This is a genomic window from Streptomyces sp. NBC_01775 (assembly GCF_035917675.1).
GTDB lineage: Bacteria > Actinomycetota > Actinomycetes > Streptomycetales > Streptomycetaceae > Streptomyces.
Map to the genome: position 1 here is coordinate 8,941,233 of NZ_CP109104.1, position 114,050 is coordinate 9,055,282.

At 70.1% G+C, this 114,050-nt stretch carries 102 protein-coding genes and 8 pseudogenes (1 of these 110 only partly in view); 56 read left to right on the top strand and 54 right to left on the bottom strand.

What is annotated here, in order from left to right; genetic code table 11:
- On the bottom strand, positions 1–278 hold the 5' portion of the coding sequence (locus tag OHB04_RS39685) for a TetR family transcriptional regulator (protein ID WP_326692462.1). The gene continues 367 nt to the left of window position 1, outside the view; only the first 278 of its 645 coding nucleotides appear in the window; the start codon lies at positions 276–278; its stop codon lies off the left edge, out of view.
- Between the two features lie 174 nt (positions 279–452).
- On the opposite strand from OHB04_RS39685, the gene OHB04_RS39690 reads away from it, so the two are divergent.
- On the top strand, positions 453–1,715 hold the full coding sequence (locus OHB04_RS39690; protein ID WP_326692463.1) for an acyl-CoA dehydrogenase family protein: 1,263 nt from the start codon (positions 453–455) through the stop codon (positions 1,713–1,715).
- 83 nt (positions 1,716–1,798) lie between these two features.
- Here the strand turns inward: OHB04_RS39690 and OHB04_RS39695 are convergent, their stop codons facing one another.
- Complete coding sequence (locus OHB04_RS39695; RefSeq protein WP_326692464.1) at positions 1,799–2,503, bottom strand: B3/B4 domain-containing protein; 705 nt, start codon at positions 2,501–2,503, stop codon at positions 1,799–1,801.
- A gap of 11 nt (positions 2,504–2,514) precedes the next feature.
- Positions 2,515–3,150, bottom strand: a complete 636-nt coding sequence (locus tag OHB04_RS39700; protein ID WP_326692465.1) for a LysE family translocator — start codon at positions 3,148–3,150, stop codon at positions 2,515–2,517.
- A 28-nt stretch (positions 3,151–3,178) separates the two neighbouring features.
- On the opposite strand from OHB04_RS39700, the gene pdxR reads away from it, so the two are divergent.
- Positions 3,179–4,762 carry a MocR-like pyridoxine biosynthesis transcription factor PdxR gene (gene pdxR / locus OHB04_RS39705; RefSeq protein ID WP_326809335.1) on the top strand — a complete coding sequence of 528 codons (1,584 nt, stop codon included), beginning with the start codon at positions 3,179–3,181 and terminating at the stop codon, positions 4,760–4,762.
- Between the two features lie 73 nt (positions 4,763–4,835).
- Here pdxR and OHB04_RS39710 read toward each other — a convergent pair whose 3' ends face one another.
- A complete protein-coding gene (locus OHB04_RS39710) occupies positions 4,836–5,381 on the bottom strand; it encodes a hypothetical protein (RefSeq protein ID WP_326692467.1) in 546 nt (181 codons plus the stop codon).
- A 392-nt stretch (positions 5,382–5,773) separates the two neighbouring features.
- Here OHB04_RS39710 and OHB04_RS39715 point away from each other — a divergent pair, with 392 nt between their 5' ends.
- Positions 5,774–6,301: a toxin-antitoxin system HicB family antitoxin gene (locus OHB04_RS39715; RefSeq protein WP_326809336.1), complete on the top strand. Its 528-nt coding sequence runs from the start codon at positions 5,774–5,776 to the stop codon at positions 6,299–6,301.
- A 292-nt stretch (positions 6,302–6,593) separates the two neighbouring features.
- On the opposite strand, the gene OHB04_RS39720 is transcribed toward OHB04_RS39715, so the two are convergent.
- The 9 genes from OHB04_RS39720 to OHB04_RS39760 all read right to left on the bottom strand — a co-directional run bounded on the left by OHB04_RS39720 (position 6,594) and on the right by OHB04_RS39760 (position 17,520).
- Positions 6,594–7,631, bottom strand: coding sequence for a sulfotransferase family protein (locus OHB04_RS39720; protein WP_326809337.1), 1,038 nt, complete (start codon positions 7,629–7,631; stop codon positions 6,594–6,596).
- A 9-nt stretch (positions 7,632–7,640) separates the two neighbouring features.
- Entirely contained in the window at positions 7,641–8,561 is a 921-nt protein-coding gene (locus tag OHB04_RS39725; protein WP_326692470.1) for a TauD/TfdA dioxygenase family protein, read from the bottom strand.
- A gap of 107 nt (positions 8,562–8,668) precedes the next feature.
- Positions 8,669–9,988, bottom strand: coding sequence for an FAD-dependent oxidoreductase (locus OHB04_RS39730; RefSeq protein ID WP_326692471.1), 1,320 nt, complete (start codon positions 9,986–9,988; stop codon positions 8,669–8,671).
- Complete coding sequence (locus tag OHB04_RS39735; protein ID WP_326809338.1) at positions 9,985–11,736, bottom strand: prenyltransferase/squalene oxidase repeat-containing protein; 1,752 nt, start codon at positions 11,734–11,736, stop codon at positions 9,985–9,987. Before OHB04_RS39735 ends, OHB04_RS39730 begins: the two co-directional genes overlap by 4 nt.
- A gap of 8 nt (positions 11,737–11,744) precedes the next feature.
- The gene (locus tag OHB04_RS39740) at positions 11,745–12,788 is read right to left on the bottom strand and encodes a UbiA family prenyltransferase (RefSeq protein ID WP_326692473.1); all 1,044 of its coding nucleotides are present in this window, start codon (positions 12,786–12,788) and stop codon (positions 11,745–11,747) included.
- Positions 12,785–13,816 (bottom strand): polyprenyl synthetase family protein, encoded by a 1,032-nt coding sequence (locus tag OHB04_RS39745; RefSeq protein ID WP_326809339.1) that lies wholly within the window; start codon positions 13,814–13,816, stop codon positions 12,785–12,787. Before OHB04_RS39745 ends, OHB04_RS39740 begins: the two co-directional genes overlap by 4 nt.
- Positions 13,813–14,868, bottom strand: coding sequence for an aminotransferase class I/II-fold pyridoxal phosphate-dependent enzyme (locus OHB04_RS39750; RefSeq protein ID WP_326809340.1), 1,056 nt, complete (start codon positions 14,866–14,868; stop codon positions 13,813–13,815). Before OHB04_RS39750 ends, OHB04_RS39745 begins: the two co-directional genes overlap by 4 nt.
- 765 nt (positions 14,869–15,633) lie before the next feature.
- Positions 15,634–15,990, bottom strand: a complete 357-nt coding sequence (locus OHB04_RS39755) for a hypothetical protein (RefSeq protein WP_326692476.1) — start codon at positions 15,988–15,990, stop codon at positions 15,634–15,636.
- Between the two features lie 183 nt (positions 15,991–16,173).
- A complete protein-coding gene (locus tag OHB04_RS39760) occupies positions 16,174–17,520 on the bottom strand; it encodes a family 43 glycosylhydrolase (RefSeq protein WP_326809341.1) in 1,347 nt (448 codons plus the stop codon).
- A gap of 434 nt (positions 17,521–17,954) precedes the next feature.
- On the opposite strand from OHB04_RS39760, the pseudogene OHB04_RS39765 reads away from it, so the two are divergent.
- The 3 genes and pseudogenes from OHB04_RS39765 to OHB04_RS39775 form a co-directional block, all read left to right on the top strand.
- A pseudogene (locus OHB04_RS39765) lies at positions 17,955–18,401 on the top strand (ATP-binding cassette domain-containing protein); the annotation flags it as partial.
- Between the two features lie 142 nt (positions 18,402–18,543).
- A pseudogene (locus tag OHB04_RS39770) lies at positions 18,544–20,665 on the top strand (iron ABC transporter permease).
- 171 nt (positions 20,666–20,836) lie between these two features.
- Positions 20,837–21,361 (top strand): MSMEG_1061 family FMN-dependent PPOX-type flavoprotein, encoded by a 525-nt coding sequence (locus OHB04_RS39775; RefSeq protein WP_326809605.1) that lies wholly within the window; start codon positions 20,837–20,839, stop codon positions 21,359–21,361.
- On the opposite strand, the gene OHB04_RS39780 is transcribed toward OHB04_RS39775, so the two are convergent.
- Together OHB04_RS39780 and OHB04_RS39785 are read right to left on the bottom strand one after the other, a co-directional pair.
- Complete coding sequence (locus OHB04_RS39780; protein WP_326809342.1) at positions 21,358–23,484, bottom strand: MMPL family transporter; 2,127 nt, start codon at positions 23,482–23,484, stop codon at positions 21,358–21,360. The two genes, OHB04_RS39775 and OHB04_RS39780, sit on opposite strands and share 4 nt — an antisense overlap.
- 16 nt (positions 23,485–23,500) lie before the next feature.
- Entirely contained in the window at positions 23,501–24,385 is an 885-nt protein-coding gene (locus OHB04_RS39785; RefSeq protein WP_326809343.1) for a sigma-70 family RNA polymerase sigma factor, read from the bottom strand.
- Between the two features lie 794 nt (positions 24,386–25,179).
- Between OHB04_RS39785 and OHB04_RS39790 the strand changes: the two genes are divergently transcribed.
- From OHB04_RS39790 to OHB04_RS39805, 4 genes are all read left to right on the top strand, one after another.
- Entirely contained in the window at positions 25,180–26,340 is a 1,161-nt protein-coding gene (locus OHB04_RS39790; RefSeq protein WP_326809344.1) for an ATP-grasp domain-containing protein, read from the top strand.
- 518 nt (positions 26,341–26,858) lie between these two features.
- Positions 26,859–29,597 carry a non-ribosomal peptide synthetase gene (locus OHB04_RS39795; protein WP_326692482.1) on the top strand — a complete coding sequence of 913 codons (2,739 nt, stop codon included), beginning with the start codon at positions 26,859–26,861 and terminating at the stop codon, positions 29,595–29,597.
- A 14-nt stretch (positions 29,598–29,611) separates the two neighbouring features.
- Positions 29,612–30,568 carry an NAD-dependent epimerase/dehydratase family protein gene (locus tag OHB04_RS39800; RefSeq protein WP_326692483.1) on the top strand — a complete coding sequence of 319 codons (957 nt, stop codon included), beginning with the start codon at positions 29,612–29,614 and terminating at the stop codon, positions 30,566–30,568.
- Positions 30,569–30,607: 39 nt separating this feature from the next.
- Positions 30,608–32,572 (top strand): histidinol-phosphate aminotransferase family protein, encoded by a 1,965-nt coding sequence (locus tag OHB04_RS39805; protein WP_326692484.1) that lies wholly within the window; start codon positions 30,608–30,610, stop codon positions 32,570–32,572.
- 190 nt (positions 32,573–32,762) lie between these two features.
- Here the strand turns inward: OHB04_RS39805 and OHB04_RS39810 are convergent, their stop codons facing one another.
- The 5 genes from OHB04_RS39810 to OHB04_RS39830 form a co-directional block, all read right to left on the bottom strand.
- Positions 32,763–33,203, bottom strand: coding sequence for a hypothetical protein (locus OHB04_RS39810; protein ID WP_326692485.1), 441 nt, complete (start codon positions 33,201–33,203; stop codon positions 32,763–32,765).
- A gap of 822 nt (positions 33,204–34,025) precedes the next feature.
- Positions 34,026–35,687, bottom strand: a complete 1,662-nt coding sequence (locus OHB04_RS39815; protein WP_326692487.1) for a PucR family transcriptional regulator — start codon at positions 35,685–35,687, stop codon at positions 34,026–34,028.
- Positions 35,688–35,806: 119 nt separating this feature from the next.
- Positions 35,807–37,198 carry an NAD(P)/FAD-dependent oxidoreductase gene (locus OHB04_RS39820; RefSeq protein WP_326692488.1) on the bottom strand — a complete coding sequence of 464 codons (1,392 nt, stop codon included), beginning with the start codon at positions 37,196–37,198 and terminating at the stop codon, positions 35,807–35,809.
- Positions 37,199–37,234: 36 nt separating this feature from the next.
- The gene (locus OHB04_RS39825; RefSeq protein ID WP_326692489.1) at positions 37,235–37,900 is read right to left on the bottom strand and encodes an HAD-IA family hydrolase; all 666 of its coding nucleotides are present in this window, start codon (positions 37,898–37,900) and stop codon (positions 37,235–37,237) included.
- Between the two features lie 38 nt (positions 37,901–37,938).
- A complete protein-coding gene (locus OHB04_RS39830; protein ID WP_326692490.1) occupies positions 37,939–39,303 on the bottom strand; it encodes an MFS transporter in 1,365 nt (454 codons plus the stop codon).
- A gap of 404 nt (positions 39,304–39,707) precedes the next feature.
- Between OHB04_RS39830 and OHB04_RS39835 the strand changes: the two genes are divergently transcribed.
- From OHB04_RS39835 to OHB04_RS39845, 3 genes are all read left to right on the top strand, one after another.
- Positions 39,708–40,700 (top strand): D-2-hydroxyacid dehydrogenase, encoded by a 993-nt coding sequence (locus OHB04_RS39835; protein WP_326692491.1) that lies wholly within the window; start codon positions 39,708–39,710, stop codon positions 40,698–40,700.
- A 154-nt stretch (positions 40,701–40,854) separates the two neighbouring features.
- A complete protein-coding gene (locus OHB04_RS39840; RefSeq protein WP_326692493.1) occupies positions 40,855–43,305 on the top strand; it encodes a SpoIIE family protein phosphatase in 2,451 nt (816 codons plus the stop codon).
- Between the two features lie 346 nt (positions 43,306–43,651).
- Entirely contained in the window at positions 43,652–44,284 is a 633-nt protein-coding gene (locus tag OHB04_RS39845) for an ATP-binding protein (RefSeq protein WP_442815064.1), read from the top strand.
- A gap of 26 nt (positions 44,285–44,310) precedes the next feature.
- Here the strand turns inward: OHB04_RS39845 and OHB04_RS39850 are convergent, their stop codons facing one another.
- Positions 44,311–45,108 (bottom strand): SDR family NAD(P)-dependent oxidoreductase, encoded by a 798-nt coding sequence (locus OHB04_RS39850; protein WP_326692494.1) that lies wholly within the window; start codon positions 45,106–45,108, stop codon positions 44,311–44,313.
- A 125-nt stretch (positions 45,109–45,233) separates the two neighbouring features.
- On the opposite strand from OHB04_RS39850, the gene OHB04_RS39855 reads away from it, so the two are divergent.
- The gene (locus tag OHB04_RS39855; RefSeq protein WP_326809345.1) at positions 45,234–46,520 is read left to right on the top strand and encodes a PucR family transcriptional regulator; all 1,287 of its coding nucleotides are present in this window, start codon (positions 45,234–45,236) and stop codon (positions 46,518–46,520) included.
- Between the two features lie 155 nt (positions 46,521–46,675).
- Positions 46,676–48,001, top strand: a complete 1,326-nt coding sequence (locus OHB04_RS39860; protein ID WP_326692496.1) for an MFS transporter — start codon at positions 46,676–46,678, stop codon at positions 47,999–48,001.
- Between the two features lie 104 nt (positions 48,002–48,105).
- Here OHB04_RS39860 and OHB04_RS42075 read toward each other — a convergent pair.
- Positions 48,106–48,246, bottom strand: a pseudogene (locus OHB04_RS42075) (helix-turn-helix domain-containing protein); the annotation flags it as partial.
- A gap of 9 nt (positions 48,247–48,255) precedes the next feature.
- Here OHB04_RS42075 and OHB04_RS39870 point away from each other — a divergent pair.
- On the top strand, positions 48,256–48,528 hold the full coding sequence (locus tag OHB04_RS39870) for a hypothetical protein (protein WP_326809620.1): 273 nt from the start codon (positions 48,256–48,258) through the stop codon (positions 48,526–48,528).
- 199 nt (positions 48,529–48,727) lie between these two features.
- Here the strand turns inward: OHB04_RS39870 and OHB04_RS39875 are convergent, their stop codons facing one another.
- Positions 48,728–49,621 carry a MurR/RpiR family transcriptional regulator gene (locus tag OHB04_RS39875; RefSeq protein ID WP_326692497.1) on the bottom strand — a complete coding sequence of 298 codons (894 nt, stop codon included), beginning with the start codon at positions 49,619–49,621 and terminating at the stop codon, positions 48,728–48,730.
- Between the two features lie 107 nt (positions 49,622–49,728).
- On the opposite strand from OHB04_RS39875, the gene solA reads away from it, so the two are divergent.
- The 4 genes from solA to OHB04_RS39895 are packed head-to-tail and all read left to right on the top strand — an operon-like array spanning position 49,729 to position 55,914.
- The gene (gene solA / locus OHB04_RS39880; RefSeq protein WP_326692498.1) at positions 49,729–50,871 is read left to right on the top strand and encodes an N-methyl-L-tryptophan oxidase; all 1,143 of its coding nucleotides are present in this window, start codon (positions 49,729–49,731) and stop codon (positions 50,869–50,871) included.
- Positions 50,872–50,893: 22 nt separating this feature from the next.
- On the top strand, positions 50,894–52,957 hold the full coding sequence (locus tag OHB04_RS39885; protein ID WP_326809346.1) for a hydantoinase/oxoprolinase family protein: 2,064 nt from the start codon (positions 50,894–50,896) through the stop codon (positions 52,955–52,957).
- Complete coding sequence (locus tag OHB04_RS39890) at positions 52,954–54,618, top strand: hydantoinase B/oxoprolinase family protein (protein ID WP_326809347.1); 1,665 nt, start codon at positions 52,954–52,956, stop codon at positions 54,616–54,618. The genes OHB04_RS39885 and OHB04_RS39890 overlap by 4 nt, the downstream gene beginning before the upstream one ends.
- A gap of 54 nt (positions 54,619–54,672) precedes the next feature.
- A complete protein-coding gene (locus OHB04_RS39895; protein WP_326692501.1) occupies positions 54,673–55,914 on the top strand; it encodes an MFS transporter in 1,242 nt (413 codons plus the stop codon).
- A gap of 112 nt (positions 55,915–56,026) precedes the next feature.
- On the opposite strand, the gene OHB04_RS39900 is transcribed toward OHB04_RS39895, so the two are convergent.
- The 6 genes from OHB04_RS39900 to OHB04_RS39925 form a co-directional block, all read right to left on the bottom strand.
- Positions 56,027–56,713, bottom strand: coding sequence for a hypothetical protein (locus tag OHB04_RS39900; RefSeq protein ID WP_326692502.1), 687 nt, complete (start codon positions 56,711–56,713; stop codon positions 56,027–56,029).
- Between the two features lie 287 nt (positions 56,714–57,000).
- Positions 57,001–58,398: an MFS transporter gene (locus tag OHB04_RS39905; RefSeq protein ID WP_326809348.1), complete on the bottom strand. Its 1,398-nt coding sequence runs from the start codon at positions 58,396–58,398 to the stop codon at positions 57,001–57,003.
- A 129-nt stretch (positions 58,399–58,527) separates the two neighbouring features.
- Positions 58,528–59,982: an FAD-binding oxidoreductase gene (locus OHB04_RS39910; RefSeq protein ID WP_326809349.1), complete on the bottom strand. Its 1,455-nt coding sequence runs from the start codon at positions 59,980–59,982 to the stop codon at positions 58,528–58,530.
- Positions 59,983–60,212: 230 nt separating this feature from the next.
- Entirely contained in the window at positions 60,213–61,637 is a 1,425-nt protein-coding gene (locus OHB04_RS39915; protein ID WP_326809350.1) for an aldehyde dehydrogenase (NADP(+)), read from the bottom strand.
- A 17-nt stretch (positions 61,638–61,654) separates the two neighbouring features.
- Positions 61,655–62,353, bottom strand: a complete 699-nt coding sequence (locus OHB04_RS39920) for a GntR family transcriptional regulator (RefSeq protein WP_326692506.1) — start codon at positions 62,351–62,353, stop codon at positions 61,655–61,657.
- A gap of 82 nt (positions 62,354–62,435) precedes the next feature.
- The gene (locus OHB04_RS39925; RefSeq protein ID WP_326692507.1) at positions 62,436–63,323 is read right to left on the bottom strand and encodes a dihydrodipicolinate synthase family protein; all 888 of its coding nucleotides are present in this window, start codon (positions 63,321–63,323) and stop codon (positions 62,436–62,438) included.
- 176 nt (positions 63,324–63,499) lie between these two features.
- Here OHB04_RS39925 and OHB04_RS39930 point away from each other — a divergent pair, with 176 nt between their 5' ends.
- The 5 genes from OHB04_RS39930 to OHB04_RS39950 all read left to right on the top strand — a co-directional run bounded on the left by OHB04_RS39930 (position 63,500) and on the right by OHB04_RS39950 (position 68,551).
- The gene (locus OHB04_RS39930) at positions 63,500–64,918 is read left to right on the top strand and encodes an MFS transporter (RefSeq protein WP_326809351.1); all 1,419 of its coding nucleotides are present in this window, start codon (positions 63,500–63,502) and stop codon (positions 64,916–64,918) included.
- Complete coding sequence (locus OHB04_RS39935; protein ID WP_326809352.1) at positions 64,915–65,940, top strand: dihydroxyacetone kinase subunit DhaK; 1,026 nt, start codon at positions 64,915–64,917, stop codon at positions 65,938–65,940. The genes OHB04_RS39930 and OHB04_RS39935 overlap by 4 nt, the downstream gene beginning before the upstream one ends.
- A complete protein-coding gene (locus tag OHB04_RS39940) occupies positions 65,937–66,626 on the top strand; it encodes a DAK2 domain-containing protein (protein WP_326809353.1) in 690 nt (229 codons plus the stop codon). Before OHB04_RS39935 ends, OHB04_RS39940 begins: the two co-directional genes overlap by 4 nt.
- Before the next feature lie 118 nt (positions 66,627–66,744).
- Positions 66,745–67,317, top strand: coding sequence for a hypothetical protein (locus OHB04_RS39945; protein ID WP_326809354.1), 573 nt, complete (start codon positions 66,745–66,747; stop codon positions 67,315–67,317).
- Between the two features lie 493 nt (positions 67,318–67,810).
- Positions 67,811–68,551 carry a VOC family protein gene (locus OHB04_RS39950; protein WP_326692512.1) on the top strand — a complete coding sequence of 247 codons (741 nt, stop codon included), beginning with the start codon at positions 67,811–67,813 and terminating at the stop codon, positions 68,549–68,551.
- A 457-nt stretch (positions 68,552–69,008) separates the two neighbouring features.
- Here the strand turns inward: OHB04_RS39950 and OHB04_RS39955 are convergent, their stop codons facing one another.
- From OHB04_RS39955 to OHB04_RS39965, 3 genes are all read right to left on the bottom strand, one after another.
- Entirely contained in the window at positions 69,009–69,209 is a 201-nt protein-coding gene (locus OHB04_RS39955; RefSeq protein ID WP_326692513.1) for an SCO3870 family protein, read from the bottom strand.
- Between the two features lie 221 nt (positions 69,210–69,430).
- Positions 69,431–70,162, bottom strand: coding sequence for a class I SAM-dependent DNA methyltransferase (locus OHB04_RS39960; protein WP_326809355.1), 732 nt, complete (start codon positions 70,160–70,162; stop codon positions 69,431–69,433).
- Between the two features lie 326 nt (positions 70,163–70,488).
- Positions 70,489–72,009, bottom strand: a complete 1,521-nt coding sequence (locus OHB04_RS39965) for an MFS transporter (protein WP_326809356.1) — start codon at positions 72,007–72,009, stop codon at positions 70,489–70,491.
- 214 nt (positions 72,010–72,223) lie between these two features.
- Here OHB04_RS39965 and OHB04_RS39970 point away from each other — a divergent pair, with 214 nt between their 5' ends.
- The 3 genes from OHB04_RS39970 (at position 72,224) to OHB04_RS39980 (ending at position 73,683) form a co-directional block, all read left to right on the top strand.
- Positions 72,224–72,493, top strand: coding sequence for a hypothetical protein (locus OHB04_RS39970; protein WP_326692516.1), 270 nt, complete (start codon positions 72,224–72,226; stop codon positions 72,491–72,493).
- Positions 72,490–72,783 (top strand): hypothetical protein, encoded by a 294-nt coding sequence (locus OHB04_RS39975; RefSeq protein ID WP_326692517.1) that lies wholly within the window; start codon positions 72,490–72,492, stop codon positions 72,781–72,783. The genes OHB04_RS39970 and OHB04_RS39975 overlap by 4 nt, the downstream gene beginning before the upstream one ends.
- A gap of 282 nt (positions 72,784–73,065) precedes the next feature.
- Positions 73,066–73,683 carry a TOPRIM nucleotidyl transferase/hydrolase domain-containing protein gene (locus tag OHB04_RS39980; protein WP_326809357.1) on the top strand — a complete coding sequence of 206 codons (618 nt, stop codon included), beginning with the start codon at positions 73,066–73,068 and terminating at the stop codon, positions 73,681–73,683.
- 165 nt (positions 73,684–73,848) lie between these two features.
- Here the strand turns inward: OHB04_RS39980 and OHB04_RS39985 are convergent, their stop codons facing one another.
- On the bottom strand, positions 73,849–74,532 hold the full coding sequence (locus OHB04_RS39985; RefSeq protein WP_326809358.1) for a PepSY domain-containing protein: 684 nt from the start codon (positions 74,530–74,532) through the stop codon (positions 73,849–73,851).
- Between the two features lie 274 nt (positions 74,533–74,806).
- A complete protein-coding gene (locus tag OHB04_RS39990) occupies positions 74,807–75,457 on the bottom strand; it encodes a LysR family transcriptional regulator substrate-binding protein (RefSeq protein ID WP_326692520.1) in 651 nt (216 codons plus the stop codon).
- Between the two features lie 389 nt (positions 75,458–75,846).
- Between OHB04_RS39990 and OHB04_RS39995 the strand changes: the two genes are divergently transcribed.
- From OHB04_RS39995 to OHB04_RS40030, 8 genes and pseudogenes are all read left to right on the top strand, one after another.
- Entirely contained in the window at positions 75,847–76,431 is a 585-nt protein-coding gene (locus OHB04_RS39995) for an amidase family protein (protein WP_326692521.1), read from the top strand.
- Complete coding sequence (locus OHB04_RS40000) at positions 76,379–76,783, top strand: amidase family protein (RefSeq protein WP_326692522.1); 405 nt, start codon at positions 76,379–76,381, stop codon at positions 76,781–76,783. Before OHB04_RS39995 ends, OHB04_RS40000 begins: the two co-directional genes overlap by 53 nt.
- A 635-nt stretch (positions 76,784–77,418) precedes the next feature.
- Positions 77,419–77,619, top strand: a complete 201-nt coding sequence (locus OHB04_RS40005) for a hypothetical protein (protein WP_326809359.1) — start codon at positions 77,419–77,421, stop codon at positions 77,617–77,619.
- 39 nt (positions 77,620–77,658) lie between these two features.
- Complete coding sequence (locus tag OHB04_RS40010) at positions 77,659–77,850, top strand: hypothetical protein (RefSeq protein ID WP_326809360.1); 192 nt, start codon at positions 77,659–77,661, stop codon at positions 77,848–77,850.
- A gap of 1,288 nt (positions 77,851–79,138) precedes the next feature.
- Complete coding sequence (locus OHB04_RS40015) at positions 79,139–79,663, top strand: hypothetical protein (RefSeq protein ID WP_326692525.1); 525 nt, start codon at positions 79,139–79,141, stop codon at positions 79,661–79,663.
- 34 nt (positions 79,664–79,697) lie between these two features.
- The gene (locus OHB04_RS40020; protein ID WP_326692526.1) at positions 79,698–80,219 is read left to right on the top strand and encodes a hypothetical protein; all 522 of its coding nucleotides are present in this window, start codon (positions 79,698–79,700) and stop codon (positions 80,217–80,219) included.
- Positions 80,220–80,235: 16 nt separating this feature from the next.
- Positions 80,236–80,418, top strand: a pseudogene (locus OHB04_RS40025) (peptidase inhibitor family I36 protein); the annotation flags it as partial.
- 370 nt (positions 80,419–80,788) lie between these two features.
- Positions 80,789–80,956, top strand: a complete 168-nt coding sequence (locus OHB04_RS40030; RefSeq protein WP_326692527.1) for a hypothetical protein — start codon at positions 80,789–80,791, stop codon at positions 80,954–80,956.
- A gap of 81 nt (positions 80,957–81,037) precedes the next feature.
- On the opposite strand, the gene OHB04_RS40035 is transcribed toward OHB04_RS40030, so the two are convergent.
- Both OHB04_RS40035 and OHB04_RS40040 read right to left on the bottom strand, forming a co-directional pair.
- Complete coding sequence (locus OHB04_RS40035; RefSeq protein WP_326692528.1) at positions 81,038–81,778, bottom strand: SDR family oxidoreductase; 741 nt, start codon at positions 81,776–81,778, stop codon at positions 81,038–81,040.
- A gap of 172 nt (positions 81,779–81,950) precedes the next feature.
- Positions 81,951–82,895: an NADP-dependent oxidoreductase gene (locus OHB04_RS40040; RefSeq protein ID WP_326809361.1), complete on the bottom strand. Its 945-nt coding sequence runs from the start codon at positions 82,893–82,895 to the stop codon at positions 81,951–81,953.
- A gap of 84 nt (positions 82,896–82,979) precedes the next feature.
- Here OHB04_RS40040 and OHB04_RS40045 point away from each other — a divergent pair, with 84 nt between their 5' ends.
- From OHB04_RS40045 to tpg, 3 genes are all read left to right on the top strand, one after another.
- Positions 82,980–83,549: a TetR/AcrR family transcriptional regulator gene (locus OHB04_RS40045; RefSeq protein ID WP_326692529.1), complete on the top strand. Its 570-nt coding sequence runs from the start codon at positions 82,980–82,982 to the stop codon at positions 83,547–83,549.
- Positions 83,550–83,647: 98 nt separating this feature from the next.
- A complete protein-coding gene (locus tag OHB04_RS40050) occupies positions 83,648–83,938 on the top strand; it encodes a hypothetical protein (protein WP_326692530.1) in 291 nt (96 codons plus the stop codon).
- Positions 83,935–84,504, top strand: coding sequence for a telomere-protecting terminal protein Tpg (tpg, locus tag OHB04_RS40055; protein ID WP_326809362.1), 570 nt, complete (start codon positions 83,935–83,937; stop codon positions 84,502–84,504). The genes OHB04_RS40050 and tpg overlap by 4 nt, the downstream gene beginning before the upstream one ends.
- A 259-nt stretch (positions 84,505–84,763) precedes the next feature.
- Here the strand turns inward: tpg and OHB04_RS40060 are convergent, their stop codons facing one another.
- Positions 84,764–85,606: a LysR family transcriptional regulator gene (locus tag OHB04_RS40060; RefSeq protein ID WP_326692532.1), complete on the bottom strand. Its 843-nt coding sequence runs from the start codon at positions 85,604–85,606 to the stop codon at positions 84,764–84,766.
- 72 nt (positions 85,607–85,678) lie between these two features.
- Between OHB04_RS40060 and OHB04_RS40065 the strand changes: the two genes are divergently transcribed.
- A complete protein-coding gene (locus OHB04_RS40065; protein ID WP_326809363.1) occupies positions 85,679–86,902 on the top strand; it encodes an MFS transporter in 1,224 nt (407 codons plus the stop codon).
- Between the two features lie 695 nt (positions 86,903–87,597).
- Here OHB04_RS40065 and OHB04_RS40070 read toward each other — a convergent pair.
- The 3 genes from OHB04_RS40070 to OHB04_RS40080 all read right to left on the bottom strand — a co-directional run bounded on the left by OHB04_RS40070 (position 87,598) and on the right by OHB04_RS40080 (position 91,877).
- Positions 87,598–88,293, bottom strand: coding sequence for a hypothetical protein (locus OHB04_RS40070; protein ID WP_326692534.1), 696 nt, complete (start codon positions 88,291–88,293; stop codon positions 87,598–87,600).
- Positions 88,294–89,245: 952 nt separating this feature from the next.
- Positions 89,246–90,367: an epoxide hydrolase family protein gene (locus tag OHB04_RS40075; RefSeq protein ID WP_326809364.1), complete on the bottom strand. Its 1,122-nt coding sequence runs from the start codon at positions 90,365–90,367 to the stop codon at positions 89,246–89,248.
- A 64-nt stretch (positions 90,368–90,431) separates the two neighbouring features.
- Positions 90,432–91,877, bottom strand: coding sequence for an MFS transporter (locus tag OHB04_RS40080; RefSeq protein ID WP_326809365.1), 1,446 nt, complete (start codon positions 91,875–91,877; stop codon positions 90,432–90,434).
- A gap of 78 nt (positions 91,878–91,955) precedes the next feature.
- On the opposite strand from OHB04_RS40080, the gene OHB04_RS40085 reads away from it, so the two are divergent.
- The 4 genes from OHB04_RS40085 (at position 91,956) to OHB04_RS40100 (ending at position 95,578) form a co-directional block, all read left to right on the top strand.
- A complete protein-coding gene (locus tag OHB04_RS40085) occupies positions 91,956–92,513 on the top strand; it encodes a CGNR zinc finger domain-containing protein (protein WP_326809366.1) in 558 nt (185 codons plus the stop codon).
- A 169-nt stretch (positions 92,514–92,682) separates the two neighbouring features.
- Complete coding sequence (locus tag OHB04_RS40090; RefSeq protein ID WP_326809367.1) at positions 92,683–93,924, top strand: helicase associated domain-containing protein; 1,242 nt, start codon at positions 92,683–92,685, stop codon at positions 93,922–93,924.
- A gap of 648 nt (positions 93,925–94,572) precedes the next feature.
- Positions 94,573–94,998 (top strand): hypothetical protein, encoded by a 426-nt coding sequence (locus tag OHB04_RS40095; protein ID WP_326692539.1) that lies wholly within the window; start codon positions 94,573–94,575, stop codon positions 94,996–94,998.
- 52 nt (positions 94,999–95,050) lie between these two features.
- Positions 95,051–95,578 carry a hypothetical protein gene (locus OHB04_RS40100; RefSeq protein WP_326692540.1) on the top strand — a complete coding sequence of 176 codons (528 nt, stop codon included), beginning with the start codon at positions 95,051–95,053 and terminating at the stop codon, positions 95,576–95,578.
- 21 nt (positions 95,579–95,599) lie between these two features.
- On the opposite strand, the gene OHB04_RS40105 is transcribed toward OHB04_RS40100, so the two are convergent.
- Complete coding sequence (locus OHB04_RS40105) at positions 95,600–96,001, bottom strand: winged helix-turn-helix transcriptional regulator (protein ID WP_326692541.1); 402 nt, start codon at positions 95,999–96,001, stop codon at positions 95,600–95,602.
- Between the two features lie 77 nt (positions 96,002–96,078).
- Between OHB04_RS40105 and OHB04_RS40110 the strand changes: the two genes are divergently transcribed.
- On the top strand, positions 96,079–96,603 hold the full coding sequence (locus tag OHB04_RS40110; RefSeq protein ID WP_326809368.1) for a VOC family protein: 525 nt from the start codon (positions 96,079–96,081) through the stop codon (positions 96,601–96,603).
- A 198-nt stretch (positions 96,604–96,801) separates the two neighbouring features.
- Here the strand turns inward: OHB04_RS40110 and OHB04_RS40115 are convergent, their stop codons facing one another.
- From OHB04_RS40115 to OHB04_RS40125, 3 genes are all read right to left on the bottom strand, one after another.
- Entirely contained in the window at positions 96,802–97,044 is a 243-nt protein-coding gene (locus tag OHB04_RS40115) for an ATP-dependent DNA ligase (protein ID WP_326809369.1), read from the bottom strand.
- Complete coding sequence (locus OHB04_RS40120; protein ID WP_326809370.1) at positions 97,023–97,262, bottom strand: hypothetical protein; 240 nt, start codon at positions 97,260–97,262, stop codon at positions 97,023–97,025. Before OHB04_RS40120 ends, OHB04_RS40115 begins: the two co-directional genes overlap by 22 nt.
- Before the next feature lie 912 nt (positions 97,263–98,174).
- Positions 98,175–98,387, bottom strand: coding sequence for a hypothetical protein (locus tag OHB04_RS40125; RefSeq protein ID WP_326806463.1), 213 nt, complete (start codon positions 98,385–98,387; stop codon positions 98,175–98,177).
- A 4-nt stretch (positions 98,388–98,391) separates the two neighbouring features.
- On the opposite strand from OHB04_RS40125, the pseudogene OHB04_RS42080 reads away from it, so the two are divergent.
- Together OHB04_RS42080 and OHB04_RS40130 are read left to right on the top strand one after the other, a co-directional pair.
- Positions 98,392–98,511 (top strand): annotated as a pseudogene (locus OHB04_RS42080) (hypothetical protein); the annotation flags it as partial.
- Positions 98,512–98,673: 162 nt separating this feature from the next.
- Positions 98,674–99,066 (top strand): hypothetical protein, encoded by a 393-nt coding sequence (locus tag OHB04_RS40130; RefSeq protein WP_326806462.1) that lies wholly within the window; start codon positions 98,674–98,676, stop codon positions 99,064–99,066.
- Positions 99,067–99,748: 682 nt separating this feature from the next.
- Here the strand turns inward: OHB04_RS40130 and OHB04_RS42085 are convergent.
- Positions 99,749–100,063 carry a pentapeptide repeat-containing protein gene (locus OHB04_RS42085; protein ID WP_442815128.1) on the bottom strand — a complete coding sequence of 105 codons (315 nt, stop codon included), beginning with the start codon at positions 100,061–100,063 and terminating at the stop codon, positions 99,749–99,751.
- Between the two features lie 55 nt (positions 100,064–100,118).
- Between OHB04_RS42085 and OHB04_RS40135 the strand changes: the two genes are divergently transcribed.
- Positions 100,119–100,295: a hypothetical protein gene (locus OHB04_RS40135; RefSeq protein WP_326806461.1), complete on the top strand. Its 177-nt coding sequence runs from the start codon at positions 100,119–100,121 to the stop codon at positions 100,293–100,295.
- Positions 100,296–100,404: 109 nt separating this feature from the next.
- On the opposite strand, the gene OHB04_RS40140 is transcribed toward OHB04_RS40135, so the two are convergent.
- The 4 genes from OHB04_RS40140 to OHB04_RS40155 form a co-directional block, all read right to left on the bottom strand.
- Entirely contained in the window at positions 100,405–100,584 is a 180-nt protein-coding gene (locus OHB04_RS40140; protein ID WP_326685688.1) for a hypothetical protein, read from the bottom strand.
- Positions 100,585–100,668: 84 nt separating this feature from the next.
- Positions 100,669–101,037, bottom strand: a complete 369-nt coding sequence (locus tag OHB04_RS40145) for a hypothetical protein (RefSeq protein WP_326806460.1) — start codon at positions 101,035–101,037, stop codon at positions 100,669–100,671.
- A 22-nt stretch (positions 101,038–101,059) separates the two neighbouring features.
- On the bottom strand, positions 101,060–101,359 hold the full coding sequence (locus tag OHB04_RS40150; protein ID WP_326806459.1) for a hypothetical protein: 300 nt from the start codon (positions 101,357–101,359) through the stop codon (positions 101,060–101,062).
- Between the two features lie 13 nt (positions 101,360–101,372).
- Positions 101,373–102,263: a TnsA-like heteromeric transposase endonuclease subunit gene (locus tag OHB04_RS40155; RefSeq protein WP_326806458.1), complete on the bottom strand. Its 891-nt coding sequence runs from the start codon at positions 102,261–102,263 to the stop codon at positions 101,373–101,375.
- A gap of 326 nt (positions 102,264–102,589) precedes the next feature.
- Here OHB04_RS40155 and OHB04_RS40160 point away from each other — a divergent pair, with 326 nt between their 5' ends.
- Together OHB04_RS40160 and OHB04_RS40165 are read left to right on the top strand one after the other, a co-directional pair.
- The gene (locus tag OHB04_RS40160) at positions 102,590–104,302 is read left to right on the top strand and encodes an acyltransferase (RefSeq protein WP_326806457.1); all 1,713 of its coding nucleotides are present in this window, start codon (positions 102,590–102,592) and stop codon (positions 104,300–104,302) included.
- Positions 104,303–104,352: 50 nt separating this feature from the next.
- Positions 104,353–104,889: a hypothetical protein gene (locus OHB04_RS40165; protein ID WP_326809371.1), complete on the top strand. Its 537-nt coding sequence runs from the start codon at positions 104,353–104,355 to the stop codon at positions 104,887–104,889.
- A gap of 218 nt (positions 104,890–105,107) precedes the next feature.
- On the opposite strand, the gene OHB04_RS40170 is transcribed toward OHB04_RS40165, so the two are convergent.
- A complete protein-coding gene (locus OHB04_RS40170; protein WP_326806456.1) occupies positions 105,108–105,986 on the bottom strand; it encodes an NAD-dependent epimerase/dehydratase family protein in 879 nt (292 codons plus the stop codon).
- A 68-nt stretch (positions 105,987–106,054) separates the two neighbouring features.
- Positions 106,055–106,633 carry a TetR/AcrR family transcriptional regulator gene (locus OHB04_RS40175; RefSeq protein ID WP_326806455.1) on the bottom strand — a complete coding sequence of 193 codons (579 nt, stop codon included), beginning with the start codon at positions 106,631–106,633 and terminating at the stop codon, positions 106,055–106,057.
- A gap of 68 nt (positions 106,634–106,701) precedes the next feature.
- On the opposite strand from OHB04_RS40175, the gene OHB04_RS40180 reads away from it, so the two are divergent.
- Together OHB04_RS40180 and OHB04_RS42090 are read left to right on the top strand one after the other, a co-directional pair.
- Entirely contained in the window at positions 106,702–107,304 is a 603-nt protein-coding gene (locus OHB04_RS40180) for an NAD(P)H-dependent oxidoreductase (RefSeq protein ID WP_326685682.1), read from the top strand.
- Positions 107,301–108,084, top strand: a pseudogene (locus tag OHB04_RS42090) (transposase). Before OHB04_RS40180 ends, OHB04_RS42090 begins: the two are co-directional and overlap by 4 nt.
- Here the strand turns inward: OHB04_RS42090 and OHB04_RS40195 are convergent.
- Complete coding sequence (locus OHB04_RS40195) at positions 108,049–108,444, bottom strand: hypothetical protein (RefSeq protein WP_326685681.1); 396 nt, start codon at positions 108,442–108,444, stop codon at positions 108,049–108,051. The pseudogene OHB04_RS42090 and the gene OHB04_RS40195 sit on opposite strands and share 36 nt — an antisense overlap.
- A 1,723-nt stretch (positions 108,445–110,167) precedes the next feature.
- Between OHB04_RS40195 and OHB04_RS40200 the strand changes: the two genes are divergently transcribed.
- Together OHB04_RS40200 and OHB04_RS40205 are read left to right on the top strand one after the other, a co-directional pair.
- Positions 110,168–110,674 carry a hypothetical protein gene (locus OHB04_RS40200; RefSeq protein WP_326685680.1) on the top strand — a complete coding sequence of 169 codons (507 nt, stop codon included), beginning with the start codon at positions 110,168–110,170 and terminating at the stop codon, positions 110,672–110,674.
- A 255-nt stretch (positions 110,675–110,929) separates the two neighbouring features.
- A pseudogene (locus tag OHB04_RS40205) lies at positions 110,930–111,025 on the top strand (ASCH domain-containing protein); the annotation flags it as partial.
- A gap of 21 nt (positions 111,026–111,046) precedes the next feature.
- Here the strand turns inward: OHB04_RS40205 and OHB04_RS40210 are convergent.
- Together OHB04_RS40210 and OHB04_RS42095 are read right to left on the bottom strand one after the other, a co-directional pair.
- The gene (locus tag OHB04_RS40210; RefSeq protein WP_326685679.1) at positions 111,047–111,475 is read right to left on the bottom strand and encodes an ATP-binding protein; all 429 of its coding nucleotides are present in this window, start codon (positions 111,473–111,475) and stop codon (positions 111,047–111,049) included.
- Positions 111,476–112,184: 709 nt separating this feature from the next.
- Positions 112,185–112,478: pseudogene (locus OHB04_RS42095) on the bottom strand (DUF6349 family protein); the annotation flags it as partial.
- Between the two features lie 14 nt (positions 112,479–112,492).
- Between OHB04_RS42095 and OHB04_RS40215 the strand changes: the two are divergent.
- Both OHB04_RS40215 and OHB04_RS40220 read left to right on the top strand, forming a co-directional pair.
- A protein-coding gene (locus OHB04_RS40215; protein ID WP_326685678.1) for an IS5 family transposase occupies positions 112,493–113,309 on the top strand; the annotation gives its coding sequence in 2 pieces (ribosomal slippage) (positions 112,493–112,842 and positions 112,841–113,309; 819 coding nt in all).
- A 68-nt stretch (positions 113,310–113,377) separates the two neighbouring features.
- Positions 113,378–113,809 (top strand): hypothetical protein, encoded by a 432-nt coding sequence (locus tag OHB04_RS40220; RefSeq protein ID WP_326685677.1) that lies wholly within the window; start codon positions 113,378–113,380, stop codon positions 113,807–113,809.
- The last annotated feature ends 241 nt before the right edge of the window (positions 113,810–114,050 follow it).

A 114,050-nucleotide genomic window follows, 5' to 3' on the forward strand; every position in this document is an offset into this window, starting at 1 on the left:
GCCTCGACCCGCTCGCGCCGGTCCCTGGGCGCGTCCAGCGCGGCGCGCAGCGCGTCCAGGAGCCCGTCGGTGTGCCGTACGGCGAGCGCGCGGTAGAGCCCGCCCTTGTCGCCGAAGTGCCGGTAGAGGATGGGCTTGGTGATGCCCGCCTCGGCGGCGATCGCGTTCATCGAGGCGCCGGGCCCCTCCCGCAGGACGACCCTGTCCGCGGCCTCCAGCAGCTCCCCGCGCCGTCGTTCGGCGGCGTGCTGCCGCTCGTCCTCCCGCGTGTTCTCCATCGTGCGTCTCTCCCCGCCCTGAACGTGCCAGCTCCCCCCGAGCAACGTAACAACGTAACACTGCCACGTGCGCAGACGCGGCGGCGAAGGGGAGTTGACAGCCGCTACTCACGGGTAACAGACTGAGGATTACCGATGGTAACGAGTTACTCAGACTGGCGGAGGACCCCGACGATGGCCGACACCGAGTTCGCGCTGGACCTGAACGACGACCAGAAGGAAGTCCGGGACTGGGTACATGGATTCGCCGCCGACGTGATCCGCCCCGCCGCCGCCGAATGGGACGAGCGCGAGGAAACCCCCTGGCCGATCATCCAGGAGGCCGCCAAGATCGGCCTGTACTCCCTCGACTTCTACGCCCAGCAGTACTTCGACCCCACCGGCCTCGGCATTCCCATGACCATGGAAGAGCTGTTCTGGGGAGACGCGGGCATCGCCTTGTCCATCGTCGGCACCGGACTGGCCGCTGTGGGGGTCCTCGCCAACGGCACCGAGGAACAGATCGGCACCTGGGTCCCGCAGATGTACGGCGACGCCGCCGACGTGAAGCTCGCCGCCTTCTGCAGTTCCGAACCGGACGCCGGCTCGGACGTGTCCTCCATGCGCACCCGCGCCGTCTACGACGAGGCCAAGGACGAGTGGGTCCTCAACGGCACCAAGACCTGGGCCACCAACGGGGGCATCGCGAACGTCCATGTCGTCGTCGCCAGCGTGGACCCCGAACTGGGCTCCAAGGGCCACGCCTCCTTCATCGTCCCTCCGGGCACCCCGGGCCTCTCGCAGGGCCAGAAGTTCAAGAAGCACGGCATCCGCGCCTCCCACACCGCCGAGGTCGTCCTCGAAGACGTCCGTGTCCCCGGATCCTGCCTGCTCGGCGGAAAGGACAAGCTCGATGAGCGCCTCGCCCGCGCCAGGGAGCGCGCGAAGAAGGGCGCGGAGGTGGGGGTTCCCCCGGCCGGAGGCTGGGGGAGGGTGAAGAACGCCGCCATGGCCACCTTCGAAGCCTCCCGCCCCGCCGTCGGCGCCATGGCCGTCGGCACCGCGCGCGCCGCCTACGAGGTAGCCCTCGACTACGCCAAGACCCGCACCCAGTTCGGCCGCCCCATCATCGACAACCAGGGCATCGCCTTCCAACTGGCCGACATGCGCACCCAGATCGACGCCGCCCGCCTTCTGGTGTGGCGCGCCTCCTGGATGGGCGTCACCGGCAAGCCCTTCGAGTCGGCCGAGGGCTCCATGTCCAAGCTCTTCGCCAGCGAGACCGCCAAGACGGTCACGGCCCAGGCCATCCAGATCCTCGGCGGCAACGGTTACACCCGCGAATACCCCGTCGAGCGCATGCACCGCGACGCCGCGATTTATTCGATCTTCGAAGGGACCAGCGAGATCCAGCGCCTGGTCATCTCCCGCACCATCTCGGGCATGCCTGTCCGGTGACCCCGCGTGGGGGCCTCGGCCCAGGGCCCCACGCGCATGTGCCCAGAGCCCCACGCGCATGTGGGGCCCCGTCGGGCCGGGGCTCACCCGCCGAAGCGGGGCTCCGCCTCGCTCAGCACCGTCGACGCCGAGAGTGTGCCGGCGCCCCAGTGGGCCTCCAGCGCCCCGCCGAGTTCGGCCACCAGCCGCGCCACGTCGTCGTGCGCGGACTCGTGCAGCGCCTCCGCGACGATCAGCACCTCCGCCGTGGAGTCCCGTACGGCCGAATACCCGCTCTGCCGGTTCGTCCAGCGCCGCGCGTGTGCCCGTTGCGCGGTGTCCGAGAAGATCACCTCCCCGGGCTCGGGTGACTCCTCCGCGCCGGAGAACGTCTCGTACACCTCCTCGCCCCTCGCGTACCCCACCCGGAGGTCCCCGGTGATCCGCGACAGGTCGAACACGCCCACCGGGACGGCGAACGCCAGCGACGCCGCGTTGCACAGGTCGATCAGCGGGTGGATCCGCGGCAGCGCCCCCTCCTTGCGGAAGCGGCGCAGCAGCGACTCGGCGGCGCACCGGTACTGCGTCGGCTTGAGCCCCATCGATGTGAACGCCCGCCGCCACGCCTGGATCTGCGGCAGCCCGCTCTCCTGCCCGCCGGCCCCGGCCAGCCGCTCGTGCGCCTGCTCGCTCAGCTCGGCGACGGCACCGTCGACAGACGCCTGGGGTGTGATGCCCCGGGCGAAGAGGACTCCGGGAACCAGCCCGGGAAAGTCCTGCCACAACTGCTTGGAATGCTGAAAGTACACGGTGATTCCGATCAGAAGAACGCGAGTCGGGCGCCGAGCGCGACGAACGCGCCGGCGAAGAGGCGGCGCATCCACGTCAGCACCCGGGGGCGGGAGACGACATGGGTGCGCACGGCGGCGGCCGACGTCCCGTAGCCGACGAAGACCACGAACGTCACGAGCATGAACACGCCGCTCAACTCCGCCATCCGCCACATCGGGTGGGGATCGTCGTCCCGCACGAACTGCGGCAAGAAGGCGAGGAAGAAGAGAGTCACCTTCGGATTGAGCACGTTGACCAGCACAGCGGATACGACGACCCGCAGCGCGGTACGAGGAGCCGCCGCAGGCTGAGTACCCGTGGCGCCCGCGCCGTCGTCCTGGTCCGGCACTGTCAGCGCGCCCTTGTCCCGCAGCGTGCTGAGGGCCATCCACAGCAGATACACCACCCCCAGACACTTGAGCACCTCGAATGCCAGTGCGCTGGTGTGCAGCAGCGCGGCCAGCCCCGTGAACGCCGCCAGCGTGTGCGGAAGGATGGCCAGCGTGCAGCCCGCAGCCGCGACCACACCCGCCCGCGCGCCGCGCGAGAGTCCGGTGGCAACGGTGAAGAGCACCCCGCTGCCCGGCATCAGCGTGACGACGAGCGAGGTCAGCAGAAACTCCATGCCTTGACCCTCCCGCCACAATGGGCCCATGAACAGGTCCAATGGATCTTCTGTCGACTGGTCCATAACGCACGGCTCCACCCCGCCGCCCTCCACCCCGTCGTCGCCCGCCGCGTCCGACTTCCTCCAGCTCAACGCCGGCGAGGCCCCCAAAGGCGGCCTGTCCGACTGGCTCGTCCGCGAGATCCGCCGCGCCATCGCCGACGGCCGCCTGCCCACCGGCAGCCGGCTGCCCGCCACCCGCGTCCTCGCCGCGGACCTGCGCGTCTCGCGCGGGGTGGTCACCGAGTCCTACCGCCGGCTCGTGGAGGACGGTCACGTCATCGGCCGCGGACGCGCCGGGACCGTCGTGGCCGCCACCCCCCTCTCCGCTCCGTCCGAGCGGCGAAAGGCCGTAGGACGAAAGGAAGCTGACGAGCCGTCACACCGTGAGGCGAGCGGTGTCTTCGACAGCCCCCACCGGCTTGACACCTTCGACACCTACCGGGCCGCGCCCGCCCGCATCGACCTGTCGCCGGGCCTGCCCGACCTCGCCGCCTTCCCCCGCACCGCCTGGCTGCGCGCCGAACGCGCCGTTCTGGCCGAACTCACCCCCGGCGACTTCGGATACGGCGACCCCCGCGGCACCCCCGCACTGCGCCGCGCCGTAGCCGGCTGGCTCCGCCTCAACCGCGGCATCACCGCCGACCCCGACGACATCCTGATCGTCTCCGGCACCACCCAGGCCCTCGGCCTCCTCGCCGAAGTGCTCCACACCCACGGCATCCACCAGCTCGCCGTCGAGGACCCCTGCTCCCTCGGCGCCCGCCAGCACCTGCGCAACCGGCACCTGGAAACCCCGCCCGTGCCCGTCGACGCCGACGGCATCAGCGTCGAGGCGCTCCGCGCCTCCGGCGTCCCCGCCGTACTGCTCACCCCCGCCCACCAGTTCCCCACCGGAGTGGTCCTCGGCGGGGAGCGGCGCCGCGCCCTGATGGACTGGGCCCGCGAAGGCGGACTCATCGTCGAGGACGACTACGACGCCGAACACCGCTATGACCACACCCCCGTACCCGCCCTGCGCGCCATGGCCGCCGAGCACGTCTGCTACGTCGGCAGTATTTCCAAACTCCTCGCACCCGCCCTGCGCATCGGCTGGCTCCTCGCCCCCGCCGCCCACCGCCAGGACCTCATCGACGCCAAACGCTTCGCCGACCTCGGTAACGCCGCCCTCCCGCAGCTCGTACTGGCCCGCCTGATGGAAAGCGGCGCCCTCGAACGCCACCTGCGCTTCATCCGCAGACGCCACCGTGCCCGGCGCGACGCGATGATCGCCGCCATGCGCACCCACCTGCCGGACGCCGTCGTCCACGGCGCAGCCGCGGGCCTCCACCTCATGGTCACCTTCCCGCCCGGCACCTCCCGCCGGCTCCCGGTCGAGAGCGACACCGAACTGGCCGCCAGCGCCCTCGAACACGGCGTCAAGACCCAGCCGCTGTCGTGGCACACCCAACACCCCGGACACCCCGGCCTCGTCCTCGGCTACGCCGCGGCCCAGCCCACCGCCATCAGCCAAGGCATCGAAACCCTCGCGCGCCTCCTGCCCACCACCTCACCCCGGGCCCGCACCTGAGCATCCCGCCCACGGTGGCCACCGTGGGCACCCCTCCCCGGGTCCGCGACGGCCGGCGCGGCGACCCCGCCGCTCAGCGGTGCCGCGGAGCGGCGTGCCCCATCATCTCCGTGGCCTCGGTGAACGAAAATCCCAGGTCCTCATGGAGGATCCGCGTGTCATCCGCGTGCCCGGCCAGTGAATGCCCCGCCGCCCCCGCCTCTTCCGGTGCCTGCGCGCTGGTGCGGACATGACGGGTCAGCAGCCTCCAGGCATAGGCGTTGGTGTGCGGGCTGCGCAGCGCCTGCTCCCACTTCTGTGCCAGCTCCTCGAACGCCATCCGCACCACGACGTCCGCGGTCTCCGCGTCGGCCAGACGGCTGCGCGCGTACTGCTGGTAGCGGCTTTGGTAGAGCGCGCAGAAAGCGGCGAATTCCACGGACACGTCACCGTGCGGAGGTGCGGCGGAGGCATCCGGTTCGCCGCGCGATTCCCGGTCGTCCCGGTCGCGGGGTTCCTGGGGGTGTCCGTACGGGCGCTCGTCGTCGGGGCACTCCCGCGCCTCTTCCGGACCGCTCTCCTCGCCCTCGGGGCACTGCTGTGCCGGCTGTTCGCGCGACGAGAGCGAATGAACGTTCACCGTTCCCTTCCCCCTCCCATCCCTCCGTCACGGTCCGCTTTCGCCGGAAGCTACATGCCGTGCCGCCGCCACGCTACGGCTGCCCGCCGCATGCAAATTCATCGTCAATTGCACGAACAGCCACCGGAGTTGCGCAACTCCATCATTTCGAACTGACTGTCGACGCAGAGCCTATTTCCGTATCCTGTGTGAACGCAGAGGGCCACTCTTTGATCGAATCTGAACGAATACCTTCGTCAACTGCCCACCCATCATCTCGGCTCGAAATAGCGCACGCCCGCCCGGCGGGCGGCCTCCGCGAGGAATTTCACCGCGCCGGGGGATGCGGCGCCCGTGTGTTCGCTTCCTTCGGAGGTTTGCGATTGGCATCATAGTGATGCCATAGTGGCACCATGGATATCACGCCGTACGTCGACACCCTCCGCCGCGAACTGGCACTGGCCGCGGAGGCCGGAGGCGAGGAAACCCGAGAGGCGGGCGAACGCCTGGTCGCCTCCCTGGAGTCCGGAGTACGGCTGATGCTGCTGGAGGCCCTGTCCGCCGCGGCCGGCGAGATCACCGGCGAACTGGCCCCGGGCTCCGTGGATGTCCGTCTGCGTGGCCGGGACCCCGAGTTCGTCGTCACCCCCGCCCCCCACGACGACTGGCCGACCGGTCCCTCTTCCCCGCCCCCCGCCCCGGCCTCTCTTGCGGACCCCGCCCCGGGGGCCGAGGAAATCTCCCGGATCAACCTGCGCCTCCCCGCCCACCTGAAGGCCAGGGCAGAGGAATCAGCCGCCCGTGAGGGCCTCTCCCTGAACGCCTGGCTGGTGCGGGTCGTCGGACGAGGGGTGGAGGGAACCGGCGGCCCCGGGTCTGGGGCAGCGGGGGGAACGGGGGGTGCTGTGCGCGGCCAGGGCTATACGGGGTGGGTGCGCTAGTGCCGTGACCGGCAATGTTTGCCCGACAAGGAGCGTCGTCGTGGGGGCACCGCCCGCGCGAGCGGGGCCGAGCGTGGGGGTGCGTGCGATCGCAAGGCGGCCGGAAGTCCTTGATCGGGGTCTCCCCTGCTCTGGGGGCACCTCCCGGCCGAAGGCCGGGGGAGGAGCTGAGAGCTTGGGGAAGGAGCTACCAGGGCTTTTGGCCAACGCGGCTGGGGGCACCCCCTGCTCGGAGAGCTTGGGGGAGTGCGTGCCGGGCGGCGTGACGGGGCAAAGCTTGCCGGGAGGGGCACTAGGACCGGCCGCCCCGGCCGGGGCCGGCCTGCGTCCGCCTGGCCCTGGCCGCGAGCGCGCGGGTGCCCGGGGTGCAGGCGGTGAGCAGTGCCTCGCGCTGGCTTGGCGGGAGGACGTCGCTGGTGCCGCGCCGTCCACCGTCCAGGATGCCGCCCGCCGCGTCGAGCCACTCCGGGTCCGGCTCGACGCCGATGTGTCCGGCCAGGCGGGTCAGTTGGTGTTCCGGGGCTTCGAGCAGGTCCTCGAAGGCGAGCGGCATCACGGTGCCCGGCGGAAGGGCGTCCAGGTGGGACAGCCCCTCGGTGATCATGCGGGACCACAGGGCCCCGTACCGCGCGACCGGGACCGGGCGCTTCAGCGCGCCCGTCAGGTCGAAGCTGTCGTCGGCCAGCATCCGCTCCAGCTTCGCCGGTGCCTCCGGGCCGCTCCCGTGCGTGGCGTCGGCCAGGAACTCGATGAGCTGGAAGCCGGGGTGGCGGCTCATCGACAGCGCGCAGTCCGGCCCGGCCCGGTACAGGTGCACGAACCGTGCCTCGGGGAAGTGCTGCCGCAGCCGGGGCGCCAAGGAGAGCGAGAATCCTGAGCGCTCCACGACCGCGTGGCCGCCGCAGCGGGCGGACAGCTCGGCGAACAGGGCGCGGTAGTGCCCGGCCGCGGGTCCGGCGGGCCGGGCGGTGAGCACCGGCCGCAGGGCGTCGAACAGGACGTCCGGGTCGGACGTGAGATGCGGCAGTGTCGTCAGGCACAGCGCCGGGACGCCTCCGGCGCCGGTGAACCGGCCGGGGGAGCGCGGGTAGAGGTGTTCGGGCACGGGGGTGCCGTCGCGGATCATACGGTCGGCGAACGGCCGGGAGGAGGCGAGGATTTCCCAGAACTCCTCGCCGTCGAGGTCCTGTTCGGGCAGTGCGCCCGGCTCCAGCGTGGTGAACAGCTCACTCAGGCTCAGGACCGACGGGTGCAGCCGCAGCACCCGGGACACGGCGGTGGAGCCGCAGCGGCCGGTGCCGACGACGAAGGTCAGCGGGGGGCGGGACACGGCGCGCTCTCAGTAGCCGAAGCGGGCGTTGACCCGGCGCGGGTAGTACCGCTCGTCGCCGTCCCGCTCGTAGTCGGGCCGCCGCGGGGTGTCGGCTGCGGGCCGGTCGCCGACGACGGTGACGCGCCGGCCCAGCCGGTAGTCCTGGTAGTCGTTGACGGCGACGTGCTGGGTGGCCCGGTTGTCCCACAGCGCGACGGTGTAGGGGTCCCAGCGGTGGCGGCAGGTGAAACGCGGCTGCTCGGAGTGCTCGAACAGGTGCTGGAGGACGGCGTCGCTCTCGTGCCGGCTCAGCTGCGGGATGTGTGAGGTCCACATCCGGGTGACGTACAGCGAGCGGCGCCCGGTGACCGGGTGGACCCGCACCACGGGGTGCTCGGCGGACAGTTCACCGACCTGCGGGGCCTTGAGCACGTGCACGGCGGTGAGGCCGTCGAGCATCTCCCGGAAGGGTGCGGACAGCGTCTCGTGGGCGAGGTACTGGTTGCTCCACATCGTGTCGCCGCCCGCGGGCGGACAGGTGACCAGGTGCAGTATCGAGGCGATGGGCGGATTGGGGCTGAAGGTGACGTCGATGTGCCACTCATCGGCCTTGCCTCCCTTGTCGGACTCGATCAGCGTCACCTCGGGGTGTTCCTCCAGCTTGGGCAGGAACGGGTGGACCTCGACATCGCCGAAGCGGCGGCCGAACGCCACGTGCGCCTTCGGGGTCAGGCTCTCCTGGCCGGGAAAGAACAGCACGAGGTGCTCCAGCATCAGCGCGTGGATCCGTTCGAACTGCGCGTCCGTGATCTCGTTCAGGTCGACTCCCCGCACCTCGGCGCCCAGGGCACCGGACACGGGCCGGATGTCGAACTCCTCCTCGGGAGCGGGGGACTGCGACACGGGGGAGTGGGACATGGCGGACTGTGACACGGCGGACTGTGACACGGCGGTATCTCCTTCGTGGGGGTACGGCGTTCGGGGTTCGACGTTCAGGGGGCTGGCCGGGGCCCGGTGGCCGGCGCGGTCGGCCCGGGTGGCTGCGGACCGGTGCCTCAGCTGTTCACCGGCACCCGGTGGGCGCGGGGATCGGGCAGCAATCCGATCTGCTGGAGCCGGTCCAGGGGGGTCAGCGGCAGAGGCCCGAGTCCGGCCATGTTGTGGGTGACGGTGTGCAGCAGGCGCGGGTTGGCGCCGGTACAGCGCACCGCACGGCGCCCGATCACGCGCCCGGGCCAGGCCAGATCGGTGACCATCCGGGCCGCGTTGGCGCTCGTCCTGGCCGCCGAGGCGAGGAACGGGCGGCGCTCGGCCTGGTAGGCGGCCAAGGCGGCGTCGACGGTGGCCGCCTCCAGCCGGGGCCGGGCGGCGGCGTCCACGGTGGCCGTCGCCGGAAGCAGCCGGGCCAGCTGCTCCGCCAGCGCGGCGGCGCTGGTGATGGCGGTGTTCATGCCCTGCGCGGCCATCGGGTGCACGGCGTAGCCCGCTTCCCCGACGAGCGCCAGACCGGGCACGGTGAAGCGGCCGGCGAGGTAGCGGCTGACGGAGAAGAGCTGCCGGGTGGCCGCCGCGTCCGCCAGGCACGGGGCGAGCCCGGCGAGCCCCGGCACCTGGCCGACGGCCCGGGCGAGCCACTCGGTGAACGCGTCGCCGCCGAGCCCGCGCAGCTCGTCCGGCTCGGTCTGGAGATAGAGGCGGATCCTTCCGCCCGGCAGCGGGTAGACCAGGCGCAGCCCCCGGCCGGTGAGGTAGGCGGAGAAGTCGGCGGGAGCCGGGCCGGCCGCCGTCAGCTCGACGGAGACCAGCCGGTGCGGGTAGTCGGTCCGGCGGCCCTCGATCCCGGCGGCGCGGCGCAGCCGCGAGGAGATGCCGTCGGCGGCCACGACCAGCGGCGCGCGCACCACACGGTCGTCTCCGCCTTCACCGCCGGCCAGAACGAGCCCGCTCACCCGCCCGTCCGCCGCGCGCAGCGCCTCGCGGACGAGCGTGCCGCGGCGGATCTCCACGCAGGGCCCCAGCCCTTCGGTGAGGGCGGTGAGGATCTCCCGGTGGTCGTGGGCCAGCAGCCCGCGGTCGCCTTCGGGAAGCCGTCCGTAGTCCAGCGCCATGAGGGCCTCGCCCTCGCGGCTGCGGACGACGAGCCGGTCCAGGCCGACACCTCCGCGCTGCCGCAGCAGCTGCTCGGTGCCCCAGCGTCGCAGCACACGAAGGGCGCCTGGCTGGAGCACCTCGCCCTTGGCGACCGCGCGGGGCGCGCGCTGTTTGTCCAGGAGCAGGACGCGCAGCCCGAGATCGCCGAGCCCGCGCGCCGCGGCCAGCCCCGCGACCCCCGCCCCGCAGACCAGGACGTCGTAGTCGGCGGAAGCTTCCGTCATGCCGCCCCCGCTTCCTGGCGCGTCTGCCGGCCGTCCGCCGTACGCAGCCGGGCCAGCGCCTTGACCGCCAGCGCGGTGGCCAGGACACGGTCGGTGTAGCGGTAGCAGTGGCGCACGTACTCGTTGACGGCCGCTCCGGGCCAGGTGCCGTCGCGCTCCTGCCGGTCCAGCAGCCACCCGGCGGCCGAGGTGACGGACGCGGAGTCCGGTGCCTCGCCCGCGACGAGCAGGGCGTGCAGCGCCCAGGCGGTCTCCTCGACCGTGCCGCAGGACCCGGCCTCATCCCCGTCCGCCGCCGCGCCGGGGTCGTGCCCGCCGGTGCCCCAGGAGCCGTCCGGCAGCAGGCTGCGCAGCAGGAAGGCGCGGGCGCGCAGGGCGGGTTCGCTGCCGCCCTGCCCGGCCCGGGTGAACGCGACCAGCGCGGCCGAGGTCCCCGGCGTGAGTCCCCTGTACCACATCGCCTCCAGCGCCCCGTCCGGCCGCTGCTCCTCCGCGAGGCTGCGCAGCCCCTTCAGCACCCGGGCGTCGGAACGCTCCGCGCCGCAGTCCAGCAGGGCGACGACGGCCTTGGCCGTCATCTGCGGGCAGGGTCCGAACCCGCCGGGGCGGCTGTCGCGCACGGCCAGACTCCAAGAGCCGGAACGGTCCTGCATGGCCGTCAGCCAGCCGATGCCACGCCGCACATGGGGGTCGTCGGTGCCACCGGGCAACCTGTGCAGCAGCGAGCTGATCTCGGCGGTCTCCAGCGCCATCGGCCAACTGCGGTCGGTGGAGAAGCCCCAGTGACCCTCCGGGCAGGCCAGCGCGGTGAACGGAACGCTCTGCTGGCGGCGCCGGAACATCTCCCGCACCGGAACCAGCCTGGGGTCCTCGGCGTACCCGGCCTCCAGCAGGGCGGCGCCGGCGAAGCTGGACCAGGTGATGTCGAGCGGCATCAGGTCCCAGCCGCCGTCCGGCAGCGCGGTGCGGGACAGCCAGCCGGTCGCGGCCCGGACGATGTCGGGCGCCAGCCCGGAGCGGCCGACACCGAGGGTGATGAGGCTGGTGAGCCAGGGGTCACCGCTGAACGACCCGGCGTGGCGCTCGCGTTCGAAGGCCTGCCGGACGATCCCCGTGGCGCGCGGACGGAGGGCGGCGTCGAGCCGGCCGCCCAGTCCGGATCGCCCGCGCTGGACGGACTGGCCCAGCGCGAGTGCCGAGAAGATCGGCAGCCGCAGGCTCAGCGTCCGGCGGGCCAGGCCGGGCAACAGCAGCAGCTCCAGCGGCAACCGGGGCAGCGTCGCGGGGTCGCGCTCCCCGGCCAGGCTGTCGAACTGCCGCACCAGGCCTGCCATGGCGGGTTCCGGCAGGCCCTCCTCCCCGCCGCGGCTGCGGACCAGGGCCCGCGCCGCGGCGACCTCCTGCCGCGTGGTCTCCGGCGCCGTCAAGGTGAGCGCGGCAGCGGTGACGGCGGTGGTGAGTGTCTCGGTCGGGACACCGTCCATCGCCCAGCCGCCGTCCGGCCGCTGGGCGGAACACAGCCGCTCGACGGCCTGTTGGCACAAGGCCGCCTCCTCACCGGCGGGTCCGGCCCCCACGCCGTGCGCGCGGGCCGTGCGGAGAGCGACGAGCACGGCGGCCGTGTTGGCGGGCGAGAACCGGTCACCTCCGGGATCGACCACCCCATCCGCGCGGCGCACCGCGAACAGCGCCTCGGCGCCGTCGCGGACAGCACGCTCCAGCCGGGTGGCCACTGGCGAATCGGACATCGCTGACGTCAGCCCTTCGGTTGGGGGAAGCGGGACACGGACGGCGGGCCGGAGCGGCCGGGTCGCGGGGGAGGCCCGGGGGCGTACGTGCCGGACGGGAATTCATGGCGGGCCCGCATACGCCGCTGCGACAGCAGGCTCACGGCCAGCACGGGCAGCAGCACCACCAGCGCGGGGAGCGCCCCCCAGCCACCGGCGATCACAGCGGCGGCCAGCACCAGCCGCTCGCCCACCAGCACCTCGTGGGACCGCAGCGCCAGCCGCGCCCCCGGAGAGGCGGTACGCAGCAGCGGAAGGAACGCCCACGCTCCGGCCACCGCCGCCACCGCCACCAAGGCTCCGCAGGCGGCGGCCTCACCGGCCCCGGACACGTGGACGACGGCGGCTGCGAGCGCGGCGGCGTACAGCAGCGCGGAGATGCGGACGGCGGCGTCGAGACCCCGGACCACGGGCACGGTCCGGTAGCCGCCCGCACGGTCGCCCTCCACGTCGCGCAGTGTGCCGACCAGGTTGGAGGCGGTGTCGTGCGGGAGGAAGACCAGGGCCACGGGCAGCACCTGCCACGACGGGGTCTGGCCGGGCGGCGCCGCCACCCAGGCGCCGAACAGGACGGCCAGCGCGGTCAGCAGACCGCGCACCCCGTTGCCGAGGATGCCTCGCCCCTTCAGCAGCCGGCTGTAGGCCACCACCCCGGCCAGCGCGAGGGCGACACCCACCACGACCGGCCAGTTGACGGCGAGCGTGACCAACGCGGCGGCCAGCACCGCGCCCAGTCCGCAGGCCCGCGCCGTGCCCGCGCCCAGCCGCCCGGAGGGGATGGGGCGCTGCGGCTTGCCGATGGCGTCCAGGTCCCGGTCGAAGTAGTCCCCGAGGTAGTGGCCGCCCAGCCAGCCCAGAGTGGGGCACAGCCACGCGGCGACAACACCCTCCCGGGTGGGGCCGCTCGCCCCGGCCGCCGCCCCGGCCAGGCCCACGAGACCGGGGTAGGCCAGGGTGTAGGGGCGCCAGGTCTCCAGATGGGCGCGGAGCGCGGCGCTCGCCGGTGCGCTCATCGGTCTCGGTTGACGGACAGGTCGGCCACGGTGGACAGCGCGTCCCGGGCCGCCGTGCCGGGCAGGTCCAGCAGGGCCGCCTTGGCGCACGACGCCTCCGCGAGGGCCTCGGCGCGGGCCGCTTCCAGAGCGCCGGTGCTCGCCAGCAGTCCGCGTACGGTCTCCAGCGCCGCCTCGGCGGGGAGGCTGCCCCCGAGCGCGGCGGACAGCTGTCCGCGTTCGTGCTCGTCGGCCTCCCGCCAGCACAGCAGCACCGGGAACGTCGGACGGCGGTTGGCGATGTCGCTGAGCACCGACTTGCCGCTGGTCTCGGCGTCGCTGATGTGCGGAAGCAGATCGTCCGTCATCTGGAAGGCACGGCCGAGGTGTTCGGCGAACCGCGTGAACGCCTCCTGCGCGGCCGGCGGGGCACCCGCCAACTGAGCGCCGCCCAGGCAGGCCGCGCGGAACAGCGCCCCGGTCTTCAACGAGACCATCGTCAAGTAGCGCTCCAGGCCGGAGCCCGGCTCGCCCCGCAGCTCGTCCTCCATGACCTGACCTCGGCACAGGTCCACCCCGGCGTCCGCGAGGGTGCGCACCACGGCCAGGTGCCGCTCGCCGGCCGGCATCCCGTCCGCGCACTCGGCCACCGCCCGGAACGCCCCGATGATCAGGGCGTCGCCGGTGACGATCGCGTTCGGCGTGCCGTGCCGGGCCACCACCGTGGGCCGCCCCCGCCGCAGGGTGTCACCGTCGATGACGTCGTCGTGAACGAGGGAGCCCACGTGCAGGCTTTCGATGCCGAGCGCGGCGGTCAGCGTGTCCTCGCGCCGCATCCCGGCAGCGGCGGCGGACTCGGTGAACAGCAGCGGGCGCAGCAGCTTGCCCGGCGGCAGCATGGCCGAGCGTTCCAAGGCGTCCAGCCCGACGGCGTCCTCGGGACATCGGCGCTCCAACTCCGCGCGCAGCAGCCGAAGCGTCGGCTCCAGCGGGCTCACCTCGACACGGGGCGGCAACATGGCGGGGGCGGCCCCGCGGCCGGCGCTCACGCCCAGCCCTCCGCACCGGTGCGGAACTCGGCGGCCAGGGCCGCGAACGCGTCGTTGGCCTCCCGTTCGGCGATCGTGACGCGGATGCCCTCGCCGGGTTTGCCGCAGATCATGACGCCGTGGTCCGCGCAGTGCTGCGTCAGCTCCTCCACGCCCTTCTCCAGCGGCAGCCAGACGAAGTTGGCCTGGCTCTCGGCGGACGCCCAGCCCTGTGCGGTCAAGGCGCGGTGCAGCCGGTCCCGCTCCCGGGCGGTCTCCCGGCACCGCTCGCGGATCTCCCCGGCCTGGCCGAGCGCGGCGACGGCAGCCGCCTGCGCGACGGCGCTGACGCGCAGGAAGAGCTGGTGCCCGCGCAGCGGACCGAGCATCGGGGGGTGTCCGACGAGGTAGCCCACGCGCAGGCTCAGCAGGCCGTAGGACTTGGAGAAGGTGCGGACGACACAGACCCGTTCGTCGGAGCGGTACAGCTCGATGCCGTCGTCGGTACGGTCCGGATCGGCGAAGTCCAGATATGCCTCGTCGATGACGACCGTCACGTGGGCGGGCAGCCGCTCCAGGAAGGAGCCGAGCGCGCCCGGCCCGACGACCGTGCCGGTGGGGTTGTTGGGGTTGCAGACCACGACCATGCGGGTCCGGTCGGTGACGGCGGCGGCCATGGCGTCCAGATCGTGCCGCTCACCGGTCAGCGGGACGCGCACCACCGAGGAACCGGCGTTCTCCGCCATCATCGGGTACGCCTCCCACGAGGGCCAGGCGTGCACGGTGTGCGTGCCGGGGCCGGTGAAGGAGCTGAAGAGCAGTTGGAGCAGCGCCCCGGAACCCGGCCCGACCAGCACGTCCCCGGGAGGCACGCCCAGATGTTCACCGATCGCCGCGGACAGCCCGAAGCCCAGGGCGTCCAGCGTCCGGTGGGCCTGCGCGGCGGTCTCCTGGACGGCGTCCACAACGGCGGGGAGGGGCGGGTGGCAGGTCTCGTTGAGCGCCATCTGGTGGACGATCGAGCCCGGTTCGGTGACCGGCTGTATTCGATTCCATCCGCTCTTTTCTGACATCGAGCCTCCAGGACGGAGAGGTGCGGGCCGGCCGGCAGCCGGTTCGAAGCATTACGGAAACCCAGCAGGCCGTCTGGATGCGCAGCCCGAACGCGCATTCAGCAACGCCTTTCAGCGCCAGACCCTAACCTCTCCGTCTTCGGGAAAACCAGGCCTCGTCCGCGAATCCATAAAACCAGGAGTAACGCGAAGAGTTCCCGAGCGGAACAAAAAGATATGGCTTCCCACTGATCTGCGGAATATTCCTGAATCTTCCCCAGGAATCCAGCGGGAGGAATGCGGCATCCTCCGGCGGAGGTCCGCGGAGAACGGCGTGCGGGGGACCGCCATGCGGTCGTACCAGCTCAGATGCCCGGAACCTGGCCCCCGGCGCTACCCAGGACGAGCCGGCCGCAGGCCGTATTTCCCGGCGTGCCCGGCCCCCGCCCCGAACCGTGCGCGGTCTGACGGTGCCCGCAAATGCCCGTTCCGGCGGGCGTCGTCCGGCTGGAAATCCCACGACATGGGGGATGGCGGAAACAAACGGCATCTTTCAGTCGCCCGCTCTGCGCGGTGGATGCCCGGACGGATTGGCACCGATATTTCTTGCACGGAAATGCGCATTAAGCGCTCGGTGTACGTCACGGGGAATTGCCGCCGCCCGGACGGTATCCGGGGTCCGCCGCCGTGGTGGCGCGGATGTCCTTTTCCACGCCGCTGGTGACATATCCCCCGCTACGCGCGGCCCGCCGCTTTCGAGGCGGGCCGCGCGTGCCTGAGAGGGAGTCAGCAGGTGACGACCTTGCCGTAGGAGCCCATGCCCCAGTGCCACGTCCAGGCCTGGCCGTGCTGGTAGGTCAGGCACTTCGAGTCGGGGCCGTGGTCGATGACCACCTTCAAGTGCATGGCCTTGCCGCAGTCGTTGCCGACGGTCACCGTCTTCTTGTGCTTGATGACGTCCCGGCGGACACAGGACGGCGCCGTTCCCTGGATGGCCGCCTTGTCCACCGCGGCATCAACGGGAGCCGACGGGGCCGTGGCGGCGGGCGCGGCCATGGCGGGGGCCGTTGACAGGGCGGGCGCGCCGCCGAGGGCCACCACGGCGGCGGCAAGGGCGAAACTCTTGCGGATGGGATTGAGCATGGGCCGGAGTCCTCTCCGAGTGCGGTACAGGTGAGTGGGAAACCGCCCGGCGCGCGGGATCAGGAGTGCACGCCGGGCGCCACGGCCATACCCTCGGCCCGATTGCCGTATTCCGGGGATCACCCACCGCTGACCAGTGCGAATACACCGGTCCATGACGGGCTCAGGACCTCCCGCGGGTGGTCAGTCGCTGCTCGCGCGGCCCCGGTCCCGGCGCTCGACGTACAGACGGTTGCCCCTGGGGCCGGTCCATTCCAGCCGCACCACACCGGCCACGGCGGCGTCGGCGAGGCGCGAGGGGTCGGACCAGTGGCCGAAGTTCGGATTGCGGAAGAACGTCGCCCACAGGTGGCCGTCGTGGTCCACGAAGAAGTTGTTGTGGCCGGCGCCGACCCCCGCGGTCCACCGCTTGGAGTACGGGCCCTCGAAGCGGTCCGAAACGGCGACGACCGCGTCGTACTGGTACTGCACGCGGCCGGAGCCGGGCGGGTCGTAGGCATGCCGTGTGCTGCCGTCGGGATTGATGGACGCACGGTTCCACGCGGCGTGGAGGAGGTAGTACTTGCCCCCGTGCTTGAACACGTACGCGCCTTCGAGATACGGCTCGGGGGAGTAGGGCTGCTGCTGGAACTTCGGGAGGTTCGTCGTCGGGACGATGTCTTCCATGTCGTCCCGGAACTTCGCGTACAGGTCGTTGTGCAGCACGAGCCACGCGTCGTCACCCTCGCTGTAGAGGCTGCCGTCGATGTGGTGGTAGGCGCCGGGCTCGATGAAGTCCGGCCCCCCGCTGACCGGGTCACCGAAGGGCTTTTCGCGATTGCCCTCGGCGAGCCGGTACGGGCCCTCGACCCCGCCCTCGCTCACCAGGAGGAACGAGCCGACCTTCCGGGAGTGGTCGCCCATGCACGCGACGATGTACCAGGTGCCGCGGAAATGGTGCAGCTCCGGAGCCCAGGCCTGGCCGCGCTTGCCGAACCTGTCGTCGTGCCAGTACTTCTGCCAGGGCGCGACGACCGTGCGTCCGGGCCGGTTCTCGCCGGCGAACTCGGGCGACCACACCTTGCCCTTCTCGGCGCCGGGCCGGATACCGGTCGTGTCGGCCAGCTTCCACGGCCCCCGCAGGGACCGGGACACCCACACGAAGATGCCGTCGTTCCACGGGGCGGCGGCTTCGAGTCCGGGCACCCGGGTGGTGCCGGTGGCGACGTAGAGGGGACGGCCGTCGACGACGAAGCAGTTGACGTAGGTGTCCCGCATCCAGACCTGGCCGCGCTCCTTGTCACGGGGGCGCAGCTCCAGCGGGAGGACGAAGGAGTTGTCCTTGCGCGGCCACAGGTCCAGCCGGGTGTCCGCGAGGCCGTAGGGCGTGAGGCCGGGCCGGTTCGACGGGTAACGCCCCCGCGACGGCACGGCCTTCGACGGCGCCGCCTGCGCGGCGGGAGCGGGGAGCGCCGCGGCCACTCCCAAGGAACCGGCACCGGCCAACAAGGACCGTCGGGCGAGGTGTGACCCGTTCTCGGAGCTGGTCATCAGTCACGTCCTTCTTCGTCGTCCAGGGCGCCGGTGCCCTGTCTGGGAGGACCGGCGGGGGAAGTTGGTGCCCAGGGGGTGTCGTCCGGATACCCCTGGTGCTGCTCGCGCGCCGTGCGGACGGGAGGCGACGACGGCACGACGACGCCGCTGGTGAGGAGCTTCGTGGGGATGTCGTACAGGGCCGCCCAGGGTTGGCATGCCGCACAGCATGCGAACGCCCGCTGATTTTCGTCAACACTACGGAAAAATAATCCGGAGCTTCCGGCGCTCCGAAGGATCTGCGTATCGCGGCAACTCCGCAGGTCGCAGCGGGTGTTGAGGGGGAGGGTCAGGAATCACGATTGCGTAACGGGCCTTCCGTGCCGGAGTGCCGACCGGCCCGGACGCAGTTCCAGTTGGGCGGAAAATTAGGTGAGGCTAAGCTAACTTTCGTGAAGGTTGGTGATCAGACAGCCGCTGCCGCACGTCCGTTGCGTGGACGCGCGCTCGCAGCCGAAGGTGTGACCGTGGCGTACGACGACGTCGACGTCGTGCACGATGCCGCCCTCGCGCTCAGGCCGGGGGAGATCACCGCGCTGGTGGGCCCGAACGGCAGCGGAAAGTCGACACTCCTGCGCACCCTGGCACGTCTCCAGCGCGCCCGGAGAGGCACACTCACGATCGACGCCGCGACCGACGGTCTCGCCCTCACCTCCCGTGAGTTCGCCCGTCACGTCGCGCTGCTCACCCAGGGGCGACCCACCCGGAGCGGCCTCACCGTCCGCGACCTCGTCGACTTCGGCCGCTACCCCTACCGGGGCCGCTGGGGCAGGCAGGATCCCGACGGCAGCGCCGCGGTGGGCCGGGCCCTGGGCATGACCGGCGCCAAGGACCTGGCCAAGAACGCGACCTGGAAGTCCCTGCCGTTCGTGAAGGCCGGCGACGTGCACCGACTGTCCGAGGGCATCTGGATGTTCGGCGGACCCGGGTCGATGGGGGCCTACGCCGACGCCCTCGTCGACTCCCTGAAGAAGTAGCGCCGTGACCGTCACCGCGACGACCTCAGCCTCCCGCCCCGCGACGGCCAGGTCCACGACGGGCGCCGTCGCGGTGACGTCCGCGCTCGTGCTCCTGGTCGCGGTCCTCGCCGTCGTCGACCTCACACAGGGCACGGCCGCCGTCGGCACGGCCGAGGTGTGGAAGGCGCTCACCGGCCACGCCGGCCCGGGTGACGCGTCCGTCGTCCTCGCCTCGTGCCTGCCGAGGGCGGGCGCGGGAATCCTGGTCGGCGTCTGTCTCGGCACGGCGGGCGCGGCCTTGCAGGCCGTCAGCCGCAATGTGCTCGCCGCGCCGGACACCCTCGCGGTGAACGCCGGCTCCTACCTGGCCCTCGGACTGCTCGCCGCCACCGGAGCGTCGGTCCCCTTCTTCGCCTCCTCCGGTATCGCGTTCACCGGAGGGCTCCTGGCGGCAGCCGTCGTGCTCGGGCTGTCCGGTCCCGGTGCGGGGAGTGTCCGGCTCGTCCTCGCCGGAAGCGCCCTCGCGCTGGGCATCGGCTCCGTCACCGATGCACTGCTCCTGCTCTTCCCCGAGCGCACAGAGGGCCTCTACCAGTGGAACCACGGCAGCATCGGCCAGAACGGGCCCGACGGAGTCGCGCAGCTGGCGCCCCTCGCCCTGCTCGGCCTCATCGGGCTCCTGCTCCTGGCCCGCCGTCTCGATGCCCTCGCGCTGGGGGACGACGCCGCGCGCGGGCTCGGTGTCCCGGTCAGGGGAACCCGCGTCACCGTCGTCGTGCTCGCCGCGCTGCTCTCCGCTGCGGCGGTGTCGCTCGCCGGGCCGATCGGGTTCGTCGGGCTGTGCGCGCCCGCCCTCGTGCGTCCGCTCGCGCGCCGGCACCGGGCGTTCGTCCGGTCGCGGACGAACATACCCCTCGCCGGCCTGGTCGGCGCCGCGCTGGTGCTCGGGTCGGACGTGCTCCTGCGGGGCGGCCGTCATCGCCGAGTCCGCGGTCGCGGTGCCCACCGGGGCCGTCACCAGCGTGGTCGGCGCCGGGTTCCTCGTCGTGATGGCCCTGCGCGTCCGGGACGCCGGCGGCGCGGTCGCGCCGGACCGGCTTCGGATCCCGAGCAGGGCCGCGTTCCTGGCCACCCTTGTCGTCCTCGTGACCGCGCTCGTCGGTGTGACGATCGCCGCCGTGCTTCTGGGCGATGCCAAGCTCCTGCTCGGCGACGTCGTGAACCGGGCACAGGGACGGGCAGGCCAGACCGTCACCTTCGTCCTCGACACCCGGGTGCCGAGGGTCCTCGCCGCCCTCTTCGCGGGCGCGGCGCTCGCCCTGGCCGGCACGCTGGTGCAGGCCGTGACGCGCAACCCCCTCGCGGAACCCGGCGTCCTCGGTGTCTCCGGCGGGGCGGCCCTCGGCGCCGTCCTGGTCGTCACCACGGTGCCGGCCGCCGGCTCGTGGGGTGTCGCCGGTGCGGCGTTCGCCGGCGCCTCGGCCACCGCGCTCCTCGTCTTCGGGCTCGCCGCCCGGGGCGGGTTCCAGCACACCCGCCTCGTCCTCGTCGGCGTCGGGGTGTCGGCCGGAACGAGCGCGTTCACCAGCTTGTTCATCGTCCTCACCGACCCGTTCAACGCCACGAAGGCGCTCACCTGGCTGTCGGGATCGACGTACGGGCGGACCCTGCCCGACGTGCTGCCCCTCGCGGTCGTCCTCGTCGCCGGCACCGCCGTGGCGACCGCACGCCGGAAAGAGCTCGACCTCGTGTCGCTCGACGAGGACACCCCCAGGCTCCTGGGCCTGCGGCTGGCACGCGGACGCCTGGGGTTCCTCGTGGTGAGCGTGCTCCTCAGCGCCACCGCCGTCGCGGCGGCGGGCGCGATCGGCTTCGTGGGACTCGTGGCACCGCACGCGGCACGCGCCCTCGTGGGGCGGCGGCACGTGCGGGTCCTGCCGGTGGCGATGCTCCTCGGAGCGGCCCTCGTCGGCGTCGCCGACCTGCTCGGCCGCGCGGTCATCGCCCCGGCCCAGCTCGGCGCGGGCCTTATGACTGCTGTCGTCGGAACGCCCTACTTCCTCCATCTCCTCATCCGGAGCCGACGGCAGGGCCCGGAACCGGACGGCAGTGGCCCCGGAGCCGGCTCAAGACGTGAACGGTAAAGCAAGGTCAACCCGACAAAGAACCACAGCCTGCCTGGCCGGTGCCGGGATGCCCGCAGCGCAGGTGCGAACCAGGAGCCACACGTGCCCAACTCCATAACGGACACCGCCGATTCCGTCGATTCCGCTGCGGCGGTCGCGACCGCCCACGCCGTTGTCACCGCCGAGGGCCTGCCGGAGGCCGCCGACCGTACCGGCTTCGTCGAGCTGGGTTCCTCGGAGGACCTCCGCGAACTGCTCGGCCCGCCGCACCCCGTGGTGGTGGACAAGGTGCACCAGCGGCTGGTCGACGCCGATCTGGACATGCTGGCGCGCTCACCGTTCTGTCTGCTCGCCACCTCCGACGCGGACGGCAACTGCGACGCGTCCCCGCGTGGCGGCGAACCCGGGTTCGCCCGCGTCCTCGACCCGGGCACGCTGGTGTTGCCGGACCTCCCCGGCAACCGCCGGGGCGACAGCTTCCACAACGTCCTGGAGAACCCGCACGTCGGCCTCGTCTTCCTCATCCCCAACTCCACCGACGTGCTGCGGATCAACGGTCGCGCGCGCCTCCTCCGGGACGCGTCGTTCTTCGACGCGATGGCGCGCAAGGGCCGCCGTCCGCGGCTGGCCCTCGTGGTCGAGACCGACGAGATCTACCGGCACTGCCCGCAGTCGCTGAACCGCGCCCGGCTGTGGGACGAGGACGACCGTTAGCCGGTGACCACCTCGTGCCGTGCCCCGGTGCGCACCTGCTGGTGCTCGTGACGCCTGAACAGTTTGCCGGGCCACCACATCCATCGACCCACGTCCAGGGTCAGCGCGGTGACCAGCACCGAGCGGACGATCATGGTGTCCAGCAGCACGCCGAACGCCACCGCGAACCCCAGCTCGGCCGCGAACACCAGCGGCAGCGAGGCCATCGCCGCGAAGGTGCCGGCCAGCACCAGACCCGCTGAGGTGATCACACCCCCGGTGGCGGACAGCCCCATCAGCGCGCCGTGCCGGGTGCCGTGCAGCAGCGTCACTTCACGCACCCGGGTGACCAGGAAGATGTTGTAGTCGATACCCAGGGCGACCAGGAACACGAACGTCAGGAGCGGGAAGGAGGCTTCCGCTCCGGCGAAGTGGAACACGTGGTTGAACACCAGACTGCTCACGCCGAGGGCCGCTCCGAACGACAGCACCACCGTCGCTATGAGCAGCAGTGGTGCGACGATCGCCCGCAGCAGCAGCGCGAGGATGAGGAACACCACGATCAGCACGATGGGGATGATCACCTTGGAGTCGCGGGCGGCGGCTTCCTGTGTGTCGAGAACGACCGCCGCGTTGCCGCCGACCCGGGCATCCGCACCCTCGATCCTGTGGACCGCGGTTCTGGACTGCTCGACGGTGCGCATCGCGGCCGTACTGCTGGGATCGTCCTTGAGCTCCCCGAGCATGACGGCCTCACCGTCCTCGACCATCGGCGCCGACACAGCGGCGACTCCGGTGACGCCGGACAGCGCGGTCCTCACCTGCTCCGCCGAGGCGGCCTTGGCCACGACGTAGATGGGGTCGCCCGACCCCACCGGGAAGTGCTTCGCCTGGATCTCCTCACCGACAGCCATCTGTGGCTCGTTGGTGAACTGGTCCTTGTTGGAGAGCCCGTCGGCCTTGAGCCCGAGCGCCCCGAGCGCCATGACGCCGAGGACGAGGGAGGTGCCGATCCACACGATCCGCGGCCGGCCCGAGACGGCGGTGCCGACCCGGGTCCAGACGCTCTCCTCGGCCGCTCCGGCTGCTCCGGCCGCTCCGTGAGGCGACTTCGAATACAGCGGCTTCACCGGCCAGAAGATCCAGCGGCCACAGATGACCAGCAGGGCCGGCATCAGGGTGACCATGGCGAGCAGCCCGACGAGGACGCCGACGGCGCAGGCAGGTCCGAGCCCCTTGGTGGAGTTGAGGGTGGCCAGCATCAGCAGCATCAGGCTGACCGCGACGGTCGCGGCGCTGGCGATGATCGCGGGACTGGAGCGGCGCAGGGCCTCCGCCATCGCCTCGTGGCGGTCCTCGTGCCGCCGCAACTCCTCTCGGTACCGCGAGATGAGCAGTAGTGCGTAGTCGGTGGCGGCGCCGAACACGAGCACGGTCAGGATGAAGCTGGTCTGCTTGTTGACGGTGAGGCCGGCGTTCTTCGCCAGCAGGTAGATCACCGCTTCCGACGTGACCAGGGCGACGCCGACGGTCAGCAGTGGCAACAGTGGCAGCACCGGGCTGCGGTAGGTGAGCAGCAGGATCACGACCACCACCAACGCGGTGATCGTTGTCAGGCCGCCTCCTCCGCTGAAGGCCTTGATCGAGTCGGATGCGTAACCGCCTGGGCCGGTGACGTGGAATCCGGGACCGCCCGCGCTCTTCTCCCCGACCGCGTTCATCGCGTCGACGACCTCGCCGATCCCTTCCCAGCCCGTCTTGTCCTTGTGGACCTGGACCACGGTCTGGATGGCCTTGCCGTCCTTGGCCTTCAACGGGCCCTGTGGCTGGCCGACGACGTTTTTGATGGCCTTGAAGTCTTCGGCGTCGGCTCGTGCCTCGGCCATGTCGGCAGAGGTGACGCCCTCGGGCCGGTCGTAGATCACAATCGCGGGCACGGTGTCGCCAAGCTGGAACTTCTCGGTCCGCTCGACGACCTTGGTCGACTCCGCGTTACCGGGCAGCCAGGCGGAATTGTCGTTCTCCTCAACGTCGCCGAGCTTGCCGGCCAGCATGAGCGCCGGGACGAGCAAGGCCACCCAGAGGGCGAGGATCACCCATTTCGCCACCCTGCCACCGGGCAAGGACGCCATTCTTCGCAGCATGTGGATTCCTCAGCGTTCAGTGGACGTGGGAGAGCTTGTCGGGATTGGTGACGGCGTAGATCCCGCACACCTGATCGTCGTCCGGAGTGAGGTCGAGGACGAGGACGGCGTAGGGGGTGTCACCGGCGAACAGCACCGCCGACGGGTCGCCGTTGACGCTGCGGTAGGCGATGTCGAGGCCTTTGCCGGAGCCGGGGGCGATAGCGGCGAGCAGGCGGGCGACCTTGTCCCGGCCGTGGAGCGGCCGGGGGCCCTTCGCTGCGTGACCCTTGCCTCCGCGGTCACCCCACAAGGTCACCTCCGGCGCCAGGATCTCCAGGAGGGCGTCCAGGTCACTGCCGAGCGCGGCGGCCAGGAACCGCTCGGTCACCTGCTGCCGGACGTGCGGGGCGGGCTCGTAGCGGGGGCGCCGGGCATGGACGTGCTCGCGGGCGCGATGGGCGAGCTGACGAATCGCCGAGGGGCTGCGGCCGAGGATTTCCGCGGTCTCGGTGTGGGCGTAGCCGAACACCTCGTGCAGGACGAACACCCCGCGTTCCAGCGGCGTGAGGGTCTCCAGGATCACCAGCAGCGCCATCGACACCGACTCGGCGCGCACTGCCGCGTCAGCGGCATCGTCGGGTACGGAAGTGCCGGTGAGGGGGCTGACGAGCGGTTCAGGCAGCCATGGCCCGATGTAGGTTTCCCGGCGGCGGCTGATGGCGGCCTGGTGGGCGAGGGCCCGGTTCACCGCGATCCGCACCAGGTAGGCGCGCGGGTTGTCGATCGGCTCCGCGCTCGGTGTCTGGTTTCTGGCCGTCCACGCCAGCCATGTCTCCTGCAACACGTCCTCGGTGTCGGCGACGTCGGCAAGCATGTTGTAGACGATGGAGAACAGCAGCTCCCGGTGGTCGCTGAACACTTGTGTCGCGGCGTTCGTCGCCGGAGCTGACGCCGCCTCCCGCGGCCTGCCCCCGGATGAGGCTGTCGGTGAGTCTGGCGGGGTGTCGGACATCGGAGGGCCTCCCATCGCGGATGCGTTCGGGGCTTAGAGCGATCGAGGCACCTGGAGTGTGACATCCTCCTGCGAAATGTGATCCGGGTCTCACGGTGAGGTCAGCGCCTTGGGGCCGGCGTCGTGGCGATCCCGAAGCCCTCCCTCGGGATCTCGGCACCCGCCGCCGCTGCGGTCATGTCACTCCCTGGCTCCTGGGCTCCAACTGCCGTTCCCTGGCCGCTCGTTGGCGTAGACACCCTCTGAGCTGCCAGGGGGCCCTGCTCCGGTGCCCGGCGTCTGCCGCGATCGCCCGGCCGGGGCTCCCGTTCGGCGGACGCAGGAGTCCTGTTTTCCTTCATCAGCTGAATTCGTAATGCCGCGCAGGCCGGGACTCGCGTGCAGGCCGTGACTATTCGTGCTGTCGACCGTACGAGGAGTTATGGGGCGGGACCGATCTATGACCTATATCACATCCCAGCTGCAAAGGATCATGCTCGTGCATATGCACAGCCAGGTATCTCGTGTGCCACGATGCCTCGGTGTTGGTCTCGACCTGAGTAGCTGAGGCGAGAGATTCGGCATGGGGATCCGGCATGCCGGGGCTTGACTTCTGAGGGAACCATTTATCCGACCCATCGATCACCCGGATCCCATTCGGGTGGCAGTGCAGCGCATGGCTTCTTGTAAAGTTTCGGCTAGCTGTAATTCGGGGGACGAGAGTGCCGACAATGATCGTTATCGGATACAGGCCGGATCTCGATCGTGCGCTGCGGCGCCGGGGCTTGGATCCTTACTATCTCGTGCAGGCACAGGTGAGCCCGTTAAAGGGTCGGAATTTCAAGTTCGTAACCGATATCGAGAACGTGCAGGAAGTATTGCGCGCAGTGCTGTCCGCACGCATTGAAGATGCGGCAGGAGTGCTTAGCGTCCATGAAATGGGCGTCTTTGGCGCAGCCTACTTGCGGCAGGCGCTCAACCTTCCCGGAAATACGGATTCAAAGACGGCTCTTTATTTCCGGGACAAGTATCTTCAGAAGAGCAGCTTGCCGCCTCAGATAAAGCGAGCACGCTGCCGGTATGTTTCGAAAGATACTTCGTTCGCAGAGCTTGTCGGCGACCTGGGCGATACCTTCGTCATCAAGCCCGCGACCGGAGCCGGCTCTCTCCGTACGCATATCGTTCGGACTCCCGAAGAGTATTCACAGGCGGTGAAGCCGCTTCCGAGCCGGTCGGATGTCGAGATCGTCGCCGAATCTTTCATAGATGCCCCGGAAGTCTACATTGACGGCATCTGGAACAATGGTGATCTTCAATGGTCGTCCATGAGCAACTATCACATCTCGCCGCTCAGTGCTGCACAAGGCGGCGTATTGGCTGCATACGTGCTGGACAAAAGGCGGAATCCAACGCTGTTCGCCGAGGCGGAGAAACTCACAGGACAGGTGCTCACAAGCCTGGGTGCACCTGACTGTGTATTCCATCTGGAGATGTTCAGGGAAGAATCGGGTCTGACCTTTGGCGAGTGCGCCATTCGCCTCCCGGGAGCACTGTCCCCGCAGGTGAACGAATTGACGTTCGGCGTCGATCTCTTTGACGTCGAAATCAGTCTCGCGCTTGGCGAAGAGCCGGTCAAAGCCTCGGGCAAAGATGCGCCGGACCGCTTCCACGGGTACATACTTCTGCGCCGCTCCAGCAGAGGAAATTTGACCCGAGAAGATTTCGAGCGCAACTTCGCTTTCGACGAGATCGAGTATTCTTCGTCGCTCGACACACCGATCGGCCCGTATGGTCGGGTGGGGCAGGCAATCGTATCCGACGAGGATGAACTGAAACTGCAAAAAACGATCGAAGAGATCGTGCGATTCAACGAGGTAGGCTGAAGCAGGCGGTGTCATAAGGCGTACGTCTGCTCCCGCTCACCGAAATACACGGGGAAGTACAGCGGTATGTGGCTTTCACAGGATTGGCCCATGGGTTGCGCCCGCAACCCCAACCGAATAGCTGGGCACCTGCTCGCGGCAGGTCACGACCTGATCTACGGCGCTCGTCACGACGCCATGCCCATACCGCCTCCGGCCTCAATGCCCTGCCGGACAGTCTGAACCAGGTTTTCGCCGGGGAGGCACCCCGGTCACCCCCGCGTTCACGGGATCGCGTCGCCTCGGTCGAACGCGCTCCGGGCGCCACGCGGCGCCCGGCCTGAGCCTCAGCCGACCGTGACCTGCCCAGGCAGCGCCCGCACCGCCGTCGAAACGGCCCTTGAGCACGCCTCCAGGTCCCTGCAACCGTCCACTTGCAACGGAACGCAGGGCCGTACATGGCGCTTTCTCCGACACCCCCGGCCAAAGCGTCTGCTCGCCACTGTTTTGCGTTCCTTCCGATCGGAGGTCTTCGCCCTATGCAGGAACAAAGTCCCGCTTCGACGCTCCCGCAGCTGCTTGAGAGCGCGGCTCGCGACACATCTCGTGGCATCACATTCATCGGCGGCTCCTTCCTGTCATACGCGGAGCTGCGGGAATGTGCCTACCGGATTTCGAAAGGACTGCGAAACCACGGCACCGCGCCGGGCGAACGGGTGCTGATCGCGGCCAATGACCCCGAGGATTTCTTCCGTGCCTTCTGGGGGTGTGTGCTGGGCGGCCTCGTGCCCTGCCCGATCGCCCTGCCAGCCGACCCTTCCCGCTTGCAGACGCAACTGGAATATCTGCGCGTGCTCCTGGGCGACCCGTTGGTGGTCATTTCCAAGACGGCCCACGGAGACCTGCCCGACGTCGGGTTGTGCACCGTCACGGTGGAGGAATTGGGCCACGCCTCGGCTGAAGACGCTCAGCACCATGCGTCCGCTCCCGAAGACCTCGCCTTACTGATGCTCACCTCCGGGTCCACCGGATCGAGCAAAGCGGTCAGCCTCACCCACGCCAACCTGCTGGCGGCCCAGGCCGGCAAGGCAGGGGCGCTGGAACTGGGGCCCGACGACACCACGATGAACTGGATCTCGACCGATCACATAGCCGCGATCGAGGCACACCTGCTGCCGATGCTCAATGGCGCCGACCAGGTCATGGCAACTCCGGCGACGGTGCTGGCGGACCCCGCGGAATTCCTCGGACTGCTCGCGGCCCATCGCGTGAGAGTGACCTTCACTCCCAACTTCTTGTTCGGACAGATCAATCAAGCACTCGCCCAGCGGCCTGTCCCGCCGCAGGAGCTGGACCTGTCGCAGGTGCGCTACATCATCTCGGGCGGTGAGGCCACCGTGACCGCCACCGTACGGGCGTTCCTGGACACCCTTTCCCGCTACGGGCTTCGCAAGGACGTGATCGTGCCCGCCTTCGGGATGACCGAGACGTGCGCGGGCAGCGTCTTCAACCGCGATTTCGCCACCCGTGACCTGGACGTGGAATTCCCTCCGCTGGGCCGCCCGGTGCGAGGCTTGCGCATTCGCATCACCGACGGCGCCGGCGAGGTGCTGTGCTCCACCGACCGGCCGGGGGGCGCCGAGCCGGGCGAGGTGCAACTGCGTGGCCCGATGGTGACCCGCGGGTACTTCAACAACGACCAGGCCACCGCACAGGCTTTCACTCCCGACGGCTGGTTCCGCACCGGTGACCTGGGCCACCTCGACTCCGAAGGCCGGCTCACGCTGGTCGGCCGGACCAAGGACTCCATCATCGTCAACGGAGTCAATTACTACAGCCACGACCTGGAAGCAGTCCTGGACGGGCTGGACGAGGTGCAGCGCGGACAGGTCGCGGCTTTCCCGATCCGGCCCGGCGGAGCCGATTCCGAACAGCTCGCCGTCGCGTTCGTCCCCGCGGACGATCCCGCCGACGACACAGCCGTGTACCGGGCGCTCGTAGCGATCCGCAGCTCTACGGTGATGCATTGGGGATTCCGCCCCCAGCTGATTCTCCCCGTCGCCGGGACCGACATTCCCCGTGGCAATCTCGGCAAGATCCAGCGGTCCCGGCTGCGCACAGCGGTCGAGGACGGGAGCCTGGACGAGGCGGCCCGCCGGGCGGGTGAGGTGAGCGTCGGATTCCTCGGCGCCTACGTGGCACCCGAAGGGGACGCCGAGACCGCATTGGCCGGCATCTACGCCCGCGTACTGAACACCAGCAGGGTGCCGGCGACCACCAGCTTCTTCGACCTGGGCGGGACCTCGCTGGACGTGCTGCGGCTCAAGCTGGAAATTCAGGCCGAATTCGGCATCGAAGAGGTGCCGATGTCCACGCTCCTCCAGGCCCCGACCGTGCGAGCACTGGCCGGCCGCCTGGCCGCCGGGCAGGGCACCGACGGGGATTCCGCCTACGATCCGCTGGTGCCACTGCAAATCACCGGGGACGGGACGCCGTTGTTCTGCGTACATCCCGGCCTGGGAGAGGTGCTGGTGTTCATCAATCTCGCCAAGTACTTCACCGGAGAGCGGCCGTTCTACGCGTTGCGGGCACGTGGTTTCGGACAGGGCGAGACCAACTTCGGATCGTTCGGCGAAATGGTCTCCACCTATGTGGCGGCGATCCGGCGGGCACAGCCCGAAGGCCCTTATGCCGTCGCCGGATACTCCTACGGCGGGGCGGTCGCCTTCGAGATCGCCAAACGGCTGGAGGCCGAGGGCGACGAGGTCAGGTTCGTGGGTGTCTTCAACCTGCCGCCGCGCATAGCCGACCGCATGAATGAGATCACCTTCACCGACGGTGCCATCAACCTGGCGCTGTTCCTCGAACTGATCGACGCCGCCGACATCGAAGGGCTGACCACCACCCTCCGCCACCTGTCCGAAGACGACCAGCTGGCCTTTCTGATCGACCATGCGCCGAAGCGGCGCCTGACCGAACTGGACCTCACCGTCGAACGGTTCACCGCCTGGGTGCACCTGGCTCAGAGCATGGTGCACGTGGGCCGCACCTACGAACCGTCGGGGTCGGTCAGCGACGTGCGGGTGTTCTACTGCACTCCGCTGAAAGGCACCAAACAGGAGTGGCTGGATGACCAGCTGCGTCACTGGGACGACTTCACCCGTACCCCCAACACGTACATCGAAGTGGACGGGGAGCACTACACCCTGATGAGCCCGCAACACGTACAGACCTTCCAGGCAACCCTGCGGCATGAACTTGCCCGCGCGCTCGGCTGAGGACGGACACAGGCATGCAAGGCAAGAAGATTCTCGTCACCGGCGGGACCGGACAGGTCGCGAGGCCCGTCGCTGAAGCGCTCGCTGCGGACAACGAGGTGTGGTGTCTGGGCCGGTTCGGTGACCTGGCCGCCCGCAAGGCTCTCGAAGAGCAGGGCGCCCGCACCCTCACCTGGGACATGGCCACCGACGATCTGGAGGACCTGCCCCGCGACTTCACCCACGTGCTGCACTCTGCCGTACACCGGGGGGACGGCCAGGACTTCGGGGAAACCGCACGTGTCAACGCCGTCGGCACCGCGCGCCTGATGACACACTGCGCCGCCGCCGAGGCGTTCTTGTACGTCTCCTCCGGGGTGGTCTACAACCGGGCCGATCGCACCCACCGGTACCGGGAGGACGACCCCCTCGGCGCAACAGCGCCCTGGCTGCCGACGTACCCCATCGCCAAGCTCTCCGCCGAAGGGGTGGTGCAGGGCCTGGCCGAAGCACTGTCGTTGCCGGCCGTGATAGCCCGGCTCAACATCGCCTACGGTCCGTACGGCCACGGCGGGGTCCCCATGATCTTGTTCAACGAGATGCGCGCGGGACAGCCGTGCGCGGTGCCCCGCGAAGGGCAGAACTACTGCAATCTGCTGCACACCGATGACGTCGTCCGCCAGGTGCCGCTGCTGTGGGAAGCGGCGCGGGCGCCCGCGCGGGTGGTGAACTGGGGCGGTGACGAAGAGGTCGGCATCACCGACCTGCTGGAACACATGTCCGCGCTCACCGGAGTGCCGGTCCGGCTGGAGCGCAACGACTACAGCCGGGAGACCGCGATCTTCGACCACGACGTCCGCCGCGGCCTCATCGGCGACTGCTCCGTCGGCTGGCGGACCGGTATCGCCCGCACGCTGGCCGAACTGTTCGAGGAGTACCGGGACCGCGTCGACGCGTACGTCGATGAACACGCAGCCGGGATGTCCCGGTGACGACCCGGGATGTCCGAGTGACGAAGAGGAGTGCCCAGCATGCGCAGACCCGCAGACATCGACGCGCTTCAGCACGTGCTGTGCGCTGCCCTCGGATCCCGCGAGCCCGTGTGCTCCTTGGCCCAACTGGGCCAGGACGCCGACGCGTTCAACACGCTGGATCCCGCGATGCTCAAGCGCCCCACCCTGGTCGGCGGCGGGACCCCGTACAGCCCGACCACCCCCGCCCCCGCCTCCCACACCCTCGATGAGCTGATCCGCCGCGCGCAGTCGCTGGACGTGCCGCAGATCCTCGTACCCAACGTGCGCCGCAGCGACGACACCAGCGCGCTGCGGGCAGCGGGGCTCGTGCCCGTCCCCGCCGGCTCCGAGTGCGTTTCGAGGCTGACCGGAGATGTGGACGATCTCCTGCGCGGCCGTGTCGGCGCCGGCCGACTCCGCGATCTGCGTCGCCGCCACCACGCGGCATCCCGTGACGTCACATGGGAGCGGATCCGCCTGAGCGAGCTCGACAGGAAGCCCTGGGCGCGAGATGCCTTCGCACAACTCCACCAGCGCCACATGGAGCGCTACGGCGGCAGCCACAACCCCTACAACCCCGATGCCCTCGACGCACTGGCACACGGCGCGCTGGCGGACCGCACCGAGATGTTCGTGCGCCGCAGAGAGAACACCGTCGTCCAGGTGGGACTGCTGTCGGAGTCCCACAACGGCCGGGGGCTCTACTACCTCACGCAGGCCATTGATCACGAGGACCCCGCCGCACGGCACAACCTCTACGTGGCGTCCTTGTACAGGCTCTACCTCCACGCCCGGCGCTCCGGCCTGGACTGGGTCCACCTCGGCCGAGGGGATGCCGAGGGCAAGCGCGGTCTGGGAGCCGACCTGTTCGTCCCCCTCGACCACTGGCTGCGCGCCCCCGACCTCGCGCCACCGGAGGAAGAGGAGGAGCCGGCGCTTTCACGGTTCGCGGCTCCCCCCGTCACGACGGTGCCGGTCCCGGGCCCGGCCCGCTTCCGCCACCGGCCACGGTTCGACCTGCTTGACCTGTCGGGCAATACCAACCCGTTTCTGGGCGCCGAAAGCCGTTATCCCGAACTCGACACCGTGGAACTTGCCAGAACGTACCTGACCACGGTCTCGAAGCTGCCCGGCCACGAGGGCGTCGGCGCGCTGAGCACGGATCACCTGCTGTTCACCAGTGGGGCGGTCGACGGGGTCATGCTGCTCCTCGCGGCGCTGGCCTCGCCCGGCGAGCGCGTCTGCGTCACGCCTCCCACCTTCGAGCTCTACGCCCACTTCGCCAGCGTCCTGCGGCTGCCTGTCGTCGAGGTGCCGCTGCGCGGTGAGGACCTGTCCGAACTCGACACCGAGCGGATCCTCGCGGCCGATCCGCGGGTGACCATCCTGTGTGACCCGAACAACCCCGTCGGGACCAGGCTCGGCCGGGCCCAGGTGCACGCCCTGGTCACGGGCACGCGTGGGCTGGTGGTGATCGACGAAGCGTATGTCGAGTTCAGCGAGAACCCCTCGTACGCCGAGTTGGTCGAGGAGTACGACAACCTCATCGTGCTCAGGACGCTCTCGAAGGCGTGGGGGCTCGCCGGCGCGCGCTGCGGGATCGCCCTGGCACATCCGGGCGTTGTCGACGCACTGCGGCGGGTACAGGTGCCCTTCGGGTTCACCAACGCATCGCAGCGCGCCGTACGGGATCGGCTGACCAACTCTCAACGGGCGCTCGTCAGCATCCGGCGCATCCGTGCCGAGCGTGACCGGATGGCCGCGGCTCTGGCCGGTCATCCGGTGGTGGATCGCGTGTTCCCCTCGGAGACCAATTTCCTGCTGGTCCGGCTGCACAAGCACGAGCGCGTCATGGACCAGCTTCGCGGCGCGGGAATTCTCGTCGCCGACACCGGAGGCCTCGTCCCCGCCACCTGCCGCATTTCCATAGGCACTCGCCGCGCGAACAACACTCTGCTCGAAGCGCTTTCCTCCGCGCTGTAAGACCGTTTCTGCGAGACCGTCTCTGCCGAGTCGTGGGTGCGGGGTGACGGTGGTCTTTTCGTCGCACACGGACCTGGTCGCACGTCTCCTGAAACAGCGCATGATGCGCGGCAGCCCCATCCGGGGAAGGGGCTGCCTGCGTAGGCTGCCTGCGTGACGCCGGCCGGGGGCGCTTTTCCCGTGAACGGCGTCAGAGGTCCTGTCGGAGCGGAATCGGTTCGTTCGCCCCGCCTTTTATCTCAACAGTCAAGAACGACAGCACTTCATCGCCGATGTTCTTGAGGTCGTGGAGGTGGTATCGCCCGTCGGTGAAACGGAAATTCTGGGTCTGCCCGCGGGCATAAGAGATCTCCCGCGTGGTGCCGTCGCTCGTGTGCTGGCGGGCTCGGCCGCTGGTGAGGGCCGTCCAGGAATAGTCCAGCACGTGCCGATGAACGGGGAGGCGCTCTCCGGGGTGTAGGCGAGTCTCCCAGACGCGCAGTAGCTCGCTCTCCTTCAACAGCGACTGGCCGACCCGGCCGTTGTGGGCGTTGTTGTCGAACTCCTTCCGCAGTTCGGGGCTCCAGCGCGCGAATCCTTCGGCGACGATGGTGCTGGCCAGAGGGAGGTCGGAGTAAGAGTCATTGCCCACGAACCGGATCCTTTCGGAATTGGCGTGCTTCGGCGGTATCCGACGGCCGACCCAGGTTATAACCGGCTGAATTGGAGCGGCAAGGGCCTGGAGAGACCCTTCGGAACGCACGGCCCGACGAGCCGGCCCCCCGTCATTGGTACAGGCGCCCTGACTCGCTGAGCAGAACTCGGCCTTCACCGACTTTCTCGGCAGGGTTTGAATCGAGGTGTACAGCGGGCGTTCGACGCCTGCCGACGCGACCCGGTCGGGTATCCGGCGCCGCCCCTCTTCGAGGACACGATGGAGCTTAACGCCCGAAGTGCCGGAGGCTCGCGGCTGAGGCGGGCCGCTCGGCGCGGCACACCGCCCGATGAGCCACACCACGGAGCCGGGCAGCTGGCCGAACCGAAGACAGGAACGCGGCGCCCTACTCAATTCAAGCCCACAAAGCAGCGGACCATGCTGCACAGGGAGGGGCCGGTCGCGAGGGTTCAGCGACAGGAGAGCGAGGTCACGCGCGTCAGATCGACGTGACGGCGGTAAGCAAGCCGGGGAAGAAGGCGCACGCCGAAACTCTGAGGCAGCGGGTTCCCCTGTCAAGCTCAGCCCATTATGCGGTCACCCGTTTCTCGTCACACGGCCGAATGAGGGAGGCGAGGGTGTCGTGCGCTCCGAGGAGCAATTCCCCCCCCCCCCCCCCCGGAGAGCCCGGCGTTCGACGTGACGCGGGGAGAGGACGTCTGCTCAACGGCGCGGCCGGAGCGGCGGCTCGGCCGCCCCCGGGGGCCACGATTCGCGTCCGGCGAGTTCGGACCGATGCGCGGCGGAAGCTCCGCCCGTTCACGTCGAGGGGGCATCCCTCACATCGATGCCGAGGTCCGGCTGAACGTCGTCGGGGGTTTCGGGCTGGACGTCGTCGGCCGTGGTCAGGGAGGCCAGGGCGAGGACCGCGACATGGAGCTGGGTGCGGCGGAGGCCGGATTCGAGGCTGTAGCCAAGTATGTGTTCGATGGTGTGCAGGCGGTGATAGAAGGCCTGCCGTGACACGCAGAGTTGTTTCGCGGCGATCGACTTGTTGCCCGCGGCGCCGAGGTAGTGGCGCAAGGTGGTCAGCAGGTCGCCCGCGTGCCGCTCGTCGTGACGGATGAGGCGGCCCAACTGCTGCTCGACGTACTTTTGCAGGCGGACGTCGTCGCGCAGGGCGTACAGCAGCTCAGGCAGCCCGATGTCTGAGGGCACGTGGTACGGCCGGTGGGGCGTCGCGGGGCCGATGGCGTCGGCGACGTCCTCGGCTTCCCGGAACGAGCGGGCCACCTGGTCGAGTTCGCTCACTCCGGGACCGACCCCGACGACGGCTTCCTCGCCGAGGATCTCCTTGGTGAACCGCCCCACACGATCCACGGCGGGCTGCCACGCGCTGGCTCGGGCGAGAGCGAGCAGAACACCGGTGCGGTCGGGAGAGATACGGCCCACCAGGGCACGGATCCCGGCGCTGCGCAGCTGTTCGGCCAGCGGGTCGTCGAGAGCGGCCTCGTCGGCTGCGCCATGCCGGTGCCCGATGACGACGGCGATGAGGCGGTGGCTGACGGTCGGCATGCCAAGTGCCTCGATCCGGATGCGGGCTTCGGTGTGACTGGAGTAGTTCCAGCGCACCAGGTCCAGCAGCGCCGAGGTGTGGGCGCTGCGGTCCCACCGGGTGTGACCGGTCAGTCTGGCCAGAGTCAGGGCGGTGGCCGCGCGCCGGAGGATCATCGTGTGCTCGGGACCTGTGGCCCTGCCGGACGCGTCCGGCAGGGCCATCAGCCGTCCACAGCGCTGTCCGTTGTGTTCGACGGGGGTCACGAGCCAGTCTTCCGGGCCGCTGTTCGCCGCTTGGTCCGGGGTCGGTGTCGCACGCGAGCGGCGCGGCCACGCTTCGAGAGCCTGGCCCGGCGAGCCCCCCGCCGTGCAGGAGATGACGGCGTGGTGCAGCAGGTTCTCCAGGACCACGGGATGGCCCAGCAGGTCCGCCGCGGTCCGTACGAGTTCCTCGGGCGCCGCGTTGCGCAGCGTCAAGCTGGTGAAGACTTCGTGCACCTGCTGGGATTTCCGCAGCAGCTCACCCTGCGCGTCCAAGATCAACGCGTGGACGGTCTGAGTCACCTCGATGAACCGGATACCGCGGGAGAGCACGATCAGGGGCAGCTCGCGTGCGCGGCAGGCCACGACCAGGTCCGAGGGCACCTGCTGGTACCGGCGGCCCAGCTCGACGACGAGCCCGGCCGCGCCGACATCCGCCAGCTGGTCGACGTAACCGCGCAGCCGGGTCGGGTCGTTCGGCTGTGGCATGAGGGTGGTCAGGACCAGCTCGCCGCCTTCGAGGAACGAGGCCGGATCGAGCAGCTCGGTGACGTGGACCCAGCGGACCGGGCCGGCGAGCCGCTCCTCGCCGGCCAGGACCCGCGGCAGCCCAGCGGCGATGACCGGAAGCCGCAGAACATCACCAACAGTGAGCAACGACATCTCGACAGGCTCCCCTCAGGAGGCCTCATCTTCGCAGGCCACGTGCCGTCGGCGTCCAGAGATCGGGGCTGTCCGGTTCTCAGGCCGCCCGGATCTCCGGGCGCCGGCGGCACGCGTCCTCAAGGACGCCGGGCGATGAGGTCGGCGACGGTCGCGATGGGCGAGGTGCGGGCGCGTCCGCGCGCCTCGTGCCGGTCGGCGAGGCGGTACGCGAGATACAGGCCGCGCACCCCGAGCCAGCGGAACGGCTCCGGCTCCCAGCGGCCCGGTTCGTGCCCGGTCCATGGTAGTCGCGTGAGCCGGGTATCCCGCCGCAGCACCAGGTCGGTGAGGGTGCGCGCGGCGAGGTTGGTGGACGTCACACCGTGGCCGACGTAGCCGCCCGCCCAGCCGAGCCCGCTGGCCCGGTCCAGACCGACCGTGGCGGACCAGTCGCGAGGCACGGCGAGCACCCCGCACCAGGTGTGCTCGACGCGGACCCCCGCCGTCTGGGGCAGCATCACCTCCAGCGTCCGCATGAGCTGGGTGACCGTGTGCTCGCTGACCTGCCCGGCGTCATCGGTGCGGGACCCGAAGCGATACGGGACACCGCGCCCGCCGATCGCGATCCTGTCCTCGGCCGTGCGCTGGGCATACATATGGCCGTGGGCGGTGTCGCCGAGCGTTTCCCGGCCTTCCCAGCCGATCTCCCGCCATGTCCGCGCGGTCAGCGGTTCGGTGACGATCATGGAGCTGTTCATCGGCAGCCAGGCGCGCCGCAGACCTCTGAGGGAGGCGGTGAACCCTTCGGTGGCGCGCAGGACGACGGGCGCGCTGACGGTGCCGTGCGCGGTGCGCGCCCGTCCCGGCTCGATGACGCTGACCGGGGACTTCTCGTAGATCGTGACACCCAGTCGTTCGACGGTCTCGGCGAGGCCCCGGACCAGGGCGGCCGGTTGCAGCCGGGCGCAGTGCGGGGTGTAGGCGGCTGCTGTCATCCCGTCGACGCGAATGCGCTCGGCTGCCTCGTCCGGGCCGAGCAGCACGGAGTCGGGGACTCCCCACTCGTGGTCCTGCTCGACCTTGTGGCGCAGCCGTGTCGCCTGAGCCGGAGTGCGTGCGACCCGCAAGGTGCCGCTCTTGACGATGTCGGCGTCGATACCCTCGCGGGCGGCGACCGCGATCACCTCGTCCACCGCCTCGTTCATCGCCTTCTGCCAGTCGAGCACCGCGGGACGGCCGCGGAGCGCGGCCATCCGGTCGCGCGCCCCGGGGACGAGCCCGGAGGCCCAGCCCCCGTTGCGGCCGGAAGCACCGAACCCGGCGAACTCGGCCTCCAGCACGGTGATCCGCAGCGCGGGATCGGCCTTTTTCAGGTAGTACGCGGTCCACAGCCCGGTCAGTCCGGCGCCGACGACGCACACGTCCGCGTCCCGGTCGCCGGGCAGTGAGGGGCGGGGTTCGGGAACCTCGGCGAACCAGTGGGCGATGCGCCCGTTGACCGGCGCCGGGAGGTCAGCTCTTGCGGTCATGCGTTCCTCTCGCTGTGTGCGCGGGGCCGAAGAAGGTCAGACCCCGAGCAGGCCGGGCAGTTCCGAGAGGTTCGTGATCTCCTCGTACGGCTGGAAGGCGTCCGAGCCCTGGACGCCGTACCGGTTCACCCAGATCCGGCGCATCCCCGGGTACCGCTTGGTCGGCATGATGTCGTACTCCCAGCCCTGGGCCGCGTGGATGATGCCCTCGGGGCCGCGCCCGGTGGCCTTCATCAGGTACTCGAACGCCTCCGGCAGCGGCTTGTACGCGCCTGCCTGCTCGGCGGTGAGGACGTAGTCGAACTCCACGCCCAGAGCCTCGACGGCGTAGGAGATCAGGTCGTCCTCGCTGTTGGAGAGGATCGCGATGTCGTACTCGCCCTTGAGGCGGCGCAGCGCTTCGGGGACTTCCCGGAAGGGCTGGAACCCCTTGATGGCCTCGATCAGCGCGTCGCCGTCCTCGTCCCGGTACTCCAGTCCGTGCAGCAGCATGACGGACTTCAGCGTGCGGCGGACGACCTCACGGTAGGGCCGGTATCCGTCCACGACGCCCTGGAACCGCATGACGTACGCGTCGTAGTGGAACCGCTCCGGATCGACACCGGCCTCGGCCAGCCGGTCCTTGACGATCTCGTGGGTGGCGCTCTTGGTGTCGAAGTTGATGAGCGTGCGGTAGCAGTCGAAGGAGACGACCTTGCGCATGAGGAGTTCCTTTCACGAAGCGGGGGGAAGAGAGTGGCTCAGGTGCGGTTGCTGGCTTCTACGAGGGCGAGGTTCTTCGTCTCGGGGGCCATGAAGACCGAGACCAGCAAGCCGATGAAGGTGATCACCGCGCCGACGGCGAGCGTTCCGCGCACCCCGAAATCGCCGGTGGCCATCGGCAGCAGGAACGTGCTGGAGGCCGACCCGACCCGGCTCATCGCGGTGGCGATGCCGACGCCGGTGGCGCGCAGGTCGGTGGGGAACAGCTCGCTGGGATACACGAATTGCAGTCCGCTCCCGGCGGCTTCGAAGAACTGGAAGGCGGCGAAGAGGGCGACGATCAGGAACGCGAGGTGCGACGGCAGCACGATCAGGGCGACGAGTGAGACGGTGACGCACAGGAAACTGCTGATGAGCAGTGGGCGCCGGCCCATCGAGTTGACCACGAGCAGCCCGACCGCCGTCCCGATGACCGCGATCGTGGTGATCAGCGCGCTGGCGCCGATCGTTCCGCCGACGCCGAAGGATTCGAGTATCTGCGGCTGGAAGGACCGGACGGCGAAGGCCGGCGCGACCTGGCAGATCCAGAACAGCGAACAGAACACCACGGGTACGGCGTAGCCGCGACGGAAGATCTCCAGCAGGTTGCCCAGCCCCGAGCCGCCGCGCCGGTCCCCGCCCTCGGACAGCAGCTCCTCCGCGCTGACGTCCCGGCCGAGGTGGCGGCGCACGACTTCCCGGGCCTCTTCCACACGCCCGCGCGAGGCCAGCCACCGGGGCGATTCGGGAATCCCGGTCCGCATGAAGAAGAAGATCACGGCCGGGACGGCCCCGGAGGCGAGCATCCAGCGCCACGAGTCCGCGCCGGCGTTGAGCAGCGCCCAGCCGGCCCAGTAGCTGACGCCGTAGCCGACCCACCAGGCGACCACCAGGCCGGACAGAGCCGGGCCGCGCATCCGGCGCGGCACCAGCTCGGTCGTCAGGGCCGACGCGATCGGGTAGTCGGCACCGATCGCGATGCCGATCAGCAGCCTGAGCACCAGCAACTGCCACGCTTCGGTGACGAAGAACTGCGCGGCGGAGAGGACCGCGAAAGCCGCGAGGTTGAGCACGTACATCACGTGGCGGCCCACGCGGTCGGTGATCGGACCGAAGATCGCGCCGCCGAGGAAGACGCCGACGAGCACGGAAGCGGCGATGAGCCCGCTCCAGAGCGTGTCGAGCGCCAGGGCCGGGGTGATCAGGCTGAGCGCGACGCCCATGACGCCGAGCAGGTAGCCGTCGCAGAACGGACCGCCCATGGCGACGGCGACCAACTTGCGGTGGAAGGAGGTGACGGGGGAGTCGTCGAGGCTCGTTGCCGACGATCTGCTCGCGTCACTCGATATTTCGGGCAGAGGCATGGTCGGACTCCTGGGGAAGCTCCCGGGGGAAGGGAGGAGGCGCCGGGCCGGTACTGCGGTGTGTCGCGTTCACGGGTGTGCACGGCGTCGTAGACGGGGAGGGGAGCCGGGGTCAGCTCCAAGGCCACCGGTGACCCGTTTTCGGATGGGCATCACCTTCGTTCAGCCCCCGGCCACAGTCAACGTCCACTGTGTTCCGCCCCACGTCGGCTGGTGGACACTCTGTCTTCCGGGGTATTCCGGCGACTTCCCGCGTCTTCCCCGGGCTCCCGCCGCCGCCCCGGGCACAGCCCGGAACAAACCGTCCACATCACGGCCCGAAGGCGAACAGTTCGCTCATTGCCACCGGGAAGACGCGGTGGCGAGGCTGGGGGTGTCCCGCCCTCTCTGCCGGAGGAAGGCGCATGGCTGACCGGTTGATCGTGCTGTACAAGGACCACCTGCCACCGAACCGGGACCGGTTCGAAAGCCTCGCGGACACCGTGTACGCCACCGAGGAGGAGCTGCCGCTGTTCCTCGGTGGCGCGGACATCCTGCTCGCCTGGTGGCCCCTTTCCCCGGCAGTGGCCGCCTCATGGCCCACCGACCCCGCGAAGGCCCCGCGCTGGGTACACGTGGCCGCCGCCGGTGTGGACCCCTACCTCTTCCCCGCGCTGACCGGCTCACCGGTGGTGCTCACCAACTCACGCGGTGTCTACGACGAGCCCATCGCCGAATACGTACTCGGACTGATCCTGTGCATGGCCAAGGATTTCCCCGGCACGTGGGAACACCAGCGGCGGCGCGAGTGGCGCCCGCGCGCCGCCGAGCGCATCGGCGGTCGCTCGGTCCTCGTCTGGGGTACCGGAGCCATCGGCCGCGCAGCGGCCCGCCTGCTGCGCGTGGCCGGTATGCGGGTCAGCGGCGCGGGCCGCGCCGGGCGCACCGGTGATCCCGACTTCGGGACGGTGCACGGCCCTGGGAGCCTGCGCGCCGCGCTGGGCGAGGCGGACTACGTCGTCCTGGCGGCCCCGCTGACCCCGGCCACGCGAGGCATGGTCGACGCCTCCGTGCTGGCGGCCATGAGACCGGGTGCCCGCCTGATCAACGTCGGCCGTGGGCCGCTGGTCGACGAACGGGCGCTCATCGACGCACTGGCCGAGGGCAGACTGGCGGGCGCGGCGCTGGACGTCTTCACCCAGGAGCCGCTCCCCGCCGGCTCACCGCTGTGGGACCTGCCCGGCGTCATCGTCTCCCCCCACACCGCGGGCGAAGCGACCGACTGGCGCACGGACTTGGCTGAACTGTTTCTGGACAACCTCACCCGCTGGGCCGCCGGCCGCCCCCTGCACAACGTGGTCGACAAGCGGCTCGGCTACGTCACGGACGGCTCCGCGGGCCCGGCAGCGGACCTTTGACGCGGCAGGGCGACCCTCCGGAGCGGGCCCCGTCCCATGGCCACGCGGTTGAGCGGGGAGCGGTGCGGCGGGATCATGGAGAGGGTCCCCGGACGTCCGCCAGGGTCCCCGTGATCGTCTGGCTCTGGTCGGCAGGAATGACGATAGGAAGCCCATGAACAGCAGGGACGTCGCATCCGGAGACGCGGGGGAGGGACGCGTACCGGAGGACTTGGCTGTCGTCGTCGACGCCGGTGGGACGATCACGGCGTGGAGCGCCGGAGCTCGGCAGCTGCTCGGATACGAACCCGCCGAGATCGTGGGCCGGGCCGCCGTCGACCTGCTCGCTGCCGACCTGCCCGAGCCCGCGCTGCGCCGCCTGGCCGACGGGCGCCGGTGGGCCGGTGAGGTGGCGCTCCGGCACCGGAACGGAGGCTGTGTCGTGGTGCGGCTACAGGGAACGCCGCTGGTGGACGCAGGCCGCAAGCCGCTCTGGCTCGTCAGCGGTGCCGCGCCGGCGAACGTGACCAGGCGGGTCGACCCGGGGGTGGCGGCCCTGTGGGACCTCACGCTCACGCAGCTCCCCATGCCGGTGGCGGTCTACGACCGCGAGGCCCGGCTGGTGGCCGCCAACGAGGTCATGACCCGGGTGATGGGCAGGCCCGAGGAGGACATGCGGGGCCTGACCCTGTGGGAGATCGAGCCGAGCCCGCCGTTCGACACCTACGACCGCCTCCAGCGGCAGGTCCTGCGCACCGGTGAGATGGTCTTCCACGAGGACCACGGCCAGGCCCCGGGTGAGCCCCGGCCGCACGCCTGGTCGATGTTCATCGCCCCGCTGAAGGATGAGGCCGGCACCGTTCAAGGGCTGTCCGTGGTCGTGTTCGACACCACGGAGCAGTACTGGGCCCGCCGCCGCCTGGCGGTGCTCAACGACGCCAGCCTCCGCATCGGCAGCACCTTGGACGTCACCCGGACGGCCGAAGAACTGGCCGAGGTGGCCGTGACCGGGCTCGCGGACTTCGTCACCGTGGACCTGCTGGAGTCCGTCGCACTGGGCGACGAGCCGGAACCGGTACCGCGGGACGAGCCGGTCACCGTGCGCCGAACGGCGCAGCGGTCGGTGCTGGAGGGCTGCCCGGAGTCGGTGGTCGCCTCGGGCGGCACGACTTTCTACCCAGTGGGTACACCGCCGGCACGGACGCTGATCACCGGCCGGGGCACCCGGCACATGCCGGGAGATCCCAGGCTGCGGGAGTGGCTCGAGTCCTCCCCGGCCCGCGCCGAGTCCGTGGCCAAATACATGATCCACTCGGTGATGATGGTGCCGCTGCGGGCCCGGGGGGTGACCCTGGGCCTGGTGCACTTCCTGCGGCACCGGACGACGGAGTCCTTCAGCAAGGACGACCTGGTACTCGCGGAGGAGATCGTCGCCAGAGCGGCGGTGAGTGTCGACAACGCCCGCCGATACACCCGTGAACGCCGGACGGCCCTGGCGCTCCAGCGCAGCCTCCTTCCCGAGCGCCCGCCGGGCCTGGCGGGGATGGAGGTCGCCTACCGCTACCTGCCGGCCGGCTCCGGTGCGGACATCGGCGGGGACTGGTTCGACGTGATTCCGCTGTCCGGCGCCCGGGTCGCGCTGGTCGTGGGTGACGTGGTGGGCCACGGCGTTCACGCGTCGGCCACGATGGCCCGCCTGCGGACCGCCGTACGGACCCTCGCGGACATCGACCTCGCCCCTGACGAGCTGCTCACCCAACTGGACGACCTCGTCATCAGGCTCGACCGGGAGGAGGGCCCGGAGGTGCGCAAGCAGGCGGAGGAGGCGTCGGGAGAGGTCGGGGCCACCTGCGTGTACGTCGTGTACGACCCGGTGTCCCGCCGCTGCTCCATGGCGCGCGCCGGGCATCCGCCGCCCGCCCTGGTCACCCCCGACGGGAGCGTACGGTTCCTGGACCTGCCGGCCGGGCCCCCGCTCGGCCTCGGCGGCGTGCCGTTCGAAGCCGCCGAAGTGGAGCTGGAAGAAGACAGCCTGCTCGCCCTGTACACCGACGGCCTGGTCGAGGCCACGAACCGCGACATGGAGGCCGGGCTCGCCCTGCTGCGCCAGGCGCTGAGCAACCCGGCCGACGGCCTGGAGGAAACCTGCGACCAGGTGCTGCGCACCGTGCTGCCCGGCCGTCCCGCCGACGACATCGTTTTGATGCTCGCCCGGACGGCCGCGCTCGACGCCGGAAACGTACGCACCTGGCAGCTCGCGCAGCGCCCTGAGTCCGTGGCCGAGGCCCGCAAGGCGGCGGGGGAACAGATGGCCTCCTGGGGGCTGGCGGAGGCGGCGTTCACCACCGAACTGATCGTCAGCGAGCTGGTCACCAACGCCATCCGGTACGCCGAAGCCCCCCTTGAGCTGCGGCTGATCCGCGACTCGACGCTCATCTGCGAGGTGTCCGACGGCAGCAGCACCGCACCGCACCTGCGTCGAGCCCGCGTTCTCGACGAGGGCGGGCGCGGGCTGCTGCTCGTCGCCCAGGTCGCCGAGCGCTGGGGCAGCCGCCAGACTCCCACCGGCAAGATCATCTGGGCCGAACAGCCGCTGCCCGCTGAGACATCCCCTGACTCACCCTGACGGCAGGCCGCCCCGGCAGCGCGTGTCTGTCCGAGCGTCATGGCGTGTTCGGCCTCGGGGGCGAGAGGCGCACACCGTGGATGACCAATACAAGCAACAAAGGTGCTATATGGTTAGATTTTCTGTGATCAGCTATCCAGCTTTCATCAACGTCTGGCGGAACGATGCTGGATCTCGCCTGTCGACGGGTGCAGCGGCGGACTCCGGCGGGCGACGGAGGCCGAATGCGCAAACGCGGGCACCAGCGGGCAGGCCCGGCGCTGCGGCGAGTCCGCCGCCCTCTTGACTGTTCACCAACGGCCTGATCACCGACCGGCACCGGGACATCGACACCGGCCTGGAGCGGTTGCGCGCGACGCTGGCCGGGCGGCCGGGCCGGACTGCGGAGGAGACCTGCCAGGGTGTGCTCGATGCCGTACTACCGCCGGATCCGAGTGACGATGTCGCACTGGTCGTCGCCCGTACCCGTCGCCTGGACGCGGAGTACATGGCCGAGTGGGCGGTGGATCTCGACCCGGCCGCGGTCGCCCGGATCCGGACCGAGGTGGCCGACCGGCTCGCCGTATGGGGCCTGACCGAGCTGGGTTTCGCCACCGAACTGATCGTCAGCGAGTTGGTCACCAACGCGATCCGCTACGGCACCGACTACGTCCACGTCCGGCTGCTGCTCACCCGCAGCCTGATCTGCGAGGTGGCGGACGGCAGCAGCACCGCCCCGCACCTGCGCCGTGCCGCGACGACGGACGAAGGCGGCCGTGGACTCTACCTCGTCTCCCGTTTCGCCGAACGGTGGGGAACGCGCTATCCGGACGGCCGCAAGGTCGTCTGGACCGAACAGTCGCTCACGCCCGACGATCTCCCCCTGTGCCGATGTCACCGACGAGGCCCTCCTGGACCAGTGGGACGATCCGGCCTGGTGACGCCCGGCCGACCGGTGAACGGCTGTCCCCGGCGTGGGGCGGCACCGTCGCCGGCGTAGGCGGCCGGTGGGCGACGGTACGGAGTTCAGCAGCGTGCAGTGAGGCCGCCGTCCACGGGCAGGCACACGCCGTTGACGTACGCCGCCTCCTCGGAGGCGAGGAAGACGGCAGCCGCCGCCACATCCCAGGGACTGCCCATGCGTCCGGTCGGGCTCGCCGCGTGGCGGGCCGCGAGCGCGTCTTGCGGGTCGTCGGCACCGGCCACGATCTGCTGGGCCACCAGCGGGGTGTCGATCAGCCCCGGAAGGACGGCGTTGACGCGGATGCCCTGGGCGGCGTGACGCAGCGCCAGGGCGACCGTGAGCTGGTTGACCGCCGCCTTCGACGCGCTGTAGCTGGGATACGGGTAACCGGTGTCGCGTATCGCGGCGATCGACGACACGTTGACGATCGCTCCACCGCCCGCCGCCACCATGCGCGGCAGCACGTGCTTGCAGGTCAGGAAGACACCGTCCACGTTGACCGCGAGGGCGGAGCGCCATGCGGCGAGGTCGAGCGCGGTGACGTCGCCCAAGCGGGCCACGCCGACGTTGTTGTGCAGCACCGTTGGCGTGCCGAAGGCGCGCTCGGCCGCGACGACGACGGCGGACACCTGCTCCTCGACCGTCACGTCGGCCGTCAGGGGCAGCGCCTCACCGCCCTCGGCCGTGATCGCCTCGGCCGTGCGGCGCGCCTGGTCCGCGTCGATGTCGACCGCCGCGACGCGCGCGCCCTCCCGGGCGAACGCGAGCGCGGCAGCCTTGCCGTTGCTCACTCCGTCCCCGCTCGATCCGGCCCCGAAGACCAGTGCGGTACGGCCGGCCAGTCGTCGTCCCCTGCGCATGGCCCGATCCTGGGCGCCGAGACGTTCCCAGGCCACCGACGGCCGTCGCAAACCTGCCCGCACCAACTCCTCGGTCTGTAGAAAATGCCAGGTCATAACCCTTCACCTGGTCGAGGAGATGCGTAATGATCTTCCGTATCGGCGGCTGCGACGGGCAGGGCCGTCCGTCCGGTGGGAGGCGATACCCGATGCTCGGAGGCCGACTCCAGGACGTCGTGGACGACTTGGCGGAGCGCATAGGCCGTTCCGTCGCGGTCAACGATCCACGCGTTCACATCCTCTGCGCGAGCCGGCACTTCGGTGACGAGGACGAGGTGCGGGTGCGCGCCGTGCTCCAGCGTGACGCGGGCAGCGCGGCGGCCGGCCACATCCTCGCCCAGGGCGTCGATCGCTGGACCGAACCCGGTGTCATCCCGCCGCGCGCCGACCTCGGCATGCGGGCCCGGCTGTGCGCACCGATCCGGTGGCGGCACCAACTGCTGGGCCTGCTCATCGTCATCGACCCCGACGGCTCCCTCCCGTGCCCCAGCATCGACGCCGTCACCGCGGCCACACGCACCCTCGCGCCCCTGATGTACCGGGACTTCGCCGCCGACGACAGCGAACGCATGGCCCGGGAGGGGGCGCTGCGGCAGCTGCTGAACCCGTCGGCCACCGCGCGCGAGACCGGGCGGGACGCGCTCGCACGCGGTGGGCGGCTGCCGTCGTCCCGCTACGCCACCGTCACCGTCGCGCGGGTCGTCGGTGATCCGCCGGCCGACCGCACGGGCGCGGTGGAGGTGGCTCTGCGCACGGGGCTGGAGCGGGTGGCGGCCGACAGGTCGTCGCGGGCCGAGTTCTGCCTCGCCGGCCCGCAGGGCATGCTGCTGGCCTTCACCGACCGTCCCATGCCCCAAGAGCAGCTACGCGCCCGGGCGTCGGCCCTCCTCGGTCAGGCACGGTCGGTGCTGGCCGGGACGGCGGAGTGCGTCGCGGGGATCGGCGAGGCCGTCGAAGGCGGCGCCGAAGCGGCGTGGATGTCCTGCGAGCAGGCCATCGGTGCCGCACGGGCAGCCGGTCTGCGGCCCGGTGGTGACGGAATCGTCCACTGGGAGGAACTGGGCGCGCTGGCACCCCTGTCACTGCTCCCGCCGGACCGCCTGACTCCCGCACTTCTGCCCGGACCACTGCGCACCCTCCTCGCGCAGGACCCGTCGGGCCGCCTCACCGAAACCCTGGGCGCCTACCTCGACCACGGAGGTTCGGCTCCGCGCACCGCGCACGCCCTCCACCTCCATCGCACCTCGCTCTACTACCGGCTACAGCGGATCGCGGAACTCACCGGGCTCGACCTGGCCGACGGCGACAACCGGCTCGCTCTCCACCTGGGGCTCCGCCTCCACGCGCTGATGCGCACGGCCGACCACGCGTGACCCGCGAGTTCCGGCACGGCACTTGTCCGGCACCCGACGGTCTTTCGACAAAGCGAGGAAAGCGCCGGGCCGATTCCCGACACGCAACGGTGGCATGCTCCGCGACCGCGTCCCATACTCCGAGCGCAGTCCAAGGTCACCTGGGAGCCGCCGCCATGTCCACCACCGCCCCACCTGCCGTCCGTACGGTGTCCACGTCACGGATCGCGGTCGCCAGCTTCATCGGAACGGCCATCGAGTTCTACGACTTCTACATCTACGGGACCGCCGCCGCGCTCGTTCTCGGCAAGCTGTTCTTCCCCACCTTCTCCGCGCTCGCGGGCACCCTGGCCGCGTTCGCCACCTTCGGTGTCGGCTTCGTCGCCCGCCCGATCGGCGCGGTGATCTTCGGGCACTTCGGGGACCGGACCGGCCGCAAGACCATGCTGGTCACCTCCCTGCTCGTCATGGGGGCGGGAACGGTCGCCATCGGACTGCTGCCCACGTACCGGGAAGTCGGCATCGCGGCACCGGCATTGCTGGTGCTGTGCCGCTTCCTGCAAGGTGTGGGGCTGGGCGGCGAGTGGGGCGGCGCGGTGCTGCTGGCCACCGAGTACGCGCCCCGGGGCAAGCGAGGACTGTGGTCGAGCTTCCCGCAGATGGGCCCCGCCATCGGCTTCATCGTCGCGGGCGGCTCGTTCCTGCTGCTGGGCCGGACGATGGACGACGCGGCCTTCGAGTCGTGGGGATGGCGGATCCCCTTCCTCGCCAGCGCGGCACTGGTGGTCGTCGGCTTCTACATCCGGATGCGGATCGCCGAGACCCCGGTCTTCCAGAAGGCGATGGAACAGCATGAGCGGGCCAAGGCGCCCATCGTCGATGTGGTCCGCCGCCAGGGCGCCACCCTGGCCCTGGCGACGTGCGCGTTCATCCTCGCGCACACGCTCTTCTACACCATCACGACCTTCGCGCTCTCGTACGGCACCACGGTGCTGGACCTCGACAAGGACATGCTGCTGGTGTGCGCGATGGCGGCGGCGCTCGTCCTCGGCCTGGCCACCCCGCTGCTGGCCGTCCTGTCCGACCGGATCGGCCGCCGCACCGTCTGCCTGAGCGCTGGGGTATTGGCCGCGCTGTGGGCGTACCCGATGTTCGCCTTGATCAACACGGGCGAACCACTGCTCATCGGGCTCGCGATGGCCGTCGGGATGCTCGCCTTCGCCGCGCTCTACGGCCCGATGGGCGCCTTCCTCCCCGAGATGTTCGCCACCCGCTACCGGTACACCGGCGCGTCCGTGGCCTACAACGCGAGCGGCATCGTCGGCGGTGGCGTCACCCCCCTCCTCGCCACCCAACTCGTCGCCTCCACCGGTTCGTCGGTCCCCGTGTCCGGCTACATCGTGCTGGTCGCCCTGGCCTCCGCGCTGTGCGTGTGGTTCCTGAAGGAGACCCACACCAACGACCTGGGAGACGACCCCGCCCGACCACACGCTGACGGGTGACCGTACGAGCCTGAGCTGTGGGAGGTCAGCGCCTCCTTCGTCACCGGCGTCATCCCGCCCGTGTACGGAGAACTCCGCCGCGCCGACCCACAGCCGTGGCGATGTCACGTTGCCGCCCGTGTCTCGCGCCTTCGGTACTCGCTCGGGCTGATGCCGTGTTCCCTCTTGAACGCGGCGCTGAGGGCGAAGGCGTTGGCGAAGCCGACGCGGCCGGCCACCGTGGCGAGCGTCGCGCCGGGCTCGCGCCTCGGCTGATGACCTTCGGGGACGCGGTGGAGGAGATCGCGCGGGCCACCGGCCGGGACATCCGTTATGTGTCGCTCACCCCCGAGGCGTACGTGGACGAGCAGCGCGCGCAGGGCGTGCCCGAGGATTGGGTGCGACTGTCGGCCGGCCTGTACGCGTACGTCCGCTCCGGCGGCCTGGCCTCGCTCGGCGACGGCGTACAGCGGGCCCTCGGCCGGGCTCCCCGGGACTTCTCGGATTACGCCGACGCCGCTGCCCGGCAGGGCTTCTGGAACATCTGACCTTCCTCGGTCGGTTCCCCGGGCACGCTCCGTGCCCACTTTTCCGGCAGCCCGGGGACGCCGCGTCATTCGCTGCCCACAACCGACACCGCCGGACGGGCAACTGGCCGCGCGATCCCGCACGCCCGCACGCCCGCACGCCGGAAGAGCAGCACGGGGAGGTAGGTGAGACAACCGGCCGGACGTCGGAATGCGTTGCTCAAAGCTCCGGCAGCCGGCTGATGTCGAGCTCGGTGCCCGCGATCTCGGTACGCAGGGCGTTGAGTTGCTGGTAATGGTCGACGGCGGACGAACGCCGCGCCGCGACCAGCTCCAGCACGAGGGCGTGCAGGATCGTCAGCGGTGCGATGAGTTCGTTCGCCGCCCCGTCGGTCGAGTCGGGCAACGGCAGCAAGACGTCCGCCCGGGTTCCCCTTCCTTCGTCGGTGGCCTCGGTCAGCAGAACGCTGCTCGCGCCGACACGATGGGCGTGATCGAGAAGGGTGCCGATCTCGCGGAACACCCGCAGCGGGGCGACGGCTACCACCGCGTGGGCGGGTCGCAGCCGCAGGAGGTCGTCGGCGAGGCCGAACCCGGTCGCCGTCCAGGCATCGGCCGCCTTGCCCGCGCGTCTGAGGCTCAGCGCGAAGTGCCCGGCGACGGAGGCGCCGGGGCCGATGCCGTACACCCAGACGTGCTCGGCCTCGTTGATCGCCGCCACCGCGCGGGACCACTCGGCGCTCTCGATGAGGGCGGGCACCTCGCCGAGCAGTGCGAGCCCCGCGTCGATCACAGGGTGCAGCACGCCGTGCTCCACCGGGGACAGCCGCTGCACCCGGTCGTCGAGGACCTGCGCGGGATTGCGGCGGCGGGCCAGGTGCTCGACCAGGCTGCGCTTGAGGTCGTTGAGCCCGTCGAAGCCGAGCTTGCGGGCGGTGCGGATCACTGTGGCGTCGCTGGTCCCGGTGACCTCGCCGAGCTTCGCGGCCGAGGAGATCGCCGTTTCCTCGGGGTGTCGTTGCAGGTAATCGGCCACCGCCCGTTCGCCGTTGGAGAGCGTCGCGGAGCGGTTGCGGATGCGGTGCCCCAGGGTCTCGCCGGATGAAGTGTTCACGGCGCCATTGTCCCTCCATGGATGAAGTATTTGCTTCATCCATTGTCCATCAGTGAAGTGAATGCTACGTTCCTCGCGAAACGGCTCCCACCACCGCGGAGACAGTGATGAAGCCACGCCAGCAGCCGAGCGTCGCCGTCATCGGCGTGGGCACGATGGGCAGCCAGGTCCTGCACAGGCTCGCGGCCGGCGGCGTGCCCGCGACCGGGTTCGAGCAGTTCGACGTCGGCCACGAGCGGGGCGGCGCGGGCGGGGAGACCCGCATCTTCCGTGTCGCCTACAAGGAGGGCAGCAGTTATGTGCCCTTGCTGCGCGAGGCCCGGCGCGCGTGGGACCGGCTCGGCGCACAGGCCGGCGTCCGGCTGCTCGATCCGTGCGGGGCGCTGACCATCGGGTCGGCGCGGGATCCCGACGTACGCACCGTCGTCGGTGTGTCCGAGGAATGGGGACTCGACGTCGAGCGGCTCGACCACCGTCAGGCGGCGCAGCGGTTTCCGCAACACCGGCTCTTCGACGACGACGTGGTACTGCTCGACCGGCAGGGCGGGCTGCTGCACCCGCGGCGCGCGGTGGCCGAAACCGCCCTGCTCGCCCGGAAAGCCGGTGCGTCGATCCATACCGGCCATACCGTCGTCGATGTCGTCGACACCGACACCGGTGTGGCCGTCCACCACCGGCAGGGCGACGAGGTCAAGGTCGAGAAGTTCGACCAGGCGGTCGTGTGCACCGGCCCTTGGATCACGCGCAGCGTGCCGATGCTGGCGGGCGAGGTGGACATCCGCCGCGCCGTGCTGTGCTGGTTCGATGCCGGACCCGGTTGGGCTCCCGAGCACTTCCCCGTGGGGATCCGCCGCAGCGGCGGGGAGAACATCTTCTCCTTCTTCCCGGACGTCGGCGGTGGCGTGAAGATCAACCTGCACGTACCGAAGTCCGGCGTGGACGATCCGGACCGGCTCGACCCGGTCGTGGAGCCGGAGTACGTCCCGCGGGTGTCGGCCGCGGTCTCACGGTGCCTGGACGGCCTGCCGGCGCGGCCCACCGCCGTCCGTACCTTCATGGAGGGCTACACCGCGGACAACCACGGCATCATCGGCCGCGACCCGCAGCGGCCCAACGTCCTGGTCATGGGCGGGTTCTCCGGTCACGGCTTCAAGCTGGCGCCGGTGTTCGCCAGGGCCGCCGTGGACCTGCTGCTCACCGGCCGTACCGATGTCCCCATCGATCACCTGTCACTGTCGCGGCTGGCCTGATCTCCATCCCGAAGGGATTTCCATGCTCCGCATCGGAATCGACGTCGGCGGCACGTTCACCGACGTCACCGCCCTGGACGCGGCCACCGGCCGGTTCCACATCCACAAGCTGCCCTCGACCACCGACGACCAGTCCGTGGCGGTCGCCGAAGGCGTCCGTGCGGTACTGCGACAGGCCGGCGCGGACCCCGGGGAGGTCGGATATCTCGGGCACGGCACCACCGTTGCGACCAACACCGTGCTGGAGTCCAACGGCGCACTCACCGCTTTGGTGACCACCGCGGGACTGCGGGACATCCTGGAGATCGGCCGCCAGCAACGCCCCGACCTCTACGACATGGACGCCGACAAGGCACCTTCGCTGGTCCCGAGGTCGCTGGTGCACGCGGTCATCGAGCGGATGTCCGCGGAGGGCAAGGTACTCACCCCGCTGGACGAGGACGACACCGCCGCCGCGGTGGCTCGGGTCCGCGAGGCGGAGCCCGAGGCGGTCGCGGTCTGCTTCCTGCACAGCTACCGCAACGGCGACCACGAACTGGAGGTCGCCGACCGGTTGCGGGCCGCCCTGCCGGAGGCATACGTGTGTGCCTCCGCCGAGGTGGCGCCGGTGTTCCGGGAGTTCGAGCGGTTCTCGACCACCGTGGTCAACGCCTACGTCGGCCCGAAGATCAACCGCTACATGTCACGGCTGGCCGAGCGGATCCGGGCGACCGGAATACCGGTCGAGCCCAGGGTGATCGGCTCCAGCGGCGGCATGATGTCGCTGGACTCGGTGAGCCGGCACCCGGTGACCACGTTGTTGTCCGGGCCTTCGGCGGGCGTCGTCGCGGCTTCGCATGTGGCCGGGCAGGCCGGTTTCGGCAACCTGATCACCTTCGACATGGGCGGCACCAGTACCGATGTCTGCCTCGTGCGCGACGGGCGGGCACTGGTGTCGTCGCAGCGCCGGATCAGCCACCGCCCGGTCCGCACCCCCTCGCTGGACATCCACACCGTCGGTGCCGGCGGCGGCAGCATCGCCCGGGTGGACCCCGGCGGGGCGCTGGAGGTCGGCCCGGGCAGCGCCGGTTCGCAGCCCGGCCCGGCAGCCTACGGGCGAGGCGGCGTCGAACCGACCGTCACCGACGCGAACGTCCTTCGTGGACGGTTGAACCCGGAGTACATCCTGGGCGGCGCGCTCGCGGTGGACTACGCGGCAGCCGAGCGTGCCGTCGACAGCGTCGCGCAGGCCATGGGGGCCCAACGGCCGGTGGCCGCACGCGGCATCGGGCGGATCGCGGCCGTCAACATGGCCGGAGCGGTGCGCAAGGTGTCGGTGGAGGCAGGCGAGGACCCGCGCGGTTATGTCCTGGTCGCCTTCGGCGGGGCCGGCCCGCTGCACGCGGTCGAGGTCGCCCGCGAGGTAGGCATGAGCACCGTGCTGGTGCCGCCGAATCCGGGCACGCTGTGCGCGCTGGGACTGCTCGTCACCGACATCCGCACCGAGTTCGCCAAGGCCGTGCTGGAGGAGGCCGACGAGCGCAACCCCGACAAGCTCAACGAGGTGCTGCACGAGGTGCACGAATCGGCTCGTGGCTGGCTGGCGTCCGAAGCGCCGCCCGGTGCGGCTACGGAGATCACCGGAGAGGCCAGGATGCGCTACGCCCGGCAGAACTTCGAGCTGTCGGTTCCCTTGCCGCAGCGAGTGATCGGCGCGGCGCGGTTCGACTCCGAGGCGGTGGCCGAGATCGTGGCGGCGTTCCACGAGCAGCACGCCAAGAGCTACGGCTTCGCGCACCGCGACGCCCTGGTGCAGATCGTGGAAGTGCAGCTGACCGCGGCGGCGGCCGTCGACAAGCCGGAGTTGCCGGCCATCGCCGAAGGCTCCGAGCCAGGGGAAGCGCTGATCGGCCGCCGCCGGGCCGACTTCGACGAGACCGGCCCGGTCGACACCCCGGTCTACGACCGCGCGGGCCTGCGGGCGGGCACCGTGCTGCCCGGCCCGGCGATCGTCGAACAGCTCGACACCACCACGGTCATCACCCCGGACGCCACCGCGCACGTCGACCGCTACGGCAACCTGATCATCGAAGTGGAGCAGCGATGACGACTCTCGACCCCATCACAGTGCAGGTGATCGGCGCGTCCTTGGTGACCGTCGCCGAGGAGATGGGCGCGGTGCTGCGCCGGGCGAGCTACTCGACGAACATCAAGGAACGCTCGGACTGTTCGACCGCGCTGTTCGATGAGCACGGCAAGTTGGTCGCGCAGGCCGAGAACATGCCGATCCACATGGGATCGATGACCGGCCTGATCGACTCGCTGGTGGCCTCCGAGCTGACGGTGCGGCCGGGGGACGTGTTCATCACCAACGATCCCTACCACGGCGGCGGCACCCATCTGCCGGACATCACCATGGTCAAGCCGGTGTTCGCCGACGGTGAGTTGCTCGGCTACAGCGCGAACATCGCACACCACTCCGACATCGGCGGGCGGGCCCCTGGCAGCAACGCCGGTGACTCGAACTCGCTGTTCCAGGAGGGGCTGCGCATTCCGCTGGTCAAGTTCGCCACGGCCGACGGCGTCGAGCAGGCGCCGTTGGCATTCGTCGAGCTGAACTCGCGGCTGCCGCAGGAGCGGCGCGGCGACATGCTCGCCCAGCTGGCCTCGGTGGAGATCGGCGAACGGCAGCTGCGCGAAGTGTACCGGCGCCATGGCGGGGAGACGGTCCGCGCGGCCACCGAATACCTGCTCGACCACTCCCGCAAGCGGCTGGCGGCGGCGTTGCGCGACGTCCCGGACGGTACGTACCGATTCCACGACCTGATGGACCCCAGCGACGGCCCGGCCACCGAGATCGCGGTAGCTGTCACCGTTGACGGAGAACGCGTTTCGCTGGACTTCGCCGGTACCGGTCCGCAGTCGCCGGTGGGTATCAACGTGGTGCGCCCGGCGCTGGAAGCAACCGTCTACTACGCGCTGAAGGCCGTGCTGGATCCGGGAATTCCGCCCAACGGCGGGTTTTTCGACGCGGTGGAGATCGACGCGCCGTACGGCAGCATCGTCAACCCGGTCGAGCCCGCGCCGGTGACCGCCCGCACCGACACCTGCCAGCGAGTGGCCGACGTCGTGCTGGGCGCGCTGGCTGCCGCGGTGCCGGAGCGGGTTCCGGCCGCGAGCCACAGCACTGTCACCTATGTGACGTTCTCCGGAGAGTGCGACGGCGACTTCTTCGTCTACCCGGAGGTGGTCGCCGGGGGTGGCGGCGCCCGGACCACGAAGGACGGTCTGGACGCCGTCCAGGTGCACATCACCAACTCCTCGAACCTGCCGATCGAGGCGTTGGAACAGGAATACCCGCTACTGGTCGACACCTACGAACTGATCCCCGACTCCGGCGGCGCGGGCACCCACCGCGGCGGTCTCGGCGTGCGCCGGGATGTGCGGATCCTCGGTGACAGCGCGGAATTCTCCGCGCATGCCGACCGGCAGGCGACCCGGCCATGGGGCCTGCGCGGCGGCCACGACGGGAGCCTCGGACGCTTCGTCGTCAACCCTGGCCGGGACGACGAACGCCGGCTGCCGGGCGGGCGGGTATCCGGCGTACAGCTGCGCCGGGACGACGTACTCCGGGTGGAAAGCCCCGGCAGCGGAGGCCTCGGCGACCCGGCCTCACGTAGTCCCGAACGGGTGCGCGAGGACCTGCGCAACGGGCGCATCACCGGGCAAGCCGCCCGCGACCTGTACGGATTCCGGTCGGCCGACTGAGCGACCCCCCCATGGCGCTGACCGAACCTGGCATTGACCGATCGGAGTGCAGGCATGACCACCACATCGGCTGCTTCCTCTGCCCCCAGCATCGACAGATCTCTCGTCCGACGGGTGACCTGGGCGACCTGGAGCGGCTGGGGCCTGGACGGTTTCACCAACCAGATGTTCCCGCTCGCCCTCGGCGGGATCATCGCCACATTCGGCCTCACCACGGCGCAGGGCGGGTTGGCCACCTCCTGCGCGCTCATCAGCTCCGCGGTGGGCGGTGTGGTCGGCGGCAGGCTGGCGGACCGCTTCGGAAGGGTCCAGGTCCTGGTGCTGGTGATCGGCGCATACGCCCTGTTCACCGGCCTGACCGCCACCTCGCAGAACTTCGAGCAGCTGCTGTTGTGGCGCACCCTCGAAGGGTTCTTCTTCGGCGCCGAATGGCCGGTGGGTGCCGCGCTCATGGCGGAGTACGCGGCTCCGGAGCGTCGGGGGAGGGTACTGGCATGGATCCAGTCCGCCTGGTCCGTGGGCTGGGCCGGCGCGAACCTCGCCTACCTGCTCAGTCACGCCTGGTTGCCGGAGACGCTCGCGTGGCGGGTGATGTTCGTGACCGGCGTCCTGCCCGCGCTGGTGGCTTTGCTGATCCGGCGGAAGCTGCGCGACGTGCCGACGACCCAGGTGCGGCGGAAGCCGCGCGAAAAGGGGGCGTTCGCCCAGCTTTTCGCCCCAGGACTGCGCAAGCACACCGTGTTGGGCACGCTGTTCGGTGCGACCGGTCTGGGAAGCACCTACGCGATGCAGACCTGGATTCCGCTGTACCTGAAGGAAGAACGCGGGCTCAGCGTCAGCGGCACCGCGATGTACATCTGGTTCATGATCGCCGGGAACTGGCTCGGCTATGTGCTCGGCGGCCACCTGCACGACCGCATCGGACGACGCTGGGCGTTCACGGTTTTCTACCTGGGAACCGCGGTGTTCGGATTCCTGTTCATGGCAGTTCCGCTCGATGCCCTCTGGTACAACCTGCTGCTCGCGTTCGTGGTCGGCTTCTTCATCTCGGCCCAGGCATCAGGCAAGGGCGCCCTGTTCACCGAGCTGTTCCCGGCGCGTGTCCGCGGCACCGGTGCAGGCGTCACCTACAACGTCGGGCGCGGTGTCGCCGCGTTCAGCCCGGCGTTCATCGGCTGGGCGGCGGCGGGCAGCGGGCTGGGCAGGGCGATCGTCACCGTGGTGACGATCTGTACCGCCCTGACCCTCCTGTTCATCTGGCTGCTGCCGGAAACCAAGGGCCGAATCCTGGATTAGAAGATCACCGAAGACCTTGCCGCGGGAGGGGTGTCCCCCGGGGATGCTGGATGCCGGGGGCACCCCTCGCCGCTGTGCGGGCGAGTTTCCAGGAATTGTCGGCCCGCACAGGTCACGACGGCGGCCGGCACCGGCGGGGAAGCGTGACCCTTCCGGGCCTGTGCTCGAACGTGTCCATCACCAGCCACTCGTCCAGCTCAGGGTCGTAGAGATTCTGGATGCCGAATTGCAGCACCTGCCAGAACGTACCGCGATTGCGCTGATCGACGTAGATGTCGCCGAGGGCAAGCGGAAACCGCAGAAATTTTCCCGGCGGCAGCTTCGGAAGGACGACACCGACCCTCCAGTGATGCACCTGCCGCCGGGGGTTCCGCTCCAGGGTCTCCCGCCCGACGAACCGCGCGGTCTTGAATGCCCGGTTCAGTTGGCGCAGATTGAAGCCTGGGATCTTCGAGCATGGATGCTCGTTCAGGCCGGGCCACTTATAGGTCAGCGTGTAGAGCGTGTTGTGGTAGATCAGGTTCGTGAACCAGATCGGGTACTGCGGGCCTCCCGCGACCATTTGGCTGTCGCCGTTTCTCCCCTGCCAGGTGAACGGGACCGTGATACCCAGATCCCGGACGACCCACTTGCCCTTCCCGTGGAAATCTCGCGGGAGGCGAGGTGGCCGTGGTGTCGGCGGGCCGAGCCGCTCCGCAGCCGCGGCCTCGAACGACGGTGTGGTCCCAGTCCGCTTTCCGGCGCCCTCCGGTGGCAGCACCGCCGGGACGACAGCGATTACTCCGACGAGAGCGGTCAACGCGGCTGCCCGACGTGTGCGTGTCCGACCCATGATCTCCCTCGGCTGCCGCATCGCGCCGTCATGGCGCAGGGTTCAAACGCAATGAATACTTGCACACCGTACCCAGAGTGACGCGGATTGTGGCTTCGGCAAGCTTCCGCCGCCGAAAGAAATAGGGTTTACACACGGTCGGCGTATGCGGTGGTAAATACCCGGGCCCGCTATGAAGGGATCGGCGTTTCCCGCAGCTCCGGAATTCCGGGGCGTCGGTGCCCCCAGCCGTGGGGCGCCGCCGTTGCGCCCCGTCATTTCGCCGGCTTCGGCTCCGGCAGGCGCTCGACGCGGTCGATCAGCAGCAGGTAGCAGAGCAGGCCGGCCATGGCGAGGCCCGCGATGAAGGTCAGGGCGACCGCGAAGGAGCCGGTGCGGTCCAGGATGACCCCGACGATGAGCGGACTGATCGCTCCGCCCAGGTTGGTGAAGAAGTTGAACACGCCGCCGGCCAGGCCCAGGCTCCGTACTGGTGCGACCTCGGAGCAGATGGTCCAGCCGAGAGCGCTCGTGCCCTGCCCGAAGAAGGCGATGGACATGATGAGGATGACCAGGCCGGTGCTGTCCGTGAAGTTCGCGGTGACGATGCAGCCGGACAGGACGAATCCGCAGACCAGGGGGATCTTGCGGGCCGCGGTGCGGGACAGGCCGCGCCGCAGGAGCCGGTCGGATATGTAGCCGCTGGACAGGACGCCGACGAGCGCGGCGACGTACGGCACGGAGCCGATGGAGCCGCCGGTGATGCCCGTGATGCCCTTCTCGTCGGTCAGATAGGTGGGGAACCAGCTCAGGAAGAACCACATCACGCCGTTGGCCGCGAAGTTGCCGATGTACATGCCCCACAGCCGGCGGTGGGACAGCAGGTGGCGTATCTCCGGCCAGCTGGCCTTCACACGGGCCGGGGCGGTCTCGGTCTCCTTGGTCAGGGCCAGTTCGGCCTCGTTGATCCTGGGGTGTTCGGCAGGCAGGGAGTGGGCCTTCCAGAACCAGAAGACGGCGAGCACCAGTCCTACCGCGCCGGTGATGACGAACATCTCCCGCCACCCCGAACCGGCGATGATCCAGGAGAGCAGGGGCAGGGCGAGCGCCAGGCCGAGGTACTGGCCGGCGCTGTAGACGCCGGTGGCGCGGGCGCGTTCGGAGGAGGGGAACCACGTCGAGACGAACTTGTTGTTGGCGGGGAAGGTGGGGGCCTCGCTCAGGCCGAGGGCGATCCGCAGGCCGAGGAGCGTGTTCAGGCTGCGGGCGAACCCGGTGGCGACGGTGACCAGCGACCAGCCCACCAGGGCGTACCCGTAGGCCAGTTTGGGCCCGAGGCGGTCGAGCAGCCAGCCGCCCGGGATCTGCACCAGTACGTAGGACCAGGAGAACAGTGAGAAGAGCAGCCCCAGTTCCGTGGCCGAGAGGTCGAACTCGTCCTTGAGGTGCGGGGCGGCGACCGAGAGGTTCGAGCGGTCGAGATAGTTCAGCGCGGTCACCAGAAAGAGGAGGCCGAGCAGGCCGTAGCGCACCCGGGTGGGGCGGGCGCCCGCTGCTGCGGCGCCGCCCCCGGCTCGGGCCCCGGTGCCGGTTCCGGTCTCGGCGACGGCCTCGGGGCCGGTGTCCGCGGCCGGTTGCCGGCCATCTCGCTCGGCGTGATCTGGTGTGTGCACGAGGGCTTCATCCTGTCGCGGGTGTCCGGGGGCGGGGGCAGAGGCGGGCGCGGTGAGCGCGGGTCGCGCGCACGAGAGCGAGCACGAGAGCGCGAACGAGAGGGGGGATCCCCGCGGAGCCGCGCGGATTCAGCGGGCGAGTACTTTGCCCGGGTTGATCAGGTTCTTCGGGTCGAAGAGCCGCTTCACGTCGCGCTGGACCCGCAGGCCGACGGGCCCGAGTTCGCGCTCCAGCCAGGGGGCTTTGAGGGTGCCCACTCCGTGTTCACCCGTGATGGTGCCGCCCAGCTCCAGGCCGAGCGACATGATCTCCTCGAAGGCCGTCTGGGCCCGTTCGACCTGTTCGGGGATGTTCCGGTCGAAGACGACGGTGGGGTGCATGTTGCCGTCACCGGCGTGCCCGGAGCAGGTGATGAGCAGCCGGTGCCGCTCGGCGATCCCGGCCACCCCGGAGACCAGATCGGTCAGCGCGGAGCGGGGCACGCAGACGTCGTCGGACAGGAAGGCGCCGAGTCTCTCCAGTGCGGGGGCGAGCAGCCGCCTTGCGGCGAGCAGCATTTCACCCTCGGCGGGGTCGGCGGCGATCATGACCTCGCCGCCATGGCGGGCGGCCACCTCTTCGAAGTGCCGCAGGTCGTCGGGGGCGAGCGGGCCGCGGTCCGACTGGGTCATGAGCACCGCTTGGGCGTCCGCGGGGAAGCCGAGGTCGCGGTAGGAGCCGACGGCGTCCACCGAAGGGCGGTCCATGATCTCCAGCAGGGACGGCCGGACCGGTCCGCGCATCAGTTCCGTGACCGTGTCGCAGGCGGGCTCCATGGCCGGGAAGAAGGCCACAGCGGTGAGCGGGACCTGGGCCGGCGGGACCAGCCGCAGAGTGATCTCGGTGACGACGCCCAAGGTGCCCTCGGAGCCGACGAAGAGCCGGGTGAGGTCGTACCCGGCGACGCCCTTGACCGTACGGCGTCCAGTGCGCAGCACGTCGCCGTCGGGCAGGACCACTTCGAGGCCGAGCACGAAGTCGGTGGTGACGCCGTACTTGACGCAGCACAGGCCGCCCGCGTTGGTGGCCACGTTGCCGCCGAGGGTGGAGGACTCCCAGGAGGCCGGGTCGGGCGGGTAGTGGAGTCCCTGCTCGGCAACCGCGCGGGAGAAGTCGGCGTTGACGACGCCGGGCTGGACCACCGCGGTCTGGTTGACGGGGTCGATGGAGACGATGGCGTTCATCCGCTCCAGGCTGAGCAGTACGCAGCCCTCGACCGCGTTGGCACCGCCGGCCAGGCCGGTCCGGGCACCCTGGGGCACCACGGGCACGGCGTACCGGTCGGCCAGGCGCATCACCTTTACGACGTCTTCGGTGCTGCGGGGGCGTACGAGTGCCAGGGGGGTGCCGCTGGCGCAGAGGGGGGCGCTGTCGGTTCGGTAGGTCTCCAGGACATCGGCGTCGACGGTGGTCAGGCCCGGACCGAGGGCTTCCTGGAGTGCCCCGAGGAAGGCGTCGGCGGGACCGGGTTCGGGTGCGGGCCGGTCCGGTGCGGGGTGGGGGTCCGTGGGGCCTGGGGGAGGGGGTTCCGCTGGTTCGTACATGGAAACGCTCCATCAAGGAGAGGGATCCGCCGGTGCTCCGGCTGCGAGGACGGCGGCTCACACGGCGTCCGCATGGCGACCCGATCTGATGCATTAGACATTACATATGGCCAAGGTGGCGGACAAGGGGCCGCACCCGATCGGGTCGCGAGGTGCCGACGACGGCAGCACGAGCACCCCCACTGGCCGTCCGGCGGACGAGCGCAGAGGGGGCTTCGCGGCGGGGCGGGCTACCGGTCCCGGATCTCGGGCGGCAGTGCGGGCCCGGGAACGTTCTGGAACGCCACCGGACGCCGGAACCGGTCGATCGCAGCGGTCCCGACGGAGGTCGTGCCGGGCGCGGTCGAGGCGGGCCAGGGTCCGCCGTGCTGCTGCGCGTCGCTGACGGTGACGCCGGTGGGCCACTGGTTCCAGATGACCCGTCCGACGCGTCCGGCGAGCACGTCGAGCAGGCGCCGCCCGTCGGCGTCGAGGGCGTCGCCGCCCTGGACCGTGCCGGTCAGGGCGCCCTCGAAACCGGCGAGCACGGCCTCGACCTCGGCCAGGTCTCCGTACTCGACGAAGATCGAGGCGGGGCCGAAGACCTCCGTGGCGATGAGCGAGGGATCGTCGAGGACCGCGTCGGTGGTGGTGCGCAGCAGGGCGATGTCCGGGTGCCCGTCGTCGCTCGCCCTGCGCAGCGCCGTGCACACTCTGTCCCGGGCGGCGAGGTCGTCGAGCGCGGAGGCGTACGCGGCGGCGATGCGCTCGCCCAGCATCGGCCCGGCCGTGAGCGGCGGCAGGGCCCCGAAGAAAGCGTCGGCGTCGGGGACGAACACCACACCCGGCTGCGTACAGAACTGGCCGGAGCCAAGAGTGCAGGACGCGGCGAATCCGGCGGCGATGTCCCCGGGCCGCTCGGCCCACCCGGCAGGTGTGACGACGACGGGGTTGGTGGAGCCGAGTTCCCCGTAGAAGGGGATGGGATCGGGGCGGCCCATGGCCAGGTCGAAGAGGTACCGGCCGCCGCGGGTGGAACCGGTGAAGCCGACGGCCTTGACGCGGTGGTCCCGCACAGCGTCCGCGCCGCCCTGCTCGCCTTCGACGAGTTGCAGCAGATGGGGCGGGGCACCGGCCGCCTCCAGCGCCTCCGTGGCGATGGCAGCGGTGAGCCGGGACAGCTCGGGATGTCCCGGGTGCGCCTTGACGACCACGGGGCAGCCGGCCGCCAGAGCGCTGACGGTGTCCCCTCCCATGACGCTGAAGGCGAAGGGGAAGTTGCTCGCGGCGAAGACCAGCACGGGCCCCAGCGGAACGGTCGTACGGCGGATGTCGGGGCGGGCGCCCATCGGCCAGTCCGCGTCCGCGTGGTCGACGCGGACGTCGTCCAAGGCGCCGGAGCCCAGGCGTTCCGCGAACAGCCGGCACTGGAAGGTGGTGCGGCCCAGTTCGCCGGACAGACGGCCCTCGGGCAGGTGCGACTCGCCGTGGGCGAGCGGTACCAGGCGCGCGGCGGCGGCGTCGAGCGCGGCGGCCACGGCCTCCAGCCAGCGGGCGCGTTCGGCCGGGACGGACCTGCGGGCCGGTTCCGCGGCGGTCGCGGCCCGGGCCAGGACGGTGTCGAGCGGGTCGGTGCCGGGACCGGCGGGGGTGGTGCGGGACGAAGCGGTACTCACAGTGGACCTCGGAGGAGTCAGGTGACGATGTCGTGGGAGGCCATGTCGGCCAGCGTCCACTCCTCGACTTCGGCGAGATGGACGGCGGCTGCCTCCTGGGCGGCGGCGACGTCACGGACCGCCATGGCGTCCAGGATTTCCAGGTGCCGCTGGGTGGATCCCGCGAGCCGGTGCGGGCCGGTGGCGCCCAGGACGCGCAGCCAGTGGACGAAGGGCTCGACCGACCCGCGGGCGGTGATCAGCCGGCTGTTGCCGGTACTCGCGGTGATCTCGTTGTGGATACGCGTGTCGCTCGCGAAGAACGGTTCGTAGTCGCCCTGTTCGGCGGAGCGCAGCGCGGAGACGGCCTCGTCGCGCAGGTCGGCGATCTGCTCCAGCGGCATCTCCGCTGCTGCGACCCCCGTGGCGAGCCACTCCAGCCCCTTGCGCAGCTGGCACACCTCGTGGACGTCCTGACGGGACGGCCGGGTGACGAAAGTGCCCGATCGCGGACGGGTCTCGACGAGCCGGTCGTGTTCCAGGCGCACCAGCGTGTCACGCACCGGAGTGCGGGAGACGCCGAACTCCTTCGCGATGGACTGCGGATCGAGCCGTGACCCGGGAGCGTAGTCACCGCTGGTGATCCGCTCGCACAGGATCGAGTAGAGCTGCTCGGAGATCGGTTCCACGGCCAGCGAGGTGGCGCCGCGACGGTTAGGGGCAGAGGGGGTGGCCATGAGACCTTCATTCTCCAACGGCCGCTAAGGCGCCGTTGGTCGGCGCCGGGGCGGACACGGTAGCCAGACGTGAACACTGCATCTAATCGATCAGATTAGCCGTTCGCAGGGCCGCCTTGATGCGCTCGCGTTCGGCTTCACCGGCGGGCTTGAAGGGGCGGCGCGGCAGGCCGGGGGAGCGGCCCTGGAGTTCCAGTGCGGCCTTCAGCGTCGCGGGCAGGTTGGGCGCGTCGATGGCGCGCCAGACCGTGAGGATCCGCTCGTGCAAGGAGAGCGCCTTCGCGTGGTCGCCGGCCTGGACGGCGTCCCACAACTCGACGCTGAGGCGCGGGGTGACGGTCGGGATGGCGGCCAGCGCGCCGTGGGCGCCCATGACGAATGCCGGGTAGTGCAGGTCGTCGAGCGCGGCGAGCACGGTGAACCGGTCGCGCATGCGGTGCAGCAGGTCGGCGAGCAGATGGATGTCACCGCCGGACTGCTTGATGGCGACGACCTGCGGCACGTCGCGCAGCAGCTCGATGGTGTCCACCGGGACCAGCGCCCACGGCACCACGTTGTAGAGCACGATCGGCAGATCCGTGGCCTCGCCTATCTCGCGGTAGTGCGCGACGGTCTCCTCCGGCGCGGGTGCGAAGACGTAGTGCACGGGCGTGACCTGGAGGGCGTCGACACCGGCCTCCTTCAGCGCGAGCGAGTAGCGCTTGGCCTGGGCGGTGGAGTTCTGGATGACGCCGCCGATCACCGGGACGCGCCCGGCGACCTCCTCGACGACGGTGGCGCAGATCGCGGCGCTCTCCTCCAGGGAGAGGGTCTGGCCCTCGCCGGTGCTGCCACAGGCGCAGATCGCCGTCACTCCCTGTTCGAGGAGGTACTTGACCTCGCCGCGCAGCAGGTCGAAGTCGACCTCGTCGTTCGCGTCGAACGGCGTGACGACGGTGGAAATCATCCCGCCGAGCTGGATGTCCTTCACGCGCATCTCCCGGGTATTGCCGCAAACAAAATGCGGATGTAATGTCTGATGCATCAGATGCTAGCACGTGGTTCTCGTCAGGAGAACCGCCGCTTTCCGGACGCGGTCGGCATCCGTGCAGCATGAAACGACAGCACCGACCCCGCCCTCCGAGCCGCCATCGCAATGGAGCGAGCATGCCCGTACCGGCCCCGCCTTCCGACTCACGGGCGTCCCTGCGCAAGGTCGTCACCGCCAGCGCTCTGGGCACCACCGTCGAGTACTACGACTTCACCCTCTACGCGACCACCGCGGCGCTGGTCTTCGACAAGGTCTTCTTCCCCGACGCCTCACCCCTGATAGGCACCCTGGCCGCGTTCGCCACCTACTTCGTCGGATACGCGGCCCGGCCGCTCGGCGGCATCGTCTTCGGCCACTTCGGAGACCGCCTCGGACGCAAGAACATCCTCGTCATCACGATGCTCATGATGGGCCTCGGCACCTTCGCGATCGGCCTGCTGCCCTCCTACGACAGCATCGGCATCGCCGCGCCCGTCCTGCTCGTCCTCATCCGCCTCATCCAGGGGCTCGGCATGGGCGGCGAATACGGCGGCGGGGTGCTCATGGCCCTGGAATACAGCCCCTCCTCCCGGCAGGGCTTCTTCACCTCGCTGGTGCACATCGGCACCCCCGCCGGCGTCCTGATACCGGTCGGCCTGGTCAGCGCCCTCGACGGTGTACTGCCGGCGGGCGCCTACGACTCCTGGGCCTGGCGCCTCCCCTTCCTGGCCAGCATCCTCCTGGTCGGCGTCGGCATCTGGATGCGGCTGAACATCACCGAGAGCCCCGAGTTCGTCAAGATGCGCAAGGAGCGCGAGGTACAGAGCCTGCCGGTGCGGGAGGTCCTCACCCGGCAGCCCGGCACGGTCGCCTACTCCATCCTCGCCAAGATCGCCGAGAGCGGACTGTTCAACATCTACTACGTGGTGGCCATCACCTACGTCACCACCGAACTCGACCTGCCCAAGGGCCCCGTGCTCCTCGCCGTGCTGATCGCATGTGCCGTCGAGTGCTGCACGCTCCCCCTGTTCGGCGCCCTCTCGGACCGCGTCGGCAGACGCCGGGTGTACATCGCCGGCGCCGCCTTCCAGGCCCTTCTCGCCGTACCGTTCTTCCTCCTGCTCCAGACCGGACAGTTCTGGGCCTACGTCCTGGGAATGACCCTCGGACTCGGCATCGGGCACGGCGCCATGTACGGCGCGCAGGGCGCGCTGTTCTCCAACCTCTACCCGGTCAACGTCCGCTACACGGGCCTGTCCGTCACCCAGCAGATCGGCGCCACGCTCGGCGGGGGCCTCTCCCCGCTCATCGGCACGGCCCTGCTGTCCGCGAGCGGCGGCCACTGGTCCTGGCTGATCGTCTACTGCGTCGGCGTGGCCGTCGTCTCCGGCCTGGCCGCCACCCGGCTGCGCTCGGGAGAGGCCCCCGCCCCTGACCCCCGAACGGTGGCACCGCACCTCCCCGCGGCACCGGACGGCACCGCTGCACCGACCGTCCCCGCAGCATCGACCGGCACCGCTGCACCTACCGTCACCGAAAGGACCCAGGCTCCGTGAACCATCTGTTCCTGCCCGCGCACAGCCCCGTGCCGCAGGCCCTGCGCGGCCTCGCCCTCGCCCACCCCGGGCTGCTCCGGCTCCACGAGGACCCACTGTATGTCACTGCCCGGGAGCGGCATCCCGCCCGGCGCGTGGGCATCGTCTCGGGCGGCGGCTCCGGCCACGAGCCCCTGCACACCGGGTTCGTGGGCCCCGGCATGCTGGACGCGGCCGTCCCCGGCAGCGTCTTCGCCTCCCCCCACAACCGGCAGGTCCACGAGGCGTCCCGCACCGTCGCAGGGCCGGACGGAGTCCTGCACGTGGTGAAGAACTACACCGGCGACCGCATCAACTTCGGCATAGCGGCCGAGCGGCTGCGCGCCGACGGCATTCCGGTCCGCCGGGTCCTCGTCGACGACGACCTCGCCACCGAGAGCACCGAGACCGCGACGGGCCGCCGCGGCACGGGAGCCACCGTCATCGTGGAGAAACTCCTCGGCGGGGCCGCCGACTCCGGCCTGGGGCTCGACCGACTCGCCGACCTGGGCGCCGACTTCGCCGCCGCCTCCCGCAGCATCGCGGTCGCAGCGCGCGCCCAGACGTCCCCCTCCCGTGGCGGCGAAGCCTTCGAACTCCCCGACCAGACGCTCGAATACGGTGTCGGAATCCACGGCGAGCGCGCTGCCTCGACGCTGGAGCATCCCGGGTTCGAGCCGTTGGTCGACCGTATGGCCGAGCAGGTGCTCAACGCATTTCCCACCACGCCCCGCTCCGTCGTCCTGCTGGTGGGCGGGCTCGGCTCGACCACGCTGCTGGAACTGCACGCGGTCCACGCCCGGGTGTCGGAGCTGCTGGACAAGCGCGGCTTGGACGTGGCCGGCAGGCTCGTCGGGACCTTCGTCCCGGCCCTGGACATGAGCGGCTTCTCCCTCACGCTCACCGCGCTGCGCGACGACTGGGCCCCCTACTGGCATGCCCCCTCCCGTACCCCCGCCTTCCCCGCCCTCCCTGCCTTCCCCGCCCTGGAGTCCGCCCGATGACCAGCGACCAACAGCTCGTCCTGCGTGTCTACGCGCGGACTGCGCACACCGCTCACGACACCCTCACCACCCTCGACCAGCTCTCCGGGGACGGCGACTTCGGCGACAATCTGCGCGAAGGACTCGGCCGGGTCGTCTCGGCGCTGGACGCCCGCCCCGGCGAACCTCCCTTCGCGGTCGCCGCCGCGGTCTTCCTCGACGAGGTCGGCGGAACCAGCGGCCCACTTATCGGGCTGCTGTTCCAGGAGATCGCCCGTGCCTTCGCCGACCATGACGGCGACGAAGGCGACGAAGGCGACGAAGGCGACGACGGCGGCGACGCGGCCTGGCGGTCCGGTGTCCGCGAGGGCCTGGCCGCGATCCAACGTGTGGGGGAGGCGGAGCCCGGGGACCGCACCATGGTGGACGCCCTGGTCCCGGCGCAGGACGCCCTGGAGGCGGGCGCCGGCGTACGGGACGTCGCCCTGGCCGCCTTGGAGGGCGCACAGTCGACCTCCGCTCTGCGCGCCCGCCGGGGCCGCGCCTCCTATGTCGGACAGCGCGCCCTGGGCTCCCCCGACCCCGGGGCCTTGGGCGTCGCCCTGCTGTTCTGGTCCCGCGCGCAGGCGGAGGGCCGGCCGGCCGGTGAGCTGACGGACCACCTGGCATCCGCACACGCCCCGCAGGGCCCGCCCGCACGGAATTGACGGCGGGCGATGGCGTCGCCCAACCCCGCAGCCACTGATGGCGTTGCGGGCCTTCGCGCCGTCGCCGTCGATCCGGCTGCCCCGTGGCGTTGTCAGAACCTCATGTCATCCTCGGATCATGACCAATGGCCACACGGTCGAGGACCGATACGACGACGATGAGCCGTCCCCCACCCCGGCGCCCACCAACCCTGCCGAGTGGGACGGCCTGATCGGTGAGTGGGACGAGATGCGGCACGGCTACTACCTCGGCAATGCGCCGGGCACGGTGCTGGAGTGCGCGAAGAACCTTGAAGCGAGCGTGGCGGCCGGCGGCCCGGACACGGCGCTGTGGACGCTCGGGATGGTGCTGATAGGCCCTTACGTGATCCACGCCCGTCCGGACGCGGCGGCCGAGGCCCGGGTGCTGGAGGCGATGGCCGCCGTCGAGCGAGCCCTGGGGCAGACATCCTGTGGGCATGAGGCGCACCCGTGTGACGACATGCCGCTCGATGCCGAGCTGGACAACTTCCGGCATGTCCTGAAGATGCTGGCCCATCCGGAGCGGGACGCCACCAGTCAGGCGGACCCGGCCGATGAGGAGGACTGGCCCGACGAGATGGCGCAGTCCTGGTACGACGGCCGGATGACGCGGGAGATATGGGCCTGCCCGCGGAATCTGGCCGGGTTCGCCCGCGCCTTCTCCGACTGAGGCCGCGCATCTCACGGCCTGGGCGGTCCCGCGCCGCCGTGCCCGTGCCTCTGCGGCCGTGTCCGACAGGTCGGGTGAGAGGCCCCACCCGGTCCGGTCACAGCACTCCACCCGGAGAGCAATTGCGGGAAGAAAGAAGGGACGCGGCACAACAGATGGTCTGGCAGCGGTCCGCCCGGGCCGCACGTCCAAGGCGGTGATGGAGGCGACGCTCGCCTCCATCACCCGGACCGGCACCATTCACCCGGCCGGCACCATCGACGGACACGTCGAAGGTCACCAGTCGTGAGGGCCGCCGGATATCCAGCCCTCTTCCCAGCTCACACTTTCGGCCTGTTGCGGTGGCGGGTTACTCAGGATGCTGCTCAGCGCCGGTGTGGTTGCGCTTGTCCGCCGCAACAGGTGTGGTGCTGTCGCTGGTGAGCGAGTTGATCTCTGTTCGGCGACGGTAGCTGCGGATGTCGTCGCAGAGCGGGCGCATAGGATCGCCGGCATGGCACTGCGACCTGTTCAGGTGAACATGAAGGCTGTTGACGGCTCGGCGGTCGGCCGGTTCTGGGCGGAGGCGCTCGGCTGGTGTGCTTACAGCCCCGGCGTAACCACCTATGTCGGGCCCGTCGGCGGCCCCGTTTGGCCGGACCCGGTCGCCGTCTGCGTCGACATCGTTCCTGTCCCGGAGCCCAAGACAACAACAAAGAACCGTGTGCACCTCGATCTCGCCACCACCTCCGTGGCCCACCAGGCGGAGTTGGTCGCGCGCCTCCAGGCTCTCGGTGCGACGCCCGCCGACGTGGGCCAGGGCGCGGTGCCGTGGACGGTCCTCGCCGACCCGGAGGGCAACGAGTTCTGCGTGCTGGAGCCTCGGGAGATCTACCGGGACACCGGGCCGATCGCCGCGATGGTGGTCGACTGTGCGGATCCGCGGGCCATGGCCCGGTTCTGGGGTGAGGCGATGGACTGGACCCTGCACGAGGTGACTGACGATCGTGCGGTGTTGCGCTCCGCCAAGGGTGTCGGCTCGTATCTCGAGTTCCTCCGCACGCCCGGCGTGAAGACCGTGCCGGACCGGGTCCATCTTGACCTGCTGCCGTATCCCGGTGACGACAAAGCAGCGGAGGTGGCCCGGTTGCGGGCCCTCGGCGCCACCGACCTCGACCTCGGCCAGGGCGACGTCCCGTGGACATGTCTGGCCGACCCGGAGGGCCACGAGTTCTGCGTCCTCGCCCCGTCCTGACGCGGAGCCTTGACGACACCCCGGCATGTGAGCCCTGTGTGCTCATGCGCCATGACCCCGGGTGGGTTGGGCTGCGGCGTCTCGGCTGATTCGGGCTCGCAGGAAGCGGTCGGCGTCCTCGACCGCCCCCAACTCGTCGCCCACCACGGTCCAGTACCGGATGCCCGACGCAGCTGTACAGGGAATGCACGCGCTGATGTACCTGTACTCCATGAACCGGTCGCAACGATCCGGCCGGATCGTGGAGTCCGGCACATTCGGCTCCAGCGCTCGACGCCGGCGGATTGTTCGCCGTGCGGTACGAGCTCGCCCAGGACCGGTGCTCGTGCGGCCGGGTTGCGGGCCGCCGAGCCCGGTCGTTTCTCTCCTGGGCCCCACTCGCCAATGACTTCCGGACCGCGGTAACGCGGTCCGGAAGTCATTACCAGTGCCCGTCTGCCGGGTGCGCCGGTCCTTCTCAGTCCGAGCGTGTCCGGCGGGCACGTATCCACGTCACTACCACCAAGGCCGCGGCGATGTATATCGCGCCGGCGGCGGTGGAAACGGACGTGACGTACCGCTCATAGCCATCTGCGCGCAACTCGACCGCGAGGAAAATCAGCGCGGTCCCGAGCGCCGCGAGTGCACCGGACAAGGCGCCAAAGGGGGGCTTTGCCATTCCATCTCCTCCAAACAACGAGCCGACCTGGTCGGCCGCGGAGTCTACGTAATGCCCTGTCAGCTACCCCCACCGACTGCCCGGAACGGTGCAGCTCAAGCACGGTGGTGAGGGACGCGATGGCCGGTCCGGGAGAAACACTCCGAGCGCCTGGTGCGGATTGCGGGGCCGGGTGCCGCGCGTAGCGGACAGGCGTGAGGATCGAACCTCCTCGGGAGCTGTCACAGCTTCTCGTAGACCGATACGTGCCTGCGACTGGCTGCGGTGAATGGGGTGCGGTCCCAGTCGGTGTGGCGCTCGCGCAGGCGCATACCGGCGAGCTGGGCCATCAGGTCCAGCTCGCTCGGCCAGCAGTAGCGGAGCCGAAGGGGCCGCAGCGTGGTGCCCTGCGCGTCGAAGGTCACGCGCTGGTAGGTGACGGCCTGTTCCACGGGATCGTGGAGCAGGAATTCCATGTTCACCGCATCCTCGGAGAGGGTGCGGGTGGCGACCCGCTGATGGCGGTCGAACTCGGTCACGTCCTGGATGAAGCACTCGATGACGAACAGTCCGCCGGGTTCGAGGACCGTGGCGACGTTGCGGAAGCAGTCGACCTGGCGGGCTTGGCCGGGCAGGTTGAACAGCGTGTTGAAGACCAGGTAGGCCATCTGGAACGGGCCGTCCACTGCCACGTCGGCCATGTCGCCGATCGTCACGGGGATCTCCGAGCCGCCGGGTTTCGCGCGCAGCTGCTCGACCATGGCGGGTGAGCCGTCGATACCTTCGAGGGAGATCCCGCGTGCGGCCAGGGGACATGCCACTCGGCCCGTGCCGATCGCGAGTTCCAGGACGCGCCCGTCCGCTGGGACCAGTCCGGCCAGGAAGTCGACGGTCTGCGTCGGTTCGTAGGCGTCCCGCTCGTCGTATTCGTGGGCGTAACGGTCGAAGAACGCGGGATCGTTGAGTCCAGTCACGGCGCAGGAGTCAACCACCACGCTGCGAGCCGCACCAGCGAATAGCTGAGACGCCGTACTACTTTCCCGGGTAGGACCGAGACGCAGCCACCCATGCCCCAAGACTGGGGCCGGCCCAGGTCCGCCGAGACAGACACTCCAAGATCTGTGACGAGCCCCGCAACTCGGGTTGAGCAGGAGTACGGCTCGGGTGCCTACAGCGGAAGCGCTGCTGTTGGCAGGTTCTGCATGCCGATCTCCGTATACGCCCTCGCTCACCGGCCGTTCACGGCTGTGGTCGTCGCCGAAGCCGTGGGGCTGCCGTGTGCCGGAGAGCCGACCTGCTGTCAGCGCGGCCTGTTCTCGCCCGGTTCCAGCGGTGGGGCCGAGACGCCCAGGCTGGTGGTGCACTCGGGGCGGGCGATTTCGCGATCGGGGGTGGGTTCGAGGGCTGATCGCGGGACCAGGAACCAGGCCAGGGCCGCCGAGGCGACACAGAGCGCCGCGCAGATCAGCATCGCGGAGCCGAAGGCGTCGTCGACCGCGTGGGGGGAGGTGTAGCCGTGCGCGGAGAGCCCGACAGCAAGAGGCAGTACGGCGACGATCAGGAGCTGGGCCGCGCGGGCCGCCGCGTTGTTGACGCCGCTGGCGATGCCGGAGCGGGAGACGTCGACGGAGGCGAGGACCGTGGCCGTCAGCGGAGCGACGAAAAGGCTCATGCCCAGCCCCTGGACCACCACGGCGGGCAGGACATCCAGGACGTACGACGTTCCCCCGAGGCTGACCCGGCGCAGCAGGAGCAAGCCGGCGGCCGTGATCAGCGGGCCCAGCGTCAGCGGGAGGCGGGGGCCGATGCGCTGGGCCAGAGCGCCCGCAGGGGCGGAGAGTACGAGCATCAGGACGGTGACCGGCAGCGTGGAGACACCCGCTTGGAACGCGCTGTATCCCGCGGTGGTCTGGAGCTGGATGGGGAGGAGGAAGAAGACCCCGCCGATCGCGGCGTAGAGGAACAGCGTCACGATGTTGACAGCCGAGAAGAGCCGGACGGAGAAGATCCCGAGCGGCAGCATCGGGCGCGTGTGGCGGCGCTCCACCTGGACGAAGACCGCGCCGCACACCACCCCGACGGCCGCCGTGATCCCGATCGCGAGGGCGGGCTTGTGGCCGGAGGCCGCGATCAGCGCATACGTCACCCCCGCGAGGCTCAGCGCGGCGAGCGCCGCGCCGATCACGTCGAAGTCGCCCCCGGCGTCGGGGTCGCGGCTCTCGGGGACGTGCCGGAGGGCCACGAGGATCACGACGGCTGCCGGCGGCAGATTGATGAGGAAGATCCAGCGCCAGCCGGGGCCGTCCACCAGCCAGCCGCCGAGGAACGGGCCGACGGCGCCCGCGACGCTGCCGAGCCCCGACCAGGCGCCGATGGCTTTGGCCCGGTCCTCCTGGCGGAACGTCGATTGCACCAGGGCCAGCGAGCCCGGTGTGAGCAGTGCGCCGCCCACGCCCTGAAGCGCGCGGGCGGCGATCAGCACCTCGCTGTTCGGGGCGACGCCGCACAGCGCGGAGGCGAGTGCGAACCACACGACGCCGATGAGGAAGATCCGTCGCCGACCGTAGCGGTCGCCGAGCCCGCCGCCCAGGAGGATCAGCCCGGTGAGGGTGAGCATGTACGCGTTGACGGTCCACTGGAGGACATCGAGCGTGGCGCCCAGGTCGCGGCCGAGGCGGGGCAGCGCGATGTTCACGATCGTGCCGTCCAGCAGTGCCATCCCGGAGGCCAGCACCGAGCAGCTCAGTACCCATCTGCCCGTCCGCGACGACAGATGTACGGCCCCGGCGGCCCCGTCTGCCTTCCCCTGCGTGTCCCTCATGGGGTGACCCTAGGTGACCGCTTTCGTGAGAGCCGGTCACCTCGCCCTGCCATCCCGCCCCGTTCACCCCTGCTCAGCGCGGTCAGCCGGGAATACGGGGCCTTCCGGATACTCCGGTGCCAGAAGGCGGCGTTTTCCCGGACGATCTCGTGCGGCGGGCCCGGTTACCGGTACGGTCGAGGGTGACCGACGTGAGGCCGCGAAGGAGGTGCGGGTGAGCGCGCAGCCAGAAGACCACTCCGATCCGCGGGTCCGGGGAATGCCGTGCACTATCGACGCAGTCGCCGGGGCTCTTTCCGCGCCGAAGCGTATGGCGTTCTACCGCGAGGTCGGTCCGGCCGAAGTCGGTGAGGACCTCGACAGCACGCTCCGGAAATGGTGGATGGAAGCCTTGTTCGACGGCAGGCCGGGCCGCACACAGCGCCTCGCGGACGCCGATGAGGGGCGTCGTCTGGTAGCCCTGCCCGAACTGGCCGGGGAGTGAGTTCACCTCGGCGTGGCTGGACGGCGCAGCTGTCCGAGGACGCCGCGCACACCTTGAAGGCGATGCGCGCCGGCGGCGAGGCGGAGCTGCACGACCAACTGGTGCGCTTCATCCGGGCCCTGGCCATCGAGGCGGGCGCCGCAACGGAGGCGCAAAAGCCGCTGCCGGGCCTGCCGATGGGCGATGGCCGCTACAACTGCGACGTGCGCGGCATGCCGGTCCTGATCAGCTACAGCCGCTATCCCGGGTTGCGAGAGATCCGCGTGACAGACCTGCTGTGGCTGGGCTGAGATCCCCCCCGTCGCAGCGGTGGGCGGATCGGAGCGGGGCGGGTGGGACGACCGTCCCCTCGGGCCACTTCAAGTGCGAGCCGCTGGCCGCCGGGCCGGGAGCCGGCCGCTCAAGCCCAGCGCATGTGAATCGCCGCTCGCAGAACCCGAAGTCCGCGCGCCTGCTGTCCCGATGGTCCGCGTCCGATGCGGCGTGGGCGTACGCGGCGAGGGGCTGGGTGCGTGGAGTGGGGCCGTCGAATATTGCGCACGTACGGGTCGGTGGGGGTACAGACTCGCTGCATGGCGGACATGGAGGTGTTCCGGGGCGCGGTCTGTGGGTGGGCGGCCGGTGGTCCCGGCGAGGCGGTGGGTGATCTGGCTGTGCGCTTGGGGGTGCGGACCGCGGTGCTGTTGGAAGGGCTGAGTGATCTCGCAGCCGTTGAGGCGCTGGCTGCACGGCGTGGCCGGGATCTGGCCGCTGAAGGGGTGTGCGTGGTGCCGATGGGCGGGGCGATGAGCGTCGGCCGCTACGCCGGTCTGCTCGGGCCGCCCGGTCTCGGGCTGCGCCTGGCAGGGCTGTGCGACGAGGGCGAGCAGCGCTTCTACGACCGCGGCTGGGAGCGGGCCCGGGTGCCGCATCGGGGCTTCTTCGTGTGCGTGGCGGATCTGGAGGACGAGCTGATCCGCGCGCTGGGAACGGCACGGGTCGAGGAGGTCGTCCGGGACGGGGGCGATCTGCGAGCCTGGCAGACGTTCGTGCGCCAGCCGGCACACCACGGCCGGTCCCGGCAGCAGCAGCTGCGGCGCTTCCTCGGCACGAAGAAGGGCCGGAAGATCCGCTACGGCCGTCTCCTCGTCGAGGCTCTCGGCCCCGGGCAGGTACCGGTTCCGCTCGACGGCCTCCTCGCGAGCCTGTGACCGGCGCGGGAAAGCGCGGCCACGGCCACTCCGGGCGCTGAAGGTCCCGGAGCGGGCGAAAGGGGCCGCGTCCGCCGGATGGTGGCGGACGCGGCCCCTGCGGGCTCTCTCTCGGGGGCTTCAGGCGCGTGGCCCGGTGCCTGGTGCCTGGTGTCTGGTGCCTGGTCAGTCGTCGTCGCCGTCGTTGTCGTCCTGGTCGTCGTGGTCGATGTGCTGGCTCTGGACCTTGCCGTTGGCGGCGTCGATGGTGATGTCGTGGTTCTTGTGGTCCTTGCCGAGGACGTCGACCTCCCAGACGGTGGAGCCGTCGCGGTCGTTGTCGTCGAGGCTGTAGGCGGTGACGGTGCCGGGGACGGTCTTGAGGGCCTTGGCGGTGGCCTTGTCGTGGCCGGTCTTGTCGGCCTTGAGGTGGGCCTGGGTCTCGGCGGCGTCCTGGGCGGCGTCGTCGTCGCGGTCGGTGTGCTTGTTGAGGACCTTGCCGTTGCCGGCGTCGATGGTGATGTCGTGGTTCTTGTGGTCCTTGCCCAGGACGTCGACCTCCCAGATGAGGGAGCCGTTGCGGTCGGCGTTGTCGAGCTCGGCGGAGGTGGCGGTGCCGGGGGCGGCCTTGAGGGCCTTGGTGGTGGCCTCGGACTGGCTGATCTTGTCGGCCTTGACCTGGGCGCGGTCCTTGGCGGTGTCGTCGAGGTGGCGCTGGTTCTGGGGGAGCTGGACCGAGGAGTGCGGGGCGGGGGCGTCGTCGTCCGCGAAGGCGGTCGCGGCACCGGTGCTGCCGATCAGTGCGACGGCGGCGGCTGTGGCGAGGACGGCGGCGCGGGGGGTGAGCGTGCGCTTGGCGGTGGCCTTCATGGGGACGTTCCTCCGGGTGGTGTTGCGGCTTCCGTTCTGCCGGCGGGGGCCTGTCGTGCCCTTCCGACATGCACCACAGTGCGGAACGGATCCTGAACACAGCCTGAAGTCCTGAAGCCCTCTTCAGGTTCCGGCCCCGGGAACGGGCGAAGGAGCCGGGCCCGCCGGTCGGTGGCGGGCCCGGCCCCCGGCCGGAGAGTGGCGAGCGCGGCCCTTTCGGGCCGATGAGTCGCGCCGTCCGTGCGAGGTGGCCAATTGGCGCCGCGAAGGCCGCCTATGGGTGATGTGGCAGGTGCCACGCGTGCTCTGGGGGAGGGGGAGGCGCTCGCCCGTACCGGCCGGCGCGTTGTGCTCCCGGGCGCGGATGCGCGGTGAGTGCCCCCGCCGCGTAGTGCTGCGGAGTCCAGCAGACGTGCAGTTGCAGGCTCAAGGTGGTCCGCTCGACGGTGTCGATCAGCAGGGGACAGCCGCCGAACCGGGGCAGGTCAGTGGTGATGCCGACGCCGAAATCGCCTACCGCGAGCGCCTCGCTCATCAGGGCGTTGCTGCTTTCCGTCACATGGGCGTAGGTCAGGTCGGCCTGGGACACCGCCTGGTCGAGGACGGCTCGCGCCGGGTGCTCCCGGGTCAGCAGCAGCAGGTGTTCGGTGACCAACTCGGCGATCGTGATGCTGCGCCGCCCGTGGGTGGCCCACCGGTGGGTGGGGGCGACGTAGGCGCGCAGGGGTACGTCCGTCAGTGGACGCCATGCCAGCGTCGGGTCGTCGGCCGGACCCGCGCCGAGACCGAGGTCGGCGTCATCGCTCACAGTGGCGCGGATCCGGTCCGCGGGTACCTCGCGCACCGAGACGAAGGGATCGTCGGGGCCCAGCGTCGCGACGAACGGCGCGACCACCTCGGTGATGGTGGTCTGGGCCGCGGCCACGACCACACGGGACAGCCCGCCGCCTGCCATGTACTGTGCCGCGGCTTCGATCTGGTCGGCCCGGCTGACCCGGCTCCCGGCGACCAGTGTTGATCGTGCCCGTCGTACAGCGGCGCCGGCCCTGGCCGGCGAGGTGCGCGAGGCGTTTCGCGAACGCGTCTTCCGCGGCCTGGGTCGAGACATCCTCCCCGGCCGGCGGGATCCTGCCGGCGCCGCTGGGCCACGAAGGCGAAGAACGCGGCGTGTTCGGCGGAGCCGACCATCGTCGTGCCGAAGTCGCAGGCGACGGCATTGAGGGCCGTCTCCGACCTGCGGGACGCTGGTGCTGATCACATCATCGGTGAGGAGTGCGTCGAGGACTTCGCGCGCGGATGCGTCGAGCGATTCGGATGCGTCCGACAGGATGCGAAGCGGCCATCGCAAGCGGGCTCTCGCCTCTCGGCATCGGGAGCGATGTCGCCATCTCCGTGCGCGGGCCCGCCGCCGACACCGGGATCGCCTCGATCAAGTCCGCCCCATGGCAGGGTGCCGATGACCGGCCACTTCCCTGCGTACCGCGCCGTTGGTGGCACGCCGGCCCCATGGTCCGCAGCGTGCGCGACCTGCGCCTGGCGCTGTCCCTCATGGAAGGAGCCGACGGCTTTGACCCCTACACCGTGGTACCGCCCGCCGCGCAGCCCACCCGCGGCGCGGGGCGGCTGCGGATCGGCTGGACCACCGGGGCATTCGGCACCGTCGACCAGGAGGTCGCCGCCACGGTCGCCGCGGCGGCCACGACTCTGGCCGACCTCGGGCACGATGTCCAAGAGAGTGACTTTCCATGGCTCTCCGACCGGGACTGCACGCTGCTGTCGGCGACACTGTTCCCCGCCCGAGGTACGGCCTGCCCTGCGCGCCGCCACCTCCGGCCGCGAGACGGAGGTGCATCCGGTCATCACGGCAGCCCTGGAGTCCGCCGAGACCACGGTGGCTGACTACGTCGCCGCCGAACACGAAGTGGAGCGATTGCGCGCGCGATGCGCCGGGTGGTTCGCGGACCACGACATCCTGCTGTGCCCCGTGACACCCTTCCCCGCACCACCCCACGGCCTCAGCCGACTCGAGGTGAACGGCGTAACCCTGCCCGCGCGCGCGGTGATGCGTGCGACCGTGCCGTTCAACCTGACCGGCCTGCCCGCCCTCGCCCTCCCCTTCGGTGCCACGAGTGACGGCCTGCCCCTCGGCGTGCAGTTGGTGAGCCGCTGGTGGACCGACTCCCTCCTCCTCGACCTCGCGGAACGGCTGGAAGAGGTCAGCCCCGTCCGTGGCCGCCGGCCCGTCTTCTGACCACCGTCAGGTGACAGCGGGCACCCACCCCCTCAACTGCGGCCGGATGACTCTGACCTTCACCGGCCTTGGGCGGCACCGCGCTGTTGCCGGTGTTGGCGGCGGTAGAAGAGCCGGGCGGCCGGTGAAACTGCGCCCGTCGGCAGAAAGACGTGCATTCCAGGGTGGGGAGCGGGGAGATGGTGGGAAACTGCCCGTTGCACGTCGGCCGCGTGAACGTCGTCCACGGAGATGGTGCAGATGAGCAGGAGCCCTCAGAACAGGGCTGATCCGGCGGGAGGCGGCGCGGTCCTGCCCTCTGCACCAGGCCTGGTACTGGCCTTGATGCTTGCTCTGTTGTGGGGGCCGGCCCCGCCGCCGCATCGGCGCCGCGCGGCCCGTCCGAACCGCAACCCGGCTTGGGGCAGATGAGGGCCGCCGAGGACTTCGCCGGGAAGCACGGGGCGGTCACCAGGAGCGATGTCCCTGGTCGACCATCCGGGCGGGCACCAACTTGAGCGGCTCATCCGGTGCGTAGGGCGGAAATCCGATGGAACCACCGCGCCGGCCGACAGCGACGGCAAGTCCTACGAGGGCGGAACCGACGACTTCCGGGCGCACAACAACCGGGGTGCTGCGAGAGGAAGGGGTAGCCGATGATGTGGAAGGTCGGAGCGGGGGCGCTGTTCCTGTTCTGCTATGTCGATGTCCTTGCGGTTCTCGCAATCGGAGACTGGATTTCGAGTGTCCGTCTCCCTCTGCTCTACGGCGGCCCAATCGCTTTCGTCGCCGGGCTCTTCGCCCCCGCTGTGCACGACGCCTACCTGCGGATCGAGAAGCGCAACGCGGGCCAATAGGTACTTCCCGAATCCCCGCGAGGTGGTGTGCACCCCGCCGTGGCAGAAGTGCGCACCACCAGGCAGGGCGCACTGCTCCCCGATCGCGGTGAGCACAGCCGGGCCGGCGGCCGGGTGCTGGTGGACGAGGTAGGCCGCGAGGACACAGCCCAGCAGGACGGTGAGCAGGAGGGCCAGGACGTCGAATCTGATGTGCATGAGGTGAACTCTCCACACGGTGAAGGTGGTTGATGGGGCGTGGTTTCCGGAAGCCGTGAGAAGAGTGGGGGAGCGCGGGGTTAGCGGCGCAACTCTCGCGAAAATCCGCTCGCCCTCCTGAATACCGCTGGTCAGACAGCCTGATGCCGCTTTTCACGAGAACTTGCCCGCACGGGGTGCGAGAAGTTACGGCCCTCGGCGTGGTCGAGACGGCAGGGGCAGGACGACGGGCTGGCCGCGGGGCGCCGGCAGTGCCCGGCCGGGTCGGAGCACGTCGCACATCCGCGCCGCGTCCAACGCCGTCAGCACCTCCGAGGCGTCCTGGACGATGACCAGGCGTCGGCTTCCGTCCGCCGCGGGCTTGCCGGCAGTCCCGCCGGTGTACGTACTACTGGGGCGCCTCATCCCACGCCCCACGTCCACACGGCCGGCCTGGCGGGCGGCGACCTCGCCCTCAGTCGGGACGGCGCTGTAGTTCGGGCCGTCGAGCGGCGTGATGTCGGCAGCAGCGACGGTGATGCCCAGCCCAGTTCGTAGCCGGCACCGAGCAGCACAGCGCCGTACACGCGTCCGGATCCGTCCCCCACGGCGCGTCCGCGCCGGGTCCATCCCGCACGGCGCACATGCCAGGACCGTGCCTGTGCTCCACATTCCGATTCAAGGTCTGCTGCAGGTTCTTCCCAATCCCACTTCGGCACGGTGAGAACACGCCGTCCAGGCGGAACGAAGGGGGAGGGTATGAGCACCTTGAGCGGACAGCCACGGGCCAGGAGACCAGGTGAGATCTCCCCGGTGCAGCCCTCGGCGCTCCAGGAGAGGCCGCTTGCGGGGACCACGGTGCCGTCGTGGTGCAGCTCGGCGAGGACAACCCTCCAGTCGAGCAGCCGCGGCCGGCGCGATCACCGGACAGCGCCAGGTCCGGTCCAGACAGCTCCGAGCACCCGGGGCTTGGCCCGTCGGCTTGCATACCTCCACCCGCGGCCTGGCAAGGCCGGTGACCGGACTCCTCACTCTCATCTGACGCGTGAGTTGTCCCGGACAGGAGCTGAGCAAGGCCGGGACAAACTTGTGAGCAGCTCGGACGACGGCGTGCTGTCCGGGACAGCCCCACGTCATTGCGCAGGTCGAACACGTGCCAGGACGCTGTGTTCCGACCCGGGGCCCGAATGGCCGCCGGCTTCCCGAAGCCAGGCGCGGTCCCGGCGCGTCACCCTGCACCGGCGTTCGCACCGGCAGCCTCCGGCAGCCGTTGATCGGCCTGCCGGCGCACAGCCACGCACAGCCACGCACAGCCACTCTCACTCTGTATGAGGAGGAAGTAATGGGCAGCAGATGCCTTCCGCCGCTCCTTGCCGCGCTCATAGCGCTCGGGGTGGGCGGGACCACGGCGCTTCCGGCCGCCGCCGCCTCACCCGCCGCGGTGACGAAGACGCCATGCAAGGCCGAACACCTCAAGCGTTACCCGGGGGACTCAACCCCTCCCCACTGGCGGTATGGCGAGCTTGACTACAGCGTCACCGCCTGCCTGTCACAAGACCCCGCCGACTGGTCAACGGTGGCGAAGTGGGAGACGAACAAGGTCGGTCAGTCCAACGGGATCTTCATCGACTCGGCCAAGGTGCAGGCCCTGCAGACGGACGAGGACGCGCAGACCAAGTCCGCGACCTATGACGGCGACTTCGTGGTGAAGACCTGCATCCCGTTCGTGGAGTGGCCCTGCGGCCGGACGTACCGGGAGCACCTCTTCTTCACCGTGACGGTCACCAAGGCCACGGGGGCCGTGCAGATAAACCGGGTCTCTCACTCGATGCTGCCGCCCGGCCTCTCCCTGCACAGCACGCCGTAGCACCGTCCTCGCCCCAGCCACAGAAAGGACGCTCATGAGAACCATCCGATTGGCCACCTTGGGTGCGGCCTTGTGCGCCCTGCTTGCCGCCGGGACCGCCACCAGCCAGGCATCGGCATCCACGACGGGAGCGGCGGCTCCACGTTGTGAGCGCGAACAGGTCACGTGGTACCCGGGATCACTCGTCGGACGTTACCGGATCGCGCAGTGGGACATGAATGTCCTGGTCTGCCCCGACAAGGCGCCGGAGGACTGGAAGACCAACTCCGACGTCGAGATCAACGCCACCGGGAGCAACCTCGGCGTCACCCTCAAGCAGAACTCGCTGACCACCACCGAGACCGGTGAGAACCAGTGGAACCGCTACGCCCGCTATGAGGGGCATCTCCAGACCCGGTCGTGTTTGCCGAAGGTGGGGTGGCCGTGCGACGAGTCGGAGAACTGGAAAGCGTGGTTCACCATCACCGTTGACAAGCGCACCGGAGAGGTCAACACCCATCTGCAAGGCGCCCGGACACCACCCGGCGCCACCTGGGCACTGTTCCGCACACCGTGAACTGGGCCGACGGTGCATGGCCGGCGCGACCGCGGCCCCGCAGCACGACCAAGTGCGGGCGGCCGGCATCGACTGCCCGAACGGATACGTCTGCATCTGCCCAGAGGCCAACTTCGGCGGGCAGCCGTGGGCGCAGCGGGCTGACGGCAGCGTCAAGGACCTTCCCTCCGCGATCCGGGACCGCGGCAGCTCCATCCGCAACATCAGCGAACGAACCGCCCGCGTCTACGAGAAGAGGAATTTCGCGGGCCGGTGTGTCTCACCCGCAGCGGCGGCTCTGTCCACGACCTGCGCGGCTACCACCTCAACGACCGGACTCACTCAGGATCAACCGCAACGACCGCGGCTGACCCCGAGGGGCAGGCCGCCGCGAGCGGTCTCCCCCTCGGGGTCGTCCGGTTCCCCTTCGAGTACCGTACTGCCGCGAGGTTGCGACCGCCCGGCGGGCCCGACAAGTGCACGGACACCCCCGCTGGACCTCCTTCCGGACCCGACGACGACAGCCACCCTGCGCTCGCGAAGCACGCCGACACCCATGTCGTCATCGGCTGTAACCGTGGGAGACGCAGGTGCCGGCACAACACCCCCTTCGCGGCGCAGTGCCCCAGCAGAACACCGATGCCCGCGCGTTCTACCAGCTCCACGGCTTCACGGTCCTCGACACCAGCGACGGTCACCGGAACATGGAGCGCCTGCCCGACATGACCCTGCGCTGGACACCGGACGGTGCACGGTGAACCGCGTCCCGGCAGGCCGGAGACTCCACTGGTCCGGTGCTGGGCCGGGTCCGCGACCACGGTCTTCGTTGGTGTTGGGTGTCAGAGCTGAGTGCCACCGCCGTCCACGGCGAGTTCGGTGCCGGTGGTGTAGGTGGCGTCAAACGCGAGAAAGAGCGCAGCCTTGGTCACTTCGGACGGGGTCCCCAGTCGCAGCATGGGGATCTGCGCGACAAGCTCCTTCGTCTCCTCGGCCGGCTGCCGGAGCATTGACTTGTCCATGATCCTGGTGTCGATCGGGCCGGGGCTGACCGCGTTGACACGAATTTTTCGCGGGAGAAGTTCACGGGCCAGGCTGCGGGTCATCGAGCGTAGTGCCGCCTTGCTGGCCGCGTACGCGCTGAGCATCGGCAGGCCCAGCACGTTGACGGCCGAGGTCGTGAGCACCACCCCGCTGCCCTCTGCCAGCAGCGGAGCGAGCTTCTGCACGGTGAAGTACGGTCCCTTGGCGTTAGTGGTCAGCAGTTGGTCGTACAACTCCTCACTCGTTGCCTCGAACGGTGCGGAGCCGGTGACACCGGCATTGGCGAACAGGGCGTCGACCGTGCCGAACTCGGCCTTTATCCGGTCGGCCAGCGCATCGATGTGAGGCAGTGACGCCGCGTCGCTGCGGACCGCGATCGCGTTCTCGCCGAGTTGGCCACGGGCGGCACTCAGCTTGTCCTGGTCGCGCCCGGTGATCAGGACGCGCGCGCCTTCGTCCACGAGTGACCGGGCGGTGGCCAGGCCCAAGCCACTGCTGCCTCCTGTGATGACGACCTTCTTGCCTTCATATCTGTCCATGTCGAATATCTCCTGTCTGTGGAATAGCGTGATGGTTCTCGCCCCGGCGGGCCGCCCTTGGCCGGACGGCGTCGAGTGCGACGTGCGAGCACGGCGCCGGCAGGTCCCGCCGAAGAGGGCGGCGAACGTGTTGCGGGCACTCGCTCCCGGCGGGTGGAGCGTGGCGTGGTGTTCAGTGAAGACCTGGCCGCAGCCTGATCACGACCTTGCCGTGGACGTGACGTCCGGCTTGCAGTGTCACGGCATCGCGGATCTGCCCGATCGGGAAGGTCGCGGCGATCGGTACGGTGATTGCGCCGGCGAGGATCGCGTCGCTGATCCGCTCCATGGCGTCCAGGCTCGCGTCGAAACCACCGGTCGCGCGAACGCCGCCGGGAGGATTGGGCCCCGCGGCGATCGTGGAGATCCGCTCGGGCGGCACGCCGAGCGCGAGCGCGGCCTCGGCCGTTTCGATGCCGAACAGGTCGGTTGCCGCGGTCACGCCCTCCGGAGCCAGGGTCCGTACCCGGTCTGCCAGTCCGGGGCCGTAGGCCACGGGCTCGGCACCGAACTGGCGCAGGAACTCGAACGTGCCCTGCGCGGCGGTCCCGATCACTCTGGCGCCGGCGAGCTTCGCGAGCTGTATGGCGAACACGCCCACGCCGCCCGCGGCGCCGCCGACCAGGACGGTGTCGCCGGATCGCAGGTCGATCGCGGCCAACGCGGCGGCGGCGGTCATGCCGGCTACCGGAAGCGTGGCCGCCACCTCGTCGCTGATGCCCTCCGGCGTGCGCCAGAGCGGCTCGGTCGCCTCGGTGGGCGTCTTGACCACCACGAAATCGGCAGCGGCCCTGCCCTGCGCGCCGCCGTAGACACGGTCACCTACAGCGAAACCCGTGGCGTGGGCGCCGACCTCGTCGATGATCCCGGCAAAGTCGTACCCGAAGCCGGACGGCAGGCTGATGCCGAACCGGGCCGCGACCTCGGGCTGCGAGGCAATGCCCCAGTCCATGGGATTCAGACCGGCGGCCGTGACATGGACGCGGACCTCGCCCGGCCCGGCATGGGGTTCCGGAACCTCCCGCAGCTCCAGTACTTCGGGATCACCGAATGTCTCGTAGACAACAGCCCGGCTCATGAGTACCTCCAGCAGACGAAGTGACGGGACTTGGTCCCATCACCGTACATGAGTGACGGCACCAAGTCCCGTAAGATGTCCCCCATGGCCCGCTGGCAACCCCACGCACCCGAGCGACTGCTCGTCGCCGCCCTTGAACTGTTCGAGGAACGGGGCTACGAGAACACGACGGTCATCGAGATCACAGAGCGCGCCGGGCTGACGAAGAGCACCTTCTTCCGGCACTTCCCGGACAAGCGAGAGGTGCTCTTCGGCGGGGGTGCGATGACCGGACTGCTCGTCGACGGGATCGACACGGCACCAGCCGGGGCCAGCCCTCTCGAAGCAGTAGCGCATGCCCTGGACGCGATCGGCAGAGAAGCCTTCACCTCCGATCGTCGCGAATTCAGCGCCCGGAGGTCGGCAGTGATCGCCGCCAACCCGGAATTGCGTGAACGCGAGGCACTGAAGGAACTCGGCCTCATCGCATCGATGATCGACGCACTCAAGCGCCGCGGCGTTCCCGACCTGACCTCACGCGTAGCCGCCGAACTGGGCGCGCTCGCCTGGAAGATCGCCTACGAGCGCTGGAGGGACACGGCCAACCGCGACGACTTCGCTGAACTCGCGCGGCGGACACTCACCGAAGTGCAAGCGGCCAGCGCCTTGTGCTGACGGCAGGCTCTCGGCACAGACCCGCTCCCGCTGCCCGCACCCGCGGAGCCCACAATCAGTCGGAGCGAAGGGGCGCTCCTCGCTGCACCACCGCCCGGATGTGGATGCACCGCCGTCTGACGGCCATGGCCAAGCTCGGCCACTACCCGCTCGGCATCCTCAACGACTGCGTCGTCTACCCCTCCCCGGGCCCGTCCCCGCTGGATCTGCTGCCCCTGGTCGACGGGAAGCCCGCCCGGGGCACCTTCCCTCTCGGCCCGGTTCCCGGCCAGGTCAAGCACGAGGGCACCCGCCCCTTCCTGTGGGCGGCCGAGTTGCTGGATTCCGGCGGGAACCCGGCCAACTACATCAAGGGCGACGGGAACGACGCCGTCGCGGAAGGGGAGTGAGGGCCCGTGGCCGACCCGATCACCGAGGCCTCAACCGGGCCGCCCAGCACGCGGCCACCCAGCCCCTGCCCAAGGGCGCCCCGGTCCGCATGCGGCACCTGGTCGAACACCTGGGCGGCAGTACCCGCGCCGCCGCCGGCCTGCTCGGCATCGCGCGGCGCACCGTGGAGCGCTACACGAAGGGCGAGATCAAAACCCCCCGCAAACCCGGCCTCGCCGCCCGCCTGGAGGACGAGCTGCGCGCCCGCTGGCAGCCCGGCCTCCAACGCCGGGCAATCGACCACGCCAAGAACAACGGCTTCACCATCGAGTCCTATGCCAGCTTCGGCTACGACGCCCCCGGCGGCACCACCGACGAGGCCCGGATGTGCCTGATCACCCAGCACATCCCGCCCGCCACCGCCCGAGGAATCCTCGACGCCTACCAGAGCGGCGCCACCGCACAGCAGATGGAGGACAGGCTCTCCGAGGCCCTCACCTACCACTACTTCCGCGACAACGGCCGCCGCGCCCATGGCCTGGACGCCACCATCAAAGACATCGACTACATGGACATCGACTTCTGAAAGGGGGCGAGGTGCCCAGCACCGGCCAGCCCGTGAGACTTGGCGCCTCATCAGGTGGCGGCTGAGCGGAGGACTTGGCGGGGCTGAGCGTGTGAACTGGCGGACAGGGTAGCGGCCGGCTCTCTCACCTGCCGAGTTCCACGGAAAGTGTCCGTGGGAGGGGAAGTGTCCGTGGGGCAGCCCGGATGTCCTGGTGGCATGAAGGCCTTGATCCCTGCACCAGCTGTCGTGCAGGAGACGGTGTGGCCGGCCGTGAAGCTCAGATCGTGCGGCGTAGCGAGGTCTCAACGGCGTCGATCAGCGGATCACCTTCGGATCGTGGGTGCCGTGCGAGGCCGAGCTCGACGTCCGGCAGGGCGGGCAGGGCGTCCGCGGCGTGGCACACCATGGCCGGTTCGAGGTTCGTGGGCATGAGCGCCGCGACGCCGAGTCCGGCCCGTACCGCGGCGAGCACACCGGCCAGGCTGTTGCTTTCGAAGGCCACCCGCCAGGCCCGGTCTGTGCGTTCCAGGGTTTCCAGCACCGACGTACGCCAGGAGCAGGTGTTCGAGAACAGCACCACCGGCAGCGGATCGGCAGTCACGTCCACACCCTGGCCGATCGCCCAGACCAGCGGGCGGCGTACCTTCCAGCGCGGCGGTCCGGGAAGGGCCGGCGCCTCGTTGAGCACGAGTTGGACGCGGCCTGTGTCGTAGGCCTCCCGCATCGCGGCGTTGGACATGCTGAGCACCTCCAGGGTTGCGCCGGGGTGCAGCCGGGCGAGGTCGGCGAGGGCCTGCGGAAGCTGGGACGCGGCGAGGTCTTCGAGCAGCCCGACGCCGCAGCGGCCGGTGAGCGTGCGCCCGGTTTCGGTGAGTGCCTGTGCGGAGAGCGAGAGAATGCGTTCGGCGTACGGCAGGAGCTCCTCGCCCGCCCGGGTCAGCGAAACACCCGATGGTGACCGGTAGAGCAGCGGACGGCCGATGACCCTCTCGAGCTTGCGCACCTGCTGGCTGAGCGCCGGCTGGGTATGTCCGAGCGTGGTCGCGGCGCGGCTGATGCTGCCCGCCCGCACGATGGCGACGAAGGACCGCAGCCACGCGGTTTCAAGATCCCTGGCCATAACGATTCATTATGCCGGCCCCAGCAAACGAACCACTACCTATGGCATGGCAGAGGATCTAGCGTCACGAGAGTGACCGGATACCGGCAGATACTCGCCGTGCCAGGAATGGCATCACTGTTGGGCGTCTCCTTTCTCGCCCGTACCGCCATCACGGCTGTCGTGATGGCACTGACGATGCATGTCGTGCTGGGCCTGAACATGAGCTACGCGGCAGCCGGCGGTGTCGCGGCGGCTTTGACCACCGGGCTGGCGCTGGGCGGACCGCTGCTTGGCCGCATGATCGACCGGCGGGGTCTGCGTACGGTGCTGCTGGTAACTGCCGTAGTGCAGGCCGTGTTCTGGCTGAGCGTGCCGATCCTGCCCTACAGGGCCCTCTTGGGCGCCGCCTTCGCGGCGGGTCTGCTGATGGTGCCGGCCCAGCCGGTGACCAGGCAGGCGATCGCCGCGACGACGACGCCGCAACAGCGCCGGGCCGCGTTCGCGCTGGAATCGGTGCAAGGCGAGCTGTCGTACATGGTGGGCCCGGCGGTCGTGATCCTCTGCGCCGCGAAGGTGTCTCCCGGTGTGGTGGCGTGGGGGCTCGGCGCCGCGATCGCGGTCGGCGGAACCGGGATCGCCTTGCTCAACCCGCCGCTGCGTGCCGCGGACGAGGCGGATGCCGGCGCGGCCGGACGGCCCCCGCGACGGGAATGGCTGGGCGTCGGCATGATTGCCGTACTGACCATGGCGTTCGGTACCACGACGCTGCTCAGCGGCGTCGACCTCGCCATCGTCGCCACGCTCGAAGAAGCAGGCCAGGTGTCCTGGGCCGCTGTGATCGTGGCCGTGCTCGGCGTGACCTCTGTCGCCGGCGGGCTGATCTACGGCGGGCTGTCCCGGTCGCTGCCCACATGGCTGCTGCTCGGCTTGCTCGGGCTCGTGACGATCCCCGCAGGGCTTGCCCACGACTGGCCCTGGTTGTGCGTGGCCGTTGTCGGCACCGGTTTTCTCGCCGCGCCGACCCTTTCCGCGGTGGCCGACGCGGTGAGCCGACGGGCGCCGGCCGGCGTGCGGGGTGAGGCGACAGGCCTGCAATCCTCGGCGCAGAGCGCGGGATTCGCGCTCGGATCCCCGATCGTCGGGGTGGCGATCGACACCTCCGTGCCGGCGGGCGGCTTCGCGGCGGCCGGGCTGGCCGGCCTCGCCGCCGCGCTGACTGGATGCCTGCTGTCCCGCCGCTGTCCGTCGCCCCGCCCGCCCACTTCAGCTCGTCGCGAGCCGGCGAGAAGAACAGACGCAACTCATGCTCAGTGATCAGCCGCTTGAACCGCGTGGCACCGGGCCATGCGGGCGACGGCACCGGTCACCTCCCGGCCCGCACCCCCCCTGGACCCGCCGGTCGACGGCCCCGGTCCGGGAACACGCACACCTTCCCCCTGGTTTCCAGGTCCAGATCGATGGCCAGCGCGTCGCGTCAAGACGTGACTTCTACGCCGGTACCGGGCCCGTTGTCAGCGGCCCGGACCAGATCCGGCGCCAGGCCGGCCACTCGCACCGACACCACGCCGCCCCACGAACACCCGCGTTCGTCTCCCGGCGCGCCACGCATCCTCCAGGAGCAACTCGTAACGCCGGGCACAACGAACCCTTGCACACCCGCGTTACGAGTTACCTCCCACCACCTTGCCCAGCAGGGATGAGCGTCCGCACAGCGTGGACAACGCAACCCTCAGCCCGCCATCGACGCAGGTCAGCGAGTTCCGCCGGTGCCCCGCGCCGCTGTCAACAGCCCGCTGTCAGCGTGGCGTTGGCGACAACTGTCCGCTCGCACCGAACCTTGAGCGAATCCCACCGAAGACCGACGGACTGCACTTCGTCTCATCGAAGATCAAGTACGCAGATCAGGGCGTTGCATCCACGACCGCGTGACCGCGGCCGGCACTTCACAGGTACGGGCTGGACGGTGGCCCGGAGCAGCAGATCCAAAGAGCAACCCCCGTCGCGACGGTTCAGCGAAGCAGCGCCGCACGCAGGGAGATGCCGTGCCGCGTACGCAGCCGCCGCAGCTCCCACATCGCCACGGCAGTGACGGTCAGCGGGGCTCCCAGGAGGAAGGCCACCCGCACCCCGAACGGCACACCGTCGTAGGCACCCCGGAACACGTCGAAGAGAGCGACCTCCCAAACGAGCAGCGTTGCGAGCAGCGGTGGAACCGTCTCGTGGAGGTCTGCTGTCCGGAAGACGTGCACGAGTGACTGCGCGATGCCGTAGAGACCAAAGGGGGCGAGCCACAACCCGAAGGCGCCCAGGGCGAACAGCAGCACCACCCGCCCTGGCGACGCCGTCCAGTTCGTGTCCTCGCGCACGTACCCCAGCCCCGTCATCAGTCTTGGCACGGCGAGCGTGACGACCAACGCGAGCAGCGCCCCGGCGGGCTTACCCGCGCGGCGCAGGAACAGGCGCCGGTTGGGTGGGCGGGCCGCCGCGATGAAGGCGGCGACGGCAACCGGGAACGTCACCCCCAGCACAATAAGGGTGGTACGGATCTGGCCGAAGCGGTCGTCCAACACGGAGTCGGCGTCCGACGCCAGCCCGTAGGACAACAGCATCCACGTGACGGCGACCAGGCCGACGACCGTCCGCAAAACCTGCACCTTCTTCACCACGGGGTCGTTCACGCGGCCCGGCCGGGACGGCGTGAACACCGCACGCCCCACAGCGATCGGATTGAAGAGACGTCCGAAGGTCAGCCGACGCGCCGGACCGGGCGGCCACGGGCCCGCTGGCGGCACGGGTGGCGAACCCGGTCCCGGCGATCGTCCTCCTCCGTATGGATTCCACGGCGCTCCGCCCCCGCTCATCCCGGCATCCTTCCTGTCGTCGTTTCAAGAGGTCACGAAAAGAATCGCAGACGCCTAGTTCCCACTGCAGTTGCGCTGCAGTTATATACCGACCGCCACCACGCCACCAGCGCGAGCAGCTCGAAGTCGAGCCGGCTCTGCTCCCCCGGCGCACCCCCGGCCGGGGCGCTGTGCAGCAGCCCGGCCCGGCGCGGACACATGACGAAACGCCCCGCCCCCCCAGAGCGAAGAGGGAAGGGCGGGGCTCGGGCTTCGCCGCTCGCGGCCGGGAACCGCGTCCCCACGGCGCGGACGAGAGATCCGTTCCCCTTTCCGGGGCGCCGGGCCCCATGATCACCCGGCGATCTCGGTACTCACCCTCGTAGCCGGGCGCTGGGACGCGTGCTGCTGGAGCGCAGCCCGCTCCCCTCTGATCGATCGCGAGCTTCCAGCGGGTCTTGGCGGCGACCCAGCCGGACAGGTACGTGCACGACGCGCCGGGGGAAGGCACCCACCACTCGCTGGGGTCCTTGTCGGCGTTCTGCCTGTGGTACTTCGCCGTCACCGCGACCAGCGACCGATCCGAGCCAAGGTCGTTGGCATAAGCCTCGCGTCGCTTCGCATCCCAGCTCGAAGCCCCAACTGGCGGGGAGCGTCATTCGTTCCGTGTTGTATCCCCCCTGACAAGGGCTTCCAGGTGTTGCCCGGACGAGGGGCGTCGAGCGCTCCTTGAGCTGAATCATGGACGTCCACCGCGGCTCGCGACTACGAGGCCCTGCCCGCTGGGCGTGGGCTTCCCAAGGGGTGGCACGGACAGTCAGCGGAACAGGCGGAAGAACCCGCGCACCTGCTTGACCAGCGACTCCGGCTGCTCCAACGCGGCGAAGTGGCCGCCGTGCGGCAGTTCCTCGAACCAGCGCAGGTCGGTGAACCGCAGCTCGGCCTCCCGCCTCGACGGGCGGGTTATGTCGCGCGGGTAGACCGACAGCCCGGATGGCGCGGTCACCTTGTCCCGGAAGTTGGCGAAGCTCTCCCAGTACAGGCGCGCCGACGACGTGGCCGACGCGGTGAACCAATAGACCGAGATCTCGTCGAGGATCGTCTGCCGCGACAACGCGTCCTCGGGATGGCCGTCGTTGTCCGTCCACGCCCAGAACTTCTCGGCGATCCAGGCGGCCTGCCCCGCCGGGGAGTCGGTGAGGCCGTAGCCGAGCGTCTGCGGCCGGGTCGCCTGGATCGCCGAGTACCCCCGGCCGGTGCGCTGCATCTCCTTCTCGGCCTTGAGATTCGCCAGCTCCGCGGGCGTCGGGTCGTTGAACGTGCCCGCCGCCACGGATCCCAGGTTCAGGTGGACGCCGGTGACCCGCTCGGGCGCCACCTCGCCCAGCAGCGCGGACACCGCCGAACCCCAGTCACCGCCCTGCGCGCCGTACCGTTCGTAACCCAGCGAGACCATCAATGTGTCCCAGGCGCGCGCGGTGCGAGTGATGCCCCACCCGGTCGTCGACGGTTTGTCGCTCCAGCCGTACCCGGGCAATGACGGCGCGACCACGTGGAACGCGTCCGCCGGGTCACCGCCGTGCGCGCGCGGGTCGGTCAGCGGGCCGAGGACCTCCAGGAATTCGAGCACCGAACCCGGCCACCCGTGCGTGAGCACGAGCGGGAACGCGTCCGGCTCCGGCGAGCGGACGTGCAGGAAGTGGATGCCCAGCCCGTCGATGGTCTCGCGGTACTGCGGGAAGACGTTCAGCCGCTCGGCGAACCCGAAGTCGTAGTCCTCGGCCCAGCTGCGGCAAAGCTCCTGCGTATACGCCAGCGGCAGCCCCTGTGACCAGTCGTCCACCGGCTCGCGCTCGGGCCACCGTGTCCGTCGCAATCGTTCACGCAGGTCCGCGATCTCGGCTTCGGTGACGCTGACCTCGAACGGCTCGGCGGACATGGCAAGGCTCCTTACGGGTCGAGTTGCTGGTCAAGGCGTTGTCGGATCAGACGCAGGCGGACCGTCAGCGCGGGCTCCCACGCGTGGCGTCGGGTTCGGGGCGGCGGTCGGCGGTTGGGCGCCGGGTCAGGCTGAGGACGAGTCCGGCCAGGGGGAGTGCCGCGAGCACAGCGAGGGCCATTGGCGCGGGCACGATGCCGGACAGACCTGCGACAGCGGCCGGACCGATCCCGCCGCCCAGGGCGTTCATGAAGTTGAGCAGGGCCTGTGCGGTGTTGCGGTCGTCCGCGGCGACCAGGTCCGGCGCGAGGCTCACCACTACGGCTTGGGCGCCGGCGAACCCGCACACGGTCAACGCCGTGCCGATGACGATCGGGATCGGCCCGGTGGAGATCGCGACCACGAGCACGCCGATGACGGCGAGTGCCGCGAGCCCGGCCGACATCTGCCAGCCGGTGAACCGGTCGGTCAAGGTGCCGACCAGCCGCCCGGCCAGCACCGAGCAGGCGGCGGCCGGGGCCAAGAGCACGCCGGCTTCCAGGGGGCCACCGCCCGTGGCCTGCTCGATCAGGGACGGGGCGCGGAACAGCACCCCGTAGTAGCCGGCGAAGACGGTCCCGCCGATGAGCCCGGCCGCCAGGAAGCCGCGGGATGCGATCACCCGCCGAGGCACGAACCCGTCGGGCGTGCTTCGCACGCGCCACCACAGTCCCACGGCGGCGAGCGTCCCGGCGGCGGCCACGACGAGCGTGACCGGAGCGGGCAGGCCGACCGAGTGTGCCTGCAACAACGTGATCAAGGAGCCGGCGAGTACCGACAGCACGGTCGCGCCGACGATGTCGAGTCGCCCGGTCGAGCCGTTTCGCTCGCCGCTACCGCTCCGCGCCAGCGCGCGCCTGCTCGGCAACGCGGCCAGCAGGAGGGGCAGCGCGAGGACCGGGACCGCCAGCACGGCACGCCACCCGAGCCATGCGGTCACCGCCCCGCCCAACAGCGTCCCGCACCCCGACGCCGTCGCGCTGGCGGCCGCGATGATTCCCAGGGCGCGGATCCGTTGCCGCCCGGGAAGAGCCGTGGCCGCGGCAAAGACGGCGATCACGGTCGCGCCCGCCCCGGCACCGCCGATCAGTCGGCCGACGATCACGACGGACAGTGTCGGCCCGGCCCCGGCGAGCGCGGAGCCCGCGGCGAGCGCCACGACCCCGGTGACGAGGACCTGGAAGGGGCTCCAGCGGACCAGCAGCCGGCCCGCGACCGGCATCGCGAGCGCGGAGGTCAGCGACCACGCGGCGAGAATCCACGCGGTGGCCCCGAACGGCACCGCGAGTGCGCGGCCGATGGCCGGCAGGGCCACCGACGGCGCCCCCAGTGCCACGTACATCGGCAGCACCAGCATCCCCAAAGTCAGCCCCAGCCGACGCCCGTCCGGGGCGTTCGTTCGCTCCGGTGCCGGGGTCCCTGCAGACGGGATGGCCTGCGGCGTCGTCCCCTGTCGAGTACGTTGTGACATGTTAAAGCTCCTTTGAGTGTAACGTTACGGAGCAGTGAGGAGACACGTCAAATGCAGAATGCGTGTTACAGTCCAGGGGTGGTCCAGACGGCCGTCGACCTGGCCAACACCCTGATGCCGATCAAGGAAGAGGACGCGCTCGAGACCGTGGAGCAGCTCCGGGACTTCCTCGACGACCATCCCGCAGCGGCGCCTCCGAGTCCGGCCGCGAACCAAGGGACCGGTCCACGGCATCTCACCCGCGCCGACCTGGCGGAAGTCCGCGCGCTGCGCGAGACGGTGCGTGAGGTGCTCGAACGGGCGAACACGGACGTGGTCGAAGCCACGGCTCTGATCAACGACGGTCTGCGCCGCAGCCGCGCCACCCCGGTACTGCGCCACGAGGACGGCCGCTGGTGGACCGAGGTGGTGTCCGACACCGACCGCTGGCCGGCGCACCTCGCCGCGACCACGCTCAGCGCACTGGCCTCCGTGATCGCCACGCTCGGTCCCGCTCGTCTCGGCGTATGTGCCGGGTCGGCCTGCCGGGCCACCTTCGTGGACCTCTCGCGCAACGGCTCGAAGCAGTACTGCACCCGAACCTGCGCACACCGGGCCAGCGTCGCGGCCTACCGGAGCCGGCGCAGCCCGCGTTAATACTCCAGTCCGAGAACGGGGTTGACATGCCGCGTAGGCGCGGGCGGCGGTGCCGTGGTGGTACGCCGTGACGGCGCTGGTGAGCCACTCGCGGGGCGGTATTCAGCCGCTCACACGGGGCCGAGCGGCCAGTGCGCGCAGACCGGGGCATGTGCGGTGCACAGCGCGCATGATGCTGGCCCGAGGCCTCCCGGACGCGGCCGACGAACTCCGCGCGGCCGGCCGCTTTCCCGGCCAGGTGTGGGGGGAGTGGCTGTGCGGCCTCCACCCGGCAGCCCACCAGCGCGCCGTCCTCGCCCAGATCGCCAATGGTGTCGACGCCGAAGGGCATAAGACGGAGTTCCGCATCCTGTCCACCTGCCGCCTGCTGGGGGAGGGCACCGACATCACCGGACGCTGCGGCCTGGACGGCGTCCTGTTCGCCGACGTACGCAGCAGCCCTGTCGGCATCGTCCAGTCCGTCGGCCGCGCCCTGTGCCAGGCCCCCCACGAGGGGAAAGTGGCGCGCCTGGTCGTGCCCGTCCTCCTGGCCGAGGAGGACGAGGGCCGGGACATGGCCGCCACGGCCGCCTTCGAGCCCCTGGTGAAGGTCCTTCGCGCACTGCGCTCCTTCGACCCGCGCATTGTTGAGGAACTGTCGCTGCGCCCGGCCGGCCGCGCCAGCGGCACCCCGGAGGACATCGTTGCCGCCGACCCCGACGGCCCCCAACCGGCCACCGGAACCGCCGAAGCGGCCAAGGGTGCAGAGCAGGCCGACGACGACCAGGACCAGGAGGAGCAGGCCGACAGCGGTGCCAGCGCGGCCGGTGTCGAGTTGGCGCTGCTGCGCTTCTCCCGCCGGGGCCGCGACGCACAGGAGATCGCCCGCCTGGTGCGCACCCGTGTCCTGCGCCCGGAGTCCACCACCTGGCTCACCGGCCTGGAAGCCGTCCGCGCCTACGCCGGCGAGCACGGGCACGCCAACATCCCCTACACCGCCACCGTTCACCTCGGCGACCACGCCGTGGACTACCCGGTGGGCCAGTGGGCGTCCGGACAGCGCCGCGCCTGGCGTCACGGCGATCTGGCCGACTGGCGCACCGAGCTGCTGGCCGAAGCCGGGTTCCTCTTCGACCCCCGCGACCAGGCGTTCACCGAATTCCTGGACGTGTGCGCCCTCTATTTCGCCGAACACCACACCCTCGCCGCCCCGCGCGATGCGGTGCTGGCCGGAGTGGCGGTAGGGGAGCGGCTGCACCAGGCCCGTAGGCCCGGCGGCCTGGTCAAGAAGCGCGCCAAGGCCCGGCGCGAGCGGCTGGAGGCCATCGACCCGGACTGGAATCCGGCCTGGTCCATCGCCTGGCAGCGGCACTGCGCGAAGGCCCGCTGCCTCATCGTCTGGCGAGCAGCCGAACCCCAGCACCGACGCTGACGACAATGGCAAACACGAGGGGCAGTTCGAGGCGTGGCGCAGCGCGCTGCGCGTGCAGCTCACCGGCGGCCCGGAGGAGACCGCGCCTGCACGCGCCGCCCGCGCGCTCGCCGAGGACCTGCCCGCCCCGGCCGGTCAGGCGCCCGCAGAATGAACGACGCCCGCGCCCGCACCCGGTTCCGCCCCGCGTGCCATGGAGCCTGGAGATACGGTGGCGAGCATGGCAATAGGAGACATGCGGCGTGGCCGTTGCGCGGTGTGTGGTGGCGGCGAGGTCTATCACGCTGAGGTGTCCGGGCATTTGACCCTTTGCAAGCCGGACGGGTTTTTCGCCAATCAGGAGGTCTTCGCGGTCCTGGTCTGTGCCGGGTGCGGCTATACCCAGTGGTATACGCACTTGGATGAGGGCTGGCGTGACTGGCTGCAACGGAAGGCGCGCCGGGTTCCTCCGCCGCCGCCAGAGTGACCTAACGAGCTCCTACCCGGTCGCATGTTCGGTGCTCAGTACTCAGGCCGGCATCTGAATGCCTCTCAACACACGTGCAAGGGTGCGTGCCCGGCACCGGATGCAACCCCAGCCCGCCTTCGTCGGTCTGTTTATCCGCACAAGCCCACACGGGGCGACCTACCTCACTCACGGGAGTCCACATGCGAACCCGGCTCGTCACCGCCCTCGCCGCCACCGCGATCTCCACCACCTTGCTCACTGCCCCCGCAGCCCACGCCCAGACCCAGGCTGCCTCTATCCACTACCGACTGGAATACGGCAACACCTGGAGCGACGGCACTATCACCTTCTACAACCGGGCGGTGACCATCGCAGGCGTCCACCGGTCGGTCAGCGCCGCGAACGTCGCAGCCTTCCGGAACACCGAAGGGGAAACCCGTGACGCTGCCGGGAAGTGGATGGAAGCGAACGGCAACCCCCTGTCCCAAGAAGCCAGTGCCGCCACCAAGAGCTTCCGCTTTTCGATTCCCGCCAACGCCCCGGGCGGTGCCGCCAAAGTGCGCGTATGCCTTACAGACGGCTACCACAAGCGCCTGAAATGCCAACTCGTCAGCCGACCCAGCTAAAACAGCCTGCACGGCACCCGCGTCGAACGGCCCGACGACTGAGCCTACGGTCATGCCCGCCAACCCGCGCAACGACCGGCCCTACCGCCGCCCGGTACGGTCCTCCGGGAGCCGTGCCGCCGACCTCGACGTCTCCCTCTCGCCCCTCTCGGCCTTGGCGTTGATCGGCGGCCCGTTCTTCTTCCGGGCGTTCGTCGGTCTGGGCCATGGGATGACCGGCATGGGATGGGTGGCCGGCTGCACCTTCACCGGCGGCCTGGCCCTTCTCACTTTCCATGCGCTTGCCGCCGTGTCGGCGGGGACCGGATTCATGTGCCGGCTGTTCCTCACCGTCCTGCTCTACTGCGTGCGAGCAGGGTGTCGGCGCTGCGCAGGCACCCGGGTGCTGGCGCCGGGTGTCTCGGCGCTGGCCGGCAGGTCCCGGAGGCCCGTACGGCGGCCGAGCGGCGCCTGTACCAGCCGGTGGCGGGCCGCGCACCGCGTGGACCCGCGGTTTGCGCCGGCGCTGGAGATGCTGCTGGTCGTGCCGGAGGGCAGGCGGGTCTCGGAGTCGGAGCGCGGCTGCGTACCCCGCCGGTGAAGGCGAGCTGGGGCACGAGTGTCATCCAGCGTCGTAGCGGTGGCGCGCGCTCTCGATCTCTCCATGGTGGTCCGTGACCCACTGGGCGAGCGCGTGGACGATGGTGCGCAGGCTCTCGCCCAGTGGCGTCAGTTGGTACTCGACGCGCGGGGGCACCTCGGCGTAGACGGTGCGGGAGACGACCCCGTCGCGTTCCAGGTGGCGCAGAGTGAGGGTGAGCATGCGCTGGGAGACGCCCGGAACCCGCTGGTGCAGGGCGCCGAACCGCAAGGGACCGCGGCTGAGGATGCCGATGACCAGGACCGACCACTTGTCGCCGATCCGGTCGAGGGTCTCCCGGAAACTTCGGCCGTTGTCCGGCCAGCTCTCGCACGGGTGGGGGGCGGCGGCACGGTCAGGGTCAGTGGTGTGCTTTGCGTACATCAATGTGCCTTTTGTGAGGTCCTCGCTGCATCCCTATGGTGGGGCTACGTACTAATCGTAACTAAGCCAGGAGTGACATGCCAGTCCAGCGTCTCAACCACGCCGTGCTCTACGTCCGCGACGTCGAACGCAGCGTCGCCTTCTACACCGACCTGCTGAACTTCCGCATCGACCACCGCCTCCACGCCGACGGCGGCAAGGTGCCCGAGGCCGCGTTCCTGAAGGCCGAGGCGTCGACCAACGACCACGACCTGGCCTTCATGCAGATCGAGGGCCCGGCTGCCCCGCAGAGCCCGGACCGACGTCCCGGGCTCGCGCACCTGGCGTGGGAGGTGGACACCCTGGCCGAGCTCCAGCAGATCCGCGGCAAGCTGCTGCAGGCAGGTGCGCTGACCCACGAGATCGAACACGGCACCACCAAGTCGCTGTACGCCAGCGACCCGGACGGCCTGCAGTTCGAAGTGTGCTGGCTGGTGCCCGCCGACAGGACCAACGAGGTGACCCGCGAGGCCTTCGCACCGCTCGACCTGGACGCGGTCATCGCACAATTCGGCGCCGACCTCCCAGGCGGGACCGGCATCTCCGCTCCGGCCCGCCACTGAACCAGCAAACGCCGTCTTTCCCCGGCGGGCCATCCGGCCCGCCGGGGCCCCTCTCAAGGGCCTGCCCGACCCACTGGAGGCCAGTCACCATGCAATCCACAGGAGTCCCCGCCATTTCGTCGTAACGGCACCAGCCAGCCGACCATGCCCACGTCGTACGCTGCTGCGAGCCGTTACGGCCCTGGCGAGACCACCAGGTCACCACCATCGGGTTTCACGACAACAAAACAGGTCCTCCAGCAGCTCGCGGCGTCGGCGGTGGGGCAACCGCATCGTCACCTCCTCGCCGAGCTGGAGGATGTCGAAGGCCACGAAATGCGCCGGGGTCTGCGCGGCCGACTCGGCGGCCCGCCGTCCGGTCCGGCGGGCGCGGGCAGCGAGCAGCTCGAAGTCGAGCCGGCTCTGCTCCCCGGCGACCATCAGTTCGCCGTCGAGTCGCACGGCTTCACCGCGGCCAGGTCCCCGGCGGCGCGGGCGATTTCGGGGAAGGCACCGCTCAGGTCGGATCCGCGCCGGGTCTGGAGGTAGAGGTGGCCGGCCACGGCGAAACACACGGCGCGGAAGCAGCCCCACTTCGCCTCATGGCACAGACCGGGCCGGCGGGGCAGCCGCTCGGCCGGGCGGGCGAGCATCGGCTCGACCGGAGGAGTGAGCACCACCGCCGGAGGCCGCTACTGCTGGTGCGTCTTGGTCCGGAGGCGCCAGGTGCTGCCGGAGCACGGCAGCGGCGGGAAGGTGGGGCCGGCCACGTCCGTGCTCCATTGGTGGCCGCCCTCGGCGCAGTCGCACTGGTAGATGCCGCTCGCGGGTACCTGCTGCCCCGGCCGGTAACGCTCCGAATCGCCCCATAGGCCACGTATGGTGGTTTGTTTGTCGGGGGTTGGCTTGGTGAGGGTGCTCGGTAGCCTGGCTGGCTGTTTCGATGCCGTGGGAACATTGGAGGAGCCGGGTCTTCGAGGGGCTCTTGTCGTGTTGGCTCCCGCTTTCGTCAGGGGGGTCGCTACGGCGTGCAGTTGCCGGTCGGGCTTCAGCCTCGGCGTCCGGCTTGCGAACGCACGGCAACTGGGGGTCGAGGTGGCATCTCGTGTCACCGTCTTATGCCACCAGCCTCCGGTGTCCGGTGGTTGCTCTGGTGCCATGACGGTGGGAATGACCCTGCGGCTCCCCGGTGATCTGGCCTCCTCCATCCGCGCGGCGGCGGAGTCGGCCGGTCTTGAGTATGAATGCCTACGCAGTTGGCCGAAGCGGACCGCGAAAGCCGACTCTCCAAAAGCCGCCGCGACATTCTGGCGGAGCCCTCCTGGGCCGCCAGCACCGCATCGCCGGCCTGGAGTGCGCCTCATCCAGCTCGGAGCCGGCTGGGGAGCCGTACGCGCCCGCGCCGACGCCCTGGCCGATGCCACCCCGACATCGAAGGGCTCCTGCGTGAACGGGACGAATTCAGTGAAAAGTCCTCAGACTCAAGTCCAAGGCACGCGAGACTGAGCTGCGCCGCGCGCAGGCCGAGAAGGCGGTGCGCGCTGCTGAAACGGCAGCTGCGCAGTCTGGAAGAGACCGCGGAAGCCGATGAATCAGCGGAAGTGTTTCCTCACTCTGTCCCCGGCCCGGGGCGCGGGACCAGGCAGATGCCGCGGGTCCTGCTCGTGGACGAGCACCTCAACAGCCGCATGGTGATGAAAGCCGTTCTCGACCCCCTCGACCAGGAAATCGTCGCCGTCTCCTCCGGCCGGGAAGCGCGACGAGTACCCCTTCGCCTCGACGAACCAGGGCGCGGCGAAGACCACCAGCCGCGACTGGGGGTGGGCTTGGGTGCCCGAGGGGGAGAATGACGAACAGGGCGACCTGATCGCCCGTTTCTGCGAGGGCCAGCGGGTCCTGAACGGCGACGCCTTCTGGGTCGAGATGTAGGAGGGGTTATGCCCCGGGGGGAACGGAGCGGGTGTTCGTCGCTGAGGGGCGGTACTGCATCCGTGGGGAGGTCTTCGGAGCCCTGGAGCGGCCCGCCGCTTCCAACGGACTGGTGGACTCCGTCCCCGGGGCAGGCTCGCCGGCCCCGGCGGCTTCGCGATCGTGCGGACGGGGACGGACACCGGCGACATCCTGCTGACCGTGGACGTCCGCGACACCACCCCCGAACCCCCTGAACTGGCGGGGTGGGAGGAAGTCGTCGACGTCAGCCTGACCCTTCCTGGCGATGATCCCGGCGTAGCGACAGCAGGAGAGGAGGACGAAGAGCGGGAAGACAGCAGACTTCCCGACTTCACCCACGCCCGGCCCGGCCCGTTCCGGGTGCGTGTCCATGCCCGCGGCCGTGACGACGGCGACCGCCTCGACCCGCAGGACGACGACGAACCCGTCGAAGAGCACTACATCCTGGCGTGGCCCGCCCCGCCAAGTCCTTCATACGTGCACAAACGGACAGACCTCTTTGGTGCTGAAATCCGGTCTGCCGGGACCGTTTGACCTTCTTGCCAAGCAGGAGGCGGCCGTGCGCAGGGACCGGCCGTGCGTCGTCCGCCCATGGAGATGGCAGGGCGGACACCGCGCACCCCGTTCAGCCAGCCATAGCGTTTCGGGGGCCCATACCGAGCATGGGCGTCAAGGGGGCGATGCTTGGGGGGGGCGGTCGTCCAGGACGGTGGTGATCTCGCTTCCTTCCGGGCGGGTGAGCGTGGCGGTGCCGACGGCCCTGGCGGGTGCGGCGGTAGATGGCGCTCGCCGGGGGCCCAGGCTGCCAGGCCCCCGCTCGGGGGAGGCGGTGTCCAGGATCGTGCGCATGGTGACCAGGACCGCCAGGAGCGACCGGCCGGAGAGCCGGGTCTCGATCTGCCGGTCGTCTGTCTCCCGGACGCTGTCGGGGCTTCCCGCCCGCAGCTCACGCCCACTCAGAGGTCGGCGAGCGCTGCCGCCCGTTCAGCCACCGGCTTGGTGCGGCGGGTGCGCTGGTTGGCCAGCCACACCCCGAGCTTGACGTCGCACCCCTGGCCGCCGTCGCTGGGGAGGTCTTCACGTGCCTCGGGGCACCGTCAGATCCCCGTTACGCGCCCAGTACCGCTCGGCGCGCCCCGCAGGCCCACAGCACGCCCTCCAGACTGCCTGGGACGGCGCGACGGGAAGGTGCCGCCCCAAGCATCGCGAGGCGTTCTCACCGCCCAGGAACGGGCGCCGTGACCGGGGCACGGTCCTGCCCCTCGCCTCCCCGCACCCGGAAGACCCTGATTCGACCTCCTCGGACGTCTCCTGAGCCACTTCGCGAAGGCCGAGGGGCCACCGGGTGTTGGCGCTCCAGCGCACACCGGCCAGAACCCTCAGCTCCAAGTTCCGCAACGTCGGTAAGGTCGGCGCCGATCAGGCAGGCGTCGATGAAGCGGGTGCCGGCGAGGTCGGCACGGGCGAGGTCGGCACCGGTGAGGTCGACGCGGATGAGGTCGGTGTTGGCGGGGTGGCGGGTGCGGCGCAGGAGCTGGTCGAGGGCGTCGGCGAGGCCGGCCTCATGCTGCTCGCGATCCCCTGCGTTGTTCGACCTCGTCCTGGACGTGGCGCCGGATGGCGTCGTCGAAGGGCTGGTGGATGTGGCCGCGGTGGATCCACGGGATTTCGTGGAGCTTTCCGTCGGTGAGGCGGACGAGGATCTGGCGGGCGTCGTGGGGGCTGTGGTGGGTGGACCTCCCACTTGCCGTCCCTGGCCGTGACCGGGGGAGCGCTGGCTGCGGTGGGGGCCGAGGATGTCGTGGTTGTAGGTGCGGTAGCCGAGGCTCGCGTCCGGTGATGGGCTGCCGGCGCACCGGCAGCAGTTCGAGGTCAGTCGGCCCCGCTCAGCGGGACGGGTACGTATCCGCTGATGGTGATCAGCGCGGCCCACATGGCGACGTCGACGGCGATCGTCAGCTCCGGCCGGCCCAGGCTGCCGTCCTCCAGGACGGCCATGATGTCCAGACGGGCGGTGCCGATCTGCACCTGCTCCCCGGGCCGCTGCACCACCGGCGCCGACGATGAGGCGCGGGCGGGTGCGGTGCCGGGTGCGCGCCGGGCGTCCCGGACGGCCGGCCGGGTCGGCCGGCACACTCACCAGCCGGTAGAACGTCGAGCGTGACGGCACTCCACCACCCCGCGCCCATGGGTGTCCTCCAGGACCTGCCCGACCAGTACCTGCAGTCCCTTCACCGTCCCCTTCGACCGGCCCCGCTGGCGCCGCAGCGCCTCCAGCACCGCGGCCACGACCCGCTCGTCGGCATACCCCGCCGGACGACGCCCACGGGCCGGCACCACGCGCTTGTCGGCCAGCCCCCACAACCCCTGCTTCCGGCAGGCGTACCGCATCCGCTCCACCGTCGTACGCGTCACCCGCGCGAAGCCCGGCGCCGCCAGCTCCTGCGCCTTGGCCGCGTCCCGCTGCGCCGGCGTCCACCGCTCGGGGTCGTACTGCGGCCGCATCGTCTGGCTGTCACGGCCACCCTCAGGGTGGCCATCCGGTCCCGCCTCCCGGATAGGGGGCAGCCAGGCTCCCGGATAGGGGCAGCCGGGCCGGCGCCCGCTGCTGGGCTGCCACCGGAACGGTCTCGAACAGCCCCCACCGCGGCACTGTGTCCGGTGCCCGCGCGCCCACCACTTCGAAGCCCGGGTCGGCGAACAACCGCCCCAGCAGGAGGCTCACTTCGGCGCCAGTCTCCTGCAGCAGGTGGACCCGCGGCCCTTGCAGGACGGCGACCTGCCAGGTCCGTCCCCGGCAGGTGAGGTGCGCGCCGGCCTCCACCACCGGCCGCTGGCTCCTACCGTGTGTGCCGCCCACCGCACTCGCCCCTTCCCCGACCGCCCCCGGCGCCCAGCCGCTTTCCGACATCCCCACCACTGCGTTCTGCGTCAGCGCAGACCAGCGCCCCCCTCGCGCAGCGGCTCATCAAGAGACGCGTCAGATGCCCGCACCACAGCGCGTGACAGACAGCCGGCAGCACTTGCAGAGGCTCACCCACCGCGGCTGCGCCGCCGGCCGGCGGGCAGGACACGGCGAATACTTCGGCCGGCGCGGCCCGCAGCCTGGGCGGGCCCTGACCGCGTGGGTGGCGGTAGCCGGCCGGCCACCGCAGATTCGCCGCCACCACCGCCGGGGGCGGCTCGAGGCGCCGGCAAGCCCGGCCCACACGCGCGCGCACGCTGCTTCCAGGACCATCCGCGCCCGCTGCGCCCTGTCCTCCGCCGGCGGCCGGGCTGGAGGGGCAGCCGGCGAGCAGGCCGGTGCCGTCCGCGTACAGGGCGAAGAGCTGCGGCACCCAGGAGCGCACCCGCCCGTCGGGTTCCCGCCACAGCAGCCGTACCGGACGTGCGGCCAGGCCGGTCACGTCCGGATTCCGGTCCAGGACCATCAGCTGGGTGCGCATCGCTGCCGAACCGTGTACGACGTGCCGTCCGGTGGTCGCCGACCACCACCAGTCCGGCCCCCACCACCAGTCCGGCCCCCACCGGCGGCCCGGAACGACCGGAAACGCGGATACCGGCGCCAGGTTCTCGAACCGCACCGCCGCCGCCTGATCCCACGGCAACTGCGTCAGCCGCCCGGCGGCCGTGACGAACGCGGCCTCGATTCCCGCACCCTCGGCCCCTGCGGCAGCCTGCTGCACCCGCCTGCCGTGCTCGTGCCCCTCCACGCTCAACAGCCAAGTCATGGCGGGCTGCTGAACGCCGTGATCCGGATCCGCCACCCGACGGGTGAACGGCGCCCGCGATGCCGAGTTCCTGTACCCGTGGTCAGACCGGGAAGGTTCTCAGTTCCTGCAGGAGCCGCTGCCGGCCGGGCAACAGGCGGGGCGGTGCTGACCGGCCCGCTCCGATTCCACGGCACACAACGCCGAGACCAACCGCTACCGGGGATTGCCGAAGGCCGACCGCGCCGCCCTTCTCGTTCGCGTACGCGAGATGCCACCCTTCAATCCCGTCGCGATATCAGCGATTCAAGCTCAAAAAGAGCAAATAATTGCTAGAATCGGCCGTCATGATGAGTAGTGAGGAGATGTTGCGGGCGACGGTGGCCGCGCTGTTGTCGCGTACGGGTGAGCGGCAGGCCGAGCTGGCCGCCGGAATCGGGCTGAGCCCGACGGGGCTCTCGCGTCGTCAGTCCGGCCGCGCGACATGGTCGCTGGAGGACGTGGACCGGCTCTCAGCGCACTGGGGCATCGCGGTGCCGGATCTGCTGGGGGGCATCTCGCACGCGGTCGAGTGCCTGCCCGCCGACCGCCTCCCCACCAGCGCCCAGGCCACCACCTCCGCGCCCAAGGCGTCGGCCGCCGGTCAACTCCCTCTTCCTGCCGGGCCGGAGGAGTCACCAAAGGTGTCACCCGCCCCTCCCGACACCGAGCCGGACACTCCGCCCGCTCCGGCCCCCGAGCAGCAGCCGGCCACCGCCCCGGCCACTGCCACTGCCACTGCCCCGGCCCCGGCCCCGGCCCCGGCCCCGGTGCCGGTCGCTGCCCTGCCGGCTGCGCCGGTGGGTGCGCCTGTTGTGGCGGCGCCGGATCCGGGGCAGGCCGGCACCCCGGAGCCGTGTGTGCTGTGCGGCAAGGGCACCACCGCCCGCGCCGCCGGACAGCCGCAGCACATGTACGGCCTGTGCGTCGGAGGCCAACTCCCCACCACCCTCGCCCCGCAGACGCCCCCCGCCCCGGCACCAGCCCCCGCCGCGTCGGCCGTCACTGACGCCGGAACGCCGCCGGCGCCTTCGCCGTCTCCTCCGCGCCGCACAGCCGGCTACGCCGAAGGCGATCTGGGCACCACCATCACGGCAACGGTCGCGCGGGTGCTGCGCGAGCACGACGGCGACACCGACGCCGCCCGGGCCGCGCTCGTCAAACGCGCGATCCCCGACGTGATGGCCCTGTTCGCACAGTCTCGCGCCACCGGCCGCTACGAGCACAAGGACTTCCCCCCGACCGAGGACATCCTCAAGAAGCGGACCCAGAAGGGCGCCGACGCGATCTGGGAGGGCCGCCCCAAGTGGCACAACACCACCCTGGTGGCCGCCGTGAAAGCGGGCGACCACGCCGCCCTCGACATCACCGCCCTGGACGCCAACGCCGCCTACCTGTCCGCATGGAAGACCCGCCTCCCACTCGGGCGCCTCGTCCACGACACCAGCGGCCTCCACGACCCGAAGAAGGCCGGAGTGCACCTGATCATCCCACCCGCCTGGGACCACACCGACCTCCCCTCACCCCTGGGAGCACGGATGGAACCCGGCGACCTGTGGGTGACCGAACCGACCCTGCGCCTTCTCCAACGCTGCGCGAAGGACGGCCTGTGCGAGGCCCCGGTCATCCGCGAGTCCTACGTGTCCGGCAGCACCGAGGGACTGCTGGAGAAACTGCGCCGGACCCTCGCGGAAGCCCGCGCCACCGCCATCGCCACAGATGACACACTCACGGTCGAGTACATCAAGGCGATGTACTCCAAGTTCGTCTCCACCATCGGCGAATCCTCCACGAACCGGGAGATCCGCCGCCCGGACTGGATGCACATCATCCGCTCCCAGGCATTCGCCAACCTCTGGCTGAAAGCCCACAAGGCCCGCACCGGCGGGCTGACGGTGGTGCAGATGTCGGGCACCGACGAACTCCACATCGCAGGCGACTGGAAAACGGTATTCGCCGAGGGCCGGGGACTCGCGGACATGAAGACCAAAGAGACCTACACCCTGGGGGGTAAGCCGTGAACCAGTCAGAGCGCGAGTGGGGGATCTGGCGCAAGTACGGGGCCCGGGGCATGCGGGGCGGGGACGCGCTCGCCCACGAACTGGAGCGCATCGTGCGCGCCCACGGCATCGCCTCCCTGGTCACCTCCCGGCGTGGCCTCAACGCCCGGCTGCGGTACCTGGACAGCCCGGCCGGTGCCGCCGCGCTGCGTGAGGCCGGGGTCCGGCCGCGCACCCTGCGCGACTGGCGGGCGGGCCGTACGACTCCGTCCCGGGCGAGCCGGGAGAAGATCGAGGCCGCCTACCTCGACCGCCGCCGCGACAACCTGATCCGCTCGGGCTGGATGAAGCGGCACCTCAACAACCAGGGCCGCGGCTCCCGTATGGAGATCTACCCCGTGGACCAGTCCGCCGTCCCGGAGAAGTACCGGCGCCCCAACGTCCAGGACCGCACCATCCAGGTCCGCTACATCTGGGACGACGCCGTGGACGCCTGGCAGGCCGGGGACGCGGACACCCTCGGCGAGATCTGGGACGACGTCATCGCCGACCTCGACTCCGACTGGGTCGCCTACGCCTACGTATCCGGCATCGGCATCAACGCCTGAAACATCCTGACGCTCTCCAGCAACTGCGCTCCGCCGCGCTGACGATGCACGACGGCCCGGTGGATGCCGCCGACCGAACAGACACAAACGCTGCGGCGCCAGGTATGGCGGCCGGCGGAACGAAGGATGTTCCTTCGTAGGCCGCTCCGGAGCTGAGCAAACTCATCTTGCGCCGTCGACCAAGGCGGGCTCGATTTCCGTTCCTCGTCAAGACCTGCTCAGGGCCGGGCGGCCGACCACTGCCTGAACGAAGCAGGCAGTGCCGCCAGGACATCACTCTCCTGCGGGGTCCACGCCAACGCGCCCCTCGCAGCGGCGGAGTCGATGACCTCGTCACGGTCGAAAATCCGGTACACCGGCTTCTCGTCCTCAACCGGGGCGAAGGCCAGGGCGTCGGCGCTGCCGGCCGCCCGGGCAGCGGCTTCGGCGACAGCCAGCGGGGCCGCGGGATGGGCGTCGGCCAGCAGGTAGGTGCGCCCGTCGTGCTCCTCGGGCGCACGCAGTACCGCCGTGTACGCCCGCGCCAGGTCCTCGACGTGAATCCAGGACCACACCTTGTCCCGCCGTCCCCGGTGCACCGGCCCGGAGGATCGGGCCTGGCGGAACCAGTCCCCGACGATCGAACCGCGTGCATCACCGCCGTGCACCATCCCCGGCCGCAGCACGGTGTGCGGCAGCCCGGCACTCCGCAGTTCGGCTTCCAGCCGAGCACGGAGATTGCCGTTGTCGACGGGGGTCTGAGGCGTCAGCACCGCATGGGCGTGCTCACCGTAGACCGAGCAGCCGGTCGTATACACCAGGTGCTGGCGGCGACCGGCGTCGGCGAGAGCGCCGAACAGAGCACGATCGGCGCCGACGGGATCATCCGGGTCGAAGGCGGTGTGGACCACGGCGTCCGCACCGGCGAGCATCCCGCTGAGCACGGCACGGTCCGCGAGACGTCCACGCAGCGGCCGGACACCAAAGTCCCGCAGCGCCCTCGCCCTGTCCGAGCCCGGATCCCGCGTGAGGGCAAACACCTCATGCCCCGCCTCGGCCAGAGCAACCGCAACCGCATTCCCGACATAACCGGTTGCCCCTGTGATCAGTACACGCATCCCAAGAGACTAACTGTTGCGGGCCAGGAGGTTGTTGACGTGAGAGCGACTACACAGCTTCGAGTCCTTCAGCCAGAGCAGTTGACAAGGCTGAGCAGCACGGTGGTGATGGCCGATCGGGCGCTTTCAGGACTGATCGTCCCGCGAGCGGCCGCATGGCCAAGTGCGTCCGCGGCGCCTATGAATGCGATCGCTGCTTCCTCGTCGAGGTCCGCGGCACCGTCGGCGCTTCGCATCCCTTGTCGGCAGATGTCCACGTAGCGGCGTTCAGATTCCCGCCTAGCCTTCTCGAGGTCTGGTGTGCCGACCAGCGCGGCCACCACTCCACCGAGTTCGGCGCCTTGGGAGACCATGCACGCAACATGAGCCGTCGCGATCGCTTCGACCCGCTGCCGTAGATCCGGCGGAGTGTGCGCAATCGCAGCACGCAGGTCAGCGAGGTGTCGATGGTCGAAGTCCTCATACAGCGAGAGGAGAAGCGCCGAGCGCGAGGAGAAGTGATCGTAGACGACGGGTTTGGAGATCCCTGCCCTGCCGGCCAGGTAAGCGAGCGTGAGCGCGTCTGTACCCTCAGTGGCGATGACGTCACGGGCAATGCCGACGAGCTGGGCTCGCCGGTCGGCGCTGGAGAGTCTTCGCCCGGTCATGGCCAGCAGTCTCTCACCCGCATGTAACCTACTAGTAGTAGGTTACATGCGGGTCAAAGGAACTCTCGATGCACACATTGCTGGTCGCCACGAACCCAGACCCCCAGTCCCTGACGCATCACGTACTCGGAAGAACCGAGGCAGCACTCCACCCCGCGTCAGTTGAGGTCGCCGACCTGTCCAAGGAACGGTTCGACCCCAAGTTCACCCTGGCGGACCGCCGGGCATATCACGAGGGGGACAACTATCCAGCCGACATCGCCAGTGAGCACCATCGCCTCGAACGCGCCACCGACCTCGTATTGATCTTCCCCGTGTACTGGTGGTCAATGCCTGCACTGCTGAAGGGGTGGATTGACCGTGTCTTTATCAACGGCTGGGCCTTCGAGTACTCCCCGACTTCGGGTCTGCGACCGAAACTTCAGACACTCACCACGCACCTTCTGCCCATCGCCGGCGACGACTCGGGCGCATACGAGCGCCATGGGTACGAGAAGGCAATACGGACACAGATCGAGCACGGAATCATCGACTACTGCGGCAGCCGGCGCGGCGCCACAGCATTCATCCACGAGTCCGAGCAGGATTCCCCTGAGGCCACAGCGCAGAGCGTCGACCAGGCGGTGCGGACCATCAGTGGAGCCATCCATGCCCGCTCGACGCGAGCATGACCACGCATCCGAACGCACCTTTGCCTGCCGAGGGACGTCGACGGCTGATCGAGCACTGTCGGACCCCTCCGATCACCCCTTGTCGCCGCCGAGATGGGAATCTCCCGGGCATGCGCGTCGAAGTGGGTGAACCGGTGGCGCCGTCACGGAGACCTCGACCTGCTCGACCGCCCCTCGACCCCGCACCGCAGTCCGCGTGCGACACCGGCGTGGGTGATCGAGAAGACCGAACCCTGACGGCGGAACGAGAAGTGATCCGCGCAGCGGATCACTCACGAGCTCGCCGCACCCGGGCACACGCCCAACCGCCGTACAATCACGCGGCACTTGACCAAGCCGGGTCTGGGACACCGCCGGTTCCTCGGTCCCTGCGGTGACAGCAACCGGGAACCGGGCAAGACCACCGCTCGCTGGCCCGGGCACATGGCGCATCTGGATGCGAAGAAAGCCGGCCGGATTCCCAAGCGCGGCCGGCCCCGGCGCCGCCCCGACACCGTGCTCGGTGACCGCGGCTACGACCACGAGAAGTACCGCAGCCTCGTCCGCGTACTCGGCGTGAAGCCACTGATCGCGCGACGCGATACCGAACACGGCTCCGGACTTGGCACCCAACGCCGGGTTGTCGAACGCGCCTTCGCCCACCTGCACTGGTACCGCCGTCTGCGGATCCGCTGGGAGATCCGCGACGACATCCACGAAGCCTTCCTCATGCTGGGATGCGCACTCATCTGCTGGCGACGCCTGTCACAGTCGACCCGAGTCCTTGTCCTCCTGCAGTAGCCATTCCCTGACCGAAGGAACCCGGTCGAGCAGCTGACTGACCTGCATGCCTTCTTCGCGCGAGGTCACCCTCGGCAGCAGGGCGAAGTCTTCGGGAAGCACGTCCAGATAGCTCACCACGCGGTCTCCCGCACGCAGAGTGGTCAACAGCTCGCACCGCAGCTGACGCGGAACGTCCGGCAAGCTGTTCCACAAGACCGGCCACAGGTAGTGGGCTCCGTCATGCGCCGCATTCGCTTGCACCCACGCCGGGTCCAACCGCGAGTTCAGGCTGAGGGCACACGCGCGCTCCTCCAGCCTGAACAGCGAGGCCGAATCGATGACTTTCACCTCGCGAGGCAGCGGCGGATCAAAGTGCATCACCCCATGCTGCCCGACGACACCTCACACCGGGCAGTCGACCCCAGAAAGTCATTCCGTTAGGAGTTCTAAGGCACAGCGCCCAAACGAGTGAACCTCCGGGTAGTGCAGGCGTGAAGTACGCACATCTCGAGCCCCCAGCGCACAACCCGAGCCGGGCCACTCCGTGGCAGGCCGAAGTGCGGCGGCTCCCTTGTCGTTTCGGCAGCAAGCTGGGCGGCCCCGTACTGCCGTTGAGGGTGCAGTGCCTCGACCAGGTTCGCGACGTCCTCGCCCGTGCGCGTGGTGAACAGGCCGCCGGGCGGGAGGAGCGGGGCACCTTGGACGGTTCTCATCGGCCGAGAGACCTGCGTCCTGGTAGTCGTCCGCGAAGCGGCAACACGCGGCAACCGTCCGCAGAAGCGGTGGTTGCCGTGGTGGTCCAGCACCGTCGCGCCGACCTGTTCGAGCTCGGCCAGCCAGCGGGCCCTGTCTTCGTCCGTGCGGCGGGGCCGGGCGCCGAAGGCGACCAGTCTGCGCCCCGCTCCGAGGTGTCCGGCTTCGTCGGCGCGGATCTTCGACTGTGCCCGGTCCGAAGCGCGCGGGTTCCAGGAATCTTGATAGGCCAAGCCCTGGAACCCGCTCGTGAGTCGCGACAGCCGCGCCAGTTGGCAGGCGGGTTCTCGGCTGCACGCGCCCCCGAACTTGCCTGCTCGTGGTTCACAGGAGCACTGCGCCGAGTGTCCTCCAGAACCACCGTGTCCTGGACATCGATGCGGAGCGGCACAGTGCCATCGGGACGGACGAGCTGTGCTTCCGTCGTGTCCAGATCCACGGACACCCCGACAGCGCCCGTGTCGGGGTCCAGATAGGTGAACACCGTCACGCCAGCGACCTCGATGCAGGGCAGGTCATCGTTGCCGGCCATCGGATGGAAGACGGCCTTGAAGTTGGCTTCCTCGCACCCCTTGGCGTCACAGGAGTTGCCGGGCGGCACGATGCGCGTCCCGGCACGGCTATCGATCTCTTCTTCAGGCGGTAACCCTCATACCGGCTGTTCCCGCGGTTGGGGCTGTAGTAGAGCTGAACGGCTTCGCCGAAGCGGGCGAGCCGTTGTGCGAGCTGTACGGCGGCCGTCTCGCGGTCGTGATCTGTGGCGTGGTTCGCCGCGGGATCCCACTGGGCGGCAGCGTGCAGCAGCTCGGGCAGTCCGGCGTCGAGCAGCGTCTTCAGGGCGTCGGGGGCGGCGACCAGGGCGGCGACGGCCGCACGGGCGTCGGTGACCGCCTCGGCGGCATCCTGCTGAGAGTCGACGTCGGTCGGGCTGTGCGGGACGGGGAGACCGGCGATGAGTGCGTGGCGGTCGTAGATTGGAAGTCGGTGTGCGTCCAGGTTGCGTGCAGGGTGGGCTCTCCTGGTGTCACGCCAAGGGGTTCGTAGGTGACCGGCAGGTCCGGGCTGTCCCCGAAAGCACGGCCCGCCGCACCTCATCACGAACGAGTGTTCTCCGGCTGGCGGAGCGCATCAGGCGCGGCGGCGAGGGAGGCGGAGATCGTCCGACGGAAGCGAAGATTCTCCTTCCGTCTTTTCCCGCAAACTTAGAATTCCCTAAACCGTATTGCCTTTTCGCAGAGCAACGGGAACCCTTTCGAAGTGAGGCAATCGCGCCTCGGGCGGCCCTGGGGGCACGGCTGTCACGCGTGCTTTTCGACTAGGAGTCGCAAATTCGACTCAGGGGGAAACCATGAGGATCGGAAAATGCGGCAACATTGGTGCCGGCGTTTTGCTGTTAGCGGCACTGGGCGTCCTCGGGGTGCCTACCGCGCAGGCTGATGACCGCGTGACGGCAAGTGAAGGTTCGCCGGCCATAGCAGCGGACTGGCACTACATCTACACTGCGGACGAGGGGGACACGGGAGGACAAGCTTCAATCCAGTTCGACGGCGACAAAGTCAAAATATGGGATCGCCAGGACGACGGGAAGGATGTGCAGTTGGACGTCTGGAACGTCAGCAACGATCCCGACACTCACGAGTACCGGCTGCGAACCGAGACCGGCTACGGAGGCACAGGGTCCGTGGACGCCGGTGATGGTCAGCCATGGAACCTGGCCGAAGGGGACTGCTTCCGCTTCCGCATTCGGCTGGTGGAGCCTGAGACCAAGGACGACGTAGTCCCAGGCTCGACATATTCCGAGCAGGTGCGGAACCACAACTCAGGCGGGGCGCGCCAGTGCAGCGGTGTCGAGTGAAGCTCGCGCCAGATGACTGATCACCGGTGAGTGCATTCTCCGGCCACGGGTGATCAGCCACCGGCTCAGCCTGGGGTGCTCCGGGAACCGAGGGCAGGACCCCGGGCTGGCCGGCTACGCGATCTGTGCACGGGTGTCCCACCGCAACCTGGCACGCCATCACCGACACCCACCAACCCACCAACACCGAACCAGCACACCGCAGGTGGGCTGTTACGGTGACCGCATGACGACGGACGCCGTCTCACCGGCGATCTCGCATCGGTACCCAGGGCCGAGTTCGCCTTCCCCGGCCCGCTGCGCGACCAACTCGTTGCGGCGATCCTCAACGGTTCCAAGACTTCCACGACACACTCGTCCAGACAGAGCAGGTCAACGCGTCCCTAGCGGGCGATGGTGCGGGCGAGGTTTCCTCTCGTCCGCGGCCTCGGCGAGTTCGTTCACCAGGTTGACGGTGGTGGTGTAGCAGACACGGAATCCCGCTTCGGCGATCGCGGTTCCGATGCCGATCAGCAGGTGGGACTTGCCGGTGCCGCTGTCACCGATCAGGCAGAGCGGCTGGTTGGCCTTCGCCCAGGCCGGATCGGCCAGCGTGCCCACCAGTTCCGGGGTGACGTTCGGGTTCTCCGCGAAGACGAAGTCCTCCAGCCGCTTGGGCCTGGGGAAGTTCGCTTCCCTGACCAGCCGCTCCTTGCTCGGGCGCCGTGAGGTCGAGCGCCAGACGGGCCAGAGCCATGGAGCCGTGCACGCAGCCGCCCGAGCAGGAGACCAGGGCGCTGCGCGGGCCTCCGCGCCGCGCATACAGGGCGTGCCGGGTGGGCGAGGCGAACTCCTTGGTATGGACGGCGGCTTGCTCCGCGTCCGGGCGGTCACGTAGAAGCCAGAAGCCGGTCGCCTCCCCCTCGTCGAAGGCCCGGCCCATCGAGACCCCAGGAGCGTTGCGCACCTCGCGAAAAGAGACAATGACTGGTTCAGCACCCCACAGGGGTGTCAGGAACAGTCGTTCGTGTCCGGCCGCCGGGTCGCTGAAGACATGCCTCGGGTCCGGCTGGAGGGGGACGGAGCGGGCCCGCAGGACGGGGGTCCCCCGCGGCCACTCCAGTTCGGCTCCCTGCAAGTGCTCTCGCTGGACCGGGCAGGAAGAACAGGCACCTTCCATCGTGCACCGCCCGTACCCGCCCCACCGCTGACGGCCGGTCATGCTCTCGTACAGCGTGACGTACTTGGTCGGGAGCAGCCCGCACTGGTCGCGAGGACGGCCCACGTGTGCGTTCAGGGAAAGCCGGTTCCCCCCGTGGTCGGGGCGGTCCGGTTCAGGCAGATAGACAGGCATGTAGTCCTCCGGTCGTGACGGGACGGGCCGCCCCGGCGCCGTGGCGCAGCCCGCCGCTGATGGGCAGCGAGCCTGGGAGCGCGCCCCGGCGAAAGCGTTCAGAAGAGGGCAGGTGGACTCGGGAACGGGGGGGCGGGTGCGGGCGGGTGGGGGCATGTGGAGCCGGTAGCGCGGGCTGGCGGTGGCACGGCGCACGAGCTGGGGGGCTCCGGCGTCGAGCCAGCGGGGCGGGTAGAGGGCGCGGACGAGGGCCCATACGCGGGCGCTTTCCTGGCCGGCGGGACCGAGCAGGGGCAGGAGGGTGCGCCACCCGGGAAACGCGTGGTCGTGGGTGTCCTCGACGGCGGCGCGGTCTGCGGTGCGACCGGTGCGCTCCTCGTCCTCCCAGGTGCAGGCGAGGCAGGCCCCGCGGTACTCCTCGGCGTCGTCGCTGGTGCGGCGAGTAAGACCGTGTCCTATGTGGTGAGGCGGACGTTGGTCTGTGTATGGGGCGGGGAACGTGGAGTTGGATTGTTCCGGACGGGTTGTGGGAGGTCGCGAAGCCGCTGATCCCGGCGTCGAGAGTCCGGCCGCAGGGTGGCGGGACGCAGGACACGCCTGATGAGACGGTGTTCGCGGCGATCGTCTATGTACTGGTCAGTGGCTGTGCCTGGCGGTCGTTGCCGCCGTGCTTCGGGATATCGAAGTCGACGGCCCATCGTCGGTTCGTGATCTGGTCGAGAGCGGGCGTCTGGGGCCGGCTACATGAGACTGTGCTGCACCGGCTCGATGACGCCGGCCTCATCGACGTCACCCGTGTCGTTCTCGACTCCGCCCACGTGAGGGCGAAAAAGGGGCGAACACACAGGCCCGTCGCCTGTGGACCGGGGCAAGCCGGGTTCGAAGATGCACGTTCTGTCGGACGCGAACGGACTGCCCCTCCTCGTCGGCGTCTCCGCCGCCAACGTCCACGACAGCGAAGGGCTGAAGCCGATGGTGGCCGGTCACCAAACGAGACACGACCCTGATCGAGGCCGGTACTTCAAACCTCAGCGGCTGCACGCCGACAAAGCCTACGACCGGCCAGACCTGCGCAGATGGCTGCGCGGCAAGCGCATCGGCGTCCGCATCGCCCGCAAAGGCATCGAGTCCAGCGAGCGGTTAGGGCGCCGCGGATGGGTCATTGAACGCGCCATGTCATGGCTGACCGGCTACCGACGCCTCAACCACCGCTACGAATGCGACCCGGGCAACTACCTGGCCTTCCTCGGCCTCGCAGCCGCCCTGTGCTGCTACAAACGACTCATCCGCCTCACCACATAGGACACGGTCTAAGGGCCGGGTGCCCGCACACATGCGGTGCCCGAGACCGCGAACCGGGAGGGGATTCGATGGAGACGCTGACAACCGTGACGGGTGTGCTGGGGTTAGTGGGCGTGGCGGGGGTGCGCGCGGCCCGCGCGTGGATGTGCGCGCGCACCCGTCTGACCGCCCTCCGTCTGGACCCGGCGCACGTCGCCGCCCGCCAGGACGCCACGCTGTCGGGCAGGCTCGTCACCTACGAGCGCGACTGGCGTGCCGCCGCCACCGACCCGAACCAGAACATGGCCTCCTGGACGCGCCACGTCCAGGAGGCAGCGGAGGAAGCCATCGAGCGCCTGCCCTCCCGCCGCCCCAGCGACCGATTCGAGATCCTCAACAGTGTTCTCTCCCACCTCGCCACCTGCACCCGCGCGGCACGGGAGGCCGCCGCCGCAGCACCCGCCGAGCGCCCCCACTCTCCCGTGGACCGAGAACCGGTCCAATCGCTGTCAAATCAGTGAGCCACTCCGTTGGCCTGGCAGGATCGCACACGGGGGGATCCTGAACGACAGCACTGGGTGAACGCGCAGCCGACTGCAACGATCACTGAGGATGTACGGTCGTGCCGAGGCTGCGCTGAAGCCCGAGTCGCAGAAGCTGTTCACCGAGCCGTGCCTGCACGGGCTGCGCGCCAAGTTGTGCGATGGCGCGCAAGGGGGGCCGGCGCTCCCGAAGTGCCGGAGCGAGTCGCCGCATGATGCG

Excerpts from the sequence above, each read along its gene's own strand:
- OHB04_RS39690 (WP_326692463.1), top strand. The coding sequence starts at position 453 with ATGGCCGACACCGAGTTCGCGCTGGACCTGAACGACGACCAGAAGGAA.
- OHB04_RS40210 (WP_326685679.1), bottom strand. The coding sequence starts at position 111,475 with ATGCGCGGCGCGGAGGCCCGCGCAGCGCCCTGGTCTCCTGCTCGGGCG.
- OHB04_RS40060 (WP_326692532.1), bottom strand. The coding sequence starts at position 85,606 with ATGGCCAGGGATCTTGAAACCGCGTGGCTGCGGTCCTTCGTCGCCATC.
- OHB04_RS40105 (WP_326692541.1), bottom strand. The coding sequence starts at position 96,001 with ATGTACGCAAAGCACACCACTGACCCTGACCGTGCCGCCGCCCCCCAC.
- OHB04_RS39930 (WP_326809351.1), top strand. The coding sequence starts at position 63,500 with ATGCCCGTACCGGCCCCGCCTTCCGACTCACGGGCGTCCCTGCGCAAG.
- OHB04_RS39885 (WP_326809346.1), top strand. The coding sequence starts at position 50,894 with ATGCTCCGCATCGGAATCGACGTCGGCGGCACGTTCACCGACGTCACC.
- OHB04_RS39825 (WP_326692489.1), bottom strand. The coding sequence starts at position 37,900 with ATGCGCAAGGTCGTCTCCTTCGACTGCTACCGCACGCTCATCAACTTC.
- pdxR (WP_326809335.1), top strand. The coding sequence starts at position 3,179 with ATGAACAGGTCCAATGGATCTTCTGTCGACTGGTCCATAACGCACGGC.
- OHB04_RS39835 (WP_326692491.1), top strand. The coding sequence starts at position 39,708 with ATGGCTGACCGGTTGATCGTGCTGTACAAGGACCACCTGCCACCGAAC.
- OHB04_RS39750 (WP_326809340.1), bottom strand. The coding sequence starts at position 14,868 with ATGTCAGAAAAGAGCGGATGGAATCGAATACAGCCGGTCACCGAACCG.
- OHB04_RS40015 (WP_326692525.1), top strand. The coding sequence starts at position 79,139 with ATGGGCAGCAGATGCCTTCCGCCGCTCCTTGCCGCGCTCATAGCGCTC.
- OHB04_RS40165 (WP_326809371.1), top strand. The coding sequence starts at position 104,353 with ATGCGGGGCGGGGACGCGCTCGCCCACGAACTGGAGCGCATCGTGCGC.
- OHB04_RS39760 (WP_326809341.1), bottom strand. The coding sequence starts at position 17,520 with ATGACCAGCTCCGAGAACGGGTCACACCTCGCCCGACGGTCCTTGTTG.
- OHB04_RS39805 (WP_326692484.1), top strand. The coding sequence starts at position 30,608 with ATGCGCAGACCCGCAGACATCGACGCGCTTCAGCACGTGCTGTGCGCT.
- OHB04_RS40180 (WP_326685682.1), top strand. The coding sequence starts at position 106,702 with ATGCACACATTGCTGGTCGCCACGAACCCAGACCCCCAGTCCCTGACG.
- OHB04_RS39850 (WP_326692494.1), bottom strand. The coding sequence starts at position 45,108 with ATGCGCAGGGGACGACGACTGGCCGGCCGTACCGCACTGGTCTTCGGG.
- OHB04_RS40035 (WP_326692528.1), bottom strand. The coding sequence starts at position 81,778 with ATGGACAGATATGAAGGCAAGAAGGTCGTCATCACAGGAGGCAGCAGT.
- OHB04_RS39950 (WP_326692512.1), top strand. The coding sequence starts at position 67,811 with ATGGCACTGCGACCTGTTCAGGTGAACATGAAGGCTGTTGACGGCTCG.
- OHB04_RS40040 (WP_326809361.1), bottom strand. The coding sequence starts at position 82,895 with ATGAGCCGGGCTGTTGTCTACGAGACATTCGGTGATCCCGAAGTACTG.
- OHB04_RS39740 (WP_326692473.1), bottom strand. The coding sequence starts at position 12,788 with ATGAGCGCACCGGCGAGCGCCGCGCTCCGCGCCCATCTGGAGACCTGG.
- OHB04_RS40090 (WP_326809367.1), top strand. The coding sequence starts at position 92,683 with ATGATGCTGGCCCGAGGCCTCCCGGACGCGGCCGACGAACTCCGCGCG.
- OHB04_RS39820 (WP_326692488.1), bottom strand. The coding sequence starts at position 37,198 with ATGACCGCAAGAGCTGACCTCCCGGCGCCGGTCAACGGGCGCATCGCC.
- OHB04_RS39940 (WP_326809353.1), top strand. The coding sequence starts at position 65,937 with ATGACCAGCGACCAACAGCTCGTCCTGCGTGTCTACGCGCGGACTGCG.
- OHB04_RS39795 (WP_326692482.1), top strand. The coding sequence starts at position 26,859 with ATGCAGGAACAAAGTCCCGCTTCGACGCTCCCGCAGCTGCTTGAGAGC.
- OHB04_RS39780 (WP_326809342.1), bottom strand. The coding sequence starts at position 23,484 with ATGCTGCGAAGAATGGCGTCCTTGCCCGGTGGCAGGGTGGCGAAATGG.
- OHB04_RS39890 (WP_326809347.1), top strand. The coding sequence starts at position 52,954 with ATGACGACTCTCGACCCCATCACAGTGCAGGTGATCGGCGCGTCCTTG.
- OHB04_RS39965 (WP_326809356.1), bottom strand. The coding sequence starts at position 72,009 with ATGAGGGACACGCAGGGGAAGGCAGACGGGGCCGCCGGGGCCGTACAT.
- OHB04_RS39815 (WP_326692487.1), bottom strand. The coding sequence starts at position 35,687 with ATGTCGTTGCTCACTGTTGGTGATGTTCTGCGGCTTCCGGTCATCGCC.
- OHB04_RS39920 (WP_326692506.1), bottom strand. The coding sequence starts at position 62,353 with ATGGCCACCCCCTCTGCCCCTAACCGTCGCGGCGCCACCTCGCTGGCC.
- OHB04_RS39830 (WP_326692490.1), bottom strand. The coding sequence starts at position 39,303 with ATGCCTCTGCCCGAAATATCGAGTGACGCGAGCAGATCGTCGGCAACG.
- OHB04_RS40020 (WP_326692526.1), top strand. The coding sequence starts at position 79,698 with ATGAGAACCATCCGATTGGCCACCTTGGGTGCGGCCTTGTGCGCCCTG.
- OHB04_RS39955 (WP_326692513.1), bottom strand. The coding sequence starts at position 69,209 with ATGGCAAAGCCCCCCTTTGGCGCCTTGTCCGGTGCACTCGCGGCGCTC.
- OHB04_RS40050 (WP_326692530.1), top strand. The coding sequence starts at position 83,648 with ATGTGGATGCACCGCCGTCTGACGGCCATGGCCAAGCTCGGCCACTAC.
- OHB04_RS39870 (WP_326809620.1), top strand. The coding sequence starts at position 48,256 with ATGACCTTCGGGGACGCGGTGGAGGAGATCGCGCGGGCCACCGGCCGG.
- OHB04_RS40080 (WP_326809365.1), bottom strand. The coding sequence starts at position 91,877 with ATGTCACAACGTACTCGACAGGGGACGACGCCGCAGGCCATCCCGTCT.
- OHB04_RS40100 (WP_326692540.1), top strand. The coding sequence starts at position 95,051 with ATGCCCGCCAACCCGCGCAACGACCGGCCCTACCGCCGCCCGGTACGG.
- OHB04_RS39715 (WP_326809336.1), top strand. The coding sequence starts at position 5,774 with ATGGATATCACGCCGTACGTCGACACCCTCCGCCGCGAACTGGCACTG.
- OHB04_RS39995 (WP_326692521.1), top strand. The coding sequence starts at position 75,847 with ATGCGTCCGACAGGATGCGAAGCGGCCATCGCAAGCGGGCTCTCGCCT.
- OHB04_RS39910 (WP_326809349.1), bottom strand. The coding sequence starts at position 59,982 with ATGTACGAACCAGCGGAACCCCCTCCCCCAGGCCCCACGGACCCCCAC.
- OHB04_RS40220 (WP_326685677.1), top strand. The coding sequence starts at position 113,378 with ATGGAGACGCTGACAACCGTGACGGGTGTGCTGGGGTTAGTGGGCGTG.
- OHB04_RS39700 (WP_326692465.1), bottom strand. The coding sequence starts at position 3,150 with ATGGAGTTTCTGCTGACCTCGCTCGTCGTCACGCTGATGCCGGGCAGC.
- solA (WP_326692498.1), top strand. The coding sequence starts at position 49,729 with ATGAAGCCACGCCAGCAGCCGAGCGTCGCCGTCATCGGCGTGGGCACG.
- OHB04_RS39980 (WP_326809357.1), top strand. The coding sequence starts at position 73,066 with ATGGCGGACATGGAGGTGTTCCGGGGCGCGGTCTGTGGGTGGGCGGCC.
- OHB04_RS39985 (WP_326809358.1), bottom strand. The coding sequence starts at position 74,532 with ATGAAGGCCACCGCCAAGCGCACGCTCACCCCCCGCGCCGCCGTCCTC.
- OHB04_RS39860 (WP_326692496.1), top strand. The coding sequence starts at position 46,676 with ATGTCCACCACCGCCCCACCTGCCGTCCGTACGGTGTCCACGTCACGG.
- OHB04_RS40155 (WP_326806458.1), bottom strand. The coding sequence starts at position 102,263 with ATGACTTGGCTGTTGAGCGTGGAGGGGCACGAGCACGGCAGGCGGGTG.
- OHB04_RS40145 (WP_326806460.1), bottom strand. The coding sequence starts at position 101,037 with ATGCGGCCGCAGTACGACCCCGAGCGGTGGACGCCGGCGCAGCGGGAC.
- OHB04_RS40175 (WP_326806455.1), bottom strand. The coding sequence starts at position 106,633 with ATGACCGGGCGAAGACTCTCCAGCGCCGACCGGCGAGCCCAGCTCGTC.
- OHB04_RS39895 (WP_326692501.1), top strand. The coding sequence starts at position 54,673 with ATGACCACCACATCGGCTGCTTCCTCTGCCCCCAGCATCGACAGATCT.
- OHB04_RS40045 (WP_326692529.1), top strand. The coding sequence starts at position 82,980 with ATGGCCCGCTGGCAACCCCACGCACCCGAGCGACTGCTCGTCGCCGCC.
- OHB04_RS40005 (WP_326809359.1), top strand. The coding sequence starts at position 77,419 with ATGATGTGGAAGGTCGGAGCGGGGGCGCTGTTCCTGTTCTGCTATGTC.
- OHB04_RS39730 (WP_326692471.1), bottom strand. The coding sequence starts at position 9,988 with ATGACGGAAGCTTCCGCCGACTACGACGTCCTGGTCTGCGGGGCGGGG.
- OHB04_RS40170 (WP_326806456.1), bottom strand. The coding sequence starts at position 105,986 with ATGCGTGTACTGATCACAGGGGCAACCGGTTATGTCGGGAATGCGGTT.
- OHB04_RS39735 (WP_326809338.1), bottom strand. The coding sequence starts at position 11,736 with ATGTCCGATTCGCCAGTGGCCACCCGGCTGGAGCGTGCTGTCCGCGAC.
- OHB04_RS40160 (WP_326806457.1), top strand. The coding sequence starts at position 102,590 with ATGATGAGTAGTGAGGAGATGTTGCGGGCGACGGTGGCCGCGCTGTTG.
- OHB04_RS39755 (WP_326692476.1), bottom strand. The coding sequence starts at position 15,990 with ATGCTCAATCCCATCCGCAAGAGTTTCGCCCTTGCCGCCGCCGTGGTG.
- OHB04_RS40095 (WP_326692539.1), top strand. The coding sequence starts at position 94,573 with ATGCGAACCCGGCTCGTCACCGCCCTCGCCGCCACCGCGATCTCCACC.
- OHB04_RS40200 (WP_326685680.1), top strand. The coding sequence starts at position 110,168 with ATGAGGATCGGAAAATGCGGCAACATTGGTGCCGGCGTTTTGCTGTTA.
- OHB04_RS39800 (WP_326692483.1), top strand. The coding sequence starts at position 29,612 with ATGCAAGGCAAGAAGATTCTCGTCACCGGCGGGACCGGACAGGTCGCG.
- OHB04_RS39855 (WP_326809345.1), top strand. The coding sequence starts at position 45,234 with ATGATCTTCCGTATCGGCGGCTGCGACGGGCAGGGCCGTCCGTCCGGT.
- OHB04_RS40110 (WP_326809368.1), top strand. The coding sequence starts at position 96,079 with ATGCCAGTCCAGCGTCTCAACCACGCCGTGCTCTACGTCCGCGACGTC.
- OHB04_RS40195 (WP_326685681.1), bottom strand. The coding sequence starts at position 108,444 with ATGCACTTTGATCCGCCGCTGCCTCGCGAGGTGAAAGTCATCGATTCG.
- OHB04_RS40075 (WP_326809364.1), bottom strand. The coding sequence starts at position 90,367 with ATGTCCGCCGAGCCGTTCGAGGTCAGCGTCACCGAAGCCGAGATCGCG.
- OHB04_RS39840 (WP_326692493.1), top strand. The coding sequence starts at position 40,855 with ATGAACAGCAGGGACGTCGCATCCGGAGACGCGGGGGAGGGACGCGTA.
- OHB04_RS39945 (WP_326809354.1), top strand. The coding sequence starts at position 66,745 with ATGACCAATGGCCACACGGTCGAGGACCGATACGACGACGATGAGCCG.